The organism is uncultured Porticoccus sp. (assembly GCF_913061305.1).
Lineage (GTDB): Bacteria > Pseudomonadota > Gammaproteobacteria > Pseudomonadales > Porticoccaceae > Porticoccus.
Genome location: NZ_CAJXST010000008.1, coordinates 56,936 through 149,263, shown reverse-complemented (window position 1 = coordinate 149,263; position 92,328 = coordinate 56,936). Strand labels below are relative to the sequence as shown.

The 92,328-nt window shown below is 52.6% G+C and carries 92 protein-coding genes (1 of these 92 running past the window's edge); 58 read left to right on the top strand and 34 right to left on the bottom strand.

Translation table 11 applies throughout. The annotated features are described in order from the left end of the window. Positions 1-497: 497 nt before the first annotated feature. Entirely contained in the window at positions 498-1,286 is a 789-nt protein-coding gene (murI, locus tag QZ516_RS11240; RefSeq protein WP_297189743.1) for a glutamate racemase, read from the top strand. A 181-nt stretch (positions 1,287-1,467) separates the two neighbouring features. Continuing rightward, the gene (locus QZ516_RS11235) at positions 1,468-1,992 is read left to right on the top strand and encodes a lecithin retinol acyltransferase family protein (RefSeq protein ID WP_297189740.1); all 525 of its coding nucleotides are present in this window, start codon (positions 1,468-1,470) and stop codon (positions 1,990-1,992) included. A gap of 5 nt (positions 1,993-1,997) precedes the next feature. Here QZ516_RS11235 and argF read toward each other — a convergent pair whose 3' ends face one another. Next, positions 1,998-2,921 carry an ornithine carbamoyltransferase gene (argF, locus tag QZ516_RS11230; RefSeq protein WP_297189737.1) on the bottom strand — a complete coding sequence of 308 codons (924 nt, stop codon included), beginning with the start codon at positions 2,919-2,921 and terminating at the stop codon, positions 1,998-2,000. Positions 2,922-2,927: 6 nt separating this feature from the next. Continuing rightward, complete coding sequence (locus tag QZ516_RS11225; RefSeq protein ID WP_297189734.1) at positions 2,928-4,097, bottom strand: acetylornithine transaminase; 1,170 nt, start codon at positions 4,095-4,097, stop codon at positions 2,928-2,930. A 253-nt stretch (positions 4,098-4,350) separates the two neighbouring features. On the opposite strand from QZ516_RS11225, the gene grxD reads away from it, so the two are divergent. The 3 genes from grxD (at position 4,351) to QZ516_RS11210 (ending at position 5,743) form a co-directional block, all read left to right on the top strand. Further along, a complete protein-coding gene (gene grxD / locus QZ516_RS11220) occupies positions 4,351-4,686 on the top strand; it encodes a Grx4 family monothiol glutaredoxin (RefSeq protein ID WP_297189731.1) in 336 nt (111 codons plus the stop codon). 162 nt (positions 4,687-4,848) lie between these two features. Further along, the gene (locus QZ516_RS11215) at positions 4,849-5,454 is read left to right on the top strand and encodes a peroxiredoxin C (RefSeq protein ID WP_297189728.1); all 606 of its coding nucleotides are present in this window, start codon (positions 4,849-4,851) and stop codon (positions 5,452-5,454) included. Positions 5,455-5,536: 82 nt separating this feature from the next. Beyond that, positions 5,537-5,743: a SlyX family protein gene (locus QZ516_RS11210; protein WP_297189725.1), complete on the top strand. Its 207-nt coding sequence runs from the start codon at positions 5,537-5,539 to the stop codon at positions 5,741-5,743. Between the two features lie 74 nt (positions 5,744-5,817). Here QZ516_RS11210 and QZ516_RS11205 read toward each other — a convergent pair whose 3' ends face one another. Next, positions 5,818-8,088, bottom strand: coding sequence for an NADP-dependent malic enzyme (locus QZ516_RS11205; protein ID WP_297189722.1), 2,271 nt, complete (start codon positions 8,086-8,088; stop codon positions 5,818-5,820). A gap of 395 nt (positions 8,089-8,483) precedes the next feature. On the opposite strand from QZ516_RS11205, the gene QZ516_RS11200 reads away from it, so the two are divergent. Continuing rightward, a complete protein-coding gene (locus QZ516_RS11200) occupies positions 8,484-9,713 on the top strand; it encodes an FAD-dependent oxidoreductase (RefSeq protein ID WP_297189719.1) in 1,230 nt (409 codons plus the stop codon). Between the two features lie 31 nt (positions 9,714-9,744). Further along, positions 9,745-10,065, top strand: a complete 321-nt coding sequence (locus QZ516_RS11195; RefSeq protein WP_297189716.1) for a 2Fe-2S iron-sulfur cluster-binding protein — start codon at positions 9,745-9,747, stop codon at positions 10,063-10,065. A 76-nt stretch (positions 10,066-10,141) separates the two neighbouring features. On the opposite strand, the gene QZ516_RS11190 is transcribed toward QZ516_RS11195, so the two are convergent. From QZ516_RS11190 to pyrC, 3 genes are all read right to left on the bottom strand, one after another. Next, on the bottom strand, positions 10,142-10,459 hold the full coding sequence (locus tag QZ516_RS11190; RefSeq protein ID WP_297189713.1) for a hypothetical protein: 318 nt from the start codon (positions 10,457-10,459) through the stop codon (positions 10,142-10,144). A gap of 71 nt (positions 10,460-10,530) precedes the next feature. After that, positions 10,531-11,163 carry a ribonuclease T gene (gene rnt / locus QZ516_RS11185; RefSeq protein ID WP_297189710.1) on the bottom strand — a complete coding sequence of 211 codons (633 nt, stop codon included), beginning with the start codon at positions 11,161-11,163 and terminating at the stop codon, positions 10,531-10,533. Then, on the bottom strand, positions 11,148-12,179 hold the full coding sequence (pyrC, locus tag QZ516_RS11180) for a dihydroorotase (RefSeq protein WP_297189707.1): 1,032 nt from the start codon (positions 12,177-12,179) through the stop codon (positions 11,148-11,150). The genes rnt and pyrC overlap by 16 nt, the downstream gene beginning before the upstream one ends. Positions 12,180-12,409: 230 nt before the next feature. On the opposite strand from pyrC, the gene QZ516_RS11175 reads away from it, so the two are divergent. From QZ516_RS11175 to QZ516_RS11125, 11 genes are all read left to right on the top strand, one after another. Next, complete coding sequence (locus QZ516_RS11175) at positions 12,410-13,633, top strand: argininosuccinate synthase (RefSeq protein ID WP_297189704.1); 1,224 nt, start codon at positions 12,410-12,412, stop codon at positions 13,631-13,633. Between the two features lie 134 nt (positions 13,634-13,767). Next, entirely contained in the window at positions 13,768-15,213 is a 1,446-nt protein-coding gene (ccoN, locus tag QZ516_RS11170; RefSeq protein ID WP_297189701.1) for a cytochrome-c oxidase, cbb3-type subunit I, read from the top strand. A gap of 13 nt (positions 15,214-15,226) precedes the next feature. Then, entirely contained in the window at positions 15,227-15,841 is a 615-nt protein-coding gene (ccoO, locus tag QZ516_RS11165) for a cytochrome-c oxidase, cbb3-type subunit II (protein ID WP_297189698.1), read from the top strand. Continuing rightward, a complete protein-coding gene (locus tag QZ516_RS11160) occupies positions 15,841-16,020 on the top strand; it encodes a cbb3-type cytochrome c oxidase subunit 3 (protein WP_293615197.1) in 180 nt (59 codons plus the stop codon). The genes ccoO and QZ516_RS11160 overlap by 1 nt, the downstream gene beginning before the upstream one ends. 14 nt (positions 16,021-16,034) lie before the next feature. Then, positions 16,035-16,934 (top strand): cytochrome-c oxidase, cbb3-type subunit III, encoded by a 900-nt coding sequence (gene ccoP, locus QZ516_RS11155; RefSeq protein WP_297189695.1) that lies wholly within the window; start codon positions 16,035-16,037, stop codon positions 16,932-16,934. Positions 16,935-16,969: 35 nt separating this feature from the next. Then, positions 16,970-18,397, top strand: coding sequence for a cytochrome c oxidase accessory protein CcoG (gene ccoG / locus QZ516_RS11150; RefSeq protein ID WP_297189692.1), 1,428 nt, complete (start codon positions 16,970-16,972; stop codon positions 18,395-18,397). 17 nt (positions 18,398-18,414) lie between these two features. After that, on the top strand, positions 18,415-18,981 hold the full coding sequence (locus QZ516_RS11145) for a FixH family protein (RefSeq protein WP_297189688.1): 567 nt from the start codon (positions 18,415-18,417) through the stop codon (positions 18,979-18,981). Next, complete coding sequence (locus QZ516_RS11140) at positions 18,978-21,422, top strand: heavy metal translocating P-type ATPase (RefSeq protein ID WP_297189684.1); 2,445 nt, start codon at positions 18,978-18,980, stop codon at positions 21,420-21,422. Before QZ516_RS11145 ends, QZ516_RS11140 begins: the two co-directional genes overlap by 4 nt. Positions 21,423-21,462: 40 nt before the next feature. Continuing rightward, complete coding sequence (gene ccoS, locus QZ516_RS11135; RefSeq protein ID WP_297189681.1) at positions 21,463-21,681, top strand: cbb3-type cytochrome oxidase assembly protein CcoS; 219 nt, start codon at positions 21,463-21,465, stop codon at positions 21,679-21,681. Beyond that, on the top strand, positions 21,681-22,415 hold the full coding sequence (locus QZ516_RS11130; RefSeq protein WP_297189678.1) for a sulfite exporter TauE/SafE family protein: 735 nt from the start codon (positions 21,681-21,683) through the stop codon (positions 22,413-22,415). The genes ccoS and QZ516_RS11130 overlap by 1 nt, the downstream gene beginning before the upstream one ends. 138 nt (positions 22,416-22,553) lie before the next feature. After that, positions 22,554-23,153 (top strand): Yip1 family protein, encoded by a 600-nt coding sequence (locus QZ516_RS11125; protein ID WP_297189676.1) that lies wholly within the window; start codon positions 22,554-22,556, stop codon positions 23,151-23,153. Between the two features lie 76 nt (positions 23,154-23,229). Here QZ516_RS11125 and QZ516_RS11120 read toward each other — a convergent pair whose 3' ends face one another. Continuing rightward, on the bottom strand, positions 23,230-23,964 hold the full coding sequence (locus tag QZ516_RS11120; protein ID WP_297189674.1) for a lipopolysaccharide kinase InaA family protein: 735 nt from the start codon (positions 23,962-23,964) through the stop codon (positions 23,230-23,232). Positions 23,965-24,261: 297 nt separating this feature from the next. On the opposite strand from QZ516_RS11120, the gene gloA reads away from it, so the two are divergent. Continuing rightward, positions 24,262-24,645: a lactoylglutathione lyase gene (gene gloA, locus QZ516_RS11115; RefSeq protein ID WP_297189671.1), complete on the top strand. Its 384-nt coding sequence runs from the start codon at positions 24,262-24,264 to the stop codon at positions 24,643-24,645. 25 nt (positions 24,646-24,670) lie between these two features. Here the strand turns inward: gloA and QZ516_RS11110 are convergent, their stop codons facing one another. The 10 genes from QZ516_RS11110 to QZ516_RS11065 are packed head-to-tail and all read right to left on the bottom strand — an operon-like array spanning position 24,671 to position 32,950. Continuing rightward, positions 24,671-25,408 carry a hypothetical protein gene (locus QZ516_RS11110; RefSeq protein ID WP_297189669.1) on the bottom strand — a complete coding sequence of 246 codons (738 nt, stop codon included), beginning with the start codon at positions 25,406-25,408 and terminating at the stop codon, positions 24,671-24,673. 1 nt (position 25,409) lies between these two features. Continuing rightward, positions 25,410-26,207 carry an FTR1 family protein gene (locus tag QZ516_RS11105; protein ID WP_297189666.1) on the bottom strand — a complete coding sequence of 266 codons (798 nt, stop codon included), beginning with the start codon at positions 26,205-26,207 and terminating at the stop codon, positions 25,410-25,412. A gap of 7 nt (positions 26,208-26,214) precedes the next feature. Beyond that, the gene (locus tag QZ516_RS11100) at positions 26,215-26,577 is read right to left on the bottom strand and encodes a cupredoxin domain-containing protein (protein WP_297189663.1); all 363 of its coding nucleotides are present in this window, start codon (positions 26,575-26,577) and stop codon (positions 26,215-26,217) included. After that, the gene (locus tag QZ516_RS11095) at positions 26,578-27,888 is read right to left on the bottom strand and encodes an ATP-binding protein (RefSeq protein ID WP_297189660.1); all 1,311 of its coding nucleotides are present in this window, start codon (positions 27,886-27,888) and stop codon (positions 26,578-26,580) included. Continuing rightward, positions 27,885-28,544 (bottom strand): response regulator, encoded by a 660-nt coding sequence (locus QZ516_RS11090; RefSeq protein WP_297189659.1) that lies wholly within the window; start codon positions 28,542-28,544, stop codon positions 27,885-27,887. Before QZ516_RS11090 ends, QZ516_RS11095 begins: the two co-directional genes overlap by 4 nt. A gap of 9 nt (positions 28,545-28,553) precedes the next feature. After that, a complete protein-coding gene (locus tag QZ516_RS11085) occupies positions 28,554-29,210 on the bottom strand; it encodes a hypothetical protein (RefSeq protein ID WP_297189656.1) in 657 nt (218 codons plus the stop codon). 11 nt (positions 29,211-29,221) lie between these two features. Continuing rightward, a complete protein-coding gene (locus QZ516_RS11080) occupies positions 29,222-30,031 on the bottom strand; it encodes an SDR family oxidoreductase (RefSeq protein ID WP_297189654.1) in 810 nt (269 codons plus the stop codon). Positions 30,032-30,043: 12 nt separating this feature from the next. Then, positions 30,044-30,736 (bottom strand): iron-containing redox enzyme family protein, encoded by a 693-nt coding sequence (locus tag QZ516_RS11075; protein WP_297189651.1) that lies wholly within the window; start codon positions 30,734-30,736, stop codon positions 30,044-30,046. Continuing rightward, entirely contained in the window at positions 30,733-32,226 is a 1,494-nt protein-coding gene (locus QZ516_RS11070; RefSeq protein WP_297189648.1) for an AMP-binding protein, read from the bottom strand. Before QZ516_RS11070 ends, QZ516_RS11075 begins: the two co-directional genes overlap by 4 nt. Next, positions 32,201-32,950: a thermostable hemolysin gene (locus QZ516_RS11065; protein WP_297189645.1), complete on the bottom strand. Its 750-nt coding sequence runs from the start codon at positions 32,948-32,950 to the stop codon at positions 32,201-32,203. Before QZ516_RS11065 ends, QZ516_RS11070 begins: the two co-directional genes overlap by 26 nt. Positions 32,951-33,217: 267 nt before the next feature. Here QZ516_RS11065 and QZ516_RS11060 point away from each other — a divergent pair, with 267 nt between their 5' ends. The 8 genes from QZ516_RS11060 to alr all read left to right on the top strand — a co-directional run bounded on the left by QZ516_RS11060 (position 33,218) and on the right by alr (position 40,065). Then, entirely contained in the window at positions 33,218-33,736 is a 519-nt protein-coding gene (locus QZ516_RS11060) for a YbaK/EbsC family protein (RefSeq protein ID WP_297189642.1), read from the top strand. A gap of 185 nt (positions 33,737-33,921) precedes the next feature. Next, positions 33,922-34,704 (top strand): putative hydro-lyase, encoded by a 783-nt coding sequence (locus tag QZ516_RS11055; protein ID WP_297189639.1) that lies wholly within the window; start codon positions 33,922-33,924, stop codon positions 34,702-34,704. A 25-nt stretch (positions 34,705-34,729) separates the two neighbouring features. Beyond that, complete coding sequence (locus QZ516_RS11050; protein WP_297189637.1) at positions 34,730-35,464, top strand: 5-oxoprolinase subunit PxpA; 735 nt, start codon at positions 34,730-34,732, stop codon at positions 35,462-35,464. Between the two features lie 5 nt (positions 35,465-35,469). Beyond that, positions 35,470-36,141: a 5-oxoprolinase subunit PxpB gene (gene pxpB / locus QZ516_RS11045; protein ID WP_297189633.1), complete on the top strand. Its 672-nt coding sequence runs from the start codon at positions 35,470-35,472 to the stop codon at positions 36,139-36,141. Next, positions 36,138-37,079: a biotin-dependent carboxyltransferase family protein gene (locus QZ516_RS11040; protein ID WP_297189630.1), complete on the top strand. Its 942-nt coding sequence runs from the start codon at positions 36,138-36,140 to the stop codon at positions 37,077-37,079. Before pxpB ends, QZ516_RS11040 begins: the two co-directional genes overlap by 4 nt. 21 nt (positions 37,080-37,100) lie before the next feature. Next, positions 37,101-37,967, top strand: coding sequence for a glutamate cyclase domain-containing protein (locus QZ516_RS11035; RefSeq protein ID WP_297189627.1), 867 nt, complete (start codon positions 37,101-37,103; stop codon positions 37,965-37,967). A gap of 104 nt (positions 37,968-38,071) precedes the next feature. Then, positions 38,072-38,929, top strand: coding sequence for an aminotransferase class IV (locus tag QZ516_RS11030; protein ID WP_297189624.1), 858 nt, complete (start codon positions 38,072-38,074; stop codon positions 38,927-38,929). Between the two features lie 41 nt (positions 38,930-38,970). Further along, on the top strand, positions 38,971-40,065 hold the full coding sequence (gene alr / locus QZ516_RS11025; protein ID WP_297189621.1) for an alanine racemase: 1,095 nt from the start codon (positions 38,971-38,973) through the stop codon (positions 40,063-40,065). Here the strand turns inward: alr and QZ516_RS11020 are convergent. The 5 genes from QZ516_RS11020 to ectA form a co-directional block, all read right to left on the bottom strand. Next, a complete protein-coding gene (locus QZ516_RS11020) occupies positions 40,053-41,474 on the bottom strand; it encodes a sodium/proline symporter (RefSeq protein WP_297189618.1) in 1,422 nt (473 codons plus the stop codon). The genes alr and QZ516_RS11020 overlap by 13 nt on opposite strands. Positions 41,475-41,647: 173 nt before the next feature. Then, positions 41,648-43,087 (bottom strand): aspartate kinase, encoded by a 1,440-nt coding sequence (locus tag QZ516_RS11015; protein WP_297189615.1) that lies wholly within the window; start codon positions 43,085-43,087, stop codon positions 41,648-41,650. Between the two features lie 61 nt (positions 43,088-43,148). After that, positions 43,149-43,553, bottom strand: a complete 405-nt coding sequence (locus tag QZ516_RS11010; protein WP_297189612.1) for an ectoine synthase — start codon at positions 43,551-43,553, stop codon at positions 43,149-43,151. Between the two features lie 90 nt (positions 43,554-43,643). Continuing rightward, the gene (gene ectB, locus QZ516_RS11005) at positions 43,644-45,005 is read right to left on the bottom strand and encodes a diaminobutyrate--2-oxoglutarate transaminase (RefSeq protein WP_297189609.1); all 1,362 of its coding nucleotides are present in this window, start codon (positions 45,003-45,005) and stop codon (positions 43,644-43,646) included. A 28-nt stretch (positions 45,006-45,033) separates the two neighbouring features. Beyond that, positions 45,034-45,543, bottom strand: a complete 510-nt coding sequence (gene ectA, locus QZ516_RS11000; RefSeq protein WP_297189606.1) for a diaminobutyrate acetyltransferase — start codon at positions 45,541-45,543, stop codon at positions 45,034-45,036. Between the two features lie 232 nt (positions 45,544-45,775). On the opposite strand from ectA, the gene QZ516_RS10995 reads away from it, so the two are divergent. Beyond that, on the top strand, positions 45,776-46,333 hold the full coding sequence (locus tag QZ516_RS10995) for a MarR family winged helix-turn-helix transcriptional regulator (protein WP_297189604.1): 558 nt from the start codon (positions 45,776-45,778) through the stop codon (positions 46,331-46,333). A gap of 31 nt (positions 46,334-46,364) precedes the next feature. Here QZ516_RS10995 and QZ516_RS10990 read toward each other — a convergent pair whose 3' ends face one another. Beyond that, positions 46,365-47,468: a phosphoribosylaminoimidazolesuccinocarboxamide synthase gene (locus QZ516_RS10990; RefSeq protein ID WP_297189601.1), complete on the bottom strand. Its 1,104-nt coding sequence runs from the start codon at positions 47,466-47,468 to the stop codon at positions 46,365-46,367. A gap of 138 nt (positions 47,469-47,606) precedes the next feature. Beyond that, positions 47,607-48,002: a DoxX family protein gene (locus QZ516_RS10985; protein ID WP_297189598.1), complete on the bottom strand. Its 396-nt coding sequence runs from the start codon at positions 48,000-48,002 to the stop codon at positions 47,607-47,609. Between the two features lie 174 nt (positions 48,003-48,176). On the opposite strand from QZ516_RS10985, the gene fabV reads away from it, so the two are divergent. The 6 genes from fabV to QZ516_RS10955 all read left to right on the top strand — a co-directional run bounded on the left by fabV (position 48,177) and on the right by QZ516_RS10955 (position 53,723). Then, entirely contained in the window at positions 48,177-49,364 is a 1,188-nt protein-coding gene (gene fabV / locus QZ516_RS10980; protein WP_297189595.1) for an enoyl-ACP reductase FabV, read from the top strand. A gap of 114 nt (positions 49,365-49,478) precedes the next feature. Then, positions 49,479-49,712, top strand: a complete 234-nt coding sequence (locus tag QZ516_RS10975) for a DUF2789 domain-containing protein (RefSeq protein WP_297189592.1) — start codon at positions 49,479-49,481, stop codon at positions 49,710-49,712. An 84-nt stretch (positions 49,713-49,796) separates the two neighbouring features. Beyond that, a complete protein-coding gene (lpxL, locus tag QZ516_RS10970; protein ID WP_297189589.1) occupies positions 49,797-50,729 on the top strand; it encodes an LpxL/LpxP family Kdo(2)-lipid IV(A) lauroyl/palmitoleoyl acyltransferase in 933 nt (310 codons plus the stop codon). A 263-nt stretch (positions 50,730-50,992) separates the two neighbouring features. Continuing rightward, the gene (gene dapA / locus QZ516_RS10965) at positions 50,993-51,907 is read left to right on the top strand and encodes a 4-hydroxy-tetrahydrodipicolinate synthase (protein ID WP_297189587.1); all 915 of its coding nucleotides are present in this window, start codon (positions 50,993-50,995) and stop codon (positions 51,905-51,907) included. After that, positions 51,904-52,947, top strand: coding sequence for an outer membrane protein assembly factor BamC (gene bamC / locus QZ516_RS10960; protein ID WP_297189584.1), 1,044 nt, complete (start codon positions 51,904-51,906; stop codon positions 52,945-52,947). Before dapA ends, bamC begins: the two co-directional genes overlap by 4 nt. Positions 52,948-52,949: 2 nt before the next feature. After that, entirely contained in the window at positions 52,950-53,723 is a 774-nt protein-coding gene (locus QZ516_RS10955; RefSeq protein WP_297189581.1) for an MBL fold metallo-hydrolase, read from the top strand. Between the two features lie 373 nt (positions 53,724-54,096). Here QZ516_RS10955 and QZ516_RS10950 read toward each other — a convergent pair whose 3' ends face one another. Then, positions 54,097-54,531 (bottom strand): leucine-rich repeat domain-containing protein, encoded by a 435-nt coding sequence (locus QZ516_RS10950; RefSeq protein ID WP_297189579.1) that lies wholly within the window; start codon positions 54,529-54,531, stop codon positions 54,097-54,099. A 138-nt stretch (positions 54,532-54,669) separates the two neighbouring features. Between QZ516_RS10950 and QZ516_RS10945 the strand changes: the two genes are divergently transcribed. Together QZ516_RS10945 and QZ516_RS10940 are read left to right on the top strand one after the other, a co-directional pair. After that, complete coding sequence (locus QZ516_RS10945; protein ID WP_297189575.1) at positions 54,670-55,320, top strand: OmpA family protein; 651 nt, start codon at positions 54,670-54,672, stop codon at positions 55,318-55,320. A 91-nt stretch (positions 55,321-55,411) separates the two neighbouring features. Then, entirely contained in the window at positions 55,412-56,134 is a 723-nt protein-coding gene (locus tag QZ516_RS10940; RefSeq protein ID WP_297189757.1) for a class I SAM-dependent methyltransferase, read from the top strand. Between the two features lie 33 nt (positions 56,135-56,167). Here the strand turns inward: QZ516_RS10940 and QZ516_RS10935 are convergent, their stop codons facing one another. The 4 genes from QZ516_RS10935 to QZ516_RS10920 all read right to left on the bottom strand — a co-directional run bounded on the left by QZ516_RS10935 (position 56,168) and on the right by QZ516_RS10920 (position 60,034). Continuing rightward, positions 56,168-57,172 carry a DUF481 domain-containing protein gene (locus QZ516_RS10935; protein ID WP_297189572.1) on the bottom strand — a complete coding sequence of 335 codons (1,005 nt, stop codon included), beginning with the start codon at positions 57,170-57,172 and terminating at the stop codon, positions 56,168-56,170. Between the two features lie 180 nt (positions 57,173-57,352). Next, positions 57,353-58,489, bottom strand: a complete 1,137-nt coding sequence (dapE, locus tag QZ516_RS10930; protein ID WP_297189569.1) for a succinyl-diaminopimelate desuccinylase — start codon at positions 58,487-58,489, stop codon at positions 57,353-57,355. A gap of 137 nt (positions 58,490-58,626) precedes the next feature. Then, positions 58,627-59,658 (bottom strand): 2,3,4,5-tetrahydropyridine-2,6-dicarboxylate N-succinyltransferase, encoded by a 1,032-nt coding sequence (gene dapD / locus QZ516_RS10925; protein ID WP_297189566.1) that lies wholly within the window; start codon positions 59,656-59,658, stop codon positions 58,627-58,629. Positions 59,659-59,680: 22 nt separating this feature from the next. Continuing rightward, complete coding sequence (locus tag QZ516_RS10920; protein ID WP_297189563.1) at positions 59,681-60,034, bottom strand: ArsC family reductase; 354 nt, start codon at positions 60,032-60,034, stop codon at positions 59,681-59,683. A gap of 119 nt (positions 60,035-60,153) precedes the next feature. Between QZ516_RS10920 and QZ516_RS10915 the strand changes: the two genes are divergently transcribed. Together QZ516_RS10915 and QZ516_RS10910 are read left to right on the top strand one after the other, a co-directional pair. Beyond that, positions 60,154-60,675 carry a histidine phosphatase family protein gene (locus tag QZ516_RS10915; protein WP_297189560.1) on the top strand — a complete coding sequence of 174 codons (522 nt, stop codon included), beginning with the start codon at positions 60,154-60,156 and terminating at the stop codon, positions 60,673-60,675. Positions 60,676-60,682: 7 nt separating this feature from the next. Beyond that, on the top strand, positions 60,683-61,576 hold the full coding sequence (locus QZ516_RS10910; RefSeq protein WP_297189557.1) for a CHAD domain-containing protein: 894 nt from the start codon (positions 60,683-60,685) through the stop codon (positions 61,574-61,576). On the opposite strand, the gene nth is transcribed toward QZ516_RS10910, so the two are convergent. From nth to map, 4 genes are read right to left on the bottom strand one after another with little or no spacing between them, the layout of a single operon-like run. Further along, positions 61,577-62,230: an endonuclease III gene (nth, locus tag QZ516_RS10905; RefSeq protein ID WP_297189554.1), complete on the bottom strand. Its 654-nt coding sequence runs from the start codon at positions 62,228-62,230 to the stop codon at positions 61,577-61,579. 3 nt (positions 62,231-62,233) lie between these two features. After that, on the bottom strand, positions 62,234-63,448 hold the full coding sequence (gene dapC, locus QZ516_RS10900; RefSeq protein ID WP_297189551.1) for a succinyldiaminopimelate transaminase: 1,215 nt from the start codon (positions 63,446-63,448) through the stop codon (positions 62,234-62,236). Positions 63,449-63,496: 48 nt separating this feature from the next. Next, positions 63,497-66,208, bottom strand: a complete 2,712-nt coding sequence (glnD, locus tag QZ516_RS10895) for a [protein-PII] uridylyltransferase (RefSeq protein ID WP_297189548.1) — start codon at positions 66,206-66,208, stop codon at positions 63,497-63,499. Continuing rightward, positions 66,208-66,978 carry a type I methionyl aminopeptidase gene (map, locus tag QZ516_RS10890; protein ID WP_297189545.1) on the bottom strand — a complete coding sequence of 257 codons (771 nt, stop codon included), beginning with the start codon at positions 66,976-66,978 and terminating at the stop codon, positions 66,208-66,210. Before map ends, glnD begins: the two co-directional genes overlap by 1 nt. 263 nt (positions 66,979-67,241) lie before the next feature. Here map and rpsB point away from each other — a divergent pair, with 263 nt between their 5' ends. The 18 genes from rpsB (at position 67,242) to QZ516_RS10800 (ending at position 87,930) form a co-directional block, all read left to right on the top strand. Beyond that, positions 67,242-68,003 (top strand): 30S ribosomal protein S2, encoded by a 762-nt coding sequence (gene rpsB / locus QZ516_RS10885; RefSeq protein ID WP_297189542.1) that lies wholly within the window; start codon positions 67,242-67,244, stop codon positions 68,001-68,003. Between the two features lie 93 nt (positions 68,004-68,096). Further along, entirely contained in the window at positions 68,097-68,960 is an 864-nt protein-coding gene (gene tsf / locus QZ516_RS10880) for a translation elongation factor Ts (protein ID WP_297189539.1), read from the top strand. Between the two features lie 75 nt (positions 68,961-69,035). Then, positions 69,036-69,773: a UMP kinase gene (pyrH, locus tag QZ516_RS10875; protein ID WP_297189537.1), complete on the top strand. Its 738-nt coding sequence runs from the start codon at positions 69,036-69,038 to the stop codon at positions 69,771-69,773. Then, the gene (gene frr / locus QZ516_RS10870; protein WP_297189534.1) at positions 69,766-70,323 is read left to right on the top strand and encodes a ribosome recycling factor; all 558 of its coding nucleotides are present in this window, start codon (positions 69,766-69,768) and stop codon (positions 70,321-70,323) included. Before pyrH ends, frr begins: the two co-directional genes overlap by 8 nt. Before the next feature lie 25 nt (positions 70,324-70,348). Next, positions 70,349-71,107, top strand: coding sequence for a polyprenyl diphosphate synthase (gene uppS, locus QZ516_RS10865; protein WP_297189531.1), 759 nt, complete (start codon positions 70,349-70,351; stop codon positions 71,105-71,107). Then, on the top strand, positions 71,034-71,942 hold the full coding sequence (locus QZ516_RS10860) for a phosphatidate cytidylyltransferase (protein WP_297189527.1): 909 nt from the start codon (positions 71,034-71,036) through the stop codon (positions 71,940-71,942). Before uppS ends, QZ516_RS10860 begins: the two co-directional genes overlap by 74 nt. Before the next feature lie 4 nt (positions 71,943-71,946). Further along, a complete protein-coding gene (gene ispC / locus QZ516_RS10855) occupies positions 71,947-73,122 on the top strand; it encodes a 1-deoxy-D-xylulose-5-phosphate reductoisomerase (protein WP_297189524.1) in 1,176 nt (391 codons plus the stop codon). 61 nt (positions 73,123-73,183) lie between these two features. Then, a complete protein-coding gene (gene rseP / locus QZ516_RS10850; RefSeq protein WP_297189522.1) occupies positions 73,184-74,539 on the top strand; it encodes an RIP metalloprotease RseP in 1,356 nt (451 codons plus the stop codon). Between the two features lie 40 nt (positions 74,540-74,579). Continuing rightward, entirely contained in the window at positions 74,580-76,934 is a 2,355-nt protein-coding gene (bamA, locus tag QZ516_RS10845; protein WP_297189519.1) for an outer membrane protein assembly factor BamA, read from the top strand. Between the two features lie 30 nt (positions 76,935-76,964). Continuing rightward, a complete protein-coding gene (locus QZ516_RS10840) occupies positions 76,965-77,495 on the top strand; it encodes an OmpH family outer membrane protein (protein WP_297189517.1) in 531 nt (176 codons plus the stop codon). A gap of 33 nt (positions 77,496-77,528) precedes the next feature. Beyond that, the gene (lpxD, locus tag QZ516_RS10835; protein WP_297189514.1) at positions 77,529-78,545 is read left to right on the top strand and encodes a UDP-3-O-(3-hydroxymyristoyl)glucosamine N-acyltransferase; all 1,017 of its coding nucleotides are present in this window, start codon (positions 77,529-77,531) and stop codon (positions 78,543-78,545) included. A gap of 39 nt (positions 78,546-78,584) precedes the next feature. Continuing rightward, on the top strand, positions 78,585-79,022 hold the full coding sequence (fabZ, locus tag QZ516_RS10830) for a 3-hydroxyacyl-ACP dehydratase FabZ (RefSeq protein WP_036860103.1): 438 nt from the start codon (positions 78,585-78,587) through the stop codon (positions 79,020-79,022). 3 nt (positions 79,023-79,025) lie between these two features. Further along, positions 79,026-79,802, top strand: a complete 777-nt coding sequence (gene lpxA / locus QZ516_RS10825; protein WP_297189511.1) for an acyl-ACP--UDP-N-acetylglucosamine O-acyltransferase — start codon at positions 79,026-79,028, stop codon at positions 79,800-79,802. A 3-nt stretch (positions 79,803-79,805) separates the two neighbouring features. Next, complete coding sequence (gene lpxB, locus QZ516_RS10820; protein WP_297189508.1) at positions 79,806-80,957, top strand: lipid-A-disaccharide synthase; 1,152 nt, start codon at positions 79,806-79,808, stop codon at positions 80,955-80,957. Continuing rightward, complete coding sequence (rnhB, locus tag QZ516_RS10815) at positions 80,954-81,565, top strand: ribonuclease HII (protein ID WP_297189505.1); 612 nt, start codon at positions 80,954-80,956, stop codon at positions 81,563-81,565. The genes lpxB and rnhB overlap by 4 nt, the downstream gene beginning before the upstream one ends. Before the next feature lie 263 nt (positions 81,566-81,828). Beyond that, positions 81,829-83,340 carry a wax ester/triacylglycerol synthase family O-acyltransferase gene (locus QZ516_RS10810; protein WP_297189502.1) on the top strand — a complete coding sequence of 504 codons (1,512 nt, stop codon included), beginning with the start codon at positions 81,829-81,831 and terminating at the stop codon, positions 83,338-83,340. A 28-nt stretch (positions 83,341-83,368) separates the two neighbouring features. After that, positions 83,369-86,890, top strand: coding sequence for a DNA polymerase III subunit alpha (gene dnaE / locus QZ516_RS10805; protein WP_297189499.1), 3,522 nt, complete (start codon positions 83,369-83,371; stop codon positions 86,888-86,890). An 89-nt stretch (positions 86,891-86,979) separates the two neighbouring features. Further along, positions 86,980-87,930 carry an acetyl-CoA carboxylase carboxyltransferase subunit alpha gene (locus QZ516_RS10800; RefSeq protein ID WP_297189497.1) on the top strand — a complete coding sequence of 317 codons (951 nt, stop codon included), beginning with the start codon at positions 86,980-86,982 and terminating at the stop codon, positions 87,928-87,930. A 67-nt stretch (positions 87,931-87,997) separates the two neighbouring features. Here the strand turns inward: QZ516_RS10800 and QZ516_RS10795 are convergent, their stop codons facing one another. Beyond that, the gene (locus QZ516_RS10795; RefSeq protein WP_297189494.1) at positions 87,998-89,338 is read right to left on the bottom strand and encodes a GAF domain-containing protein; all 1,341 of its coding nucleotides are present in this window, start codon (positions 89,336-89,338) and stop codon (positions 87,998-88,000) included. Positions 89,339-89,541: 203 nt separating this feature from the next. On the opposite strand from QZ516_RS10795, the gene tilS reads away from it, so the two are divergent. Together tilS and QZ516_RS10785 are read left to right on the top strand one after the other, a co-directional pair. Continuing rightward, the gene (gene tilS / locus QZ516_RS10790) at positions 89,542-90,873 is read left to right on the top strand and encodes a tRNA lysidine(34) synthetase TilS (protein ID WP_297189491.1); all 1,332 of its coding nucleotides are present in this window, start codon (positions 89,542-89,544) and stop codon (positions 90,871-90,873) included. 183 nt (positions 90,874-91,056) lie between these two features. Next, on the top strand, positions 91,057-92,328 hold the 5' portion of the coding sequence (locus tag QZ516_RS10785; RefSeq protein ID WP_297189489.1) for a CTP synthase. The gene runs 354 nt beyond the window's last position; 1,272 of the gene's 1,626 nt are visible here — the first part of the coding sequence; it begins with the start codon at positions 91,057-91,059; the stop codon falls past the right edge of the window.

Sequence of the window (92,328 nt, the reverse complement as noted above, 5' to 3'; positions counted from 1 at the left end):
CCTTTGGGACTATTGTCCCCGTTAAAGAGTGTGCGTCAAATCGGGGTAGGTTTACACCGACCCCTTTAACTTTAAGCCCGCTAATCTGGAAAGGTTTAAAACGGCCAAGCCGGATGAGTATGCCCAGCAGCTCAAAGCGCTGAAAGGTGTTCTGAAATCCTGATGCCTGGCATAGGCCGCATCAGGTAAAATTTAAGAGTTTTTCGCCCCGCAAGGGTTATGTAACGAACAAGCCCGTAGGTTGGGGTGAGGAACGAACCCCAACGAAAAGAATGAAGAAAATCAATTGAATTGGAATAAATGCGTTATCGGCGTGCGGATACAAAAGGTGGGAGCTATTTTGTCACGGTAAATATTGTTGGGGTTCGTTCCTCACCCCAACCTACGAGCTGTCCCAGGTTTTAAAACCGGAAACCCTAAAACAATTCAAACCTGGGAAGTTGTAGTGCTGCTCCAGTTTCTTTAACGTTCAGCTTTCAGTATCGGTATTTAACGAGATGACCAATTCCAGTGCTATAGGCCTGTTTGATTCAGGCATTGGCGGGCTGTCAATTGCCCGAAAAGTCAGGGAGTTGTTGCCGAGTGAAAACATTCTGTATGTTGCCGATGCCCTTCATGCTCCCTACGGGGATAAAGCGGACAGCTTCCTGTTGGAACGAATGAGTGCTGTCACAGAGTTCCTGCTTTCCCGTGGTGCAAAGGCTGTTGTTGTGGCATGCAATACGGCGACCACATCGGCCATTGCTAAGCTCAGGACTCAATACCCGGTTCCGATTATCGGTGTTGAGCCGGGGATCAAACCCGCTGCACTCTGTTCCCGCACCGGTGTGATTGGTGTGTTGGCGACGCCGGGAACGCTGAAAACACATTCTTTTGTTAATTTGGCGGAGCGCTACGCAAGCGGGGTGAAAATTGAGCTCCAACCCTGTCCTGATCTGGCTGCTCAAATAGAATCATTGAGTTTTGACAGCGACAGGACGATTGCTCTGCTGAAACGTTACATTTCCCCACTTATTGAAAAAAAGGTCGATACCATTATCCTCGGCTGTACACACTACAACCATGTTTCCCATCTGATCGCCGAGTTAGCTGGGCCCGATATCACCATCGTCAACACGGAAACAGCTGTGGCCAATCAGGTCGTTCGCAGGCTCACGGCCGAGGGATTACTGGCAGCGGACAACCAGGTGGGACGTGATGAGTTCTGGACAAGTGGCGCCCTTGATATTTACCGCAACCAGATTGAAAAATTGTGGGGGCAGGGTGAACACGTCTTTCAGCTTTAGTCAGGTTTTCGCCATTACTTTGCCGGTTAGCACTTTGTGTGTGTGGCTGAGTGGCTGGCGAGTCGTCAGATTATCCCCGTCAGCCACGAAAGTAATCTCATGGACTGTAGCGATGTCCTGTTAAGCTGCTATTATCGGTAGTTGATTAAACGGTGTTCCGAAGGGAAATTGGGCCTGGCCTATGGCACGTGGTGATCACATTTATACGCTTCGCTTTGGTGGGATTTACGCCCACCACGGTATTGATGCGGGCGATGGTACGGTGATCCATTACACCAGTAATCACTGGGTGACACCTCGTCAGGTGCGGCGTACCAGTATGGACAAGTTTGCCCGGGGTGACGAGATTCATGTGCGGGATTACGAACAGTTTTTCGAGACGCTAAAAAGTGGCGATATTCTGGATCGCACCACCCGTGGCCTGAATCGTCTGATGGACAATTTGCGAGGACTGAAAGCGGGCGAGCTGGATTTTTCAGAGGATGCGGTAATGCGACGCGCCGAAAGCCGACTGGGTGAATTTGCCTTTGATCTGGTGTTCAACAACTGTGAGCACTTCGCCACCTGGTGCAAAACCGGTATCAGCAACAGCGACCAGATTATTGATTTATGGCGTCAGGCGCTGACCGGCAGTGGTTTCATGAAATACCGTGTTGGCGAAACCCTGACCAACTTTGCGGAACTTCCCTGGAAGCTGTTTCGCTAGGGCCTCTACTTCGATTTGTTCGCCCCTTCATTGAGCAGGAATTCAATCAGAGCCTTTTGTGCATGCAGGCGATTTTCTGCTTCATCCCAGACCACAGACCATTTTGACTCCAGCATGGTTTCGCTGATTTCCAGACCTCGATAGGCGGGCAGGCAGTGCATAAACAGGGCGTCCGGTGCCGCTTTCTGCATGATGTCCTCATTGACCTGAAAGCCCTGGAAGGCGCGTTCCCGGGATTTCTTTTCCTCTTCCTGGCCCATGGATGCCCAGGTGTCGGTGACCACCAGGTCCGCCCCGGTAATAGCCAACAGGGGATTGCGAACAATGGATACCCGGTCGCTGAATTTCTCCAGCAGTGCCACATCGGGTTCGTAGCCTTCGGGGCAGGCGATGACCAGTTCAAAATCCAGTCTGTCCGCAGCATTGATATAGGACTGGCACATGTTGTTGCCGTCGCCGATCCAGGCCACTCGCTTGCCGGCAATGCTGTCCCGGTGTTCCAGGTAGGTTTGCATGTCCGCCAGTAACTGGCAGGGATGAAAATCATCGGTCAGGGCGTTGATGACAGGTACTGAGGAGTTTTCAGCAAAGGTGATAATGCGGTCGTGACCAAAGGTGCGGATCATAATGATATCCACCATTCTTGAGATCACCTTGGCTGAATCTTCAACCGGTTCACCGCGCCCCAGTTGTGTATCGTTGGGCGACAGGAACAGTGCGCTGCCCCCCAGCTGGGCCATACCGGCCTCAAAGGAAACCCGGGTGCGAGTGGAGGACTTCTCAAAAATCATGGCCATGACTTTGCCAGAGAACGGATGGTCATCCGTGCCTTTTTGGCGCTGAACCTTTAGCTCTGTCGCCCTTTGCAGGATTGCTTTCAGCTCGTCTCTGGAGAGATCCTGCAAAGTGAGAAAGTGTCTTATGGCCATAATTGGTTACCCCCGGGTGATCAGTTCACCCAGTATCTGAACGAGTTGATCTGCTTCATCCTCGCTGATGGTCAGCGTTGGCAGCAGTCTGATGACGGACTGGGCAGTGACATTGATCAGCAGACCTTTTGCGGCGGCCTCTGCCACCATTTCAGGGCAGGGTTCGCTCATCTCAATAGCCAGCATGAGGCCCTGGCCTCGAACTTCCACAACATTGGGCAGGTCGGCAAGACGCTCGACAAGACGCTGCTTTATATAATTGCCTATGGTGGTGGCCCGCTGGCAGAGCTTTTGGTCGAGGATGACACTGACCGTGGCCAGTGCCGCTGCACACGCCAGGGGATTACCTCCGAAGGTGGTGCCGTGGCTGCCGGGTTGCATCAGGTCAGCGGCTTTGTCACCGGCCAGGCAGGCACCGATAGGCACCCCGTTGCCCAAGCCTTTGGCCGTTGTCACAACATCGGGCAGCAGGTTGGCGTGCTGGTAGTTAAAATACTGTCCGGTTCGCCCGTTGCCGGTCTGGATTTCGTCCAACATCAGCAGCCAGTCATATTGATCACAGATTTCCCGCAACCCGGGTAAATAATTGTCCGCAGGAACCCGTATGCCGCCTTCCCCCTGGATGGGTTCGACCAGAATGGCCACCACATTGCGATTATTTTTGGCGATGGTGTGCAGCGATTCCAGATCGTTGTGGGGTGCCCGTACAAAGCCGCCCACCAGTGGTTCAAAACCTGCCTGCACCTTGCGGTTGCCGGTGGCCGATAGGGTTGCCATGGTGCGTCCGTGAAACGCGTTTTCCATGACAATAATGGTGGGCTGATCCACCCCTTTGCTGTGGCCAAACAGGCGCGCCAGCTTGATGGCGGCTTCATTGGCTTCGGCCCCGGAATTGCAAAAAAACAGTTTGCTCAGGCCGGAGATGCTGCGCAGCTGTTCGGCCAGCGCTTCCTGCACGGGTATGTTGTAGAGATTTGAGCAATGAACCAGCGTGGCGGCCTGCTCCGCAATGGCTTTGGTCACCACCGGGTGTGCATGACCCAGCCCGCAGACGGCAATGCCGGAAATGGCATCCAGATAACGGCGACCCTGATCATCCCATACCCAGGACCCTTGACCCCGGGTAAGGGTAATTTTTCTGGCACCATAATTGTTCATTAATGCGTCACTGGTCATGGACTCTTCCAAAACAAAAAAAGGCAGACGCGAGTTGCGCTGCCCAGGAGCAGGGATATTATAGTGGTTTTGCCCTGTTCGCAACGATCTGCATTGTTGCTATCTCTAAGCTACGAGACCATCTGCAGATTGCCCGAGGTAAAATGTTTTTTCGGACAGGTGGTTTTAGATTGATGGACAGTGGAGTAAAATAGTTGACCGTAATAGTCGGCTATTCTTCATTGCCCCCAATTTCAGTCAGAGGTTTATATCAATGGATATTATGGAAACCATTCGTGAGCAGGTGGAAGGGAACCCCGTCATTTTATACATGAAAGGCTCCCCCAATCAGCCCCAATGCGGCTTTTCTGCCCGCACGGTTGAGGCATTGATGGCTTGCGGTGAGCGCTTCGCCTATGTCGATATTCTGGAAAACCCGGACATCCGTGCTAATCTGCCAAAATACGCCAACTGGCCTACCTTTCCCCAGCTATGGGTTAATGGTGAGCTGATTGGCGGTTGCGACATCATTGCTGACATGCATCAGAAAGGCGAACTGGCTCCGCTGGTAAAAGATGCCGCCCAGAGTGGACAGAAAGCTGCCGAGTAAGCAAGGGCCTGATCATTAAACAGGGCTTATGGCACTTATAGCTAATTACAATGAGACACAAAAAACTGATTGTGTAAGATTGAGATAAGAGTTTCGAGCACGGGCTGCGACAGGTAGCCCCTACATTCCTTCAGAAAAACAGACCATTTAAGGAGTTAGATCATGGGTGTATTAGTAGGTAAAGCGGCACCGGATTTTACGGCTGGTGCAGTACTGGGTAACGGTGAAATCGTTGATGCGTTTACGCTGTCAGACAACATCAAGGGCAAGAAAGCCGTCGTGTTTTTCTATCCGCTTGATTTTACCTTTGTTTGCCCATCAGAGCTGATCGCATTTGATCACCGCCTGGATGAATTCAAAAAACGTGGCGTGGAAGTTATTGGTGTCTCCATTGACTCGGTATTTACCCACAATGCCTGGAGAAATACACCCGTTGATGCAGGTGGTATCGGCCAGGTTAAATATCCGCTGGTAGCTGACGTCAAGCACGAAATCTGCCGTGCTTACGATGTTGAATTTGATGAGGCCGGTGTTGCTTTCCGTGGCTCCTTCCTGATTGATGAAGACGGCGTTGTGCGCCATCAGATCGTCAATGACCTCCCGCTGGGTCGCGATATTGATGAAATGCTGCGTATTGTTGACGCGCTGTCCTTCCACCAGAAACACGGTGAAGTTTGTCCCGCCGGCTGGAAAGAAGGTGATAAAGGTATGGATGCTTCGCCCACTGGTGTGGCTTCCTATCTCGCCGAAAATTCAGACAAGCTCTGATACACAAGTCGTCTCTGGAAAAACCGCAGAAGGTGACTTCTGCGGTTTTTTTTGGCTCATTAAATAATAGGGGGCTTGGGTGATGGATGAAGATCGTCTGGTGGAGATCGAAACCAGGTTGGCCTTTCAGGAGGACACCCTGCAGCAGTTAAACGATGTGATTTGCCGACAACAGGACCAGATCGACCGGTTGGCCGCCCGCGCTGAAGCGTTGCGCGGGCAATTAGGCGAGATCGCTGCCAAGTTGCCGGATGAAGAGGGCGAAGACGAGAAGCCACCACACTACTAGTTGGTGTGGATCAGTGCTTTTTACAGTCATTAAAAAACGCGGCTTCTCCCGCGTTTTTTATGGTGTGGAGTTTCTCACTCGGGTTTTGAAGTGATGTCCGCTCCGATTAACGCTGTCATATTCAGGATACCTCGTCCGGAGACAGAGGGAATCAGGATATGGGCCGGTTTGTCGAAGCCGAACAGGAAGGGTCCAACCAATCGGGCATTGGTCAGTGAGCGCAATAGGCCAAGGGTGATACTGGCCGCATCCATATTGGGCATGATCAGTACATTGGCCTGTCCCTGCAGGTTGGCATTCTGGTAAGTCTTGCCGCGCAGGGTTTCGTTCATGGCGGACATGGCGTGCATTTCGCCCTCGATCTGGACATCGGGCAATTGCTCTCGCAATTGCTCGGCGGCCCGTTTCATCTTGTGGGCAGAGTGATCATCGTAAGTGCCGAAGTTGGAGTGCGAGAGCAGTGCCACTTTTGGTGCTATACCAAAACCTTTGACGAAGTTGATGGTGTTCAGTGCGGTGGCGACGATCTGTTCTTCGGTGGGGTCCACATTGACGAATGGATCGGCGAGGAACAGTGGCCCATCCTCCATCAGTAGCACGCAGACCGATGACATTTCAGTGGTGCTGCTCTGGGGCAGGATACTGCTGATGTCTTTCAAGTGCTTGTCGAAACGACCGACTTTGCCGCATATCAATCCATCGGCATCACCCAGGGCGACCATGATCGCCGCCAGTGCCGTGTTGTTGGTGTGCACTGTGTTTTGGGCAGCTTCCACGGAAACACCGGACCGCCCCACCCGCTGGTGATAGAACTGCCAGTAGTTCTGGTGATGATCACCTTCTTCCGGATTGAAAATCTCAATGTCGGTGCCGATTTTAATACGCAGTCCCATTTCCTGAATTTTGCGTTCGATCACGCCGGGGCGACCGATCAGGATTGGCTTGGCAACTTTCTCATCCACAATACCCTGCATGGCGCGCAACACGTCGTCGTTCTCTCCCTCGGCATAGGCAATGCGCGATGGCTGACGGCGGGCCAGTTCGATCATTGGTTGCATGAACAGGCGACTGCGACTCACATAGGAGTGGAGTTTGTTGCGGTAGGCCTCCATATCCTCGATAGGGCGGGTGGCGACGCCACTTTCCATGGCAGCTTTGACCACCGCCAGCGGGACTTCCTCGATCAGGCGCGGGTCGAAGGGTTTGGGGATCAGGTATTCCGGGCCGAATTTCAGTACTTCATCGGCATAGGCTTCAGCCACGGCTTCCGATGGTTCGAGGTGAACCAGGTCGGCGATGGCTTTTACGCAGGCCTGCTTCATGGCGTCATTGATGACCGTGGCACCGCAGTCGAGGGCGCCGCGGAAAATAAACGGGAAGCAGAGCACGTTGTTGACCTGGTTCGGGTAGTCCGAACGACCGGTGGCCAGGATGGCATCCGGGCGAGCGGCCTTGGCGATCTCGGGCATGATTTCCGGGGTGGGATTGGACATGGCCAGAATCAATGGGTTGGGGGCCATTTTCTTGACCATGTCGACCTTCAGAATACCGGGGCCGGACAGGCCAAGAAACAGGTCGGCACCGTCGATGGCATCGTCCAGTGTGCGGTCCTCGGTTTCCACGGCATAGCTTTCTTTCCAGGGATTCATGCCTTCCGCGCGGCCTTTGTAGATGACCCCATTGCGGTCGATCATGCGAATGTTGGGTTTTTGCAGACCCATGCTGACCAGCAAATCCACGCAGGCGATGCTGGCCGCTCCGGCGCCGGTTACCACCAGTTTGATGTCTTCGATATTCTTGTTGACGATCCTGAGTCCGTTGTAGACCGCTGCGGCAGAGACAATGGCCGTGCCGTGTTGATCGTCGTGGAATACTGGGATATTCATGCGCTCCCTGAGTTTGCGTTCCACCAGAAAGCACTCGGGGGCCTTGATATCCTCAAGGTTGATGCCGCCAAAGGTGGGTTCCAGCGAGGCAATGGTATCTACCAACTTGTCCACATCGGTTTCATCAATTTCAATATCAAACACATCGATATTGGCAAATTTCTTGAACAGAACTGCCTTGCCTTCCATGACGGGTTTGGCGGCCAGTGGACCGATATTGCCCAACCCCAGCACAGCGGTGCCATTTGTAATAACAGCCACCAGATTGCCCCGGGCTGTGACATTCGCCACTTCCGTGGGGTTTTTTACAATGGCCCCGCAGGCATAGGCGACACCCGGGGAATAGGCCTGAGAAAGGTCGCGCTTGTTGGCGAGCGGTTTGGTGGGGCGAATTTCGATTTTCCCCGGAACGGGGTGGGTATGGTAACGCAGGGCACTTTCTTTGAATGAGTCAGCCATTTTTCTCTCGGTTTAAATCGTTATATGGGGGCCGGGCAGGGCAGCTATTCTAACGCCAATGGTAATGAAATTACCATGCGTTCTGCCGTCGTCGCAGGCGTCCAATTTTTGTGTAGTCTAGATACATGATTTTGGTGTTTCAAGTGAAGCATGCCTTTGTTTTGTAAAAAATTTTCATGGGAATTTTGCTTTGAATGTGAATTGTTGTTGATTTAACAAGGTGTAATCACTTTCTTTGTCAGTTGTTCGAATTGTAGTTTTCCTACATTTTTTGGCGGTTTTGGTTCCGGGTAACCTCCGTGGACGGTCCCCTGTGGCTTTATTACCGTTGTCTGGAGGGGGCTCTTGCCAATGCTTCCGTTAACTAAGGATAATGTGTTCCTTTGGTCGGAGCGATGAGCAGCATGCAGGGACGGGTGGTTATTGTCGGTACAGGGCACGCTGCGGCACAGCTTGCGTCGTCACTTCGTCAGCAGGGCTGGCAGGGCGAGATCCTGTTGGTGGGTGAAGAGCCTTGTGCCCCCTACCAGCGTCCGCCGCTCTCGAAGGACTATCTCGCCGGCGAGCGAACGGCCGATAATATCCTGATTCGTCCTGCTGCGGCCTACGCTAGCCATGGTGTTGATCTGTTGACCGGGCGCCGTGTTTTGAGCATTGACCGGGCGACAAAAATGATCGCCCTGGACGATGGTCAACAATTGAGTTATCAGAAGCTGGCCCTTTGTACCGGCGCACGCGCCAGGCCCGCCAGCATCAGGGGGGTTGGCAGTCCGGGCGTGTTTTACCTGCGAACCCTTGCCGATGTGGACGGTATTCGTGCCAATATTTCACCGGATAAGAGCGCCGTCATTATCGGTGGTGGTTATATCGGTCTGGAAGCTGCTGCAGCATTACGTGGCCTGGGGATGGCCGTGACATTACTTGAGTTACAGGAGCGTGTCCTTTCCAGAGTCTGTGCGCCCGAGGTATCCGATTTTTATAGCAGGGTACATCGCGAGGAGGGTGTGGATATCCGGGTGGGTGTTGAGGTGCTGACTATAGAAAATGATGGTGGCGTCAAAACGGTGGTCTGTTCCGATGGCAGCCGTTTTCATGCGGATCTGATTATTATTGGTGTAGGTATTATTCCCAATGTGGAGTTGGCTGAAGCTTGCGGGCTGGCGGTGGATGATGGCATTGTGGTTGATGAGTTGGCCCGGACATCCGATCCGGACATTGTCGCCGCAGGTGATTGCACCAATCACCCGAACGACTTGCTGGGACGCCGTGTGCGCCAGGAGTCCGTTCCCAATGCGATGGAGCAGGCAAAAACGGCGGCTGGTACGCTCTGCGACCGGCCTGTTCCGTACCAAGTTTATCCCTGGTTCTGGTCTGACCAATACGATTTGAAGTTGCAGATTGCCGGTCTAAGTGAGGGTTATGATCAGGTGGTCTTGCGGGGCGGCAAAGATCGGCAGAGAGGCTTTGTTGCCTGGTATCTTCGCGGTGGTCGGCTTCTGGCGGCAGATTGTATCAACCGGCCAAAAGAGTTTATGGTTGCCAGGCAACTGTTGGCCAGAAAACTTGCTGTGGCCCCTGCGACGTTGGCTGACGAAACCATTGATCCTAAAAACTGGCTGAGTTGATTGGCCGTAATAGATAAATAGAGGTTGTTATATGCCGCTGATTCATTATGTCGAGGCAAATGGTGCAGAATATGAGGCTGAGGTGCCGGTGGGGGAGTCTGTTATGCAGGGTGCCGTCGATAATATGATTGATGGCATTCTTGGCGAGTGTGGCGGTGTTTGCAGTTGCGCCACCTGCCATTGTTATGTCGACGAGGATTGGTTTGATAAAGTCGGCCCGCCCGAAGGCAGTGAGCAGTTGATGCTTGAGATGGTGCCAGATCCGGAGCCAACCAGCCGCCTGAGCTGTCAGATCAAGGTCACGGCTGAACTGGATGGTCTGATAGTCAGGTTGCCGGTTTCCCAGTATTAGGTGCGGGCCGGGCAGTTAATGCCCGGCCAGCCCAGCGACGAGTGACGCCGGGGGTTCTATCCTGCGGGGTTCTACCCTAGAGACCCTTGAACCAGTCCTGAAAGTAGCTACCTACATAGGGTATCACGGTTTCCTTGTCGGTGATGGCGCCCACAAGACTGATTATCCAGGCCACCAGCACCAGTATTGCCCAGATCATGACCAGTGAGTTGTGAATCATGCTGAACACCATATTGCCGACAAACCCGAAAATCATGATGCCGAGATACTGGCGAATATAGAAGGATGCATAGCTGTCGCGTTTCTGCATGTTGAGTACCAGCGCAACAATCCAGCCTATCAGGGTAATGTGCGCGATGATTGCCTTGGCCTTGCCGCTTATCTTGTCGCTCATAATGTCTATTCCTTGGTGGTGTTGGTGATGGTTTTCGACGGACGGCATTTGCTGCATGCCGTTTACCCAGCTTACTTGCTCCATCCGCCGAGATCCTTCCAGCGGTTGACGATACCACAGAACAATTCCGCCGTCTTTTCAGCGTCATAGGCCGCAGAATGTGCCTTGTCATTGCTGAACTCTATTTCTGCTGCTTCACAGGCTCGGGCCAGTACAGTTTGACCATAGGCGAGCCCAGCCAGTGTGGCCGTATCAAAGCAGGAAAATGGGTGGAAGGGGTTGCGTTTAATGCCATTTCTTTCAACAGCGGCGTTGACAAATCCCAGGTCAAAATGCGCGTTGTGTGCCACCATGACAGCGCGGCTGCAGTGCGCGTCCTTTACTGCATTGCGAATGGGTTGAAACAGGGCCCTCAAGGCTTCATTTTCTTCCAGTGCCATCCGGTAGGGGTCGTTGATGTCGATGCCGGTGAAGTTCAGAGCCGCCTGCTCGACATTGGCCCCTTCAAACGGAATCACCGCATGATAGATAATCTCGCTGGGCATGAGGATGCCATCTTCATCCATGGCCAGTGTGACAGCGGCCATTTCCAGCAGTGCGTCGGTAGCGGCATTAAAACCGCCGGTCTCCACATCGATGACCACGGGGAGAAAACCTCTGAAACGATCCGAGATAGGCGGGTGCATATTTAGCTGACGCTCCATTGCCTGGTTTCTCCAGCACCTAATGGTGTGAGAGTGTCGCTGCCAAAAGGCAGGCTGGTCGGACTTTGCCACGGTGATAACTGCAGCGTGATAGTGTCAGTATTGCGGGGCATACCATAGAAGTCTGCGCCAAAAAAACTGGCAAACCCTTCGAGCTTGTCCAGCGCGCCGGCCTGATCAAAGACTTCGGCATAGAGTTCGAGCGCGGCATGATTGGAGTAGCATCCGGCACAGCCGCAGGCGGTTTCCTTGCGATGAGTGCTGTGTGGGGCAGAGTCCGTGCCCAGAAAAAAACTGGGGTCGCCACTGGTGGCAGCCGCAATCAATGCCTGTTGATGGTGTTGCCGCTTGAGGATTGGCAGGCAGTAGTAGTGCGGTCTGACTCCCCCCGCGAGCAGCTGATTTCGATTGAACAGCAAGTGTTGTGGCGTGATGGTGGCGGCTATCCTGGCCGATGCTTCTGCCACGAACTGGGCGCCGTCCCGGGTAGTGATGTGTTCGAGCACAATTTTCAGTGCCGGAAAGTTGTTGATGAGCTTGCCGAGATGCCGATCGATAAACACCGCTTCCCGATCAAAAATATCGACTTCAGTATCCGTGACCTCACCGTGCAGCAGCAGTGGCATGCCGATTTTTTCCATACGCGCCAGGACGGGATAAATTTTGTCCAGTTGGGTGACGCCCGAGTCCGAGTTGGTGGTCGCGCCAGCCGGATAATACTTGCAGGCGACCACATGCCCTGACGCCGCGGCACGTTCTATTTCCGCCGGGTCGGTGTTGTCGGTCAAATACAGCACCATTAACGGCTTCCACTGACTGTCGGCTGGACGATGGGCCAGAATTCGCTCTCGGTAAGCGAGGGCTTGAGTGGTATTGAGTATTGGCGGAAGCAGGTTGGGCATGACGATGGCGCGTCCAAAATATCGCGCGGCATCAGGCACGGTATAGGCGAGCAATTGGCCGTCGCGTAAGTGCAGGTGCCAATCATCGGGGCGGGTGATGGTTAATTCAGTCATGGTCAGGTTGGTTGCTACAGGTGGTCATTGAATCAATCAATGCTACCGGAATCGTTGCTGGCTTAACAGAAGAAACGTGGGGGAGTCCTTTGTCAGTCACCGGATTAACCACTTTGAGTCAGAATGAGGGAAACTCGGCAGGGCCCGCCCTGCTCACTGTGAAACTGTCTGCTTAAGGATTAGAATAGCCCCCACTTTTATCCCACAAAATACCAATCAGGAGTCATGTCGTGTCCGACATTAAAAAAGTTGTTTTAGCCTATTCGGGGGGGCTGGATACCTCGGTTATTGTCAAATGGCTACAGGAAACCTATCACTGCGAAGTCGTCACGTTTACTGCGGATATCGGTCAGGGAGAAGAGGTGGAACCGGCCCGTGCCAAGGCGGCGGCGCTGGGTGTGAAAGAAATCTATGTGGATGATCTTCGCGAGGAGTATGTTCGTGACTACGTGTTCCCGATGTTTCGTGCCAACACCATCTATGAGGGGGAATACCTGCTGGGGACGTCTATTGCCCGGCCACTGATTGCCAAACGGCTGATTGAGATTGCCAATGAAACCGGTGCGGATGCGATTTCTCACGGTGCGACTGGCAAGGGGAATGATCAGGTGCGTTTTGAGCTGGGTGCTTATGCCCTGAAGCCGGGCATCAAGGTGATTGCCCCCTGGCGGGAGTGGGATCTCACTTCCCGTGAAAAACTGATGGGCTACTGTGAGCAGCACAATATCCCGGTGGATTTTTCTACCAAGAAGAAAAAATCCCCTTATTCGATGGATGCCAACTTGCTGCACATCTCCTATGAGGGCGGTAACCTGGAAGACCCCTGGTGGGAGCCTGAAGAGGATATGTGGCGCTGGAGCGTCTCCCCTGAGAACGCACCTGACCGGCCCACCTATGTGGAACTCACCTATGAAAAGGGTGATATCGTTGCAATTGATGATCAGCCCATGACTCCGGCTACGGTACTTGCGCATCTCAACAAGCTGGGCGGCGACAATGGCATTGGTCGACTAGACTTGGTTGAGAACCGCTACGTGGGCATGAAATCACGTGGCTGCTATGAAACACCGGGCGGGACTATTATGTTGCGGGCGCATCGGGCCATAGAATCACTCACGCTGGATCGTGAAGTGGCGCATTTGAAGGATGCATTGATGCCGAAATATGCCGAGACGATTTACAACGGCTACTGGTGGTCCCCGGAACGCAAGATGTTGCAGGTGATGATTGATGAGACCCAGTATGTGGTAAATGGTAAGGTGCGGGTAAAGCTCTACAAGGGTAACGTCACAGTGGTAGGGCGCCAGTCTGACGACAGTCTTTTCGATGAGAAAATTGCCACCTTCGAAGATGACGCCGGGGCGTATGATCAGAAGGATGCCGAGGGCTTTATCAAGTTGAATGCATTGCGTTTGCGGATTGCCGCCAACAAGAATCGCAAGATGGATTTCTGATCGCCACCTGTTCGAGTTGATGCAAATCAATATCAGTGTAGGTGGGTTTGGGGAATAATACGCAGGGAGTAGTTTGGGGAGTTGAAGGCTATTCTCATGGGTTCCAAAGAACGGATTAATGACGAGAAAATGCAATGAGTAGCAATGTCGCAAGCACCGGTGGCCAGCCGGAATACAATATCAGGGTGGTCAAACAGTTTGCCATCATGACTGTGGTCTGGGGGATCGTCGGAATGCTGGTGGGGGTATTTATCGCCGCCGAGCTGATCTGGCCCGGGCTCAATTTTAATCAGTCATGGCTGCACTTTGGGCGACTTCGTCCACTCCACACCAACGCGGTCATTTTTGCCTTCGGTGGTAGTGCGCTGTTTGCCGCCGCCTACCATGTGGTGCAGCGAACCTGTCAGGCAAGGCTGTTTGGCGGTTGGCTGATAGGGTTTACCTTCTGGGGATGGCAGGCGGTGATTGTTGCCGCCGCAATCACATTGCCTCTGGGGCTGACTACCTCGAAAGAGTACGCGGAGCTGGAATGGCCCATCGATATCCTGATCACGTTGGTCTGGGTGGCGTTTGCGGTGGTGTTTTTCGGCACCATCATGAAACGCCGCACCAAGCATATCTACGTGGCTAACTGGTTCTTTGGGGCCTTTATCATCACGATTGCCGTGTTGCACCTCGGCAACAGTGCCGCCATCCCGGTGACAGCGTTCAAATCCTATTCAGCCTATGCCGGTACAATCGATGCGATGGTGCAATGGTGGTATGGCCACAATGCAGTAGGGTTTTTCCTGACGGCGGGCTTCCTGGGCATGATGTACTACTTTGTGCCCAAGCAGGCCGATCGACCGATATATTCCTATCGTCTGTCCATTGTGCATTTCTGGGCGCTGATTGCCGTCTACATCTGGGCAGGCCCCCACCACCTCCATTACTCGGCGCTGCCAGACTGGGTTCAGAGCCTGGGGATGGTGATGTCCCTGATCCTGCTCGCACCCTCCTGGGGCGGCATGATCAACGGCATGATGACCCTGTCCGGTGCCTGGCATAAACTCCGTTACGATCCGACCCTGCGCTTTCTGGTGGTGTCACTGTCTTTTTACGGCATGTCGACCTTTGAAGGCCCAATGATGTCGATCAAGACAGTAAATGCGCTGTCTCACAATACTGACTGGACGATTGGTCATGTTCACTCCGGTGCGCTTGGCTGGGTAGCCATGATTTCCATTGGCATGCTCTATCACCTGATTCCAGTGCTTTATCAACGCGCCCGGATGTACAGTGTAAAACTGATCAACCTGCACTTCTGGATGTCAACTATTGGCACTGTCCTTTACATCGCCTCCATGTGGGTTAACGGCATTGCTCAGGGCCTGATGTGGCGCGCTTTCAATACCGACGGGACCCTGACGTACAGCTTTGTTGAATCAATTGAGGCCAGTTACCCAGGTTATTATGTGCGTTTGTTGGGTGGTGTGATTTTCTTTGCCGGTATGCTGGTGATGGCTTACAACGTCTGGCGAACCATTCGTGGGGATGTTCAGCAGCAGGAAGTGACCGCTGCCGAACCCCGTACAGTCTGATAGGAGAACAACAGTGAAACATGAGATTGTTGAAAAGAATATCGGGCTGATGATTGTGCTGATCGTGGTTGCCATCAGTTTTGGTGGGCTAACCCAGATTATTCCGCTGTTCTGGCAGAATCAAACGACGCAGCCTGTCGAAGGCCTTGAACCACTGGGACCATTGGCATTGGAAGGTCGTGATATTTACATTCGTGAGGGCTGCCATGTGTGCCACACGCAGATGGTCAGGCCGTTGCGTGCTGAAACCGAGCGTTATGGTCACTACTCTGTGGCAGGTGAGCATGTTTACGAACACCCCTTCCTCTGGGGCTCAAAACGCACTGGTCCCGATTTGGCGCGGGTTGGTGGCCGCTATAGTGACGACTGGCAGCGGGCTCACCTCTATAACCCAAGGGATGTGGTGCCTGAGTCAAACATGCCAGCGTTCCCCTGGCTGTTTGAAAATACGCTGACTGGTAAAGATACAGCGGCCAAAATGACGGCATTGAGAACAGTTGGCGTACCCTATACAGATGAGGACATCGCCAATGCCGCTGCACCTTTTGCCGGTGGAGAAGTGAAAGAAATTGATGCGCTGGTGGTGTACCTCCAGCAGCTAGGCACACTTTTGACGCAGAAACGCTAATGGATCAGGGCACATTACAAGGTATCGGCACCATACTCACCATGATCGCTTTTCTCGGGGTCTGTTGGTGGGCTTATAGTGGCCGTAAGAAAAAAGATTTTGATGAGGCGGCACAACTACCCTTTGTTGATGACACCAAAGTTGATGACACCAAATCTTCTCAGGATGAAGATAAGTAGAGGCACGAGCTGACATGAGTACCTTCTGGAGTATCTGGATTATCGCATTTACCGCAATCACCATTGTCGGTTGTACATGGTTGTTGCTCGCCAACCGCAAGGTTGAAGTTTCCGATGACACCAAAGAGGGCGAGGCCCAAAAAACAGGACATGTTTACGACGGTATTGAGGAGTATGACAATCCTCTACCAGGCTGGTGGTTCAAGATGTTCCTGGGCACCGTTATTTTCGGGGTTGTCTATCTGGTGTTGTATCCGGGGTTGGGAAACTTTGGTGGTGTGCTCGGCTGGACACAGGTAGGCCAGTGGGAAGAAGAGGTGGCCGAAGCAGAGGCGAAGTATACGCCGCTCTATGAGCAATATAGCGAAACGCCGGTTGAGGAGCTGATTGCCAATCCCGAGGCGATGAAAATGAGCCGTCGTCTGTTCAATAATAACTGTGCGGTTTGCCATGGTTCCGATGGCAGGGGCAGCTATGGTTTCCCCAACCTGGCTGACAGTGACTGGCTCTACGGCGGCAGCGCGGAAGATATCAAGACCACGCTAGTCAATGGGCGACAGGGTGCCATGCCGGCCCTGGGGGGGGCACTGGGAGAGGAAGGCGTGGATAAAGTCGCCGAATATGTGTTCAAAATCAGTGGCCGCGAGCATGATGCAGATAAAGCCGAGGCTGGTGGCCAATTATTCGCCACCTATTGTGTAGCCTGTCATGGCGCAGATGGTACTGGTAACAAGATGTTGGGAGCGCCCAATCTGACGGATGGTATCTGGTTGTATGGTGGTTCCCCCACACTGGTTCGTCATACCATTCGCAATGGTCGAAACGGCAATATGCCAGCTCAGGCTGACAAGCTTAAGGCAGAGAAAATACACCTGCTGACTGCGTACGTGTACAGCTTGTCCAAAAACCAATGATGTCTGAGGGTTTTTAACGGGAGTGTCAAAATTAAATGACGGGTGAACAAGAGCCGGAAAAAAAAGCCGGCAACCGGTCCTCAGAGGAAGTTATCCGGGTTCTTGATCTCTATGAAACGAGAGAAAAAATTCAGACCCGTCAGCTTCCTGGATTCTATCGAAATCTGCAGCGCTGGACCTGGCTGCCGATGCTCAGTGCCTATTTCCTGCTTCCCTGGATAAATCTGGATGGCCGTCAGGCCATCTGGTTTGATCTGCCGGCCCGCCAGTTTCATATTTTCTGGATCACTTTCTGGCCCCAGGACTTCATGCTGTTGGCCTGGGCACTGATTATCTCGGCGTTTGCCCTGTTTACCGTGACGGTTCTGGTAGGCCGGGTGTGGTGTGGGTTTTCCTGTCCCCAGACCGTCTGGACCATGATATTCATGTACATTGAGGACTGGTGTGAAGGCGACCGGAACCAGCGCATCAAATTGGACAGAGCGCCCTGGCATGGCCAGAAAATCCTGCGCCGGGGCAGTAAGCTATTGCTGTGGGGTTTGGTGGCATTTGTTACCGGGCTGACGTTCGTGGGTTACTTTAATCCGATCCGGCAACTGGTTCCCGAGCTCTTTACCTTTTCAGCACATCCCGCGGCTGTTTTCTGGACGTTTTTTTTCTCGGTGATGACCTATATGAATGCAGGGTTTCTCCGGGAACAGGTCTGCAAATACATGTGCCCCTACGCCCGATTTCAGTCGGTCATGTTTGATCAGGATACCCTGCTGGTTTCCTATGATGAGAAGCGGGGAGAACCTCGCGGTGCCCGACGAAAAGATGAGGACTATCGGGCAGCGGGCAAGGGTGACTGTGTGGATTGTTCGCTATGCGTACAGGTCTGCCCCACGGGTATTGATATCCGCGATGGGCTTCAATACGAGTGCATAGACTGTGGTCTTTGCATTGATGCCTGTAACACCGTCATGGATAAAATGGGTTACGAACCGGGTCTGATTCGCTTTACCACGGAACACGCCATGGAATATGGCAAGACCAGTATTCTGCGGCCCCGTTTTATCGGCTATGCCGTCGCATTGGCCCTAATGGTCTCAGCATTCGGTTATACCATCATGACGCGTATCCCGCTGGGTGTGGATGTCATCCGCGACCGGAATGTTCTCTATCGTGAAACTACCCGGGGTTTAGTTGAGAATATCTATACCCTGAAAATCAACAATATGGATACGCGTGACCATAGCTATAGTATTCAGGTGACTGGCGACTATCCGTTCAACTATCTCGGCAAGGAAGTGGTCAGTGTGAAGGAGGGTGAGGTGTTGAGTATGCCGGTGAGAATCGAGCTTGACCCAGGCTTGCTGGATGTTCCTAATACGGACGTTATCTTTGTTGTTGAGGCGACTGATAGTGAGGTTATTCACGCACAACAGGAAAGCCGCTTTATTGGCCCACGTTTGCAGCGCTAGTCAGTAGTCATTTTTTGATGCAGCATTTTTCCACCGTGGATTTCCGTCGACAATCAACGCCAGAGGACACAGCCTTGCCACTTTCAACCGACAGCAATAGCCCCCCGTGGTATCGTCAATTCTGGCCCTGGTTCCTTATAGTACTGCCGGGTAGCGTGGTGATCGCCAGTCTGGTGACCGTCTATATCGCGTTTTCCGGGGCCGATAGTCTGGTGGTAGATAATTACTACCGCGACGGCCTCGCCATCAATCAGGTACTGGAGCAGGATCGGCGTGCTGAGGAGTTAGGGCTTTCGGCTGAATTGCGTCTGGATGCCACCAGTGGTGAGTTGTTTGTCACTATTGATACCGACCACTCGTTACCCGCGCAGCTTGCGTTATTATTGTTTCATCCAACAGACTCAAAACGTGATCGCGAGTTGCTACTGACTGAGATTACTCGCGGTCACTACCGTGCCGATCTCGATCAACAACTGCTATCACGTTATTACCTGCGCGTGCTTCCCGAGCCCGACAGAGAGTGGCGGTTAGTGGGTGAGCTGGATTTTGCAACTGCAGATCAGATCATTCTGAGGGCGGAATGACGCCACAACCCTGTTATCACTGCGGGTTGCCCGTTCCGGCTGGTACTGATTGGACACTGGAGGTTGAGGGGAAGCCGCAAGCTATGTGTTGCCCGGGCTGCCTTGCCGTTGCCACGGCTATCTGTGATGGTGGGTTGGCGCGCTTTTACCAGTATCGTACGAAGAACGCGAACCGTCCGGAAACTTCGGATCAGGCATCGCTGGCGGTTTATGATTTGCCCGAGGTGCAAGCTGATTACGTGGACGTAGTCAATGACACTCAGCGTCAGATTCGTCTATTGATCGGGGGCATTACCTGTACTGCCTGTGCCTGGCTGATCGAGAATCACCTGCGTAAATTGCCGGGGATGGTTGATGTGCGGGTTAATGTCACCGGTCATCGGGCACTCATCACCTGGAATTCCGAATTGCTGAAACTCAGCGAATTGCTGGGACAACTACAGCAAATCGGCTATGACCCTCGTCCAGTCAGTGATGAGGCTATACGCCAGTTGCGAGATCAGGAGAATCGCCGCTTTCTGCAGCGTCTGGGTATTGCCGGGCTGGGAATGATGCAGGCGGGTATGGTCGCCATTGGTCTTTATGCGGGTGCTTTTCAGGGCATGGAGCCCGAGTGGCAAAATTTTCTGCGATGGGTCAGCTTTATTATTGCCCTGCCGGTGGTTTTATTCTCGGCATATCCTTTCTTCAAAGCGGCCTGGTACAGCCTGCGCCAGGGGCATCTGATCATGGATGTCCCGGTTTCCCTGGCGATTATCCTCGGTTTTTCAGCCAGTTGCTGGGCCACTGTGACCCGAACGGGTGAAGTCTATTTTGATTCCATTGCCATGTTTATATTCTTTTTGCTGCTGGGGCGGTATCTCGAGATGCGAGTTCGCCATCGCAATGACATGCGAGCTGAATCTCTCGGACAATTACTGCCGGTGACAGCCAGACGATTGAATGGCGATAAAGAGGAGACGATTCCGGTCAAGTTGCTGTTGCCTGGAAACCTGATTCGCGTTGCTGCGGGCGAAACCATCCCCTGTGATGGTGAGATTACCGAGGGTGTCAGTAGCGTGATCGAAGCTGTTCTCACCGGTGAGCAGATGCCGGTGGGTAAATCCCCCGGTGATGCGGTGTCTGCGGGAACCGTCAACAGTGAGAACCCCTTGCTGGTCAGGGTGTCTGCCGTCGGTCATCAAACCCGCTTGTCGGCCATATTGCAGTTGGTTGAAAAGGCCCGCAGCGATAAACCGGCAACAGTTGCGATGGCTGATCGGGTGGCGGGTTATTTTGTCGCTGCTGTGTTGATCATATCTGCTCTGGTGGCTTTCTGGTGGTGGCAGCATCAACCGGAGGAAGCCATTTGGGTGGTGCTCTCCGTTCTGGTTGTTACCTGTCCCTGTGCGTTATCCCTGGCGACGCCCGCTGCCATTGCAGTGGCAACTGGCGAGTTGCGGCAGCGCGGCTTTCTGATCAGTCGAAGTCGGATGCTGGAGGTGTTGTCGCAAGTCGATCGGGTTGTTTTTGATAAAACAGGCACCTTGACACTGGGCGATCTGAGTATCGTAAGGGTAATCGAGCTGGCTGATCAAAAAGAATCTGATGTACTGGCTATCGCTGCGACCCTGGAGCAGGATTCCAGGCATCCCATTGCCCGGGCTTTTGCCGGCATAGAGGTGGCTGAAAGTGCAACTGATGTAGTTCAGGAAGTCGGGTCGGGCATTTCCGCTACGATTGAGGCGAACCACTTTGCTATCGGCCAGCCGGACTATATCGGCAGATTGTTTGGTTTACCCGTACCGGCCATGCCGGCTGTGGATGCGGGCCAGTTACCTCTTCTTTTGGCGGAGCAATCCCGGCCATTGGCCTGGATTATTTTGCAGGATCAGTTGCGCTCCGGTGCTGCCTCTGCCATTCAGCAGCTGACAGCGCAGGGTCTGGGGACAGTTTTACTGAGTGGCGATCGTGTTGCAGCGGTTGAAAATATGGCGACCAAACTGGGTATTCAGCAGTGGTTCGGGCAACAGAGCCCAGCGGCAAAACTTGATTGGGTCAACCGCTGTCAGCAGACCGGGCACCGGGTGCTGATGGTTGGAGATGGCATCAATGATGTGCCTGTGCTGAGTGGGGCGGATGCATCAGTGGCCCTGGGGGATGCCAGTGATTTTGCCAGAATCCATGCTGACAGTATTTTGCTATCGGGTAATCTCAATACGTTGCCGGAGGTGATAGCTCTTGCCAGGCGGACACGCCAGATTATTCGCCAGAACCTCACTTGGGCATTACTCTATAATCTGCTGGCATTGCCACTGGCCGCGGCGGGAATGATTCCTCCCTGGGCGGCCGCTATTGGTATGTCTGCCAGTTCGCTTTTGGTTGTGGGCAATGCCCTGCGACTGAGTCGGCGTGGTGACCTACCCATTATGTGTTCACAGCAACCTTGTTATGCCACGTGACGATGACTGATACTCTCCCTCTTTGGCAGGCTATAACCCAATGACCAGTTTGTATTTGCTGATCCCCGTGTCCTTGATTTTTTGTGCATTGGCGATATGGTTTTTTTTCTGGGCGGTAAACAGTGGCCAGTATGATGATCTCGACGGGGAAGGTGAGCGAATACTGTTTGACGATGAGACTGATGAATCCGTTGAGGTTGATGTCGAGGCTCGTCCCCGTCAATCTGAAGACCCGCCACCTTCAAAGAGCCGAAAATAATGTTTGAATTTGACAGTATGCCCATACTGGCAATGCTGGTTATTGGTTTGATGGGTGCCGGGCATTGTGTTGGGATGTGTGGTGGTATCGTCGCCGCACTGGGTTTCGCTACCGATGATCAACGCAGTCGCTGGCCAATCCTCCTAAGCTACAACCTCGGGCGAATTACGTCCTATGGGTTAATCGGCGCACTGGTCGGTCTGCTGGGATTATTTGGGCGTGAATATCTGTCACTGGGGCCTTCGCTGCGTATTTTTGCGGGCGTGCTGCTTATCCTGATGGGGTTATATCTGGCGGGCTGGTGGCATTTTCTGTCCTGGCTGGAGCGTGGCGGGCAACATGCCTGGCGCCATATCCAACCGTTTGCTGCCAGGTTGTTCCGTGTCCGCACGGTTGGCAGGGCCTTCCTGTTTGGTATGTTATGGGGGTGGCTACCCTGTGGCCTGGTATATTCAGCACTGGTGTATGCTGCTGCCACCGCCCACCCGGTGTCGAGTGCGCTGTCCATGATAGCTTTCGGCCTGGGCACTCTGCCTGCCATGCTGGCCGGGGGTGTTTTCTCCAGTCAGCTAAAACGGTGGTTGCAGGTTCGTGCATTGAGGGTTGCCATGGGGCTGATAATTATGGCCTTTGGTGGATGGACCCTCTGGAATGCGATGGCCCACGCTCATCAACCGGGGGTATCGTCTGAACAGAATGGTGCGGCCAGTGTGCATCAGCAGATGCACCATTGACTACGATAGATGTTATAAAGGTTATTGATTTCGATCAATGTCAACGGCTCGATTTAAGAGGTATAAAAACAGGTATTTTATAATAAACTATATATCTGTTGGCCGATTTTAGACTTAAATAAGAAAAACGGGGATTTTATGCTAGGTCACATTGCCGGGTTACTCTACGATCCACAGTCCGAGTGGAAGAAAATTGCTGCGCTGTCCGATGAGACAATCAAGCGTATGGCTATCTATTTTATATTCCTGGGTATGATTCCTGCGATCGGGTTTTATATCGGAACTACGCAGTTTGGTTGGACGATTCTCAAAGAGCAGCCCACACGAATTACCGAAGGTAGTGCGATACCCTTGGTAGTCCTGTTTTATTTCGCCTTGATGGGTGCGCTGGTATTTATCGGCTGGATGATTGCCTGGATGTCGAAAACCTACAATTGTGAGTCCAGCCCTTTGAAAGGGTTTGTGTTTATGGGGCTGTGCTGTAGCCCGGTCTTTCTGGCAGGTATCTTCGCGGTTTATCCCATCTGGTGGCTGGATCTCCTGCTCGCTATTGCCGCCTGCAGTTATGCGATTCGGTTGATGTACCTCGGGATTCCCGATGTGATGAACGTGCCAGAGGATCAGGGCTTTCTATATGCCAGTGCGGTTTTTGCTGTTTCCCTGGTCTACGTGGTGGTCGTCCTGGTGGCCACTGCATTACTCTGGGAATATGTTGCGGCACCCGTCTTCACCGATTGAGAATCACGGGTCTTATAAGAACCGGGCTTTTGCCCGGTTTTTTGTGTCAGGGATTTTTTTTGCGGCCGCTTGTGGGTTACTTGAACGTCGGTGGTGATGAAAGCCAGGGCACCCCTTTGTTTGGACTGAGATAGGAATGTTGTCGATAGGCGGAATTAAAAATGTCCCAGTGGCGTTCAGTCATAGCGGGCATATGTCGACGCATCTGGCGTATATCGTGCCGGGAAGCCCGGCTGATGGATAACCGTCGACGGCATTTTTCGAGATCAATCAGAGCAACTTCAATTTCGCCGCTACCTTTCCTGTTGTGACGGAAAAAAATGTGTTTGTCGTACAGGCAGCCGTGTTGCCAGCGATAATTGTGGAGTCTTGGCAGAATCTCGCCAAGTTTGCGGGAGAGAGCATCGAGTGTCTCTTTTTTGACAGAATTGTCAGTCTCTCGATCATTCCATGCTTCAACACTGGAAAATCCGGTCAATTCCCGAGACACCAGAATCGCCTGAATAGCCCCCTGTTGAAGACGTGTTTGCGAGAAGACAATCTCCGGAGCCGATATCCCCAGTTTGTAACACACATTCAATCGATGAGTTTCTCGGGCTATGGTGGCATAGCCCAGTGGGTGTCTGAGACTGCGACAGGTATGGTCTGTCTGTTTTTTGATGTAGTAGGTGGCCCCATTGATTCGGCATCGCTGGACACCGCTTATTCCGCCCCGGCGATGGTTCGGTTCTTCAACCCAGGGACCCTCCATTTGCCACCAGTAGTCAAAATCACTATCCGTTTGAACATCTCTTGATAACGTATTGATCATTATTATTATTCTTTTCTGGATAACGGTGAATGTCATAATTGGTACACAAAAAGTACACAAAAATAGCTGAAAAAGCAAAACACAGGATTTTGGAAAACATTCTCTTGTTCATGGGCTTGAGTCATTTCAAAAGTGAGTGATCAAACTGATATTTTTTGAAGGGTTTTATTTGATTCAATTCCGATTTACTTTGTAGCATGGCTTTTTAGCCGAAACAGGCGATGGGCCTCAATACTTTTGCAAGCTGTCCGCGGGCATGTATGGACAGATTTGGGGAATGACTGGAGAGGAAAGTTTATGCGTTTATTACATACCATGTTGCGGGTGGGTGATCTGGATACCTCCATTCGCTTTTATACCGATGTGCTGGGAATGCAACTGCTGCGTCGCAAGGATTTCCCCGACGGCCGTTTTACGCTCGCATTTCTGGGTTATGGCGACGAGTCGGCAAATACGGTTCTTGAGCTCACCCATAACTGGGATACATCCACTTACAATCTCGGTGATGCCTATGGGCATATCGCCATTGGTGTGGCAGATGTCTATGGTGCCTGTGAGCGAATTCGTACATCGGGGGGGAAGGTTGTCAGGGAGCCTGGCCCAATGAAGCACGGCTCGACAGTGCTGGCCTTTGTGGAAGACCCGGATGGTTACAAAATTGAACTGTTGTCAGATGGTTGAGGTTGTAGAAGCTTGATCTGCCTCCCTAAAACTCATACTCAATCAGAACCCGCAGCGTATTGTTGGCACTTTTATCATTCATACCAAACAGGAGGCCGGCCTCCCAGTGCAGACTGCGCCTGACGCCAGCCTGTATGTTTCCCATTAACACGGGGCCCAGCGCAAGGGTCTGCTCATTAACATAGAGCTCCAGTGCGGGTTCAATCCAGCGTGACAGACGATAGCGTGTTTGCAGGCCCAGTGATGATTCAATCTCATCCTCAATGTCTGAGCCCCATTCCTGGCTGATGATGATGTTGGCAGTGCCGCTCCAGCGTCCCCATTCCTTTTCGGCGAGAATCCCGGTGGAGAACTCCCAGATATTTTCCTTGGCCTGTTTTTCCAGCTCAAACAGGATACCCCAGTCAGCCCAGTATTCCCCCTGCTCGGTGAGTTGCCATTTGGCTTCCACTTCATAAGCCGCCAGCGAAAAACTGTCGTTGTCGGCCTTGTCACCGGTTAGATACAGCTCACCAAACCAACGGTCGCCAAAAGCTCGTCCATAGGAAAAGCGATAGAGTTGGCGATGGTCCGGTTGGTCCGGCTGGTCGTCCTGATAGATTGCACGCCACTCCAGTTCCTGCTCCAGGGCATCCACATAGGGATGGTAGATTTTATCCACGGCATTGCCATCGGCAAGGGGCATCACCGGAATAGTGAAACAGAATAAAATACCTACCCCTCGAATTGCATAGCCGAGAGGATTTTGGACGGTGGTGTGCATGCTATTTTTCACCCGTATTTTTTCGACGGCTGCGGAAGTGGTTGAGATAACCCAATGTGGCGGAGATGCTGACCAGTAGGAACCCAATACCATAGGCGATTGCCTGAAAAAGTGATGGGGTGGCTTCATAGCCGACCAGAGCATAGAGCAGATGCCCCGGGATGGAATCCTCCGGTAGCCAAATTGAGCTGTCCCAGAGAACCGGGGAGTAGGCTACCCAGTCAACCTGGGTCAGCAGGAGGGTTGCCTGAGATGCCATGGTGCCGCCGATCAAGGCCAGCAATAAAATACAGGTGCAGAAGATCCATCTCGCAGGCAGGCTGAGCAACCCAAAGTACAGCAATACCCCTGCGCTCAGACCAATCCCGGCCCCAATCCCTGCACCGGTAAATGTTGGCTGTACGCTCTCCTGATGGTTGAGTATTCCGCCCAGATAAATCACGATTTCGGCACCTTCCCGGCTGAGCGCCAGGGCGACGCAAATGGACATCAGATAGGGCAGAGAATGCCTCGAAGCCCATAGAGCTGACGTTGAATACAGTCCTATCAATGTCAGCAGGCCGAGAACGGCAATCATTATTCCGGCGATAAGAATTTCCTGGCCAGCATAGTCCAGCCATTCAGAAATCGTGGCCAGGTTGACCGATAGAATGAATGCGCCAATGCCGCCCAATATCATTCCGGTGGCGAACCACCGGGCACTCAGTTGAAGCTGTCGGGACAGCACCAACAGGATGCTGATCAACAGAGCGGCCTCCAGTATTTCCTGAAGTATCAGTACGACTGAGTTCAGAAACATAAGTGTCTCATTCTGATGGTTGCTGTGCGGAAACCACTATTTTTCCCTGAGCTGTTTTTGGGTAAAACTCGCCAAAGAAGGGGTATTCTCCAGGTGGTAGCGGACCAATGAAAATGACCGTTTTACGATGGCCAAGAATCACTTTTTCACGGTTGAGCTCATAACTTTCAAACTCCTCCGGCGTTGGATCCTCGTTGATTACCAACAGCTTGATTTTTGTATGGGCAGGGACTTCCAGTGTATCCGGAAAAAACAGGTGGTTGCGGATTCTGAGCTCGACTATCGGTGTGTCCGCGAAACTGGTATTACTGCCTATGCCAAGCGTGAAGGCGAGGAGCATGACAAAACGGCCAATGCTTCTACTCATCATTTAGTCTTCCGTTCGTGTGAAGATGACAATAAAGGCTGTGCCGCTCTCAAAACAGGAACGTTCTATCTCGATACGAGCGCGGTGAAGATCAGCAATATTGCGGACGATGGTCAGGCCGAGGCCGCAGCCAGGCGTTGTTGACCCGTCTGGTTTATTGTTCAGCCGCTGGAAACGTTTGAATATTTTGTCGTAGTCCTCAGGGGCGATACCCGGTCCGGAGTCTTCCACTTTGAGATACACCGTATTTTCTTCGGCGTTGACCGTCACGAGAATATGTCCCCCTGCGGGCGTGTATTTACTGGCATTGCTGAGCAGGTTTTGAAGCAGGGTAGTTAACGCAAAGGGGTCACCCTCTATCATGCAGGGCTGTCCGGCAAGCTCCGCTATCTGTTGTTTGCCTTCAAATTTATCATGCAATTCTGCAATGACCTCCTGGGCCAGTTGATGGAGGTTGATACGGCAGAAGTTGTGGGCGAGCTGCTCAGGGGTAGAGCGGTAGAGGGACAACAACTGCTCGACCAGATGCTGAATACGGTCTACCCCCGCTCGCAACTGTTGAAACGCCTCGTTATCCGGAGAGATATCTTCCTCCAGATTGTGCAGCTGAATTTTGAGGGCGCTGATGGGGGTGCGCAACTCATGTGCGGCATCGGCGGTAAAATGCTTTTCTCTGTTCAGCGCAACCTCAAGACGGCTCATTAATGCATTGATTGATTGGCTGACCTGCTGTAATTCACTCTTGAGCTCCGGTAATACTACTGGCGAAAGGTCGTCGGCCTGCTTGTTCTTGAGCTGTTGGGAGAGCATTCGAAGTGGTTTCAGACCATGACTGATGATCAGCCAGATCAGCAGGCCGGCCAGGGGAATACTCAGCAATATCGGCAAAATGGCATGACTGATAACACTTTCCGCCAGCTGATAACGCAAGTCCGTCCGTTCAGCGGTGATGATCCAGTTCCGGTGGTCCTGATCATAGTAGACGAGGGTTCGCCAGCGATAACCGTCGAAATTGGCATGGCCGAAACCGGGATAAAAGTCCGTTATCGGTTGTGTGTGTTCAATGCCAAAGGAGGCGAGAAGCTCCTGCCCTCGCCATACCTGATAGGCCAACGTACTTTCGTCGTCAAGGGACTTTATCGGGTGGCCGGCGTAGAGTCGGGCAATCAGTTCTGCCGTCTGCCGCAAATGCTGGTCAAACAGCTTGTTGGCTTCCTTTAGGCTGGAACTGTAACCCTGCAACGCGGCAACAAAATTGAACAGGGTGAGTACCGCCAGTGTGGCGGCAATCAGGAACAGCCGGATTGATCTCACGGGGCCGTGACCTTGTAACCGACGCCGCGCACAGTTTTGATGAAGTCGGCACCCAGTTTCTTCCTGAGATGGTGTATGTGTACTTCCAGCGCGTTACTGCATATTTCTTCACCCCAGCTGTAAAGTCTGGCATCCAGCGTGTTTCGGGTCATTATCCGGCCGGCATTTTCCATCAACGCCTTCAGTAACATATATTCCCGGCGCGACAGCTCCTCAGGTTCACCCCGACAGGTCACTGACTGATCGCTGGTATCCAGAGTAACCGGGCCAATTGTGATTTTGGTCGATTTGACTGAACTGAGTCGGCGCTCGAGCACCCTCAGGCGGGCCAGGAGTTCGCTCATCTCAAAGGGTTTTGCCAGATAATCGTCGGCTCCGGAGTCCAGCCCGGTCACCTTGTCGTGCAGGGTATCTCTGGCTGTCAGCAGTAATACCGGCAACGCAGCCGATCGGCTGCGAATTGATTCGAGGACTTTCAGGCCATTGATATCAGGTAAACCGATATCCAGGATAATGATATCCGGTGGTTCTGTTTCCACTACATGAATACAGGCTCTTCCCGTATCCACATGATTTACAGAGTAATGCTGTCTGCTCAGGGCTGCTTTAAGCCCCTGGGCCAGCGGTTGATCATCTTCTACCAACAGAATTTGCATTTGTGCTGATTAGCTTCCCAGTTTCTGTTCAATAACGGCCAGTGCCTGGCTAATTTCCTTTTGCCGCCCGGCATCGGCCAATGGTCGGTTAATGCGCGGTGCTGCCTTTTTTGCCTTAAGTAAATAAGACCTGGCATCCTGGTAACGTTTTTTCCCGATCAGGTAGTCGGCGTAAAAGTAATTGCTGTCTATCCCGTCGGGGTTGATGGCCAGCGCTTTAAGTAGCAATTTCTCCGCTTTTTTGTCATCGCCAAAACCAATCGGCCAGCCCGGCACATGGCAGTAGAGCGTGCCCAGACTGGTATAGGCTGATCCATCCAATGCCCGAGGGTCTATCGCCAATGCCGCTTCCAGGTCGGCTTTCGACGACTTGGCCAGCGATAACGCGCCGAGACCACCTTTGGCACCTGCATAAGTGGATTTGATAATACCACGCCAGATTAGCGGGGCTGCACTGTTGGGGTATTTTGAGACAACAGCGTCGGCCTCTGTTGCGAGAGAGGCAAATGCATCGCTCTGTGCCTCGCCCTCCATTTGATAGTTGACCTCAGCCCAGCGTTTTTGCAGGGTGCTGATTTCCTCTGTGACACCCGCCCAGCCCGTACTGGCAGTCAGTGCAAGCAGCGCCACAGAACTTGCCATGATGTTTTTAATGGTGTGTTTCATAATGTGAGTCTCTAGGTGTTGATTTTAGTCGTTTCGTGGTTGTTGAGAATTTGTTTGATGAGCGGCATTTTTTTTACCAGTGCGCGGTCAACCAGTCTCGGAAGCAGGGCGTTAATTTTCACAAACAGTTTTTCCGGCCATCCCATGAACCGACAATGCCGGTTGGATTTGACCAGTTTCACCAGCGTATCAGCGACCTGTTCCGGTGAATCTACCTTATTGCCAAGGGCGTGATTCAAGTCATTGGCGGCGGGCGAATTCAAGCTGGTGTCCGTCGCTCTGGGGGCCAGGTAAAAAACCTGGATGGCAGTGTCGCAGAGTTCCCTGCGCAGCGCCTCGGTAAAGCCTTTCAGGCCCGATTTACTGGCACAATAGGCGACGTAGCCGGGGTGGCCGATGCTGCCATAGGTCGAGCCGATGTTGACCACGGCTGACTCCGGTCTATTGTTCAGGAGGGGGATCAGCTGTTTTGTCAATAACATGGGGGCAATCAGGTTTGTACTGAGTATCTGTTCGATACTCTCTTCAGGCTGGTGCTCGAAGCATTGAAATGTTGTTGTGCCTGCCAGATTGATCAGCAGGTCAATGCCGCCGCCATCGATACACCCTGACAGGATGTCATGTCGACCCTGAGAGGTGCCGATATCCGCCACGATTATTTGGTGATTTCCCGTTAATTGACCGGCAAGCTGGTTCAGTGATGAAGTGTTTCGGCCAACCAGCCTGAGGCTGGCTCCTTGCTCGGCCAATGCCCGGGCCACCGCACAACCAATGCCCCCGGTAGCCCCCGTCAGTAAAATTACTTTGTTGTTCAGTTCCATGTTGCGTCCCTGTCAGGCCCTGCGTGGAATATTGTGGGAAACACCGTCGAGCGAACGGAACAGGTCGCCATAAAGTTGATAAAACATCCTGGCTGAGTGAATGATCTGTGCCTGGTCCTGCGGTGAGTCAACCCGGTTCATCAGGTCCTCAAAAAAGGCGACATGTTCCTTATCCAGTGAACCGTGGGAATACAGGTAGGAAAAGGCATTTTGGGGAAGCCCCAGGGTCCCGCGGACATTGTCGGCAACGGTTTCGGCGATACTGACGCTGGTGCCTTCAAGTACGTGAACCATGCCAAAGAAGCCCGCCGGGTTGACGCGCATAACAGTATCGTAAGCGTAGGCGACCATCAGTTCGGTTGCGGGATTGGGTTGGCCACGTCTGACCGCGTCACTGTCATAGCCGCAGGCGGCAATGTCGTTGAGAATCCACTCCTGATGGCCGATTTCTTCTTCGATGTATTCCGCTACCGCCAGGCGCAACCACTCCTGCTCCTCCGGTAACCGGGAGCCCACTGCCATCAGTAGTGGCACGGTGTGTTTGACATGATGGTAGGCCTGTTGCAGAAACCCGAGGTAGTCATCGATATCGATACGGCCCTCAAGACCTCGCTGGATAATGGGTGCCGTGAGCAGTTGGCTTTTGTCTGCGTCTGTTGCTGTTGTCAGCGTATCGAAAAAAGGGGGGGATGTTAGTGCGTTCATACGTGTAATTCCTCAACGGGCATGTCGTAAAGCTGGTCAATTTGGCCGGCATAATGTTGGGCAATGGCTGCCCGTTTTGGTCGACCATTGTCCGTTATCAGTGCAGGGGTTTTTGTCAATAATGTGGGTAATCTCTGCCAGTTCCGGATGCGTGCGTAATCTGGCAGTTGTTGGTTGATCTGTTGAATGAAGCTATCTATCTGTTGATCTGTCGTGCTGCTATCCCGTGTCGACAGCAGTGCCACACAGTGTGATTTGGCATCACCGAAGACGATAAAGTCTGCAAAGATTGGGGATGCGAGAAACTCGGATTCCAGCCACTCCGGGTTGATGTTGCGGCCGTAACTGGAAATCATCAGGTTTTTGCGTCGCCCGAGAATATGCAGAAAGCCCTGGGCATCGAGATAACCGAGATCACCGGTGTGGATAGTCTGTTGTCCCCAGCTTGAGGGAGTATTGGCATAACCGAGCATGGCATTGCCGCTGACGACAACTTCTCCATCGATAATCTGTACATTCAGGTGCTGCAGGGGTTTCCCGCAACTATCGATAATCTGAGCGCGGGGTGTATTCAGACTCACCACAGAGGCGCATTCTGACAGACCGTAGCCCTGGTACGCGGGAATGCCTGATTGCCATGCTTCTATCAGCAATTGACTCGCCACTTTGGCGCCGCCCACGGCGACAAACTTCAGTGATTTCGGGGGCTGCCAACCATTGCGGACACTGACCACCAGCAGTTGCAGGAGTTGTGGTGTCAGGATCAGGGTGTTGGGTTGGTATTTGCTGATGGTTTCAATCAGGGCAGACGGTTCAACTGTCGAACTGCCAGAGATGCCCATTTCCTTCAGGGCGGGGATAATCACCTCTCCACCGAACAGCAGCGGTGCATAAATACCGGCAACATTTTCCAGCAGGGTGCTCAAAGGCAACAGACAGAGGTGTCGCGGCTTCGATAGTCCCACAGCACTGCCGAGGAACATCGCCTCGTCGATCAATTGCTGGTTGCTGAGGCAGACCCCTTTGGGGGTACCGGTTGAGCCGGAGGTGTAAGTGATTTTTCCGGTATTCTCAGGAATGAGTGCGTGGTCCTCGCAGGCCGAGAGACGGTTCAGCCAGAGCTCGGCAGTACCGGGTAGCTGCACTGTTTCCACTATCTGTCCGGATAGATCGATCACAGCGTTGGGACCGGTGACGATGGCATCGACAGGCGTTTCTGTCAGAGCATGTTGCACCTGCCTGTTGGAGAAAAAGGTTGGCAGGGGGAGCAGGCAGATGTCGGCCAGCTGGCTGGCCAGATCAACCACCAGCCAGTCGGGGCCATTATCGAGGTGCAACGCCAGCCTGCCGATCCGGTATTTCTTCAGCAGGGCAGCCAGATCGCCACAGCGTTGTATCAACGCACCGTATGTCAGGCGCTGCGTGGCATCTCTGACGACAACCTGGTCGTCATCATAAAGACCATCAAGCCGCGAAAGAATAGTCGGCACTATCTACCCCACGGAGCTGTAGCTGTTCTTTGGCCAGGCTGTCAATGCGCGCATCATAAAATGAAAGCGCTGCCCGCAACGTTTTTCTCTCGTTGATTACGTCTATGGCCTGTGCCAGCTGTCCGGCAACCACAACTGGTTGAGTCTGGTAATAGCTGCCCCATTCCTCCTCGGTGGATGTCTGCAACCGAGAAGCTCTGGCGTCCGCGATAGGGTGCAGTTCAAATCCCAGTTTGCTGATGGCTTTCCTGACCTGTGGTGTCGCAGTAAATACCAGCCATTCAAAATTGGCTCGCCGCAGGGTGGCCGCCAGCAGAATGAATAGCAGCTGACTCGAGCCCCTTTGGGTGGCGGCCAGATTGCCGATTTCGGCAATCTGATGGCGAGCTACGGGTACAGACGAATAACGGTTGATTTCCAGTTCGATCGGATTGTCCAGGTACTGCTCAAGAAACAACGGACTTGCATCGACGGGCCGGATGCCTGTCACCGCAGAGAGTTGATCCCGACAGGACAGACTGAGGAAGATGGGCAGGAACTCGTGCACTGTGGCGCCATAAGCCTGAAAAAACTGTCTGGCGACATACTGTTGTACGGCCGCGCTGCTTTCACAATGGGGTGGGTGCAGGTTCAGTGCCGGCGCCGGGACAAGCCATCGGTGCAACCACTGTTTGGCCTGGATGTTGTCGGAATATTCCTGGCTGGTTTGTCTGATTTCTTGCATGTTCATACCCTGATCGGTATCTGGTTACCTTGCAGAGTAGTGGCTAATACTTAAAGAATTCTTAACAACAGCGAGGGATGCATAATATCCTCAGTATCCCAGCCATGGCCCGATCGAGATTGGCAGTAAAAAAGAGGATTAAGCTGGATTCCATCTGTCGGGGTGAACCCGATAGATCGAATTGTTCTGTGCTTAGTGGGGGTGAAACGGCGCCAGTCAAACTATACTGAAAATAACCTGTTTACACTGATCAGGAGGTGCCGGATTATGAGTATCTCACCTGTATTGGCTGATTATCTCGGCCGCAAAAAAATTAATTATGAAGTGCTGAAACATGCACAAACCAGTAACTCGATGGCCACTGCCCGGGAAGCACATGTCCCCCCGGAAAAGCTGGCAAAAGCTGTGGTCGTCAAGCAGAACGATCATTATGCGATGTGTGTTATCCCCGCCTCCAACAAGTTGATACTGGAGTGGCTGGAGTACGGTCGCCAGCACGAGTATGAAATAGTGGATGAGCGTGACCTGAAAGGGCTTTTTCCCGACTGCAACGAAGGTGCTATCCCGGGACTGGGGCAGGCATTCAAGCTGGATGTCATTGTCGACAGCGCCTTGCTGGATAGCCTCGATATCTATATTGAGGCAGGTGACCACCATCATCTGCTCCATCTGAGTCAGCGGGATTTCCAGGAGGTCATGAAAAATGCCTGGCCTGCACCGATAAGTTGTCTGCGAAGTGGACAAAGCGACAAACCTTATTTGTGGGCGCCGCCTGAAGACGGTTAAGCACCCATTCTCCCTCAACTGGTGGTACATTGTTTTGACAGTACGCCACCGGTTGTTGCCGGGTTGCTCCGTCGCGGTTGACAAGGCTTCTTCCTGGAATGTGTGATCGCCACCTACCTGTGGTCATCGGCTGTGTTCGATGGTTGAATGTCGGTTAAAGGTCACTCTGGACAGGAATATTCCAAATGCCAATATCCAATCCGCATGAATTACGACTGGCTATTCGATCCGGTCAGTTTACCGGGCACACCTCAGGGCATTGCCGCGGTTATGTGCAGGGCAATGTGGTCATTCTCCCTGAAAACTGGGCTGGTGAATTTTTGCGTTTTTGTCAGTTGAATCCCAAGCCCTGCCCATTGATTGCGGTCTCTGATGCTGGTCAGTACAGTTTGCCGTCACTGGGCGCCGAGCTGGATATTCGCACGGATGTGCCTTGTTATCGCGTCTTTGAGCGAGGGCAGTTGGTTGAAGAGCCGGTGGATATTACTGCTTACTGGCGGCGGGATCTGGTGACTTTTGTGCTGGGTTGTTCCTTTTCCTTTGAAGAGGCACTGCTGACCGATGGCCTTGAAATCCGCAACATTTCGGAGGGGGTCAACGTGCCGATGTATCGCACCAGTATACCCTGTCGCTCGGCGGGGCGTTTTGGTGGCAATATGGTGGTGAGTATGCGTCCCTTCAAGGCAACCGACGCTATCCGGGCCATCCAGGTCTGTACCCGGTTTCCCAACATGCATGGCGCCCCGATTCACCTGGGCGATCCGGCGCAAATTGGTATTGGGCAGCTTGAAGAACCGGATTTTGGCCATTCGGTAACCATCCAGGCTGATGAGTTGCCTCTCTTCTGGGCCTGTGGGGTAACGCCCCAGGTTGCGCTGGAGCAGGCCAGACCACCGCTGTGTATTACTCACAGTCCCGGCTCCATGCTGGTGACCGACCTGCTCAACAGCCAGCTGGCGATAATGTGATGGCTCGGCTTCAGGGAGGTTGGTGATGTCATTGATGTTGAACGCCGATCTCGGTGAAACCGTTGAGGGCGGATTGCTTGGTGCAGACGAAGCGGTGATGGCCTATGTCCATCAGGCCAGCATTGCCTGTGGCTACCATGCCGGGGATCATCTGATGATACAGCGGACGCTCAATCTGGCGGCAAAATACAGCGTGATGGTTGGCGCACACCCCGGCTACCCTGATCGCGAGGGTTTTGGGCGCCGTTCCATGACCTGCTCAAAGGATGAACTTGTTGCGCTCATGCATTACCAGATAGCGGCACTGGACGGGATGAGCCGTTCGCAAAACCTGTCCCTGTCCTATGTCAAACCCCATGGGGCGTTATACAACGACATGATGGTGGATCATCAACTTCGCCGTGCAGTGATGTTATCCGTGGCCGGTTTTTATCGACCGATTCACCTTGTCCTGCAAGCCACTCCCGAGGCCGAGCTGCACCGTCGCGAGGCAGAAGCACTGGGCGTCACACTGTGGTTTGAGGCCTTTGCCGATCGGCGCTATGACAGCAATGGCTTGCTGGTGCCCCGTTCCGAGCCCGGTGCGGTCCACGACAGAAAAACGACGCTTGCGCAGGTTAAACAGCTCAAACGTTATGGATCCGTTACGACCGAGGATGGCGATTCGCTGCTTATTAAAGCGGATACCCTGTGTATCCATGGCGACAACCCTGAGAGCGTTGCGGTGATTCGTGAAATCCGGGCACTGCTTGATCAATGAGGGTTATGCCTGCCAGTGAAAATGCGCTGATCATCTATTTTGAGCAGGTGGTGACAGCGGATACGTCAGCTCGGGTTCGACAGGCAACGGCTGTGCTGGAGTCCGTGTTAGCCGATGTGCTGATTGATCTCGTGCCCTCCTATGCCTCGCTACTAGTTATCTTCGATCTCTCGTGTATCGATGCCGCAACCCTTGAGCAGAAGATTACAGAGATGCTGGACACCGCACCAGCTGCTTCCGGTTCAGTCGGCAAGCTCGTTGAATTGCCTGTTTACTACAGCATGGAGTCCGGGCCGGATCTCGCTGAAATCAGTCGCGTGAAAAAGGTCTCGGTGGAGGAGGTGATCGCTCTGCATCAATCCCGGGAATACCTCGTGTATGCGATAGGTTTTGCGCCGGGTTTTGCCTACCTTGGAGAGGTTGATTCGCGCATTGTCATGCCCCGACTGGATACACCCAGAACATCGGTGCCCTGTGGTAGCGTGGGTATAGCCGGGCGACAGACTGCGGTATATCCCGCGGACTCCCCCGGTGGCTGGAATTTGATTGGCCTTTGTCCGGAGCGGATGTTCGATCCCCTCAGCGAACCCAGCATGCCGCTTCAGGTGGGTGACCGGGTACGCTTTTTCAGTATCAATCGGGAAACTTTTCTGGCCAGGGGTGGCCGGTTAGCATGAAGGGTGGTTTTCGTGTGGATCGTCCCGGTGTCCTGACCCTTCTCCAGGATGCTGGCCGCTTCGGCTATCACCGGTTTGGTTTGACCACCGGTGGTCCGGCCGATCCCCTTGCCTTCAATTGGGCCAATCGATTGTGCGGGAATGATCCCGGCATGACGGCCCTTGAAGTGACCATTGGCGGTCTGGAACTTGAATGTCAGGCAGACACGATTCTTGCCCTCTGTGGTGCAGATATGCCACTGACCATTAACGGGCAACCAAAGGAGAGTTGGCGCAGCCACCGGGTAAAATCCGGTGACAGGGTGGCATTGGGTTATGCCCGCAGGGGTATGCGTGCCTATCTGGCGGTGGCTGGTGGGTTCAATATCCCGGCAACCTTCGGCAGTACGGCGACGGTCGTTCGCGAAGGCGTGGGAGGCCTGTCCGGTAATCCGCTACAGGCTGGGGATCATTTGCCCTGTGCAGACACTTCGGATCGTCAATGCCTCTTGCTGGGACGTGGCTACCGACCGGTTTATGGTGGCCGTGTATTGCTGAGGGTGGTGAGTGGTTATCAGTCTGCATTGATTTCACGTGACCAACAAGAGCGTTTTTTTGCCAGTGAATACCGATTGCTGAGTCAGTCCGACCGGATGGCATCTCGGTTGGCGGGGCCACCCATTGATATTGATATTCCCGATCTTTTATCCGAAGGTGTTTGCCTGGGTGCAATACAAATCCCTCCGGATGGTTTGCCTATCATACTGATGCATGACCGTCAGACCATCGGTGGTTACCCCAAACTGGGTTCAGTGATTTCGTTGGACATGTCACAACTGGCGCAACTAAAACCGGGTGGTCTGGTTTCTTTTAAGTCCGTCACAATGGCGGAGGCCCGTCGTATTCGGCTGGCGGCGGACAGTATGTACAGACAACTAAAGCCCGAGGTTTGTGGCTGATGGCTAATATTGTGGTGGCTTATGAATGATATTCGGCGTGAGCTGGCAGTGAGTCAGCGCATTGAAAACCTGCTGGTGGCCCGCAATCTGCGGGGAATGCAATCCGTTCAGTCCAGTCTCAAGCCTGGCTACTGTCTGCGGGCAGCCAGGCAACTGTTGAGTTGTACTGGCCGGGTATTGATCGGGACAGGATTTCCGGTGCTGGACACGTTTGAGTCCGATGGCCCCGCCGGCGCAATTGCGCTTTATCGGGTTCTGGAGCAGATTGGTGCCGAGCCGATACTGATTTGTGGCGATGTATTGGCTAATGCCATAGGCGGTGATTATTGCGTGGCACGTGTTCCCCTTGGTCGTCCCGCAGGGCTCAGGCAGCAGGTGACCGACCTGCTGGCGGATTACCAGCCCGAGCTCATGGTCAGTATCGAGCTTGCCGGGCCCGCAGGTGATGGCCATTATTACAATATGCGAGGCGAGGATATCAGCTCCGGTACCCTCTGCTTTGATGTCTTTCTTGAGCTCTCGGATTGTCCGGTCATTGCATTGGGTGATGGTGGCAATGAGATCGGCATGGGTAATGTGCTCGAGAAACTCAGTGAACTGGCCATTATTCCGTCGGTAACCACCTGTGACGAGCTGGTGATAGCGGATGTATCCAACTGGGCGGCACTCGGCTTGGTGGCCATGATGTCCTATTGTGCTGGAGAAGACTATCTGGCGGACTGGGATAACCGGGCCATGCTTGAATACCTGGCATGTCGGGGCAGTCTCGACGGTATAACCCTTGATAACACCCTGACAGAAGACGGCCTGCCCAGTGAAACAGGCAAGGCTTTGGTGAATTCTTTGCGTGATCTGATCGCTGATAGCGGTGTTGAGTATCCAGGCTGACTTGGTGGGGAATTTACTTTGCCTGTCTGGATACCCGCTGCTAATATTTGCCGCTTTATGTTCCCGCTGGCTGGCTTTAGTCCGGCGAGATACAAGGTAACTTAATGAGTATTGTCTATCTCGACGGTGCCTACCTGCCAATGGCCGAAGCCCGTATTTCGCCGATGGATCGGGGCTTTTTGTTTGGCGATGGTATTTATGAAGTGCTGCCGTCCTATGATGGCAGGATCGTCGGTTTTTCATTGCATATGCAGCGGATGCTGAACGGCTTGAGGGCAATCGATATAGCCCTTGGCTGGTCGCAGCATCAGTGGCTTGCGGTGTGTAATGCCCTTATCGATAAAAATGGTGGTGGCAATCTCGGCCTTTATTTGCATGTGAGTCGCGGTGCAGATATCCGCCGTTTCCATGCTTACCCGGAAAACATCACCCCTACCATTTTTGCCTTCACCTATGCGATCCCCGCTGAACCCGTGGCGGATAAACATCGGGTTAAACCCTACCGGGTTGTCACTGATCGCGATTTGCGATGGGACCGCTGCCACATCAAGTCCACGGCATTGTTGGGCAACGTTATGCACTTTCAGCAGGGTTTTCAGCAGGGAGTTGATGAAATTCTGCTGTTCAATGAACAAGGTGAACTGACGGAGGCCAGCGCCTGTAACGCTTACATTGTCAAGAACGGCGAAGTCATTACACCGGTGCTGGACAGTCAGAAATTACCGGGGGTTACCCGCCATATTCTGCTGGAGTTGCTGCGCAAAGACGGGTCTATTGCCGTGCAGGAACGACCTGTCTCGATGGGCGAAGTGCTGGATGCGGACGAAGTCTGGCTAACGAGTTCCTCTAAAGAAGTGGTGCCCGTCATTGAAGTCGATGGCAGGCCCGTCGGCGGCGGGGAAGTGGGCGATGTCTGGTTGGCAGCTCAGCGCATTTATTCAGCCGGTAAGTTTAATTATTAATCGAGTGCATCAGCCCCTCTGTACTTTTTGGTGAAAGCGTCATGTCGAGACCAGCAAAAGCCTATATCGATCTCCGTGCTCTCAGGCACAATTGCGAGCTGGCAAACAGTCTGGCACCCAATTCCCGAACGATGGCCATCGTCAAAGCCAATGCCTATGGACACGGTGTATTACCTGTTGCCCGCGCCCTTGAACCGCTGGTTCCCGCCTTTGGTGTTACCTGTATGGAGGAGGCGGTCGAGCTCCGTGAAGGCGGTATCAATAAGCCTGTTTGTCTTTTGGAGGGGACGTTCTCCGATGACGAGATTCCCCTGGCTGCTGAACTCGGTTTTTGGCTCTCAGTGGTTAATAAACAGCAACAAGAGGCCATCCTGACAGCATCGCTGAAAACCCCTGTAACCGTCTGGATTTGTGTGGATAGCGGTATGCACCGACTGGGTCTTGCCGTTGAGGATGTTGCGTCTACCTATCGGTCATTGGCCGCCAGCCACAATGTTGCCGGTGATATGGTGGTTGCCACGCACTTTGCCTGTGCCGATGAACTGGCGAGTGATCTGACTCATCGGCAACTCCAGCAGTTCAGGGCAGGTGTGGCCAGTTTGGCAAACGCCGATACCGTGCCGTTGAGCCTTGGTAACTCTGCCGGGCTACTCGGTTGGCCGGAGACCCGTGTTGACTGGAACAGGCCGGGGATCATGCTGTATGGCAGCTCCCCTTTTTCTGTTCCTCATGCGGAAGCCGACAGATTGCGACCGGTCATGACGTTGCGCTCTTCCGTCATTGCTCTGCGGGATGTTCCTGTGGGGGAGTCGGTGGGCTACAGTGCGCGTTGGTCGGCGCAACGACCCAGCAGGATTGCCACGGTCGCAATTGGCTACGGCGATGGTTATCCGGTACATGCGCCAGATGGCACGCCAGTACTGATCAATAACCAGCGCTGTCCCATGGTGGGCCGCGTATCTATGGACATGATAACGGTGGATGTCACTGACTTGTCGACAGTGGCGGTGGGGGATGAGGCTATCCTCTGGGGTAAAGGTCTCTCCGTCAACGAGGTGGCGAACTGCGCGGGTACGATCAGTTACGAGCTGTTAACCAGAATGCCCCGCAGGGTTCCGCGGGTCTATGGTGATTGAGTGAGTTGGGCGTTCTTTCTTCTGGATAGAAAAAGAGCACCGCTCAGGATCAACAAACCAGAGAGAATACCCGGCATGCCCTCATAGGCGAAATCGTGCCACCCCATCATGCGCCAGCCCAGTGCGACCAGAAGTCCCGAGCAGACGGCCAGGATACTCACACCGGACCCCGGCTTGCCTCCCAGGCAAAGGATGATCAGCAAGGGGGCAAAAGCGCTGGCAAGACCAGACCATGCCATTACCACCAGGCTGAAGACGCTCTGACTGTTGAGTAAAGCCCAGAGCAATGCAAAGGCTGTGACGAGTACAGTAATACCCTTCATCACACTGGTGCGTTCAATATTTTGGGGTAACAGATCGTGGGTGATGGCTGCCGAGCAGCCGAGAACCAGTGAGTCCGCTGTCGACATGGTGGCAGCAAATATACCTGCCAGCACTAATCCAACCAGCACGGGGGGAAACAGTGCCTGAGCCATCACCGGTAATGCGAGTTCGGCATCAAAACTTGCCGCATCGGACAGGTAGACCCGCGACAGCATGCCAACTGCCGTCGCCATGGCATAAAACATCACGTACCACGCATAATACCAGCGCCGTGCCTGGTTCATTTTGCGATTATCGTTCAGCGCCATGAAACGCACCATGACGTGGGGCTGGCCGATAATTGAGAGCCCGGCAAATAACCAGCTGGCGGCGAACAGCAATGCCCCTGGCACACCCGGAAAAGGCAGATCATCCGGGAACCAGCTCATAAAGCCATCGATAGCGCTCATCTCGATAAGTGCCTGATCAATCCCGCCCAGGGAGCTGGTGGCTATAACCAGTAGCAAGCCCATCGCTAAAACCATCACCATGGATTGCGCCGCATCTGTCCAGATTGATGCGCGAATCCCGCCGGCAATACAGTACAGGGTTACCAGAAAAGCGGAGAGGGTTGCGCCTGCCCAGATAGGCCAGTCGAACAGCACATGAAGGGCCTTGCTGCCAGCGACCAGCTGGGCGCTGGCGTATACCAGTAAAAACGACAAGGAAATTAATCCCATGATCCTCTGCAGGGCAGAATTTCGTTTGCCGTACCAGTTGCTGATGACCCCGGCATAGCTCACTTCGCCGGTTCGCGGTGCGGCATCCCTGAGCCTGGCGTGGACAAATCGAGAGGCGAGGTAATCGCCGCTGATCCAGCCCAGCATCAGCCACACAGACGATAATCCAGCGACATAGGTGTAGCCGATTACACCGATAAACATATAACCGCTGTTATTGGTGGCAACAGCGGACAGCCCAACCAGCCATGGCTGGACGGTGCTGCTGGCCAGGTAATAGTCCTGCTTTGTTCCGCGGCTTTTCTTTGCAGAGAGAACCCCTACAAGGGTGAACATCAAGAGGAAGCAGAGGAAGGAGAGAATCATGGCGCTGTCAGGCTGTCCACAGGTACGGGGCTGTCACCCGAGAGGTCGGATAAGTCACGGTTTGGCAGGCCGAAAGCGTTGTCGGGTTTTCCCCGATATATTTGGTGGGGTGCGAGAGTGTATCGCCCACCCCGGTGTGTTGGCCCCATGATGTTGGGTAGCTGTTGCGCTGGTCAGGATGCGAGGCATATGGCACGCCCGTGATCGTGTACCTCAACAAGGCATCTGTGCAGGCTTCGTACGGCATCCTCCCAGCGGTCCTGGTTGATCACAAACTGCATGTCGACCTGACGCATGCACTGGTGCATCGCCAACACACTGATATCCTTTTCCGCCAGCGCGCCTACTGTTCTAGCCAGTAGCCCCGGTACCTGCATATCGCTGCCGACGGCCGACACGATAGCGACCTCCTGATTGCTAATTTCTGCATCGGGAAATTGCTCTTCCAGAGCACGACAAATGCGCTTCACTGTTTTCAGGTTGGTGGACAGGTAATGGGTAATCGTATTTGCATTGATATCTTTTGAAACCACATGTGCCTTGAACCGGCTGATACACCCCAGGATAGTTGTGTCATAACGGCTGAAATTGCCGGCCATATCCTGGTCAAACAGTTCAATGGCATGAACCCCCCGACACCCTGCAATAATCTCGACGCGAGGTTTTTCGCTAATATAGTCGCTGGTAATCAACGTCCCGGCGTGCTCCGGTTCAAAGGTGTTTTTGACGCGCAGGGGGATATTGTTTTGTCGCAGACCTTTGGCAGCCTTGGGATGAATCGCTTCCATCCCGAGGTTGGCCAGCTGGTCAGCCACATCGTAGTTGGTGCGACCGATGGGCACGGCTTTGTCGTCGCCCACTATTCTTGGGTCAGCACTACTGAGGTGAAATTCTTTATGGATGACGGCTTCACGCGCATCTGTGATCACAGTCAGACGACTGAACGTCATCTCACTGTAACCCCGGTCAAAACTGGACATCAGTCCATCCCGAGTGTGGGCATAACCGGTGACGATGGGCAGTTGACTGTCGAGATCTATGTCCTCAAAAGTGACTTTAATGCGTTCATCCAGCGACATGTGTCGTGTGGTTTTCCAGCCGGTTAAATCCACAAAGCAGGCATTGACACCATCTCTCTGAAGCAGCCGAGCAGTATTCCAGGCACTGTGTGCTTCACCGATGCTGGCCAGCATTTCACGAACGGTTGCCAGATGGACGTCCAGTGCAAAGTGGCCGTGTTGGCAAAGTTTTTTCAGATCGCTCAGGCAGTGTTCGGCCTCGTCGAGCCGATCACCTATAAACCGGTTGGCATCGGCGAGCATTTCCGGGTCGTTAAATAGATTGCTGTTGATTTCAATAACCTGGGTTCTTAATTCATTAAGAAGATCCAGCCAGCTATCGTCATTGACACCATTGGCAAATGAAGCGAAAACACCGGCTTTGCCCGTTTTCTTATGTTCCAGCAGTTGATCCGTTATGCCGGCATAGGCGGACACCACAAAGATACGTTGATAAAGCGTATCGGTGGTGGGCTTAAGAATAATGTTGTCTCTGACAGCGGCATAGTTGCTCATCGAAGTGCCGCCGATTTTTTCCACACTGTGAAAACTCATTAAAGGACTGTCTCCTGTTGTGTCTGTTTCCATTTTCCTGAGCTGGACGGGGTCTGACTTCTCACTGGCTGACGGAATCTGCATCCAGCTCGTACGCACCTTCGGCGTTGTGTACTTCCTTGCCATTGAGCGGGGGGTTGAAAACGCAGGCCATTGTCATTTCTTTAAAGGATCGCAGGATATGACGGTCGTGTTTATCAAGAATATAGAGGGTTCCGGGGCTAATCGGATATTTTTTGCCGTCGTCCAGTGTTTCCACTTCACCCTCTCCGGAAATGCAGTAAACAGATTCCAGGTGGTTCTGGTAATGCATACGGAAATCGGCTCCGACATAGATTGTTGTAATGTGGAAAGAAAATCCCATCTGATCATCTTTGAGCAGCATCCGTGTACTTTCCCAGTTGCCGTCGGGTGAGACGATTCTGCGCGAGGTTTTTTCTGCTTCCTGAAGTTGTCTGACTATCATCGTGACCTCTGTTGTGTGTAACGCGGCGGGGCTGATCCCGCCAGATAAATGAATTCCCTGTGTTGACCGGAGATAGGCCCCCGGTAACTATCAGGCCGAAATCGGGTTGGATCCGGTTCTTTTCGGTGTGCCCTTGTCAACTTCATCACTGACCGAATAGTCGCCTTCGAAAAAATCTTTTTCCTCGGGGATGGAGTCTGCCTTGGCACAAACTTCCTTGATTGCCTCCTCAAGAATGTCGATGCCTTTTTGCAGGTTTTCCTGACGGATTGTCAGTGGGCAGAGGAATTTGACCACATGATCCTCCGCACCGCTGGTCTCAATAATCAACCCTTTCTGGAAACACCGTCGGGTAATCTGCTCAGCCAGTTCGCCACTGACACAATTGATGCCCCTGAACATACCGCGACCGTGAGAGTTGAAGTTTCCTTCGCCGTATTCGCTGACGATCTTGTCTACCCGGTCGGCAATGTAATCGCCTTTTTGCTGGATTTCCTTGGCAAATTTGTCGTCTTTCCAAAAGTGGTCGATGGCCGCTTTGGCAGTGACAAATGCATGGTTGTTACCCCGGAAAGTACCGTTGTGCTCGCCCGGTTTCCATTCATCAATCTCCGGTTTCATCAGAACCACAGAAAATGGCAGGCCATAACCACTCAGTGACTTGGACAGGGTGACAATGTCGGGGTAAATACCGGCTTCTTCAAAACTGAAGAAGGTCCCGGTGCGACCGCAGCCAGCCTGAATGTCATCAATAATCAACAATATCTCATGGCGCTTGCAGATTTCCGACAGGCTTCTGAGCCAGGTCATCGAAGCAGCATTGATGCCGCCCTCGCCCTGTACCGTTTCGACGATAACGGCTGCGGGCTTGTCGACACCACTGCTGGAGTCTGACAACACTTTGTCCAATAGATTGGTGGTATCAAAATCATCGCCGAGATAGCCGTCATAAGGCATTCTTGTGGCGCCCGGCAATGTAATGCCTGCACCGCCGCGGTGGGTCGAGTTACCCGTGATAGACAGAGCGCCGAGTGTCTGGCCGTGCCAGCCGTTGGTGAACGAGATAATGTTCTCGCGGCCGGTATATTTGCGCGCGATCTTGAGAGAGGCCTCCACTGCATTGGTCCCGGTCGGGCCGGTAAACATGACAATGTAGTTGAAATCCCTGGGTTTCAGGATGTTCTCGTTAAAGCTTTCCAGAAACTCGCCTTTGGCTTGTGTGTGTAAATCAAGGCCTTGGGTGATGCCATCCCGCTCTATATATTCCAGGAGTTTTTTCTTGAACACGGGGTGATTGTGCCCGTAATTCAACGATCCGGCACCGGCCAGAAAATCCAGATATTGGTTGCCTTCATCGTCATAGATAAATTCGCCTTGAGCCTTGTTGAATAAACGCGGGAAGGCCCTGGCGTAACTGCGTACTTCAGATTCAATTTCATCAAAAATTTTCATGATTTCCTCAATTAGTCCTTTTCTGGGATTAGGCTTCAGTGGTCACAGGCTGCATAAATGGACCGATTCTGACCAACACCTCTGTGTCATGCTGACCGGCGAAATGCAATTCACGGTCAAATAATGGAGACTTGGCCAGAGGTGCATGTAACTTGTCGGCCAGCCCCTGAAACAATGCCCAGGAAGCTTGATTGTCTTCAGTGATAGTGGTCTCAAGGTGATTGACGTCTTTGCACTCATTGCGAGCGAGAATGCTCGTCAACATTCGCGAGGCAAGACCTTGACCACGTGCTTGTTCGCCGACAGCGACCTGCCAGATAAACAGTGTGCTGGTTTGTTGTGGTGGGCGATAACCCGAGATAAAACCGACCAGTTCTCCTTCAATGTCTGCTGCCACGGATGTACCTGAAAAATGAGTACATTGCAGCAGATTGCAGTAGACGGAGTTTGGGTCGAGAGGAGGACACTGGGCAACCAGCTGGTGTACCTGCACGCCGTCCTCCGGCGTTGGTGGACGAAGTGTTATTTTACGGTCCATAAGAGGTGGCAAAATTCCCGTTATTAATAAAAGTTATAGCTCAAATAATATTTTCTTGTGAAAATTGTTCATTTTATTTGGAAGCTAACAATGACTTCCTTATGTCTAAAAATAATTAAACTATATAATTAGAGCTCTAAACATTATACTCGAAAGCATTAACATGTCCAGTTTGGCCCCGCTGCGGGGGCGGGCGACGGAGTGGATGTATTGCATAATAGGGCGGTATAAATTGACTAGCAGAGGTGGTTCTATCGAACAGGTCTTGGTTGCACTGCGGCGGGTTATCAGGGCGACAGACCTTTACTCCAAACGATTGGCTAAAACGTCCGGTCTGACTGTGCCGCAAATTTTGTTATTGCAGGCGATTCGTGACCGGGGGCAGGTGACAATTGGTGAGCTGGCCGCTGAGATCAGTCTGAGTCAGGCGACGGTAACCACCATTATTGATCGACTCGAGAAACGACAATTGGTTTATCGCGTCCGGTCATCGACAGACAAACGCAAAGTGCATGCTTTTTTGACAGAGAAGGCAGTTGATGTGTTGAAGAATGCACCCACACCCTTGCAGCAACATTTTTCGCGCCAGTATGCCAATCTGAGCGACTGGGAGCAGGCGATGATTGTTTCTGCATTGCAGCGAGTCGCCCAGATGATGGATGCTGAACATATCGATGCCTCCCCAGTGCTGGACTTGGGGAGGCTGGATAGTCAACCCTCCCTGGCCGAGCCGAACGACTTGGTGGCAGGCGCCACTGCTGAGGGGATTGAAACTCCTTCAGCAGATTGAAACTGCCTGGAAAGATAGTTGGAACTATAAATTAGACAACGAGATTATATCGGCTGTTGAGAACATCCATAATCTCCGCTTTCGGCCTATCGGGTAGGTGCAGTTTTCCGCCGATGATCTTTTCGGCAATCGAAACATACGTTTTGGAAACTTCCAGCAAAACAACGGCGGGCAGCTCGTTGTTTCTGGCCAGTGCCTGGCGTTCGGCCATCCGGTCTTTGTTGAGGAGAATATCGGGATCCGGGAAGTGGTTGAGCAGCAACTGCCGAAAACTTTCTTTTGAGTTCTCGACCACTTCGCCATTCCGATAGCTCCGGCCGTCCCAGATACGGGATGAGTCAGGGGTGCCAACCTCGTCCATGTATATCAGCTTTTCAGTACCGGTTTTATCTTTGACGTAGCCGAATTCAAATTTGGTATCCACAAAAATCTGATCCAGTGCAGCCAATTCACGGCTGATAACTTCGAAGCCCTCCCGCAACAGGTTTTCGTAGAGATCGATATCGTCAATACTGCGAAAGTTGAAGGCTGCATGGTTTCTTTCAATATCATGGCGAGTGATATTCACATCATCTGCTTCAGGAATTCCCGGCAGACCTGTCAATATGCCTTTGGTCGATGGCGTAATCAGTAATTCGGGCAGTTTCTGGTCTTTTTTCAGATTATCCGGCAACTGGATGCCGCAGAACTCCCTCTCGCCCTTGGCGTATGCACGCCACATGGAGCCGGTAATGTATTGGCGACAGATAGCCTCGATCATGACCGGGCGGGCTTTTTGAACAATCCAGACCAAGGGGTGGGGGATATCCAGAATGTGGCTGTCTGCCAGGCCTTTCTCGCGAAACAGTCTGAACCAGTGGTTTGAAATGGCATTCAGTGCAGCCCCCTTACCGGGGACGCCATGCATGCCGCCTTCGCCGTGCCAGATGCAGTCAAATGCAGAGATGCGATCACTGATTACCATGATGGCAAGTGGCGCATCGGGTGCCACATTATAACCCTGTTGCTCTATCAGTCTGAGGCTGTCTTTCTCTGTCAGCCAGTAGACTGAACGCACCTTGCCACTGTGCACAGGTGCATCAGTGCGGATCGGGAGATCATTGTTGACGGCGAGAACTTTGTCGGCGAGTTTCATGGTTAAGAGTCCTGTCAGCGGGCAGGTGGTGTTATTGGAATAGTTCTGGGTATTTTACTGACCTCTGCTGATGATCCGGAAACGTTTAATTCTAACAGATCGACAGCCGTCAGTTACAGGTAGCCATACGTTGCTTGGTCAGTCCGGGCGAATGGCATATTTGCCGCTGCCCTGGAGTGCGATAGCCAGTGCCGCTAATAGATAGAGGCCCTGTAACTCCAGCGCCCAGCCACCATTATTGGTCAGCTGGAAGAGCTCCCCCGCGTGGACTAACAATATAGCCACCAGCATATTGCCGATGACCAACAGAGCGCCGGCTCTGGCGAAATAACCGAAAACAATCATCAGCGGACCCAATACCTCACCGAGGTAGACGGCATAGGCAATCTCTGACGGAAGTCCAAATTCCGCCAGTTTGCCTCCGATAAAGCCCAGGGAATCCGGATTAAGGATTTTGGCAATGCCGTGCAACAAAACGAGCAGTCCAACAGCGATGCGCAAAACCAGTTTTGCGAGCTCTTCATAGTAGGTCATAACCAGTTATCTCCGGTATAAACGGGTTTGAAATTATAATTTAACGGGATAGTACCAGTGGGGCAATTCCTTTAATACGCATTCCGGGAGGTTTCTTGGAGCGTCGCTGCCTTCAGAGTATCATTGCGGCGTTATTTTAATTGACTCCCCTTGGGGTTCCTGTGGAGATAGGCAATGATTATTAAGCCGAGAGTTCGCGGTTTTATGTGTATTACCAGCCACCCAGTCGGCTGTGAGGCAAATGTTAAAGAACAGATTGATTACATCAGGCGTCAGGGGCAGATAGATGGTCCCAAGCGTGTACTGGTGATAGGTGCTTCCACAGGATACGGCCTGGCTGCCCGGATCACGGCAGCGTTTGGCTGCGGAGCCTCAACACTGGGCATCTTTTTTGAGAAGGAGGGCGCAGAGAAAAAGCCCGCCTCAGCCGGTTGGTATAACTCGGCAGCATTTCACAAGTTTGCCGATAGGGAGGGTATTTACGCGAAAAGCATTAATGGGGATGCGTTTTCCGATGAGATAAAGCAAAAGACAATTGATACGATCAAAGCCGATCTGGGACAGGTGGATCTGGTGATCTACAGTCTGGCATCTCCCCGGCGCCAGCACCCGAAGACGGGTGAAGTATTCAATTCAACCCTTAAGCCCATCGGGAAGAATGTAACCCTGCGGGGTATCAACACGGATAAGGAAGAAGTTCAGGATTTTTCGTTGGAAGCAGCCACAGAGCAGGAGATTGCCAACACCGTAGCAGTTATGGGTGGTGAGGATTGGCAAATGTGGATAGATGCACTGATAGAGGCTGATGTGTTGGCCTCTGGTGCGAAAACGGCAGCATTTACCTATGTGGGTGAAAAAGTCACCTGGGATTTGTATTGGCACGGTACGATTGGTCAGGCTAAAAAAGACCTGGACAAGAAGGTTGCGGGGATCCGTGAAAAACTGGCGACTGTCGGTGGTGATGCTCGGGTGGCGGTGCTCAAGGCAGTGGTGACGCAGGCCAGTTCCGCGATACCGATCATGCCGCTTTATCTGGCGCTGCTGTTCAAGGTCATGAAGGATGATGGCAGTCACGAAGGCTGTATTGAACAGCTATATCGTCTCTACACAGAATGCCTTTACAGCGACTCCCCTCGCATGGACAGCGAAGGACGAATTCGGGTGGATGAACTGGAGCTCCGTCCGGAAATTCAGCAGCGGGTTGGCGATGACTGGCTGAAAGTCACCAATGAAAATATGGCTGAGCTGACTGACATAAAAGGTTATAAGCATGAGTTTCTCAAGCTCTTTGGCTTTGATATTGACAGTGTGGATTACGAGGTTGATGTCGACCCGGTGGTTCCCATCAGCGGATTGATCTGAGTGTTTGTTCGTTAGCAATGGCCTCTCAATACGGTCTGCTGCTGCAGTTTCAGGTGGAAGTGAATTGCTTCAAGTAACATTGCCAATAGCTGTGGCAGCGCCTATAAGAGATGTATGGATACCAGCGTTCACTCCTTATCTACGCTCTTTGATCAGTTGGGGCTGCCCTCTACCGCAGCCGCCATTGAGCTTTTTATTGCCCTACACCAGCCTCTGCCCCCCGAAACGAGATTAGCTGAAGCGTTGTTCTGGAATGAGGCCCAGAGAGCGTTTCTGGAAGAGGCCATCAGTGAAGATGCCGATTGGGCCGAGCTGGTTGATCAGCTCGATGCCCGTTTCAGGGTCTAGTATTTCAGCTTCAACCCGCGCCCCATGCATGGTTTTACGCATCAACGTCCTTATAATAGCAATCCCTTTTAACCAGTAATTGACATGATTAATAACCATGATTTCAAGTGGCGCTTTCTCCACCCCCGTTATTGGCTGACCTGGTTAAGCTTGGGCTGCTGGCGTTTGTTGGTGATCCTTCCGTATCCGGTGTTGCTTTGGCTCGGTGGTTGTATCGGCCGAATAATGTTCTGGCGGAGCCGCTATCGTCGAGAGGTGGCAGATATCAACCTGCGATGGTGCTTCCCTGAGATGGAAGAATCACAGCGCCAGAAGTTGCTGCGGGATAATTTTATCAGCTATGGCATTGCCTTTTTTGAAATTGGCATGGCCTGGTGGTGGCCCACACAACGGCTTAATAAGCTGATTACCATTGAGGGTCTGGAAAATATCGAGGGCTTGCAGGGTAGGGGAGCGCTGCTGATGGCCATCCACTTCACTACGCTTGAAGTCGGTGCATCTGCCCTGTCTGCGAGACACTCGATTGATGGCATGTACCGTCCCCATAAAAATCCTGTGTATGACTATGTGCAGAGTAAAGGACGCCGGGTAAGAGACCCGCTGGGTGTGGTTTATCCTCGGGAAGACATTCGCGGTATGTTCAAGGCACTTCGCCAGGGTAGAATTATCTGGTATGCCCCCGATCAGGATTATGGGCGAAAACAGAGTGTGTTTGCCCGATTCTTTGGGGTTCCGGCAGCCACGGTCACGGCCACCGCGCGTTTTGCCAAAACCGGCAACGCCCTTGTCCTGCCCTTTTCCCAGGTGAGGTTGCCTGATGGTCAGGGGTATCGGATTGTAGTGCATCCGCCTTTACAAGACTTTCCGACAGGTGATGATCTGGCAGATGCTGAAACGGTTAACCGACAGGTTGAGAAAATGATACTCGAGCAACCGGATCAGTATATGTGGATTCACCGGCGCTTTAAAACCCGCCCGCCCGGCGAATCAAGACCCTATCCCAAGAGCAGCAAATAGTAGAGCCTGCCCAGGCCAAACTGGAAATGACGGATGAAGTGGCCGGAAAACCATCAAGCATAGCGCCAGGATGAGGAACTCTGTCGTGCTCAATGGTCTGACATACAGGTCGCTTCTCTGGCCGGCGGACCCAATCCCCCCCCCCGGCCCTTTGTCACTAACCCTGGAGCCAATGCCTAATTTTTTCATAATGCTTGTGCCCCAGGTTGCTGGTCAGTACCATTACGCGTTCTATTTTTCTTGGCTATTTTGAGGCTCCTCCGATGATCACCGGCAGTATTGTTGCTCTGGTTACGCCCATGTTTCGCGATAATCAGGAAGTTGACTGGGATTGTCTGAAGCGTTTGGTGGAGTGGCATATTGCCCAGGGCACCAATGCGATTGTCGCTGTGGGCACCACCGGTGAGTCGCCGACACTCGATGTGCAGGAACATATGGCGACCATCGCTGCGATTGTCGAAGATGCCGATGGTCGGGTCCCCGTGATTGCTGGCACTGGTGCAAACTCGACCAGAGAAGCCATAGAGTGGACCCATCGAGCGCAACAGATCGGTGCAGATGCCTGCCTGCTGGTAACGCCCTATTACAACAAGCCCACCCAGGAAGGCCTCTATCTTCACCACAAAGCAATTGCAGAAGCCGTGGATATTCCGCAGATTCTCTACAATGTGCCCGGTCGTACGGCCTGTGATATGCTCCCCGCCACTGTTGCGAGGCTTGCCGAAATCCCCAATATTGTCGGTATTAAAGAGGCCACCGGTGACCTAGACCGTGTTAACCAGTTGGTCAGTACCTGCCCTGAGGATTTTGCCATTTATTCGGGCGATGACTTCACTGCGCTGGAATTGATCCTGAGGGGTGGCCATGGTGATATCTCTGTCACGGCCAATGTTGCCCCCAGATTAATGGCTGAGATGTGTCGTTTGGCGCTCGCCGGCGAGGTGGATGCGGCGCGTGAAATAAACAACCGGCTTATTCCTATCCATGAAGCGATGTTTGTCGAATCCAATCCCATCCCGGTCAAGTGGGCTGTAGCGGAAATGGGTTTGATGGAACATGCCATACGTCTCCCGCTTACCGAGTTGTCTGCGGCCTATCATTTAAAAGTTACCAGAGCTCTTGAGCAGGCTGATCTGCTGAGCGGTGTACAAACAGTCAATTCGGAGTTCACTGGATGAAGGCAACACTGAAAAAGCTATCAGTGATTATGGCGTTACTGGCAATGGCTGGTTGTGGAAATAATCTTGTTCGCGACAAAAGTAATGATTATCTGCTCTCAGAGGAAGTCCCGCCGATGGTTGTACCCGAGGGCAAAAGCTCAGGTGCAATCGGTCAGCTTTATGATGTCCCTGCAGTCCCTGATGCTGGGGCTGGTTCAGAATATTTTGTTGTTCCCAGGCCGCAGCCGCTCTCGGAAAATGTTTTTGAAGAAACGGTAAAAATTGAGACATTCTCAGGTAGCCGATGGATAGCGATTAACAAGCCCGCTGAAGAAGTTTGGCCAAGAATCAGAAATATTCTCTCGCGCAGTAGTGTCCCCACGACCCGGGTAGATGCCAGTAGCGGTATTATTGAAACGGGTTGGCTGCAATTCAAGGACGATGAGGACAAGAGCCACCGTTTTCGCTTTAAAATAGTTCCTGGCATCGGTGTCAACAGTACAGAAGCCAGCCTGCTGCAGATGTCTGCACCTATTGGCAAGGAAGGCGATGCGGGTTCTTGGCCCGAGACGTCGATGGATGACTCCCGGGAATTGGAATTCGTCGAAATCGTTTCCAACTCTCTCGCCAGCGAGATCAATAGTGGCAGCGTTTCACTACTTGCCCAGACTATCGGTGGTCAGGAACAGGTTGAGGTGGTCTCTTCCGCAGATACTGATCCCTACATCAAGATGAATCTCAACTATGACAGGGCCTGGGCGTCCCTGCTCAACTCGCTCTCCCGGGGCGGTTACACTATCATCGATCAGAATCGTTCAGCGGGTAGATTACAGGTTGAGTTTCAGGAAATTATTGCTGAAGAGAAGGGGCAGACACTCAAGGAGTGGGTGCTCAATCTTGGCAATAAAGTCGAAAAAGTGCCCCCTGTCGAGTATTGGGTCGAGTTGGTTCGCAATGAGCAGACAGTGGAGGTAAGGATAGCTGATAAGAGCAGGGATAAGCTGGAGCGCTCGCTCGCTATTAAATTGCTCAAGGTAATTCGCGGCAATTTGAGCTGATTATGCGGTTTGCTTCACTGGGGAGCGGCAGCAGGGGTAACGCTACGATTGTGGATGTCGGCTCAACCCGGTTGTTGATTGATTGCGGGTTTTCAATCAAGGAAACGGAGAGGCGACTTGAAAGGCTGGGCACACAGCCCAGTGACCTCAACGCCATTCTGGTGACCCATGAACATGGGGATCATATCCGCGGTGTCCTTCCATTGGCCAGAAAGTACGGATTGACGGTCTATATGACGGCGGGTACCCACCGAGCTCTGTCCTTTTCGCTTTTCTCCGGTATTGATCTCAAGCTGATAGACAGTCACTCGGATTTTGTGATTGGCGATCTTGCTGTGACGCCTGTCGCGGTGCCCCATGATGCCAGAGAACCTGTCCAGTACGTCGTACGGAGCAGTGACAATCTGTCTCTGGGCGTGCTAACCGATTTGGGAAGTATCTCGGCACATGTCATTCAACATTTCATTGGCTGTCACGGATTGCTTCTCGAGTGTAATCACGATGCCGCTATGCTGGCTAACGGCACTTACCCGCCGTCGCTGAAAAGGCGTATTGCCGGTGATTGGGGACATTTAAATAATCGGCAATCACTCGATTTGCTGCAAAATATCCAGACGTACCAGCTACAACAGCTGGTATTGGGTCATATCAGTGAGCAGAACAATTCTCTGGCGGCGGTGCAGGCAATGATGAGTAACCTGCCATCTGATCTGTTTTCCATCCACTATGCCTGCCAGAATGATGGAGTCGACTGGCTGGTACTATCCCGGGTATGAGTGCGATTTTGCCGAAAAACCGTGTTTTTACTGGCGGCAAGCACTTACCCTGCAGCGTATAAAAGCTGGTCAGCCCTCCAAAAGCACTATCAATCAGTTTTATATTGTCCACAATTACACTAATAACCTTAAGTAAATGTTGAGAATCTATTGTAAGTCATTGATTTAGGTTTTTTAAATACCTAACTTAATGATTTGTAAGGGTTTTATGTAATGATCAAAAAGTAGCCATTTTGTTTGAGTGCCCCGTTTTGCGTGGACTCGCCCAAGTTTTACGAAAGTAGTGCACAAAGTTATCCACAGAATTTGTGGGTAACTTTGGAGAACTATTTATCGTTTGTTGTCAACTGATCTGATTGCGGCTCGTTAGAGGTTAGCAATGCCCTGGGAGTTTTACCTGACCCTCGACTTGCTCCGAGAGTAGTTGCCCATCTGAACAGTCGAGAGAGGTATTGGCTTCCAGAGAAACTCTATCGAGGTTAGGTAAATAGAGTAGCGGCTTTATAGAGGTAAGCTGGTTTTGTGCCAGGTTGACGATAATAAGACCCGTGAAAATTTCAAGGCCCGAAAGATCGGCAATTCCTGCGTTAGAACAGTTGAGTTGCGATAACTGGTTCGCGCGGGTCACGGCAAAGTCCTTGATCGCCTGTTCCACGCAGACAGCAAGTGCCGGATCCGGAATTTTGTAGCCGGATAACAGCTCGGGTGGTTCTAGGACAGGTTGTTCGTTAAAGGTGAAAGTATATTTTTCGCAGCCACTCAAAAGCGTGCTGATGACCACAATAACGAAGAGGATGTGTTTTTTCATAGGGTTGGAAACCGCATTTTGTATTAAAGTAAGGCAACGAATTTCAACGCGTTGGCTCTCCTGTTAGTAAGAATATAGTAGTTTATTGTTTCAGGTATCCACGTTCAGTACGTTTTATCGTTTTAATGAGGAAGTGACATGAAAAAAATTCTGTTAGCCATTCTTGCTATCTCCCTGACGGCCTGTATGTCCACAGACCCCTATACCGGACAACAGAAAACCAGCAATACAGCAAAGGGGGCTGGTATTGGGGCCGTGTCGGGCGCTTTGATCGGCGCGGCTACCTCCAGTAGTGGAGACCGCAAGAAGGGGGTTCTGACCGGTGCTGTGGCAGGTGCTGCCGTTGGCGGTGGTATTGGCTATTATATGGACCGTCAGGAAGCCGCACTTCGCGCAAAACTGGAGGGGACCGGAGTTCGGGTTGTTCGCGAGGGTGACAACATCCGCCTTGTCATGCCTAGCAGTATCACCTTTGGTGTGGATCGTCACGAAGTTCGTTCGGAGTTCTATAGCACACTTGAGTCCGTTGCCATTGTCCTAAAAGAGTTTGATAAAACCAATATACGCATTGCCGGACACACGGATTCAACCGGTAGTGCAGAATACAACCAGACCCTGAGTGAGCGGCGTGCAGCCAGTGTTGGCCAGATGCTCATGAGTCAGGGAATTGTGAGTGGACGGGTGTGGAGCACTGGCTATGGTTATCGCTACCCAGTTGCCAGCAATGATACGGCAGAGGGTCGACAAGCCAACCGTCGGGTAGAGCTTGAGCTTGTCCCGATCCAGTAGCACTAAACTGTCTCTCGCTATTTGGCCCCGGCCCGGTTTCGAAAACCGGGCCGGTTTGCTTTCCAGAGAGCTATCGTTACCGCTCCTGCCTGTGGCGTCGGCACAGGACGCACCTGATGCGGCACAAGAGCGGTTGATGCTGGTTGTTGATGATGGGGGGTTGTCGCTACAACAACTGGGCCCAAAAGCGCCGGGGCCGGTTCGATGCGAGTTCGCCTTGGGTGCGGCGCGTCATCGTCGCTTGCACGGCGGCGGCAGGGGGCAGGATATTGCCAAGGCCACCGGCCTAAGCCGTAGTGGATTCCGCCCCCAACTGCTGGATCTTACCGCGGGTCTGGGTCGCGATGGTTTCATACTCGCTTCCCTGGGAGCACAGGTGACCATGATTGAACGAAACCCCGTTATTTTTGCGTTGCTTGCCGACGGGCTTTCTCGAGCCTGTGACACGGCGGAGGCGGAGGAAGACCCTGCCTTGGCGGGGATCCTGCAGCGTATTAAAACGGTCTGTCAGGACTCAGTCGATTACCTGAAAACACTGACGGATCAGCAATGTCCTGATGTCATTTATCTCGATCCCATGTTTCCGCCCAGAGAAAAGTCCAGCAAAGTGAAAAAAGAGATGCAGATTTTTCATCAGCTCGTGGGGCCAGACGATACCGGGGAGTTATTGACCGCGGCTCTCGGCAAGGCGCGTTACCGTGTTGTTGTGAAGCGGCCCGCACACGCCCCGGTTCTGAATGGTCGCGAACCGGGGTATTCTCTCAAGGGAAAATCTACCCGTTTTGATATTTATCCCCTGCAAAAACTGCCCTGAGTTCGCTGGGATTTTCACCACTGGCTGGGCGTTTCACCATTGATAGCCCAGTGAAATGACCCACTCTTCATCTTTCCGTTGCTGCCCCTCACCGGGTTGATTGACATAATCTAAATCATATCGAAGTTCACTGAACAGGCTGCCGAGCAGTGGTATTTTTATACCGGTACTACTCTCCGTCTGATTATTGCTGAAGTCGTCCACGGCCCAGAGGAATTCATTTTCATGGAACAGTGTCATGTCCGTTCCGGGTATGGGCCAATCCATGCGCATTTTCCAACGCCCCGCCAGGTCTTTTTCTGAGTCAGATTCGTCATAGTGGGAAACCAGCAAGGCTGCCCCCAGCTGTAAATTCAGCTTCATCTGATTCGCAAGGTTGATGCGACGGCCCGCACCTGCACCCAGTTGATACTGCTCATCAATGGCACTGAAACGATTTTTTGTGTAGCCGAGACGACCGTAGCTGAACCACTGTTCAGTGAAATCATAATTCAGCTGGTAGTTGGTTTCGTAGTGTTCATCTACCACAACGCCATCAGTTTTTTCTGACTCTGCCAGTAACTCGGTTTCGTGCCTGAACTTTTCCTGCAGCCATTGAGCTCTGACAATGAAGTCCAGCTTTTCGGTATCGGTATTGCCGTCTTTGCGGTTGAAGCCAAACCGCACATCGCCAGCAAAAGTCTTGGGGGGTTCCGTGGCTAAAAGTGTCATGAAGGGTAGTGATGGTTTTGTACCCTCATCACAGTGGCCGGTAACGGTCCCCTCCATCGTCAGGGAGCAGTTGGTGGCTGACTCATCATGACTGGTGACAAACGGCATTTTGGAAGAAGAACTGAAATCGGTGACCTGGTTTTTTGGAATCTTGATCAGACCGAAGATGTCTGATTTCCAGATAACCTGGCTCTCATTCATGGAATCCAGTTCGCCGTGGATAATGTCTCCGTTTTTTAAGGTGATTTCCCCTGCAAGTGACATTACAGGGAACAGCATACAGACCAATAACATCAGGCGGTGGGGTAGGTTACTCAAATCCGGCATTTTCAGTCCTTGTTGGTGTGAGCTATGCAAAGAGAGGCACCCTACAAAAACCGTCATCGAATATCCACTGTGGATGAGAATACATGAAGCGCGTCAGATCGCTCACAACCCGGATGCAGGGCAGTGAGCAGTGGGTTGTGTGCGGGTATGGAGTGGATGATCCCGGGTACGAGAATGACCTTAAGTAAGCAGTTTTTCGAGAATGCGCCGATAAATTTTTTCGAGGGCATCAATATCCTCGACACTGGCGCTTTCGTTGACCTTGTGAATCGTGGCATTCACTGGCCCCAGCTCGACGACCTGACAGCCATGGGGGGCGATGAAGCGACCATCAGAGGTGCCTCCTGCCGTCGAAAGTTGCGTTTCGATGCCGGTGATTTCCCGGATACTGCTTACTGCAGCTTCCACCAGTGGACCCTGTTCTGTAAGAAAGGGCTGCCCGCTGAGGTGCCACTGGAGTTCATAGTCGAGCCGATGTCGTTTGAGAATCGCTTCCGTCCGGGATTTCAGTTGCTCGACGGTCACTTCGGTCGAAAATCGGAAGTTGAAAAGCGCCTCTACAGTTCCTGGAATCACATTGGTTGCACCGGTGCCGGCGTGAATGTTGGACACCTGAAAACTGGTGGCGGGGAAAAAATCATTGCCGTTGTCCCAACACTCGGCGGCAAGGTCGGCCAGTGCTGGAGCCACCTTATGAATAGGGTTGTCCGCCAGTTGCGGGTAGGCCACATGACCCTGGATACCCCTGACCACCAGTTCAGCCCCCAGTGAGCCGCGGCGCCCGTTTTTGATCACATCGCCCACGCATTTGGTGCTGGAGGGTTCTCCCACCAGACACCAATCGGGGATTTTATGGTGGTCCAGTAGCCATTGAACCACCCTCACCGTGCCGTTTACGGCGATACCTTCTTCGTCGCTGGTGATCAGAAAAGCGATCTGTCCCGGGTGATCTGGTTGTGCGGCAACAAAATGTTCTACCGCTATGATCATGGCGGCGAGTGAGCCCTTCATATCGGCAGCTCCCCGGCCGTAGAGCACGCCGTCTTTGATGCAGGGGGAGAAAGGTGGGTGCAGCCAGTCACCTTCTGGGCCAGTGGGCACCACATCGGTATGCCCGGCAAAACAGAGCGTTGGGCCACCTTCGCCGCGCACGGCCCAAAAATTGTCCACATCGCCGAAGGGCAGTCTGACCACACAAAAACCGATGGCCTCCAGGCGCTCAATCATCAGCTGCTGACACCCCTCATCCGCCGGTGTCACCGAGCGACGTTTGATCAGTTCACAGGCCAGTTCAAGGGTGGGGGAAAGGGTAGTCATTCAGTGATACTCCGGGGCAGTCATCACAAGTTTAATGGGCTGGGCCAGCCCAGGCCACTGGCAATTTCTGCCAATAGGCAGTATATGGCGGCAGAGTCAGTCCGGAGCGCTACAGGGCGACCGGACTGGCAGATATCCTAATTGGATACGTGCAACGCCTCATTCAATTCCACGGCAGATTTATTGATCAGGCACTCCACGGCTCCAGTCGCAGAATTTCGGCGGAAGAGCAGATCATCCTTGCCAGCCAGCTCTCTCGCTTTGGTTTGCCCCACCAACTGGTTCTGGTCATCCAGCAGGCTTACTTTGGTTCCGGCGGTGATATAGAGCCCGGCCTCCACGGTACAGCGGTCACCCAGGGGAATTCCCAAGCCGGAATTGGCGCCCAACAGACACTGGTTGCCAATAGTGATAATGATATTGCCGCCACCGGAGAGGGTGCCCATGGTAGAGCTGCCACCGCCCAAATCTGAACCGGATTTAACGAATACACCCTGAGAGATTCGGCCTTCCACCATACTGGTACCTTCGGTGCCGGCGTTAAAATTCACGAAGCCCTCATGCATGATAGTAGTGCCTTCACCGATATAAGCCCCGAGGCGTACCCTTGCCGTATCGGCGATGCGAACGCCGGTGGGAACAACGTAATCCACCATCTTGGGAAACTTGTCCACGCTGTCTACGGACAGGGTGGAACCTGCCAGGCGGGCCTGTAACTGCCGTGCGGGCAGCTCCCCTATGTCGATGGCGCCCTCACTGGTCCAGGCGACATTGCGCAGCACGCCGAACAATCCGGTCAGGTTTGTGGTGTTGGGTTTTACCAGACGGTGGGATAGCAGGTGCAATTTCAGGTAACCCTCGGGTACAGAGGCCGGGGCATCGTCGCTGACAAGCACAGTGGCTACCACCGGGCGAGTGCTCTGTTGAAACTGCCTGGCAATCTCTGATTGCGCTGTTTCTCCCGACGCTGCGAAGGCTGCAGCAAGCGTATCCAGCTGTTCAGTGGTGAGAGTGATCACCTGATTTTTGCCCTGAATTTCCAGTGCGGACTGAATCGCAGTGAGGATAGTGTCTCCGGGATTTAGTAAGGGTTTTGGGTAGAAAACCTCGAGCCATTCGCCGTTGTTATTCTGGGTGCCGATGCCCAATCCAAAGCTGTAGAGTGTCATTGCTTGTTATGTCTCCGGAAGATTACAAATTAAAAAGTAAAGCGTACTGGTTTGGCCGAAAGCCAACGGTAATAGTGCCGTTCTGGTCGAGCACCGGGCGTTTGATCATGGCTGGGTATTCCATAAGCAGGTCGACAACATTGTCTGCAGAGACCTGCTCTTTGACTGCCGGTTCCAGTTTCCGCCAGGTGGTGCCCACCTTGTTGAGTACCTTTTCCCAACCGGCAGCGGCGATCCAGCTTTCGATCATTTGCGGGTCGAGGCCGTCGGTGCGGACGTCGTGGAAGCGATAGCTCACCTGTTGTTCATCCAGCCAATGGCGCGCCTTTTTCACGGTATCGCAGTTCTTGATGCCGTAGAGAATGGTTTCGGTCATAGGATTTGTCACTTGGTTGTCATGAATTGGCGTTATCAAGCATCAATACACATAATTAATCGGGTTTAAGCAGCGGCGAAGGATAGCAAACTTGGGCCACGCATTCACGGGAGACTGCCATGAAGACGATCGTATTGATTCGTCATGCCAAATCCAGCTGGAAAGATACTACCTTACCGGACCTGGATCGGCCCCTTAATCGCCGTGGCCGGCTGAACGCTCCGGAAATGGGCCGCCGGTTGCAGGAGCAGCCGGTTTCCTTGAAGCGGGTTTTCTCTAGTCCGGCGGTGAGGGCCATGGAAACGGCGGAGTGGTTAATGCCCAGCCTGGGGTTGAGTCCCGCAAAGCTTGAAGTGGTCACGCCCCTGTATACCTTTAATTACGAAGATATCCTGGCCTGGCTGCGGTCTCTGGACAGAGATGCTGACCAGTTCGCCCTGATTTGTCACAATCCGGCCATAACTGATATGGTGAACTTTCTCGCCCTGATGCAGATCGATAAAATTCCGACCTGTGGTATTGCCCTGCTGCAGATTGATGTAAACCATTGGCAGGATTTGGGCGCGGGCATGGCCGAGTTGAGCTATTTCGGTTTCCCCAAAAGCGTCAGTGGAAAAACTATTTCACTGGGTCCAGGCTAGATGAGCGTTGTCCGAAAAGTTATTGATCGTCGTGGATAATTTTGTTTTCCAGACAAGAAATTTAAGTGCAGAACTCAACCGTGTTGTCCTCCAGCAAGCAAGGTTGGCTCGGGAACAACTGCAGTCCCTGACCTCAACGCAACTCGAAGGTATTCACGGAGCGCGCAAATGCTTCAAACGCCTGCGCGCCTGTTACCGGTTGCTGAAATCATCGGATAGGGCAACCTTCCTGCAGGGCAATCAGTTCTTTCGCGACCTCTCCGCCAAGTTGTCTGTTCTCCGCGACACCCAGGTCATGAGGCAAACCCTGTTGTCACTGCGTGCCGGCAATCACGGGCTGGTCGATACTACGGTCTTTGACCAACTGGAGCGACAGCTGGCATTGCAACAGCGAGAGTCGATAGCCCAGGCAATGGCCCAGGCACAGCTGGTATCCGATCAATTGGGGCAGTTTCTCCGTCGGTACAATCAGGCGGAAAAACTGACCCTGGACTCAGATGTTCTGCTCAGGGCCCTGGTCAAAAGCTATGCCGTGGCACGACGCAGTTGGAAACCGGCGCGGCACAGTGGTGATGACGATGATTGCCACCATTGGCGCAAATGCACCAAGTATTACTGGTATCAACTACGGCTGATCTCGTTGCTCTGTCCACCACCCAAAACACAGCTGAATTCGCTGGACAGGCTCTGTAATCTATTGGGTGACTATCACGACCTGGCCGTATTAAAAGTGCAGTTGGCAGAGGTGCCCTCTACTGAACAACCGTTGCAGGGGGTAATTGCCCAGCGGCAGCGGCAACTGTTTCGGGAGGCTGATAATCTTGCTGAGTCGCTATTCAAGCGTCGCGCAGGTCATTATGCCGTGTGGCTGGCCAATCGTTGGCGCAAGACTGTGCCTTAGTCAGGCTTTGCGGGTTTTGATGGGTCGCTTCCGGTTGGGAAAACAGGTTTTGCAGATGTCGCAACTCAGTCCATTGCAGTTGCGGGCGGGGCAGTGTTCGCGACCGTAGTAAATAATCTGCAAATGCAGGGCGTTCCAGCTCTCCCTGGGAAACAACCGTTTCAGATCCTTTTCTGTCTGCACCACGCTGTTGCCATTGCTCAATCCCCAGCGCTGGGCGAGGCGGTGAATGTGCGTGTCAACCGGAAATGCGGGGTGGCCAAAGGCTTGGGACATGACCACACTGGCCGTTTTGTGGCCGACACCGGGCAACGTTTCAAGCGCTGCGATATCTTCAGGAACTTCCCCATTGTATTGATCCACCAGTATTTTTGAGAGATTTACAATGGCTTTGGATTTCTGAGGTGCCAGACCACAGGGGCGAATAATGTCATATACCTGTTGCTGTGAAACCTCACTCATGGCCCGGGCATTATCGGCTAACGCGAACAGTCTGGGGGTTACCTGGTTGACTCGTTCATCGGTACATTGGGCGGATAGCAACACGGCTACCAGCAGGGTGAAGGCATCCTGATGGACAAGGGGGATTGGCGGGTTTGGGTACAGTTGATCCAGTCTATGGCGGATAAACGCTGCCCGATCTTTTTTGAGCATGTTTCAGCCCCTCTGTTGAGCGGCTTCGACAAACCTGCGGATGCGCATGGCCGCTTCCCTGCATTCCCCCAGAGGTGCCACCAGCGCCATACGCACTCTGTTTTCTCCCGGATTGATGCCATCCGCTGTGCGCGCCAGATAGCGGCCGGGCAGGACAGTAATATGCTGTTGCCTGAACAGTTCCCGGGCAAAATCCTCGTCACTGCCAATATTTGCCCCGCGGGTGTCCGCCCACAAATAAAAGCCGGCATCCGGCATGTTCAATGGCAGCACGGGCCCCAGAATTTCTTTGAATATCGCAAATTTCTGCCGGTATTGATGACGGTTGCCCAGTACATGCTGCTCATCGCGCCAGGCTGCGATGCTGGCCAGTTGTGACGGGACTGGCATGGCGCAGCCGTGATAGGTGCGGTAGCGCAAAAAATTTGCCAGGATACGACTGTCACCCGCCACAAACCCGGATCTCAGGCCCGGTAAATTGGAGCGTTTCGACAGGCTGTGAAATACCACGCAGCGATCATAGCTGTGACGACCCATTTGTGCGCAAGCCTCCAGCAGGCCGATCGGTGGATGATTTTCATCGGGGTATATTTCCGAATAACACTCATCGCTGGCGATAATGAAATCGTATTGATCTGCGAGCTGGATTAACGTCTGTAATGTATCGATGTCCAGCACTGCGCCGGATGGGTTGCCCGGTGAGCAGATGTAAATAAGTTGGCACTGCTGCCAGATCTCCGGGGAGACGGATGCCCAGTCCGGGCAAAAAGCATTTCCTGCGGTGCAGTTGAGAAAATGCAGTCTCGCGCCGGCGAGCAGGGCGGCGCCCTCGTAGATCTGGTAAAACGGGTTGGGGCTCACGACCACCGGATCGTTACTGCGATTTATGACCACCTGGGCAAAGGCAAACAGCGCTTCTCTGGTGCCATTGACGGGCAGTACCTGAGTTTCGGAGCAGACTACCTGAAGTGTGAAGCGTTGACACAGCCATTCGGCTATCGTCCCGCGGAGTTCCGGAAGACCTTTGGTCAGGGGGTAGGCCGAGAGTTTATCCAGGGCATTGGCGAGTGTCTCCTTGACGAATTCCGGCGGCGGGTGTTTTGGCTCACCGATAGATAGCGCGATATGGGCGAGCGCAGCCGGTGGTGAAATGCCCGATTTGAGGGCGTTGAGTTTCTCAAAGGGGTAGGGGTGTAGCTTGTTCAGGTCAATGTTCATACGATCATCGGTTTATCGTGAGCAGTTGATGACAGAGTATTCAGTTTGTTATTGCCACAGCTTCATCTTTTGCAGCGGGGCCCCTTCAATATCTTCCTTGTTGCGGGCATCCAGTTCCCGGCAAATGGTATCGCGCAACTGCTCGCAGAATGCCGCGTCACTGAGCGGCTGATAGTCCATATCGACCAGTGAGAAGACATCTTCCACCCGCTCGCCAAGGGTCGCAATTTTGGCGCTCAATAGTCGTAGACGAAACTGCATAAAAATTCTGCCTAAATGCGCGAGCAGCCCGGGACGATCGGGCGTAATCACTTCCAGAATGGTTGCACTCTTCCCGATATCATTGCTGATGCTGGCGATGGTTCGCATCGTAAAGTGTTTGAGGTGCCTCGGTGTCCGTCTGTTTACGTTGAACATGGCGGGTGTTGGGTTTTTCAGCGTTTCTGAGAGGGTGCGCTGGATTTTGAGCAGCATCTCGGTTTTTTGCCCGAAGGGTTCGTTGTGCTCGTTCAGCACATAAAAAGTGTCAAAGGTATGACCTTCGGTATCGCGATGCAGGCGGGCATCCTGGATGTTTAGCTGGAGATGATCGAGCGTGGCCGCAGTGGTGGGAAATACGTTATTGATACCTTTGGTATGAATAAAAATCTGCGTGGCAATCGGGATTTCTACACCGGCGTCCTGAATCAGAATTACCGGGTCCGAGCTGTCTCCCTGGGCGGCGATGGCCGCAGTATAGGTGGCAATATCATCGGCCCGCTCCCTGAGGAAGAACTCGTCATCGACATTCCCCCAGATTGCGCGGGCGCGGTCCTCGTCAATGCCCAATTCCGCCAGCTGGTTAATGGCGGACAGCCGGTTGCTGTCCACCCACACGCTGCGATCAACCGGATTTTCCAGGCCGCGCTGCAATGCCCGTTTGGTCTCGGAGTAGAGTTGATGCATCAAGGCGGCTTTCCAGGCGGTCCAGAGGGTTGGATTGGTGGCGGTGATATCGGCGACAGTTAAAACAAACAGGTAATCCAGTTGCAGTTGGTTGCCGACCAATTTGGCAAATTTATAAATAACGTCCGGGTCAGAAATATCGGTGCGCTGTGAAGCGTTTGACATCAGCAAGTGGTGTTCCACCAGCCAGGCAATCAACTTTATCTCTTCGGTTGGCAAACCGTGTCTGCGGCAAAAATCGGCGGCATCCATGGCGCCCAGCGCTGAGTGATCTCCTCCTCGTCCCTTGGCAATGTCGTGGTAAAGCCCGGCAATGAAAGCCAGTTCCGGTTTCGGCAGGTTTTTATAAATGTGTGCGGCTACGGGAAATTCTTCTGCCACCTCCGGCCGGTCGAACAATCGCATATTCTTGATAAGCTGGAGCGTATGCGCATCTACCGGGTAACGGTGAAAAAGATCGTGCTGGGTCTGACCGATAATTTGCCCAAACTCCGGCAGGTACCGCCCCAGAATGCCATAACGGGTCATGCGCTGGAGTTGGGTGCTCATTTTGTGAGGGCAGCGGAGTAAGCGGAGAAACAGAGCCTTGTTTTGCGGTTCATTGCGGAAATCGTCGCCGATCAGTTTGCGGTGCTGGCGGATCTGGCGGATTGTGGCGGCACGAATGCCCTGAATATTGTCGTTCTCACCGAGCAGGCAGAAAATTTCCAGCAGGGCAGAAGGGTATTTGGCAAAAATATACTCACCCAGTGTTTCGATATGGTTGTCGCGAACCTGGAACCGATCATTCAGGGCATAGACATTCTTTGCCTTATCTTTGCGCAAAATGGCTTCATCGAGATACTGCAACATGACATCGTTGAGCTCCCGCATGGAGAGTACGACCTGATAGTAATGTTGCATGAATTTCTCAACGCCGAGGCGCTCTTCGCTGTCGTGATACCCGAACATTGCGGCCAGCTTGCGTTGATAGTCGAACTGTAGTCTTTCTTCGGGACGTTCTGCGATGAGATGCAAGCCGTAGCGGACTTTCCACAAAAAGGCTTCGCCCCGTTTCAGCTGCAGGTATTCCTCTGGTGTGAGGAAATCCCTGCCAACCAGTTCTTCCAGTGACTCGACGTTAAAATGGCGCTTTGCTACCCAGTTGATCATCTGAATATCGCGCAGGCCGCCGGGTGCCTCTTTGATGTTGGGTTCCAGGTTGTATTCGGTATTGCCGTGTTTGTTGTGCCGTTCGATCTGCTCATCCCACTTGGCGCGGAAGAACTGCTTGTCCGGCCAGATACGCTTCGGCCCGGTTTTCTTGATCATGGCGAGACGGAGTTTTTCATCGCCGGCAATGGTGCGCGTTTCCATCAGATTGGTGGCAATGGTGATATCAAATCGGGCTTCGGCAACACAATCCGACAAAGAACGCACGCTGTGACCGATTTTCAGCTGAATATCCCAGAGAAAGGTGAGAAACCCTTCGATACTGCGCTGGTGGCGCCTCGGGTTGCCGCGCCTGATCAGCAGCATCAGGTCAATATCCGATTGCGGGTGCAGCTCGCCACGGCCGTAACCGCCCACTGCGATCAGGCAGATATTTTTTCCCCAATCGAATTGTGCCCAGGCATACCGCAGGATGAGGTCCATGAAACCGGCGCGTTCAGCAATCAGGTTGGCCGTTTGTTCACCCTCATGAAAGCGGGCATTGAAATGTGAATTGGCAGCGGCGATCGCATTCTTGAAGACCGGGATGGGGTTGCAATTATTGAGGTCTTCGCTGAAACGGCGTTCATCGAAAAAAAGCAGTGGTTTTGCTGGTCTGTTCATTACCACTGCTCATCGGTGCGTGCAGTGAGTACTTCAACGCCATCAGCGGTGACTGCGAGCGTATGTTCCCATTGAGCGGATAAGCGACCATCCCGGGTTTCCACTGTCCAGCCATCTTTCTTCAGCTTGGTGTAGTGTTTGCCGGCATTCAGCATCGGCTCAATGGTAAATGTCATCCCCTGTTGGAGTGTCATACCCGTATCCGGTTTGCCAAAGTGAAGTACCTGGGGATCCTGATGAAACTCTGTACCGATTCCGTGCCCGCAGTAGTCGCGAACAACGCTGTAGTAGTTGGCCTCTGCATGTTGCTGGATGATATGGCCGATATCACCCAGCCGGATACCGGGGCGGACAATATCGATCGCTTTATAAAGGCATTCCTGTGTCACCTTTATCAAACGCACGGCATGCTCCGGTACGTCGCCGACGCAAAACATTTTACTGGTATCGCCGAAGTAACCATCTTTGATCACAGTGATGTCAATATTGAGTATGTCGCCGTTCTTCAGTACCTTTTTTGCCGAGGGTATCCCGTGACAGACCACCTGGTTAACCGACGTGCAAATGGATTTTGGAAAGCCGTGATAGTTGAGCGGGGCGGGAATGGTGTGTTGTTCATTGACCATGTAATTGTGGCAAATACTGTCCAGTTCACCGGTGGAGACGCCGGCCACCACATAGGGCTCTATCATTTCCAGTACTTCGGCGGCCAGTCGGCCGGCCACGCGCATTTTTTCCAGTTCTTCGGCGGTTTTCAGTGTGGCTGCCATAGTTATCTGTTCCGTTGCCAAGGATCAAAGCAGCGCATTGTATCGGATTGTCACAACCAGTGGCAGATTCCCCCGGAAAAAGCGGTTTCATCTTCAATAAAGCCTCATTTTGTGGTATAAAGCGCACCGCTTTGAAGCCAATGGTTTCTGGCGTAACGCAAACTTAACGACACACACGTATCGACACATCGGTCTGGGTGCCTGCAAAGCGGGTTGACCGGTGGGATATGTGGAGGTTTAACCCTAACCAGGACGATATTATTATGACTACTGTAACCATGCGTGACATGTTGCAGGCCGGTGTCCATTTTGGTCACCAGACCCGCTTCTGGAATCCCAAAATGGATAAATTCATTTTCGGTGCCCGCAATAAAATCCATATTCTCAATCTTGAGCACACGGTTCCCGCTTTTAACGATGCGCTGGAAATCGTTCGTCAGGTCGCCGCCAACGGCAATAAAGTACTGATGGTTGGCACCAAGCGTGCTGCACAAAAGGCTATTGTCGAACAGGCTGAGCGCGCGGGCATGCCCTATGTGAGCCACCGCTGGCTCGGCGGCATGCTGACCAATTACAAAACGATCCGTGCGTCCATTCGCCGCTTCCGTGAACTGGAAACCCAGAGTCAGGATGGCACATTCGACAGGCTGACCAAAAAAGAAGCGCTGATGAGAACGCGCCTCATGGAGAAGCTCGAACGCTCAATCGGTGGCATCAAGGATATGGGCGGTTTGCCCGATATGTTGTTTGTGATCGATGTGGATCACGAACGCATTGCTATCCAGGAAGCCAATAAACTGGGTATCCCCGTCATTGGTGTCGTTGACACCAACAGTAATCCGGACGGTGTGGATTACGTGATCCCCGGTAATGATGACGCCATTCGTGCCATCAAGCTCTATACCACGGCTGTTGCCGATGCCATTCTGGAGGGCAAAGCCCAGTCTGCCAGCGCCACCAGTAAAGACGAGTTTGTTGAGGTGGTAGAAGGCGAAGCTGCTGCTACAGAAGCGGCTGGCGAATAAATAGCTGCTTCATATGCATGAGCGCTGCTAAAAAAAGAGGGGGCCTGCCCCCTCTTTTCCAATTTAATTAAAATGATTGAGAGGAATGAACCGATGTCAGCAATTTCTGCATCCCTGGTGAAAGAGCTGCGTGAGCGCACTGGGTTGGGCATGATGGAATGTAAAAAAGCGCTGGTGGAAGCAAACGGGGATATCGAAAAAGCGATAGATGATCTGCGTAAGTCGAGTGGCCTGAAGGCTGCCAAAAAAGCCGGTCGCACCGCCGCTGAAGGGGTTGTGGCGATCAAGGTGGCCGACGACAACAGCTATGGCGTGTTGGTCGAGATCAACAGTGAAACAGATTTTGTCGCTCGCGATGACAATTTCCTGTCGTTTGTTAACTCGGTGGTCGAGAAAGCCTTTGCCGACAAGCAGACTGATGCTGCTGCACTGGCCAATGACGTGGAAGAAGTTCGTCAGGCGCTGGTTCAGAAAATAGGTGAGAATATCTCGGTTCGTCGAGTGATTCTGCAAGAGGCGCCAGTGGTTGGTAGTTACGTGCACAATAACAACCGTATTGGTGTGCTGGTGTCTATTTCCGGTGGTAATGCCGAGCTGGCTAAAGACATTGCCATGCATGTGGCTGCGGTCAACCCTCAAGTGGTAAATCCTGAGGACATGCCTGAGGAGTTGTTGGCCAAAGAGCGCGAGATTTTTTCGGTACAAGCCAGAGAGAGTGGCAAGCCAGAAGAAATTATCGAGAAGATGATCGATGGCCGGATCAACAAATTCCTTGCTGAGTCCAGCCTGGTTGCCCAACCCTTTGTCAAAGACCCGGATGTGAAAGTCAGCAAACTGTTGAAGGATGCCGGTGCTGAAATACTCTCGTTCACCCGCTTTGAAGTCGGTGAGGGGATCGAGCGAGAAGATGTTGATTTTGCTGCAGAAGTCGCAGCCCAGGTTGGCTCTGCCAAGTAATGAAGATGGCGACGGGGGCTTCGGCCCCCGTTATTATGTAGGCCCTTGAAAATTTAGCCATGGAGAACATTTCCTATGCCCGGTTCGAGAGACAAAAAGTACAAACGGATACTTCTTAAACTCAGCGGCGAGGAATTAATGGGTGAAGAGGGTTTTGGTATCGACCCGAAAGTGCTCGACCGCATGGCACTTGAGATCGGTCAGTTAATCGGCATCGGCGTTCAGGTGGGGCTGGTGATTGGTGGTGGCAATCTGTTCCGTGGTGCAGCGTTGCATGCGGCGGGTATGGAACGTGTCACCGGTGATCATATGGGCATGTTGGCGACCATGATGAATGGTCTGGCGATGCGCGATGCCCTTGATCGAAATAATATTTCTGCCCGGGTTATGTCAGCCATACCGATGAGTGGGGTAGTGGAGCATTATGATCGCCGCACGGCCATGCGCTATCTGACCGGTGGTGACGTGGTGATTTTTGCAGCCGGTACAGGCAATCCTTTTTTTACGACGGACTCTGCAGCCTGTCTCCGGGGGATTGAGATCGATGCCGGTATCGTATTGAAGGCAACCAAAGTGGACGGTGTATACTCTGCCGATCCTATGAAAGACCCTGAGGCTACTATGTTCAGTCGTCTCACCTATGACCAGGTCATTGAGAAAAAGCTTGCGGTAATGGATCTCACCGCAATATGCCTGTGTCGTGAGCATCATATGCCATTGCGGGTATTTCGTATGTCCAAACCTGGCGCCCTGCTGAATATTGTGGTCGGCAGTGATGAGGGAACCCTGATTGAGGAAAGTGTTAATGATTGAAGATCTGAAAAAAGATGCTGAATCGCGTATGGCAAAAAGTGTCGATGCCCTGAGCCATGCCTTCAATAAAATTCGCACGGGTCGCGCGCATCCCAGCATACTGGATGGTTTGACTGTGTCTTACTACGGTGTCGAAACGCCATTGAATCAAGTCGGCAATGTCAACGTGCTCGACGCGCGTACATTGTCTGTTTCTGTATGGGAAAGGGCATTGGTGCCCGAGGTGGAAAAGGCGATAATCAAATCTGACCTGGGATTGAACCCGTCTACCACCGGAGAACTGATCCGGATACCCATGCCGGCATTGACGGAAGAGACCCGCAAAGGTTTTACCAAACAGGCCAGATCAGAGGCGGAGTCGACCCGTGTATCCATCCGCAATGTTCGCCGTGATGTGATGTCCGATATCAAGGAGTTGCTCAAGGAAAAGGACATCAGTGAAGACGACGAACGGCGCGCCAATGAGAGCATCCAGAAGATAACCGACAAGTATATCCAGTTGGTGGATAAAGCGCTGGCCGCCAAAGAAGTCGATTTGATGGAAATCTGATCCTTGGATCGCTGTCTGTTTAAGCATGAAACCGTCTAGCAAGGAGCCTGAAAAGGTTCATCCGTTGCGGCATGTGGCTATTATCATGGATGGTAATAATCGCTGGGCTGCCATGCGGGACTTGCCCGGAAGCGCCGGCCATGAAGTCGGGGTTAATCGGGTTCGCGATGTGCTGGATGCCTGCCAGAAACATAACGTTGAAGTGATTACGTTATTTGCCTTCAGTAGTGAGAACTGGAAACGCCCGGATCTCGAAGTCCGCGCGCTGATGGCGCTGTTGACCTCCTATCTGAAAAAAGAGGTTCGACAACTGGTTGAACGGGGTATCAAACTGCGGTTTATCGGTCGCCGTGACAATTTCAGTGCCCGGTTGAACAACTTGATCACGGAGAGTGAGGCATTGACCTCGGCGGGCACGCAAACCTTGGTGCTGGCGGTTGATTATGGTGGTCGATGGGAGATTGCCGAGGCCGCCCGAAAACTGGCGGGCCTGGTTCAGCAAGGCAGGCTGAAGCCGGAAGAAATTACCGAGCAGTTGATGCACAGTCAGATGTCGTTGACAGATTTACCTCCCCCGGATCTTTGTATCCGAACCGCCGGTGAGCAACGAATCAGTAATTTCATGTTGTGGCACATGGCCTATACCGAGTTCTACTTTGCCGATTGTTACTGGCCGGACTTCGATGGATTGGCATTTGACCGAGCCATTGATGAGTATCATCGCCGGCAACGACGTTTTGGCAAGCGGGAAACCGGGCCAGAGGGTAGTCGACGACATGCTTAGGCAGCGCATTATCACTGGCATTGCCATCGCTGTCGTTTTCTTTGTAGCACTTTTTTTGCTGGGTCCGACCGGTTTCTCCCTTGCTATCGCCTGCCTCGTCGGCTTTGGTGCCTGGGAGTGGTCCAACCTGAGTGGGTTTTCCAGCCTGTTGCAACGGGTGTCCTACCTGTGCATCGTTTTGATTGTGTTATTGCTGTCAGCTACTCTGATTGATTTTCCATCAGTGGCAGCCCTGGACTTTAATGCTGGCCAGGCAATACTGGCGTATACCGTGCCATGGTGGGCCATCGCCTTATTGTGGGTGCAGGGGTACCCCTCAAGCGCCATTCTCTGGGGTAGCCGGTGGATGAGAGCCATCATGGGGCTGCTCGTGCTGGTGCCCACCTGGGTTGCTGCGGTGATGCTCATTCATCTCGAGCAGGGCCCTTGGCTCGTTTCCCTCGTCGTGGTACTTGTGGCAACAGCCGACATTGGTGCCTACTTCAGTGGTCGTCGTTTTGGCCGGCGTTACCTGTCTCCCCATGTCAGCCCCAAAAAAACCTGGGAAGGACTGTTTGGCGGTGTTCTGGCAAATTTGCCCATTGTCATCGCGCTGGGTTTTGGCTTTGGTTTGGATTTACGGCACTGGCTATTACTGGGGTTTACGGTGCTGGCAACGGTTCTCTCATCTGTTCTGGGTGATCTGCTGGAAAGCATGGTGAAACGTCACCGGGGTATAAAAGACAGTGGCAATATACTCCCTGGTCATGGCGGGTTACTTGACCGGATTGACAGCCTGACTGCAGCCCTGCCGGTATTTGCATTAATTACCGCTTCCAGTAATGGCTGGTTCTGACACTATGCAGCAACTGACGATTCTTGGTGCCACAGGCTCCATCGGTGTGAGCACTCTGGACGTTGTAGCAAGGCACCCCGACCGGTTCCGTGTTTATGCGTTGAGCGGGAACAGTCGTATTGCCGAGCTGGCCGAACAGTGCCGGTGTTTCAAGCCCACTTTTGCGGTAGTCGCTGACGTAGATGCGGCAGGGCAATTGCGTGAAAGGTTGCACAGCTGGGGCTTGAAAACTGAGGTCCTCTGGGGAGTGGAAGGACTCTGTCAGGTTTCGTCGGCCAAAGCCGTTGATGTGGTGATGGCCGCCATTGTGGGCGCCGCTGGACTATTGCCAACCCTGGCGGCTGCCAGAGCCGGAAAAAAAGTACTCCTGGCCAATAAAGAGTCACTGGTGATGGGTGGCCAGTTATTCATGGATACTGTGCAGAAGTCTGGTGCCATCCTGTTGCCAATCGACAGTGAGCACAATGCTATTTTTCAGTGTTTGCCCCAGGGTTATGACCCAGCTGAAAAAGGTGGTGTGAGAAAAATTCTGCTCACCGCTTCGGGTGGGCCTTTCCGCAATATTCCACTGGATGATTTGTCATCTGTAACGCCGGACCAGGCCTGTGCGCATCCCAATTGGCAGATGGGGAGAAAGATCTCGGTAGATTCAGCCACGATGATGAATAAAGGGCTGGAGCTGATTGAGGCATGCTGGTTATTCGGTCTTTCGCCCGATGAAATCGATGTTGTTATTCATCCGCAGAGTGTTATTCACTCCATGGTGGAATATGTGGATGGCTCGGTACTCGCCCAATTGGGCAACCCTGATATGCGTACGCCAATAGCACACGCTCTGGCTTGGCCAGAGCGTATTGACTCGGGGGTTGCCAGCCTGGATATCATTGCCACTGCCAGGCTGGATTTTGGGGCGCCAGACCTGCAGCGCTTTCCCTGTCTGGGGTTGGCAATGCGAGCGGCAAAAGAAGGTGGCAGTGCGCCGGCAGTTCTGAATGCTGCCAACGAAGTTGCGGTTCAAGGTTTTTTGCAGGGACGGCTTTCGTTCATTGATATTGCCCGTATCGTTGCCGAGACCTTAGAAAAACACGAAGTGGCTGAACTGGAATCCCTTGAGCATGTCCAACAGGTCGACACAGAAGCCCGTGAAGTTGCCCTAAAGCTGATTCGTTCAGCACATTAATAAAGCGAGCCGTCTTTTCAGCAAGCAGAAAGGGCAAAAACATTCACTTCAGGAAGTAATAATGGATTTAATCCAAACAATTTTTTTCATGTTGGTGGCACTGGGGATTCTGGTCACCTTTCATGAGTTTGGCCATTTCTGGGTAGCCCGCCGCTGCGGTATCAAAGTGTTGCGTTTCTCCGTCGGGTTTGGCACACCGCTGGTGCGCTGGCACGATCGATTGGGTACAGAGTTTGTCATCGCCGCACTGCCTCTCGGGGGTTATGTGAAGATGGTGGATGAGCGTGAGGGCAATGTGGCTGTTGAAGACTTGCCGTATGCGTTTACTCAAAAGAGCGTTTGGCAGCGGATGGCCGTGGTTATTGCCGGCCCAGTGGCCAATTTTGTGCTGGCTATTCTGGTCTACTGGTTGATATACAGCCTGGGTGTTACCGGTATGGCACCCGTTATTGATTCGGTTGCCCCGGGTTCAGTGGCGGAGCGTGCCGGCTTGCAGCAGGGACAGGAAATTGTTGCAGTCGATGGCAAGCCTACACCTACCTGGCAAGCACTCAATGAGCAGTTGGTCGGTCGGATTGGTGAGACGGGCTCGATAAGTTTCACGGCTAAACAGCCTGACAGGACCCAGACCTATGAGTATCGAGGTCAACTGGAAACCTGGTTGATGGAAGCCGATCAGCCAGATCCTATCGGCGGACTGGGACTGAAGCTCTACACGCCTCCAATTCTTCCGGTTGCCGAAAACATTACTTCCGGTGGTCCGGCAGATCAGGCGGGTCTGGTTACCGGCGATAGGATATTAAAGGCTGATGGCATAGCGATGGACGACTGGATCAGCTGGGTTAATTATGTGCGGGCCAGGCCGGCTGTTGCCATCGAGCTCAGTGTGCAGAGAGGTGAGGATGTCCTTGCAACGCGCCTGGTACCCGAGCGGGTCAACGGCGAGGATGGTAAGGCAATAGGGCAGGTGGGCATGTCCGTTCAGATGCCCGAATGGCCTGAGCATATGATCCGAAAAACGGATTACGGCGTGTTTGCAGCGCTTGGCCGGGGTGTTGAACAGACATGGAATATGTCTGTGTTGATACTCGACTCGGTAAAAAAGATGCTGACTGGACTGATTTCCTCAAAACACTTGAGTGGGCCCATCACGATTGCTAAAGTGGCGGGCGCTTCTGCCCAATACGGGTTTACGGCCTATCTCGGATTTTTGGCCTTTCTCAGTGTTAGTCTGGGTGTTTTGAATTTGCTTCCCATCCCGGTGCTGGATGGGGGACACCTGATGTATTACATGATAGAAGCAATAAAAGGGAAACCGGTGTCCGATAAAGTCCAGATGATCGGCTTCCGGATTGGGATGTTCCTAGTGATTGGGCTGATGTTGCTCGCCCTCTACAATGATCTGATGCGGCTGTAGCTGCTGTAACCAACAAGAATCAAGAGAAAACCAATCTCCAATGAAACACTTTTATCTATTGTTGTGCCTTTTTTTCCTGGCTGTCTCGGTTCGAGCGGAAGTGTTTCAGGTCGAAGATATTCGTATCGATGGTTTGCAGCGGGTGTCCTCCGGCACCGTGTTTGCTTCCATGCCGCTGAGCGTAGGCGATCTGGTGGATGACGATACGGTACGTCGCGCCACGAGAGCACTTTTCCGCACAGGCTATTTTGATGATATTCGTATATCGCGGGATGGCGGCATTCTGATTGTCTCTGTCAAGGAGCGCCCCGCTGTCGCCCAAATAACCTTTGAGGGTAACAAGGCGATACAAACAGAAGAGTTATTGAAAGCACTACGGGATAACGGCCTGGCCGAGGGGCAAATATTTCGCCAATCCATTCTTGACGGGATGTCGCAAGAGCTCGAACGCCAGTATGTGTCGCAGGGTCGATACGGCGCAAAAGTGACTACTGAGCTTCAGGAGATGCCAAGGAACCGCCTTGCTATCAATATTATTGTGGACGAAGGTCAGGTTGCCTCAATCAAAAAAATCAACATTGTCGGTAACCGCGCCTTTGAAAAAGAAGAGCTGATGAGGTTGTTCGAGCTGAAAACCACGAATTGGCTTTCCTGGATATTTGGTGATGACAAATATTCCAGAGAGAAACTGGCTGGCGATATTGAGCGAATTGAATCCTGGTATCTTGATCGTGGTTATCTGAAGTTTAGTATTGAATCCTCGCAGGTCACCATCAGTCCGGATCGCAAATCGGTCTTTATTACAGTGAATATCAATGAGGGTGATATTTATACGGTGGATGAAATCAGGCTGGCCGGTGACCTGATTGTGTCCGAGGGTGAAATTCGCCGCCTCATCATGCTGAAGAAAGAACAGACGTTCTCCCAAGTATCGATGACCAATACCTCAGAACTTATCACCCAGCGTTTGGGGAATGAGGGCTATACATTTGCAGAGGTTAACGGTTCTCCAGAGATTAATGAGGACGATAAAACTGCAACAGTAACGTTTTTTATCAATCCCGGTAAGCGTGCCTATGTCAGGCGGATTGAGTTCCGTGGCAACACTAAGACCATGGATGAAGTCTTACGTCGTGAGATGCGACAGATGGAAGGTGCATCTGCCTCGACCAGAAAAATCGAACAATCCAAAACCCGTCTGAACCGCACTGGCTTTTTTAAAGAAGTGAACGTGGATACACAGCAGGTACCGGGTACCAACGACCAGGTTGATGTGGTTTACACGGTTGAAGAACAGCCGTCGGGCAGTATCGGCGCGAGTCTGGGCTTTGCTCAAACCTACGGTTTGGTGATCGGCGGCAATATTCAGGAGCGCAATTTTCTTGGTACTGGCAACAATGTCGGAATAGGTGTCAACCGTAGTCAATACTCTACCAACTTCTCTTTTAGTGCCACTGACCCCTATTTTACCCGGGATGGAATTTCTGCGGGGTTTGGGGTTTTCTACCGCAAGACCGATTATGGTGAGGTGAATCTGTCCAGTTTCACCACGGACAGCTTTGGTGGCAACCTGACGTTTGGTTACCCCATATCCGAGATTTCAAGCGTTGGTTTTGGCCTCGGTTTCGAAAATCTGAAAATTGATGAGGGAGCATTTGCCTCTGAAGGCGTTAAGGAATTTATTGACCGGAACGGGGACAACTTTAATATCTTTACGACCAGTCTCTCCTGGGGTTATTCCACCCTCAACCGTGGCAGGCTTGCAACCACGGGCACCTCTCACCGGGTGACAGGGGAACTGGCTGTCCCCGGAAGTGATCTCGAATATTACAAGGCATCCTACGCAGGGCAACATTACCGTCCATTGACTTCTTCGCTCACCATGCGGCTGCGGGCAGACCTGGGTTATGGTGAAAGTTACGGTGGCACCTCGGTATTCCCCTTCTTCAAACATTACTACGGTGGTGGCAATGGTTCGGTGCGTGGCTACAAGAATAATACGCTTGGCCCACGAGATATCTCGAGGAACCCCTTCAATTGTGTAGATGCCAATGACCTGAGTACCTGTGAAACGGATGATGATCCCTTTGGTGGTAATGTACTGGTTGCTGGTAGTGTAGAGGTCATGTTCCCTGTTCCCTTTATCAAGGATCAGCGATCTCTGCAGGCTGCTGTTTTCCTTGATGCGGGTAACGTTTTTGATACTGATTGCGGTGATAGGGGTGAAGATTTCTGTCAGGAGCCGGACGTCGGTGAACTCCGCTACTCGGTGGGTATCGGTGGCACCTGGATCAGTGGCTTCGGGCCGATAACGGCCAGTATCGCCTTCCCATTGAATGCTGGTGAAGAGGATGAGCGTGAAGTCTTCCAGTTTCAGCTCGGGCAGACTTTTTGATAATTTAATTAAAACGAATGGAGAATTGATGTGCGCCTAGTAAAAAAGTTATTCATTATCACCGTCGCCCTGTGTAGCGCCTCTGCATTTTCGGCTGAGGCAAATGCGGCGGAGGGAAATATCGCCATTGTGGATTTTGGCAGGGCAATTTTTGGTACTGATGTGGCCAAGGCCCGCCTTAAACAAAAGCAGGGTGAGTCGGACTACGCTGGACTGGAAGCCAAATACGAGGGTACGGTTGCCGACATGAAGGCACTGAAGCAGGAAGTTGATAGCAAAAGTATGACCTGGTCCAAGGAGCAGGCAGAGGATGCCCAGAAAAAAATGGAGTATTACCGCGCCGACCTGGAGCTGATAACCCGAAAAATCCAGGCGGATCAGAAAGATTTACAGAACAGTATTGTTCAGGAATTGCGACCAAAAGCCGCCGAGGCACTCCAGGAAGTTGTCGATGAGGAGGGGATCGTATTATTGATTAATGCTGAGGCGGTGGTCACTGCGGCCCCCTCACTGGATATCACAGACAAGCTTACCGATCGCTTGAATAAAAAGACAAAGTAAGTCTGTTGATTATCAAATAGAGGACACTTGAGGGTGACAGTCAGTTATTCTCTTAAGGATATTGCCGAGCACATTGGTGCCGACGTTCGCGGCGACTCCGATTTTCGCATCTCCGGTATTAATACACTCCGTCTGGCGGGTGCGAATGAATTGGCATTTCTTGCCAATAGTGCCTATCGCCAGGACCTGGATAGAACGCAGGCCGGGGTCGTAATTCTGGATTCGGAAATGGCGGAATACTATGCCGGCCAAATGCTGGTTGTGGCTAACCCCTATCTGGGTTATGCACTGACGACCGCTTTATTTGATCGCGCACCGGTTGTTGCCGCTGGCATCCATCCCCGTGCCGTTGTGGCGGACTGCGCCAATATTGATCCGAGCGCATCAATTGGTCCGCTAGCGGTGATTGGCGAAGGAGTGAAGGTTGGAGCCAATACCCGGATTGGTGCGGGCACTATTATCGATAACAACGTCGCGATTGGTGAAAACTGTCGAATTGCCGGTAATGTCAGTATCTACCACGGTGTTGTATTGGGTGACTTTGTCACCGTTCACAGTGGTGCAGTTATCGGCGCGGATGGCTTCGGTTTTGCTCAACATCAGGGGCGCTGGATCAAGATACATCAGCTTGGTGGGGTTGTGATTGGCAACAATGTCGAAATAGGTGCCTGTACCACCATAGACCGTGGTGCACTTGATGACACGGTCATTGAAGATGGTGTGATTGTGGATAACCACGTTCAGATAGCTCATAACGTTCATGTGGGCGAAAATACTGCCATGGCAGCCTTCACGGGCATATCAGGCAGTACAATTATCGGAAAAAACTGTACTTTTGCCGGCAGGGCCGGTTGTGTGGGTCATATCACACTCTGTGATGGATCCCATTTGACCGGTGGAACCATACTGACAAAATCGCTCCTTGAGCCAGGTTCCTATTCATCCGGCACAATGTTTAGTAAAACCCGTGAATGGAAAAAAAATGCAGTTCGGTTTAATCAACTGGATGATCTGGCTCAGCGAGTCAGGCAACTGGAAAAAAAATTATAGCCGCCGCTGTTATTGTCGCCCTGCAGTATATGAGAAAAGCTGATGGATATTACTGAAATAAAGAAGCGGTTGCCGCACCGTTACCCCTTCCTTCTGATCGATAGGGTGGTGGAGCTTGATCCGGGCAAGCGAATTCTTGCCTACAAAAATATTACCGCCAACGAAGAAGTATTTAACGGGCATTTCCCCAACGTGCCGATTTTTCCGGGTGTGATGATTATTGAAGCTATGGCTCAGGCCGCCGGTGTGTTGGGATTCGTAACTGAGGACAAATATGCGGATGACAACGCACTGTACTTGTTTGCCGGCGTTGATGGGGTCCGCTTCAAACGGCAAGTGATTCCGGGAGACAGATTGATGCTCGAGGCGCAAGTTGATTCCGTCAAGCGAACTATCTGGCGATTTAAATGCCGCGCAACGGTCGATGGTGAATTGGCTTGTGAAGCGACGATTCTGTGCGCCCTGAAAACCTATTAGCCTATGTCTCTCGTTGATCCCCGCGCCATTATTGATCCCTCTGCTGTGTTGGGTGATGGTGTCCAAGTCGGACCCTGGACCGTTATCGGCCCCGATACCGTTATCGGGGCTGGCACGGTGATTCATTCCCATGTGGTGATTCGAGGGCTGACCACCATTGGCGAAAACAATCGAATTTTTCAATTCTCCACGATTGGCGAAGATACCCCTGACCTGAAGTACAAGGGTGAGCCGACCCGCCTGGAAATTGGTGATAACAACACCATTCGCGAGGGCGTCACCATCCATCGGGGTACTATTCAGGACCAGGGCCTAACCTCAATTGGAAGCAATAACCTGTTGATGGCCTATGTGCATATAGGTCATGACTGTGTGGTGGGTGACAACTGTATCCTGGTCAATAATGCGTCTTTGGCGGGGCATGTCCATGTGGGTGATTGGGCGATTATTTCCGGATATGCCCTGATCCATCAGTTTGTGTCCATTGGCGCTCATAGTTTTACCGGTGCCGCAGCCTATTTAACCCAGGATCTGCCCGCTTATGTCATGGCGGCTGGTTCACCAGCAGAGGCAAAAACCATCAATGCTGAAGGGCTCAAACGGCGCGGTTTTGATAGAGACGCGATTGCGGCTGTCAAACAGGGTTTCAAAATTCTTTACCGGCAGGGGTATGGTCTGCAGGAGGCCATTGGTTTGCTGGAGACCCTGGCCAGGGAACAGCCACCAGTAAAATTGCTGGTTGATTCTGTTCGCGCCTCTTCACGCGGTATTCTTCGTTAACCCATGTCATCCCCCCTTAAAATTGGTCTGGTTGCCGGGGAGTCATCCGGCGATCAATTGGGTGCGGGCATCATCAGGTCTCTAAAATCACACTATCCAGATGCGCAGTTTGAGGGCATCGGTGGCGATAAAATGTTGTCCGAGGGCTTTCGCTCTTTATTCCCCATGGATCGTCTGTCAGTGATGGGGTTTATTGAGCCGCTGAAAAGACTGCCTGAATTACTTCGAATTCGGCGTAATCTTTATCACCACTTTATCAAGAACCGGTTTGATCTGGTGGTGGGTATCGATTCTCCGGATTTTAACCTGGGGCTTGAAAAAAAACTCAGGCAGCAGGGGTTATTGACGGCACACTATGTCAGCCCCTCCGTTTGGGCCTGGCGTCAGGGCCGGGTAAAAAAAATAGCCAGTGCAGTGGATTTAATGCTGACACTTCTGCCGTTTGAAGCAGATTTCTATAAACAGCATGATGTCCCGGTGGTTTTTGTGGGCCACCCCCTCGCCGAGGAAATTCCTCTCGTTACAGACAGCATGCAGGCCCGCAAGACGCTAAATCTTCCGGAAGTCGGGCGTATATTGACGCTGATGCCGGGTAGCAGGGCCTCTGAAGTTGATTCCCTGGGTCGGTTATTCCTTGAGGTGGCACAAAGCTGTCGTCGGCGGTTGCCCGGTTTGCACCTGATTGTCCCCGCCGCCAGCCATGATCGCCTGGAGCAGTTAAATGGTCTGTTGAATGAATATCCCGAGCTGTCTGTCACGTTGCTCGAAGGCCAATCTCATCTGGCCATGGCGGCGGCAGATGTTGTGCTGTTGTCGTCCGGCACATCGGCGTTAGAAGCGCTGTTGCTCAACAAGCCCATGGTGGTGAGCTACCGTCTGGGTAAATGGACCTATGCGCTGGTTTCCCGAATGCTGAAAGTCCCCTGGGTATCGTTACCGAATCTACTCGCGTCAGAAACACTGGTGCCGGAACTGCTTCAGGATAATGCCACCGTGGATAAGCTAAGCGATGCCGTGTTGGCGTATTTCCTGGACGAGAAAAAAGTTCGGGTGCTGCAACAGCGATTTACTGAGCTTCACCAGACGCTTCGCCACGGCGGCAATCGAGCCGCAGCCCAGGCGTTAGTGGACTTATTGGAGGACCGCAGGCGATGAGCGTTGTCCAGCTCCGTTACCGGGGAGAATTGCTGGCGGGGGTCGATGAGGTTGGTCGAGGGCCACTGGCCGGTGATGTCGTTACGGCTGCCGTGATTCTCGATCCCCGAAAACCGGTGGCTGGGCTGGCCGATTCCAAGAAGCTTTCTGCTACCCGTCGAAATCAATTGGCTGAGGAAATCAGGGAAAAAGCACTCAGCTGGCATATCGCCAGAGCTTCTGTGGACGAGATTGACCAATACAACATTCTTCGTGCCACCATGATGGCCATGGTGCGGGCAGTCGATGGCCTGACACTGAAACCTGAGTATGTGGCCGTTGATGGAAACCGGCTCCCGGACTGGGGGTATGCGGCTGAAGCCGTAGTCGGTGGTGATGATAGAGTTCCGGCTATCAGCGCGGCTTCTATACTGGCTAAGGTGTGTCGCGATGCTGAAATGTGTCTGGCGGAGCAGGTATTTCCCGGGTACGGTTTTGCCTCTCATAAAGGATACGGGACCAGGGCGCACCGCGAAGCTATTGCTTTGCTGGGCCCTTGCCTAATTCATCGAAAATCTTTTGAACCGGTAAAAAGTTTGCTGTCAGCCCGTCAGGGCGTTTTGACCTGATCGCCAGTGAGACACAGTTTCCTGGCTGACCAGTTGCCCGACCCTGCAAAGAGGGGTTTTTTGCTATGCTAGATGGGCAATACGCAAGCGGGTACCCACTGTAATGTTATTTCTAAAGTCAGGCAGGCCTGCCTCATCCCGCCGCCTTCTTACTTGGAGTATGGCAATAGCCTACAAAGGAAATGCTTGTCTGCCCGCAAAATCCCTATGACTATCGCTGGTCAATACCCAGTTGATATATTCACTACAATACGGGAATTTCAATGAAACAGTTAAGTGGCCACGATTCGGTTTATCTCTATGCCGAGACACCCTCTACGCCGGGACATTTGGGGTTGCTCTATATTTATGATCAGTCCACTGCTGAGAAAGGAACGGTTCGTTTCAAAAGTATATTGCAGCATATCGACGAACACCTGGACATTTCTCATGTCTTCCGCTCCCGGTTAATGAGAATGCCGCTGGATGTCGATCACCCCTATTGGGTGGACGATGAAAACTTTGATCTCGAATACCATGTCCGGCATCTTGCGTTACCAAAGCCTGGGGATTGGCGGCAATTTTGTATCCTCGCTGCCCGGTTGCATTCTCGTCCTCTGGACATGTCCAGGCCTCTCTGGGAGATGTATGTTATCGAAGGACTGGATAACATCCCCTCAATGCCCAAGGGCTCGTTCGCTATTTATACCAAAATTCATCACTGTGCTGTGGATGGTGCGGCAGCCATTGACTTGGCTGGCTTGTTCCACGACAAGTCACCGGAACCGGATAGAGAGATTATAGAGCGGCAATGGAAGCCACAGCCAAAACCGAAATTGGGGACGCTACTGGTCAATACCCTGGTGAACAACACCAGGCATAATTTTGAAACAGGTTTTGACTTGATCAACATGCTGCCGGCGCTGGGGAAAAAACTACTGGTGAAAACCCTGAGACAGGATATGGAGCCGAAGGAAACGATTGTCAGGCCAGAAACCCGTTTCAATCGGGATCACGTCAGTCCTCACCGGGTATTCGGTGGTGTGGATTTTCCCCTTGAGGATATTCGATCCATCAAGCGTGCGGTGAACGGTGCCACTGTCAATGACGTATTGCTGGCCCTGTGTGGGGGCGCATTACACCATTACCTGCAGGACAAGGACGAGCTGCCGTATCATTCACTGCGCGCGATTGTTCCGGTCAGACAGAATAAAAGAGACCACAAAGGCAAACAAACCATGGCGGTGATGACCCCGCCGTTGCATACACAGGTTGTTGACCCGCTGGAGAGGCTAGAAGCGATCCAGTGGGATACCTCCACCAGCGCTGCTCTCGAGGAAGCCCAGGGAGCAAAAGATATGACCGATATCACCCGGCACATGCCTTCCTTTACCATGGCTCTGGGTATTGGCATGGCTACACACAGTCATTTGTCGAGAAAAACACTGGCGGGGATCGGCAACTGTGTCATGACCAATGTACCTGGCCCACAGTGGCCACTTTATATGCGGGGGGCGAAGCTGGTCTATGTGTCTGCGCTGGCGCCATTGGTGGAAGGGCTGACACTGATGTTTAACGCCGTGAGCTATGACGGTCGCATCAGTGTCTCCTTCCAGTCAGACAGGGACATTCTGCCCGATCCCCAGTTTATGGAAGATTGCTGGGAGCGGTCCCTGGATGAACTGCGCTGTGCGGCGACTCAACAGTGTGATGAGGCAGGTGCAAAGGTTATCCATAAGGTCAGAATTCCCAAAACCGCCAAGCGCAAACCAAATGCCAGTAAGTCTGGTTCCTGAAGACGATTAGGGTTTGAAATCAGTGCCCATGACAGTAGAGGAGAGAAGATCCGCCGTGGAAACATCGTTTGTGCACCTTCGCCTGCACAGTGAATATTCGCTTGTTGACGGAATGGTAAGGATCAAACCGCTGGTGCAACAGGTGGTTCAACTGGGTATGCCCGCAATCGGATTGACGGATGTCACCAACTTCTACGGGCTGGTCAAGTTTTATCAGGCAGCACAGGCCGTCGGGGTTAAACCCATTTGCGGTGCAGATTTGCAGATGATCAGTCCGGTTCCCGATGGTGTGCCTACCAGTGTCACATTGCTGGTGATGAATCAGCAGGGTTATCGCAACCTTACCAAGCTCATTTCACGAGCCTTTCAGGAGGGGCAGCGGCGGGGGATACCCCATGTCGAACGCCAGTGGGTTAGCGAGGCCAGTGACGGGTTGATTGTCCTGTCAGGTCGTCTGGGCGATGTGGGCCAGGCCATGCTTTCAGGTAAATCGGATTATGCCAAAGAGCTGCTGCAGGGCTGGCTGGCCGATTTTCCGGACCGGTTTTATCTGGAGCTAACCAGAACCGGTCGGCCGGATGAAGAGAACTTCATTCATGAGTTGCTGCCGGTTGCCGCAAGGTACCGCTGTCCTGTGGTGGCAACCAATGATGTTCGATTCCTTGACCGCGAGCAGTTTGAAGCCCATGAGGCACGGGTCTGCATCGGCGAGGGACGGGTACTCGGCGACCCTCGTAGAGAGCGGCGCTACAGTGATCAACAATACCTCCGCTCGCCGGAAGAGATGACCGAGTTGTTTTCCGATTTGCCGGAGGCCCTCGAAAATAGTGTCGAGATCGCCAAACGCTGCACGCTGGATTTAAAACTGGGTGAGTACTTTCTGCCGGATTACCCGATTCCGGAGGGTATGACCAAGGACAGTTTTTTCGAGAAGGTCTCTTTCGAGGATTTGGATCGGCGCCTGGAAAAACTGCTCGACTCGTCTGCGACAGATTACCAGGCCCAGCGTCAGGTCTATCTTGATCGGTTGCGCTTTGAGCTGGATATCATCATTCAGATGGGTTTCCCCGGCTACTTTCTCATTGTCATGGACTTTATCCGCTGGGCCAAAGATAACGATATTCCTGTCGGACCGGGCCGAGGTTCCGGCGCCGGCTCCCTGGTGGCTTATGCGCTGGGCATCACGGACCTTGATCCGCTCGAATACGACCTGCTGTTTGAGCGCTTTCTCAACCCCGAGCGGGTATCGATGCCGGATTTTGATATTGACTTCTGTATGGACAATCGCGATCGGGTGATTGCCTATGTGGCGGATCGCTATGGCAGGGATGCGGTTTCCCAGATCATCACGTTTGGCACCATGGCCGCCAAAGCGGTTGTTCGCGATGTGGCACGCGTTCAGGGAAAGGCCTATGGCCTGGCAGATAAGCTATCGAAAATGATTCCACCGGATATCGGTATGACGCTGGAAAAAGCGGTTGCCCAGGAGGAGGTCCTGCGAGAGTTTCTGGAAAGTGATGAAGAAGCTCAGGAAATCTGGGAGATGGCGCTTCAGCTTGAAGGCGTCACCCGCAATGTTGGTAAGCATGCCGGTGGTGTCGTGATCGCGCCAACCACCCTGACAGATTTTGCGCCCCTCTACTGTGATGAAAACGGCGAGGGATTGGTGACTCAATTTGACAAGGATGATGTAGAGAAAGCGGGTCTGGTGAAGTTTGACTTTCTCGGTTTGCGAACACTGACCATCATTGACGGGGCCATCAAAATGGTCAATCAACGTCTGGCAAAGGTCGGTGAAGCCCCCATTGCGATTGACGCAATTCCGCTGGATGACGAGGCAACCTATGGTTTGATGCGGCGTGCGGAAACGACTGCGGTGTTTCAGCTTGAATCCCGGGGAATGAAAGATTTGATCAAGCGGGTGGAGCCGAACTGCTTTGAGGATGTTGTCGCGTTGGTGGCACTGTTCAGGCCCGGTCCACTGCAGTCGGGCATGGTGGATGATTTCATCAATCGCAAGCACGGTCGCGCCCAGGTGGCCTACCCGGATGCAAAATTTCAGCATGAGTCACTGAAACCCGTGCTGGGTCCGACTTACGGTGTAATTGTCTACCAGGAACAGGTCATGCAGATCGCTCAGGTGCTGGCTGGATACACGCTGGGTGGTGCCGATATGTTGCGTCGCGCCATGGGTAAGAAAAAGCCCGAAGAAATGGCCAAGCAGCGCAGTATTTTCGAAGAGGGTGCCCGTCAACAGGGGATAGATCCTGACCTTGCGGTGAAGATTTTTGATCTTGTTGAAAAGTTTGCCGGTTATGGTTTTAACAAGTCTCACTCCGCCGCTTATGCGTTGCTGGCTTATCAGACGGCGTGGCTAAAAGCCCATTATCCGGCGGAATTCATGGCGGCAGTGTTGTCAGCTGATATGCAGAATACCGACAAAGTGGTGACCTTGATTGATGAGTGTCGGGCGATGGATCTCGTTGTGTTGCCACCGGATGTCAATCGCGGTCGATTTGCGTTCACGGTCTCTGATGACAATGAAGTGATTTACGGGCTCGGTGCCATCAAGGGGCTTGGTGAGGGGCCGGTCAACAGTATTATTGCTGCCCGGGAAGAGAGCGGCTCGTTCGGCGACCTGTTTGACTTTTGTGCCCGGGTTGATGGGCACAAACTTAATAAACGAGCCCTGGAGGCCTTGATACGGTGTGGTGCTCTGGACGCCATCGGACCAACGGGAGAGATCGGCTATCGCCGGGCAGTGATGCTGGCAGCCAGTGAAGAAGCTGTGAAAATTGCTGAGCAAAATTCCCGTAATACAGATGCCGGCATGACAGATCTATTCGGTGCTACACCCCAGGAAAGTGCCCCGGAAATTGGTTACCAGAGTTTTCAGCAGCAGCGGGGGCTAAGTGCCAAGGAGCGCCTGCGCAGTGAGAAAGAAACGTTGGGTCTCTATCTTACCGGGCACCCGGTCGATGAATACCTGGAGGAGTTGAAGCACTTTGTGCACAGTCGCATAGCCGATCTTAAACCAGACAAGAAGAGCCAGCTGGTGGCCGGCCTGGTGGTCGGTATGCGGGTCATCAAAACCCGGCGGGGAGACAACATGGCTGTGATTACACTGGATGACCGCAGCGGGCGCATTGAAGTGGCCATCTTCGCTGATGCCTACAAGGCCCATCGCGATAAAATTGACAAGGATGCCCTGTTGGTGGTCGAAGGTCAGGTCGCTGAAGACGACTACACTGGTGGCTTGAAAATGCGGGCTGATCATGTCAGGAATCTTTTTGAGGCGCGGGTCAATTACCTCAAGGCCATTTCCCTGAATATCAATCAGGAGAAACTTGGCAGCACCTGCCTGGATCAATTGGTAGACATTATGTCGCCGTTCAGTGATGGGGCCTGCCCGGTGAGAATCAACTATCAATCGAGTGTCGCCTCGGGAGAGATCATGCTGGGAGAACACTGGGCGGTGTCCCCGGAGGATGATCTATTGCATAAACTGAGAGAGCTGCTGGGTAATAATGGCATTCATCTCCGGTTCTAGCCGGGTATGCATTACTTCCTGCTGCCATTACAATTGCTGGATGTCTGCCCTGAGATGGCTGTAATCCAATTCCACGGACAAAAAAACCTATGAATCTCAATTACCTCGATTTTGAGCAACCGATTGCAGAACTTGAAGCAAAGATTGAAGAATTGCAGTTGGTTGGTAATGACAACGAGCTGAATATTACCGATGAAGTGGCCAAACTCCGTGACAAAAGTCGGCGATTGACAGAGAAGATCTACTCTGACCTTTCGGCATGGCAGATTGTACAGGTGGCCCGTCATCCCCAGCGTCCTTACACCCTGGATTACATCAGCCGGATTTTTACGGAGTTTGAGGAGCTGCACGGTGATCGACATTTCGGGGATGATAGAGCCATTGTTGGTGGTGTTGCCCGCCTCGACGGCAAACCGGTGATGGTTATTGGTGAAGAGAAGGGTCGCGGTGTGACAGAGAAAGTCTATCGCAATTTCGGTATGCCAAAACCAGAGGGTTACCGCAAGGCATTGCGCCTGATGGAAATGGCTGAGCGCTTTAAAATGCCTGTACTGACATTGATCGATACGCCCGGGGCCTACCCCGGTATAGACTCTGAAGAACGTGGCATCAGCGAGGCGATCGCTCAAAACCTCGCGGTGATGTCACGTCTTAAAACACCGATTATCTGCACGGTTATCGGTGAAGGAAGCTCCGGTGGTGCGCTGGCGATTGGTGTCGGCGATTACCTGAATATGTTGCAATACGCTACGTATTTTGTGATCTCGCCTGAGGGGTGTGCCAACATTATCTGGAAGACGTCTGCCAAGGCTCCGGATGCCGCTGAAGCGATGGGTGTCACATCTTCTGTATTACAGGAACTGGGCATCATTGATGAAACCATTCCAGAGCCAATGGGTGGTGCGCATCGGGATATTGAGGCCATGGCCAATACACTCCGGGAGCGGTTATCTCTGCAGGTTGATCAGCTTTTGGAGACGCCCATAGATGCTCTTCTGGAAAAGCGCTACGAGAGGCTGATGGGTTACGGGAACTCCTGAAAACATTCGCTATTAAAAAGGCATTATATCGGCAATTCTCTCCTGGTGAGTCGAAGGGTTGTATCGCTCATTTGTGCTGGGCGGAGAGTACAATCAGTGTGCCAACCCTTTGTCCTTTCAGCTCAATGGGAAGGCGTAATTGTTCGAGAAGCCAGGACGGCGTATTGGCGGGGGCATCTGGCATTTCCAGATCCAATGCCGGCAGCCTGCATTGAGGCGTGAGCACCAGGTCTGCGCCGAGCGCTTTCAGTGTGGTATGTGCCTGGCTGTTGGCCTTTACCAGCCGGCCCCGCCGATCAAACGCCAGTAACCCTTCGGTTTTCCAGCCCAAAAACATGGTCTTGGTCGCTTCGATAACGTTATTGCGGGATTTAAAATACTCCTTGGCCAGATTGGACTCGATGAGCCGTGCAGCCATAATGGCGAAATCCAGGGCATTGCTCTGATAGCTGTCCGTCAGGCCGGATAAATCTACCGCTCCCAGCACCCGACCATCGTGCGGATCCCTGATGACATCCGCGGAGCAGGTCCAGTGCTTGATGCCTGCGCAGAAGTGTTCTGCGCCATACAACTGAACAGGTTCGGCTGCGGCGAGTGCCGTGCCGATCGCATTGGTGCCCGCTGTTTTTTCATCCCAGACTCCGCCCTGAATCAAGTTTATGTCACTGGCATGACTCAGCACGTTGTCATCGGCATGAATATCGAGAATGAGCCCCTCTGAATCGGCCAGAAGGATAAGACTGTTCGAGCGAAACAGCACCTCTGAAGCACGTTTCATGATGGGTTGGGCGGCACGCATGAGATCTGTCTGTAGAAATCGACGATATTCAAGCAGACTATTATCGCCAATCAACGGTGCATGTTGTAACTCCGGATCGGTATGTAATTGTTGGCAGCGGCGCCAGGAATCCTCGACCACCGGCCTGATAAAATCACTGGGATAAGATTGGTCGACGACAAATTTTTCCCAGACTGACAACAGCTGATTGTGCTGTTCCGGATCGCTCAGCATCTGTGTGCGATCACGCATTTGTGCAGTGGCCAGGGCGGCCTGTTCTCGGGTATAAAAACGATTATTCTGGACGAAGCCGGAGATTACACCGGGTTTCACCGAGTTGACCTTGCCATTTTTCTGGCGGGAGACAATCAGTTCGGGGGGCAGGCCATCCAGAACATGCATGGGAGCCTCGCTGCCGTTGGGAAATTTTGAGGGATGAACCGTGGCGGTTTCCATATCGTAAAATGCCGGTTTGAAACCCCAGGCCCGGCTTTCTTCACTGATGCCCCCGGTGCCGCGGAACGCATCGTTTTCATCCCGCAGTGCATCGACTGTTAGTTCACCTTTGTAGAGTTTCCGCCCTTTTTTTGGGGGGTTACTCTCTTCTTTTTGTGAATAATTGGCAGACATAGGAAAATACCTCTAGCCCAACGCAAACCATATAAAAATTTACGCCTCTATAAAAGTATAGACTAGCAAGCTCCCCTATCGTTGCCCGTGCTCATCTGTCCGACAGGGATATGGTGATATTGGCAATGCTGCCATTTTCGGTAGCCTTGCCTTGGCAGACGGTAGCCATTAACGTAGGGAGCCGACTTCCATAGATCTCTACCATGGCCTATACCCCAGATCTCCTTGCTTCCTACTTGCCCAGACTGCGTGACGCCAGTCATTGCTATGTGGGTTATAGCGGTGGTCTCGACTCTCATGTTCTGCTCGTGTCGCTGGTCAAGCTATTGGGGATGGATGCGGTCAGTGCCATTCATGTCAATCATCAGCTATCGTTGAATGCGGAAAGCTGGGAACAGCATTGTCAGCAGGTTTGTGATGGGCTCGGAGTGACATTAAGTATTGAGCAGGCCTCTGTCATTGTTAACGGCCAGGGTGTCGAAGAGGCCGCCCGAATTGCCCGCTATCGGGCTTTTGAAAAGCGTCTCCCACAGGATTCCCTGTTGCTGCTGGGTCACCATGCCGATGACCAGGTTGAAACAGTGCTCTATCGCTTACTGCGAGGCAGTGGGCCCAGAGGTCTGGCCGGCATGCCTGCCTCGCGCGACCTGGGTAACGCAGAGCTATTGAGACCACTGTTACCATTCTCCCGGTCGGACCTGGAGCACTATGCCCTTGCTGAAGGGTTGGTCTGGATAGAAGATGAGAGCAATGAAGATGTGTCCTTTGACCGCAATTTTCTGCGCCATAAAGTGATCCCGGTTCTGGCTGAACACTGGCCAGATTATGCCACAAGGGTCGCTCACAGCGCCCGGTTGTGTCGTGACAGTGATCAGTTATCCGATATGCTGGCAGCTCAGGATCGGATAGCCGCCTACGAACACAGGGAGAGGCTGGGGTGGAGTATCAGTCTCGAGGCATTGATGTCTTTTGATGAGTTGCGGCAGGCGAATCTGCTGCGACACTGGGCGGGCCAACATGATCTGGCACAACCGGGTCATAAAATCATCGATGCCGTGCTTCACGAGCTGTTGCCCGCGAAAGCCGATGCCGAACCGCTGGTAAGCTGGGCGGGCATTCAGTTGCGCCGGTACCAGCGCCGTCTTTATTTGTTACCCGGTGACCCCGATACCCCTGACTATCTACCGGTCTCGCTTCATTGGGATGGTAGGGGCGAGCTGGATTTGCCGGATAAGAGCACATTGAGTTTTCGTCTGGAGCAGGGGCGTGGGATCAGGCTGAAAACAGATGTCGATGCCTTTGAAGTGCGTTTTCGCAACGGCGGTGAACGCTGCAAGCCGGTCGGGCGCAGTGCATCCAATACATTGAAGAAGCTGTTTCAGGAATATGGTCTGGAGCCCTGGTTGCGTGGCCGGGTACCCCTGCTCTATCGGGATGACGTGTTAGTGGCAGTTGGTGATTTGTGGATTTGCGAGGGCTTCCAGGTGCAACCCGATGAGCAGGGTTGCACGGTACAGTGGGACTTCAGGTCGTAATATTCATTGAGCGATACCGGGGTTTCTGGTAGTCTGATTCCCCATCTCGAAACCGATGGGCGTCGCTCTGAATCATCTCCTGATTAAATAAAAAATCGCTCTACTTTTCAAAAACATACCTGTTCTGTTTGGTATGAGTTCGGCATTCTTGACGCAGTATCCAAAATGTTCGGAAGGGTCTAAATGACACGTTATATTTTTGTTACCGGCGGTGTTGTATCTTCCTTGGGGAAGGGTATCGCTTCGGCATCACTGGGCTCGATTCTGGAGGCCCATGGTCTCAGTGTCACTATCCTGAAGCTCGATCCCTATCTCAATGTTGATCCCGGCACTATGAGTCCGTTTCAGCACGGCGAGGTCTTTGTCACCGAAGATGGCGCTGAAACAGACCTTGACCTCGGTCACTACGAGCGCTTTCTCTCCTCCAGGATGAACAAGCGCAACAATTTCACGAGCGGCAAGGTCTACGAAACAATCCTGCGTCGCGAACGCCGTGGCGACTTTCTGGGGGGTACCGTTCAGGTCATCCCCCATGTGACGGATGAGATTAAACGCAGGGTGCTGGCCGGTGGTGAGGGGGTCGACGTCGCCATTGTGGAAATTGGTGGTACCGTTGGCGATATCGAGTCGCAGCCCTTCCTTGAGGCGGTTCGTCAGTTGAAGCTGGAGCTGGGCTCCAGCCGTTCCATCCTGATTCATTTGACGCTGGTGCCCTATATTGCAACGGCGGGAGAAACAAAGACCAAACCCACCCAGCACTCCGTTAAAGAATTGCGCTCCATAGGCCTGTCGCCCGATATCCTGTTGTGCCGATGCGAGGTTGAGCTGGATGAAGGGCAACGCAAAAAGATCTCTCTCTTCACCAACGTGGAAGAGAGGGCTGTGGTGCCGTTGCTGGATGCGCGAACGATTTATGCGATTCCCAGAGATCTGCAGCGCCGTGGCCTCGATCAGATCGTGATGGAAAAACTTCATCTGGAATACAGTGAGGCTGATATCAGTTCCTGGGATTGGGTGGTAGAAAATCAGCTCAACCCAAAACATCAGGTGACCATTGCCATGGTCGGCAAATACATGGAGCTTCTGGATGCCTACAAGTCTCTCAATGAGTCGTTGATTCATGCGGGGATCCGCAACCAGACCAAGGTCAATGTTCGTTATATTGACTCCGAGGATCTCGATAACGATCTGGAGCTGCTGACGGGTGTCAACGGCATACTGGTGCCAGGTGGTTTTGGAATCCGCGGTGTCGAGGGCAAAATCAAAGCCGTCAGGTATGCCAGAGAGCACAAAATTCCCTATCTGGGCATCTGTCTTGGTATGCAGGTGGCCATGATCGAGTTTGCCCGCAATGTCTGCGGACTGGCCAGAGCAAACAGTACAGAATTTGACCGCGATACGCCTCATCCGGTTATCGGTCTGATTACAGAGTGGATCGATATTGACGGCAAAGTT

What these genes read in the sequence shown, in the direction of transcription:
- murI (WP_297189743.1), top strand. Translation starts at nt 498, where the DNA reads ATGACCAATTCCAGTGCTATAGGCCTGTTTGATTCAGGCATTGGCGGG.
- QZ516_RS11235 (WP_297189740.1), top strand. Translation starts at nt 1,468, where the DNA reads ATGGCACGTGGTGATCACATTTATACGCTTCGCTTTGGTGGGATTTAC.
- argF (WP_297189737.1), bottom strand. Translation starts at nt 2,921, where the DNA reads ATGGCCATAAGACACTTTCTCACTTTGCAGGATCTCTCCAGAGACGAG.
- QZ516_RS11225 (WP_297189734.1), bottom strand. Translation starts at nt 4,097, where the DNA reads ATGACCAGTGACGCATTAATGAACAATTATGGTGCCAGAAAAATTACC.
- grxD (WP_297189731.1), top strand. Translation starts at nt 4,351, where the DNA reads ATGGATATTATGGAAACCATTCGTGAGCAGGTGGAAGGGAACCCCGTC.
- QZ516_RS11215 (WP_297189728.1), top strand. Translation starts at nt 4,849, where the DNA reads ATGGGTGTATTAGTAGGTAAAGCGGCACCGGATTTTACGGCTGGTGCA.
- QZ516_RS11210 (WP_297189725.1), top strand. Translation starts at nt 5,537, where the DNA reads ATGGATGAAGATCGTCTGGTGGAGATCGAAACCAGGTTGGCCTTTCAG.
- QZ516_RS11205 (WP_297189722.1), bottom strand. Translation starts at nt 8,088, where the DNA reads ATGGCTGACTCATTCAAAGAAAGTGCCCTGCGTTACCATACCCACCCC.
- QZ516_RS11200 (WP_297189719.1), top strand. Translation starts at nt 8,484, where the DNA reads ATGAGCAGCATGCAGGGACGGGTGGTTATTGTCGGTACAGGGCACGCT.
- QZ516_RS11195 (WP_297189716.1), top strand. Translation starts at nt 9,745, where the DNA reads ATGCCGCTGATTCATTATGTCGAGGCAAATGGTGCAGAATATGAGGCT.
- QZ516_RS11190 (WP_297189713.1), bottom strand. Translation starts at nt 10,459, where the DNA reads ATGAGCGACAAGATAAGCGGCAAGGCCAAGGCAATCATCGCGCACATT.
- rnt (WP_297189710.1), bottom strand. Translation starts at nt 11,163, where the DNA reads ATGGAGCGTCAGCTAAATATGCACCCGCCTATCTCGGATCGTTTCAGA.
- pyrC (WP_297189707.1), bottom strand. Translation starts at nt 12,179, where the DNA reads ATGACTGAATTAACCATCACCCGCCCCGATGATTGGCACCTGCACTTA.
- ccoN (WP_297189701.1), top strand. Translation starts at nt 13,768, where the DNA reads ATGAGTAGCAATGTCGCAAGCACCGGTGGCCAGCCGGAATACAATATC.
- QZ516_RS11160 (WP_293615197.1), top strand. Translation starts at nt 15,841, where the DNA reads ATGGATCAGGGCACATTACAAGGTATCGGCACCATACTCACCATGATC.
- ccoP (WP_297189695.1), top strand. Translation starts at nt 16,035, where the DNA reads ATGAGTACCTTCTGGAGTATCTGGATTATCGCATTTACCGCAATCACC.
- ccoG (WP_297189692.1), top strand. Translation starts at nt 16,970, where the DNA reads ATGACGGGTGAACAAGAGCCGGAAAAAAAAGCCGGCAACCGGTCCTCA.
- QZ516_RS11145 (WP_297189688.1), top strand. Translation starts at nt 18,415, where the DNA reads ATGCAGCATTTTTCCACCGTGGATTTCCGTCGACAATCAACGCCAGAG.
- QZ516_RS11140 (WP_297189684.1), top strand. Translation starts at nt 18,978, where the DNA reads ATGACGCCACAACCCTGTTATCACTGCGGGTTGCCCGTTCCGGCTGGT.
- ccoS (WP_297189681.1), top strand. Translation starts at nt 21,463, where the DNA reads ATGACCAGTTTGTATTTGCTGATCCCCGTGTCCTTGATTTTTTGTGCA.
- QZ516_RS11130 (WP_297189678.1), top strand. Translation starts at nt 21,681, where the DNA reads ATGTTTGAATTTGACAGTATGCCCATACTGGCAATGCTGGTTATTGGT.
- QZ516_RS11125 (WP_297189676.1), top strand. Translation starts at nt 22,554, where the DNA reads ATGCTAGGTCACATTGCCGGGTTACTCTACGATCCACAGTCCGAGTGG.
- QZ516_RS11120 (WP_297189674.1), bottom strand. Translation starts at nt 23,964, where the DNA reads ATGATCAATACGTTATCAAGAGATGTTCAAACGGATAGTGATTTTGAC.
- gloA (WP_297189671.1), top strand. Translation starts at nt 24,262, where the DNA reads ATGCGTTTATTACATACCATGTTGCGGGTGGGTGATCTGGATACCTCC.
- QZ516_RS11110 (WP_297189669.1), bottom strand. Translation starts at nt 25,408, where the DNA reads ATGCACACCACCGTCCAAAATCCTCTCGGCTATGCAATTCGAGGGGTA.
- QZ516_RS11105 (WP_297189666.1), bottom strand. Translation starts at nt 26,207, where the DNA reads ATGTTTCTGAACTCAGTCGTACTGATACTTCAGGAAATACTGGAGGCC.
- QZ516_RS11100 (WP_297189663.1), bottom strand. Translation starts at nt 26,577, where the DNA reads ATGATGAGTAGAAGCATTGGCCGTTTTGTCATGCTCCTCGCCTTCACG.
- QZ516_RS11090 (WP_297189659.1), bottom strand. Translation starts at nt 28,544, where the DNA reads ATGCAAATTCTGTTGGTAGAAGATGATCAACCGCTGGCCCAGGGGCTT.
- QZ516_RS11085 (WP_297189656.1), bottom strand. Translation starts at nt 29,210, where the DNA reads ATGAAACACACCATTAAAAACATCATGGCAAGTTCTGTGGCGCTGCTT.
- QZ516_RS11080 (WP_297189654.1), bottom strand. Translation starts at nt 30,031, where the DNA reads ATGGAACTGAACAACAAAGTAATTTTACTGACGGGGGCTACCGGGGGC.
- QZ516_RS11075 (WP_297189651.1), bottom strand. Translation starts at nt 30,736, where the DNA reads ATGAACGCACTAACATCCCCCCCTTTTTTCGATACGCTGACAACAGCA.
- QZ516_RS11065 (WP_297189645.1), bottom strand. Translation starts at nt 32,950, where the DNA reads ATGCAAGAAATCAGACAAACCAGCCAGGAATATTCCGACAACATCCAG.
- QZ516_RS11060 (WP_297189642.1), top strand. Translation starts at nt 33,218, where the DNA reads ATGAGTATCTCACCTGTATTGGCTGATTATCTCGGCCGCAAAAAAATT.
- QZ516_RS11055 (WP_297189639.1), top strand. Translation starts at nt 33,922, where the DNA reads ATGCCAATATCCAATCCGCATGAATTACGACTGGCTATTCGATCCGGT.
- QZ516_RS11050 (WP_297189637.1), top strand. Translation starts at nt 34,730, where the DNA reads ATGTCATTGATGTTGAACGCCGATCTCGGTGAAACCGTTGAGGGCGGA.
- pxpB (WP_297189633.1), top strand. Translation starts at nt 35,470, where the DNA reads ATGCCTGCCAGTGAAAATGCGCTGATCATCTATTTTGAGCAGGTGGTG.
- QZ516_RS11040 (WP_297189630.1), top strand. Translation starts at nt 36,138, where the DNA reads ATGAAGGGTGGTTTTCGTGTGGATCGTCCCGGTGTCCTGACCCTTCTC.
- QZ516_RS11035 (WP_297189627.1), top strand. Translation starts at nt 37,101, where the DNA reads ATGAATGATATTCGGCGTGAGCTGGCAGTGAGTCAGCGCATTGAAAAC.
- QZ516_RS11030 (WP_297189624.1), top strand. Translation starts at nt 38,072, where the DNA reads ATGAGTATTGTCTATCTCGACGGTGCCTACCTGCCAATGGCCGAAGCC.
- alr (WP_297189621.1), top strand. Translation starts at nt 38,971, where the DNA reads ATGTCGAGACCAGCAAAAGCCTATATCGATCTCCGTGCTCTCAGGCAC.
- QZ516_RS11020 (WP_297189618.1), bottom strand. Translation starts at nt 41,474, where the DNA reads ATGATTCTCTCCTTCCTCTGCTTCCTCTTGATGTTCACCCTTGTAGGG.
- QZ516_RS11015 (WP_297189615.1), bottom strand. Translation starts at nt 43,087, where the DNA reads ATGAGTTTTCACAGTGTGGAAAAAATCGGCGGCACTTCGATGAGCAAC.
- QZ516_RS11010 (WP_297189612.1), bottom strand. Translation starts at nt 43,553, where the DNA reads ATGATAGTCAGACAACTTCAGGAAGCAGAAAAAACCTCGCGCAGAATC.
- ectB (WP_297189609.1), bottom strand. Translation starts at nt 45,005, where the DNA reads ATGAAAATTTTTGATGAAATTGAATCTGAAGTACGCAGTTACGCCAGG.
- ectA (WP_297189606.1), bottom strand. Translation starts at nt 45,543, where the DNA reads ATGGACCGTAAAATAACACTTCGTCCACCAACGCCGGAGGACGGCGTG.
- QZ516_RS10990 (WP_297189601.1), bottom strand. Translation starts at nt 47,468, where the DNA reads ATGAAACTCGCCGACAAAGTTCTCGCCGTCAACAATGATCTCCCGATC.
- QZ516_RS10985 (WP_297189598.1), bottom strand. Translation starts at nt 48,002, where the DNA reads ATGACCTACTATGAAGAGCTCGCAAAACTGGTTTTGCGCATCGCTGTT.
- fabV (WP_297189595.1), top strand. Translation starts at nt 48,177, where the DNA reads ATGATTATTAAGCCGAGAGTTCGCGGTTTTATGTGTATTACCAGCCAC.
- QZ516_RS10975 (WP_297189592.1), top strand. Translation starts at nt 49,479, where the DNA reads ATGGATACCAGCGTTCACTCCTTATCTACGCTCTTTGATCAGTTGGGG.
- lpxL (WP_297189589.1), top strand. Translation starts at nt 49,797, where the DNA reads ATGATTAATAACCATGATTTCAAGTGGCGCTTTCTCCACCCCCGTTAT.
- dapA (WP_297189587.1), top strand. Translation starts at nt 50,993, where the DNA reads ATGATCACCGGCAGTATTGTTGCTCTGGTTACGCCCATGTTTCGCGAT.
- bamC (WP_297189584.1), top strand. Translation starts at nt 51,904, where the DNA reads ATGAAGGCAACACTGAAAAAGCTATCAGTGATTATGGCGTTACTGGCA.
- QZ516_RS10955 (WP_297189581.1), top strand. Translation starts at nt 52,950, where the DNA reads ATGCGGTTTGCTTCACTGGGGAGCGGCAGCAGGGGTAACGCTACGATT.
- QZ516_RS10950 (WP_297189579.1), bottom strand. Translation starts at nt 54,531, where the DNA reads ATGAAAAAACACATCCTCTTCGTTATTGTGGTCATCAGCACGCTTTTG.
- QZ516_RS10945 (WP_297189575.1), top strand. Translation starts at nt 54,670, where the DNA reads ATGAAAAAAATTCTGTTAGCCATTCTTGCTATCTCCCTGACGGCCTGT.
- QZ516_RS10935 (WP_297189572.1), bottom strand. Translation starts at nt 57,172, where the DNA reads ATGCCGGATTTGAGTAACCTACCCCACCGCCTGATGTTATTGGTCTGT.
- dapE (WP_297189569.1), bottom strand. Translation starts at nt 58,489, where the DNA reads ATGACTACCCTTTCCCCCACCCTTGAACTGGCCTGTGAACTGATCAAA.
- dapD (WP_297189566.1), bottom strand. Translation starts at nt 59,658, where the DNA reads ATGACACTCTACAGCTTTGGATTGGGCATCGGCACCCAGAATAACAAC.
- QZ516_RS10920 (WP_297189563.1), bottom strand. Translation starts at nt 60,034, where the DNA reads ATGACCGAAACCATTCTCTACGGCATCAAGAACTGCGATACCGTGAAA.
- QZ516_RS10915 (WP_297189560.1), top strand. Translation starts at nt 60,154, where the DNA reads ATGAAGACGATCGTATTGATTCGTCATGCCAAATCCAGCTGGAAAGAT.
- nth (WP_297189554.1), bottom strand. Translation starts at nt 62,230, where the DNA reads ATGCTCAAAAAAGATCGGGCAGCGTTTATCCGCCATAGACTGGATCAA.
- dapC (WP_297189551.1), bottom strand. Translation starts at nt 63,448, where the DNA reads ATGAACATTGACCTGAACAAGCTACACCCCTACCCCTTTGAGAAACTC.
- glnD (WP_297189548.1), bottom strand. Translation starts at nt 66,208, where the DNA reads ATGAACAGACCAGCAAAACCACTGCTTTTTTTCGATGAACGCCGTTTC.
- map (WP_297189545.1), bottom strand. Translation starts at nt 66,978, where the DNA reads ATGGCAGCCACACTGAAAACCGCCGAAGAACTGGAAAAAATGCGCGTG.
- rpsB (WP_297189542.1), top strand. Translation starts at nt 67,242, where the DNA reads ATGACTACTGTAACCATGCGTGACATGTTGCAGGCCGGTGTCCATTTT.
- tsf (WP_297189539.1), top strand. Translation starts at nt 68,097, where the DNA reads ATGTCAGCAATTTCTGCATCCCTGGTGAAAGAGCTGCGTGAGCGCACT.
- pyrH (WP_297189537.1), top strand. Translation starts at nt 69,036, where the DNA reads ATGCCCGGTTCGAGAGACAAAAAGTACAAACGGATACTTCTTAAACTC.
- frr (WP_297189534.1), top strand. Translation starts at nt 69,766, where the DNA reads ATGATTGAAGATCTGAAAAAAGATGCTGAATCGCGTATGGCAAAAAGT.
- uppS (WP_297189531.1), top strand. Translation starts at nt 70,349, where the DNA reads ATGAAACCGTCTAGCAAGGAGCCTGAAAAGGTTCATCCGTTGCGGCAT.
- QZ516_RS10860 (WP_297189527.1), top strand. Translation starts at nt 71,034, where the DNA reads ATGAGTATCATCGCCGGCAACGACGTTTTGGCAAGCGGGAAACCGGGC.
- ispC (WP_297189524.1), top strand. Translation starts at nt 71,947, where the DNA reads ATGCAGCAACTGACGATTCTTGGTGCCACAGGCTCCATCGGTGTGAGC.
- rseP (WP_297189522.1), top strand. Translation starts at nt 73,184, where the DNA reads ATGGATTTAATCCAAACAATTTTTTTCATGTTGGTGGCACTGGGGATT.
- bamA (WP_297189519.1), top strand. Translation starts at nt 74,580, where the DNA reads ATGAAACACTTTTATCTATTGTTGTGCCTTTTTTTCCTGGCTGTCTCG.
- lpxA (WP_297189511.1), top strand. Translation starts at nt 79,026, where the DNA reads ATGTCTCTCGTTGATCCCCGCGCCATTATTGATCCCTCTGCTGTGTTG.
- lpxB (WP_297189508.1), top strand. Translation starts at nt 79,806, where the DNA reads ATGTCATCCCCCCTTAAAATTGGTCTGGTTGCCGGGGAGTCATCCGGC.
- rnhB (WP_297189505.1), top strand. Translation starts at nt 80,954, where the DNA reads ATGAGCGTTGTCCAGCTCCGTTACCGGGGAGAATTGCTGGCGGGGGTC.
- QZ516_RS10810 (WP_297189502.1), top strand. Translation starts at nt 81,829, where the DNA reads ATGAAACAGTTAAGTGGCCACGATTCGGTTTATCTCTATGCCGAGACA.
- dnaE (WP_297189499.1), top strand. Translation starts at nt 83,369, where the DNA reads ATGACAGTAGAGGAGAGAAGATCCGCCGTGGAAACATCGTTTGTGCAC.
- QZ516_RS10800 (WP_297189497.1), top strand. Translation starts at nt 86,980, where the DNA reads ATGAATCTCAATTACCTCGATTTTGAGCAACCGATTGCAGAACTTGAA.
- QZ516_RS10795 (WP_297189494.1), bottom strand. Translation starts at nt 89,338, where the DNA reads ATGTCTGCCAATTATTCACAAAAAGAAGAGAGTAACCCCCCAAAAAAA.
- tilS (WP_297189491.1), top strand. Translation starts at nt 89,542, where the DNA reads ATGGCCTATACCCCAGATCTCCTTGCTTCCTACTTGCCCAGACTGCGT.